The organism is Xanthomonas axonopodis pv. maculifoliigardeniae (assembly GCF_041519315.1).
GTDB lineage: Bacteria > Pseudomonadota > Gammaproteobacteria > Xanthomonadales > Xanthomonadaceae > Xanthomonas > Xanthomonas euvesicatoria.
This window is the reverse complement of sequence record NZ_CP167998.1, coordinates 3,501,619-3,616,961: the sequence shown is the minus strand read 5'-3', so window position 1 is coordinate 3,616,961 and position 115,343 is coordinate 3,501,619. Positions and strand designations below refer to the sequence as shown.

80 protein-coding genes, 5 pseudogenes and 1 riboswitch (2 of these 86 only partly in view) are annotated in these 115,343 nt (G+C 63.9%); of the genes and pseudogenes, 49 read left to right on the top strand and 36 right to left on the bottom strand.

The window, feature by feature from the left end; genetic code table 11:
* Positions 1 to 584, bottom strand: partial view of a hypothetical protein gene (locus tag ACDH77_RS15500; RefSeq protein ID WP_039443891.1) — the 5' portion only. Its footprint begins 148 nt before the window's first position; only the first 584 of its 732 coding nucleotides appear in the window; its start codon is at positions 582 to 584; its stop codon lies beyond the left edge, outside the window.
* Positions 585 to 1,663: 1,079 nt separating this feature from the next.
* Between ACDH77_RS15500 and ACDH77_RS15495 the strand changes: the two are divergent.
* The 8 genes and pseudogenes from ACDH77_RS15495 (at position 1,664) to ACDH77_RS15460 (ending at position 13,505) form a co-directional block, all read left to right on the top strand.
* Positions 1,664 to 4,475 (top strand): annotated as a pseudogene (locus ACDH77_RS15495) (RHS repeat domain-containing protein).
* Between the two features lie 524 nt (positions 4,476 to 4,999).
* Positions 5,000 to 8,086 carry an RHS repeat domain-containing protein gene (locus ACDH77_RS15490; RefSeq protein ID WP_372353539.1) on the top strand — a complete coding sequence of 1,029 codons (3,087 nt, stop codon included), beginning with the start codon at positions 5,000 to 5,002 and terminating at the stop codon, positions 8,084 to 8,086.
* Complete coding sequence (locus ACDH77_RS15485; protein WP_078560618.1) at positions 8,083 to 8,601, top strand: Imm21 family immunity protein; 519 nt, start codon at positions 8,083 to 8,085, stop codon at positions 8,599 to 8,601. The genes ACDH77_RS15490 and ACDH77_RS15485 overlap by 4 nt, the downstream gene beginning before the upstream one ends.
* 291 nt (positions 8,602 to 8,892) lie before the next feature.
* Positions 8,893 to 9,995 (top strand): IS3 family transposase gene (locus ACDH77_RS15480; RefSeq protein WP_094030629.1). Its coding sequence is split into 2 segments (ribosomal slippage): positions 8,893 to 9,151 and positions 9,151 to 9,995, totalling 1,104 coding nucleotides; the frame shifts between segments, so codons are not numbered across the junction.
* A gap of 29 nt (positions 9,996 to 10,024) precedes the next feature.
* Positions 10,025 to 10,953: pseudogene (locus ACDH77_RS15475) on the top strand (IS3-like element ISXca2 family transposase); the annotation flags it as partial.
* A gap of 873 nt (positions 10,954 to 11,826) precedes the next feature.
* Complete coding sequence (locus ACDH77_RS15470) at positions 11,827 to 12,519, top strand: thermonuclease family protein (protein ID WP_109291630.1); 693 nt, start codon at positions 11,827 to 11,829, stop codon at positions 12,517 to 12,519.
* A gap of 110 nt (positions 12,520 to 12,629) precedes the next feature.
* The gene (locus ACDH77_RS15465) at positions 12,630 to 13,022 is read left to right on the top strand and encodes a hypothetical protein (RefSeq protein WP_057681806.1); all 393 of its coding nucleotides are present in this window, start codon (positions 12,630 to 12,632) and stop codon (positions 13,020 to 13,022) included.
* Positions 13,023 to 13,112: 90 nt separating this feature from the next.
* A complete protein-coding gene (locus tag ACDH77_RS15460; RefSeq protein WP_008576847.1) occupies positions 13,113 to 13,505 on the top strand; it encodes an H-NS family nucleoid-associated regulatory protein in 393 nt (130 codons plus the stop codon).
* 624 nt (positions 13,506 to 14,129) lie between these two features.
* Here ACDH77_RS15460 and glgX read toward each other — a convergent pair.
* Positions 14,130 to 16,262 (bottom strand): glycogen debranching protein GlgX, encoded by a 2,133-nt coding sequence (gene glgX, locus ACDH77_RS15455; protein ID WP_031423887.1) that lies wholly within the window; start codon positions 16,260 to 16,262, stop codon positions 14,130 to 14,132.
* 470 nt (positions 16,263 to 16,732) lie between these two features.
* Between glgX and rimK the strand changes: the two genes are divergently transcribed.
* From rimK to ACDH77_RS15435, 4 genes are all read left to right on the top strand, one after another.
* The gene (gene rimK, locus ACDH77_RS15450) at positions 16,733 to 17,650 is read left to right on the top strand and encodes a 30S ribosomal protein S6--L-glutamate ligase (RefSeq protein ID WP_008576854.1); all 918 of its coding nucleotides are present in this window, start codon (positions 16,733 to 16,735) and stop codon (positions 17,648 to 17,650) included.
* A gap of 208 nt (positions 17,651 to 17,858) precedes the next feature.
* On the top strand, positions 17,859 to 18,302 hold the full coding sequence (locus ACDH77_RS15445; RefSeq protein ID WP_008576857.1) for a hypothetical protein: 444 nt from the start codon (positions 17,859 to 17,861) through the stop codon (positions 18,300 to 18,302).
* A gap of 25 nt (positions 18,303 to 18,327) precedes the next feature.
* Complete coding sequence (locus tag ACDH77_RS15440; protein ID WP_003490678.1) at positions 18,328 to 19,005, top strand: response regulator transcription factor; 678 nt, start codon at positions 18,328 to 18,330, stop codon at positions 19,003 to 19,005.
* Complete coding sequence (locus tag ACDH77_RS15435; RefSeq protein ID WP_011348346.1) at positions 18,998 to 20,332, top strand: sensor histidine kinase; 1,335 nt, start codon at positions 18,998 to 19,000, stop codon at positions 20,330 to 20,332. Before ACDH77_RS15440 ends, ACDH77_RS15435 begins: the two co-directional genes overlap by 8 nt.
* A gap of 102 nt (positions 20,333 to 20,434) precedes the next feature.
* Here ACDH77_RS15435 and ACDH77_RS15430 read toward each other — a convergent pair.
* From ACDH77_RS15430 to ACDH77_RS15405, 6 genes and pseudogenes are all read right to left on the bottom strand, one after another.
* Positions 20,435 to 20,717, bottom strand: a pseudogene (locus ACDH77_RS15430) (SymE family type I addiction module toxin).
* Positions 20,718 to 21,452: 735 nt separating this feature from the next.
* Entirely contained in the window at positions 21,453 to 25,436 is a 3,984-nt protein-coding gene (locus tag ACDH77_RS15425) for an RHS repeat-associated core domain-containing protein (protein WP_372371839.1), read from the bottom strand.
* Positions 25,437 to 25,667: 231 nt separating this feature from the next.
* Positions 25,668 to 25,988 (bottom strand): hypothetical protein, encoded by a 321-nt coding sequence (locus ACDH77_RS15420; protein WP_372353536.1) that lies wholly within the window; start codon positions 25,986 to 25,988, stop codon positions 25,668 to 25,670.
* Positions 25,989 to 26,333: 345 nt separating this feature from the next.
* Positions 26,334 to 26,960, bottom strand: a complete 627-nt coding sequence (gene coaE, locus ACDH77_RS15415; protein WP_218488476.1) for a dephospho-CoA kinase — start codon at positions 26,958 to 26,960, stop codon at positions 26,334 to 26,336.
* A 13-nt stretch (positions 26,961 to 26,973) separates the two neighbouring features.
* The gene (locus ACDH77_RS15410) at positions 26,974 to 27,837 is read right to left on the bottom strand and encodes an A24 family peptidase (RefSeq protein ID WP_372353535.1); all 864 of its coding nucleotides are present in this window, start codon (positions 27,835 to 27,837) and stop codon (positions 26,974 to 26,976) included.
* A 6-nt stretch (positions 27,838 to 27,843) separates the two neighbouring features.
* The gene (locus ACDH77_RS15405; RefSeq protein ID WP_057685777.1) at positions 27,844 to 29,100 is read right to left on the bottom strand and encodes a type II secretion system F family protein; all 1,257 of its coding nucleotides are present in this window, start codon (positions 29,098 to 29,100) and stop codon (positions 27,844 to 27,846) included.
* Positions 29,101 to 29,426: 326 nt separating this feature from the next.
* Between ACDH77_RS15405 and ACDH77_RS15400 the strand changes: the two genes are divergently transcribed.
* From ACDH77_RS15400 to pilB, 3 genes are all read left to right on the top strand, one after another.
* Positions 29,427 to 29,867: a pilin gene (locus ACDH77_RS15400; protein WP_078590287.1), complete on the top strand. Its 441-nt coding sequence runs from the start codon at positions 29,427 to 29,429 to the stop codon at positions 29,865 to 29,867.
* A 77-nt stretch (positions 29,868 to 29,944) separates the two neighbouring features.
* Entirely contained in the window at positions 29,945 to 30,379 is a 435-nt protein-coding gene (locus ACDH77_RS15395; RefSeq protein WP_078590286.1) for a pilin, read from the top strand.
* Positions 30,380 to 30,442: 63 nt separating this feature from the next.
* Positions 30,443 to 32,179: a type IV-A pilus assembly ATPase PilB gene (gene pilB, locus ACDH77_RS15390; protein WP_022558667.1), complete on the top strand. Its 1,737-nt coding sequence runs from the start codon at positions 30,443 to 30,445 to the stop codon at positions 32,177 to 32,179.
* Between the two features lie 214 nt (positions 32,180 to 32,393).
* On the opposite strand, the gene ACDH77_RS15385 is transcribed toward pilB, so the two are convergent.
* Both ACDH77_RS15385 and ACDH77_RS15380 read right to left on the bottom strand, forming a co-directional pair.
* Complete coding sequence (locus ACDH77_RS15385; protein ID WP_218488478.1) at positions 32,394 to 33,848, bottom strand: sigma-54 dependent transcriptional regulator; 1,455 nt, start codon at positions 33,846 to 33,848, stop codon at positions 32,394 to 32,396.
* Positions 33,849 to 34,115: 267 nt separating this feature from the next.
* Positions 34,116 to 35,729 (bottom strand): PAS domain-containing sensor histidine kinase, encoded by a 1,614-nt coding sequence (locus ACDH77_RS15380; RefSeq protein ID WP_057681814.1) that lies wholly within the window; start codon positions 35,727 to 35,729, stop codon positions 34,116 to 34,118.
* Positions 35,730 to 35,960: 231 nt separating this feature from the next.
* Here ACDH77_RS15380 and sucC point away from each other — a divergent pair, with 231 nt between their 5' ends.
* From sucC to ACDH77_RS15355, 5 genes are all read left to right on the top strand, one after another.
* Positions 35,961 to 37,130, top strand: a complete 1,170-nt coding sequence (sucC, locus tag ACDH77_RS15375; RefSeq protein WP_007965356.1) for an ADP-forming succinate--CoA ligase subunit beta — start codon at positions 35,961 to 35,963, stop codon at positions 37,128 to 37,130.
* Positions 37,131 to 37,154: 24 nt separating this feature from the next.
* Positions 37,155 to 38,030 carry a succinate--CoA ligase subunit alpha gene (gene sucD / locus ACDH77_RS15370; RefSeq protein ID WP_029820064.1) on the top strand — a complete coding sequence of 292 codons (876 nt, stop codon included), beginning with the start codon at positions 37,155 to 37,157 and terminating at the stop codon, positions 38,028 to 38,030.
* Positions 38,031 to 38,200: 170 nt separating this feature from the next.
* Positions 38,201 to 38,545: a ribbon-helix-helix domain-containing protein gene (locus ACDH77_RS15365; RefSeq protein WP_008577787.1), complete on the top strand. Its 345-nt coding sequence runs from the start codon at positions 38,201 to 38,203 to the stop codon at positions 38,543 to 38,545.
* A 3-nt stretch (positions 38,546 to 38,548) separates the two neighbouring features.
* On the top strand, positions 38,549 to 38,851 hold the full coding sequence (locus ACDH77_RS15360; protein WP_008577789.1) for a type II toxin-antitoxin system RelE/ParE family toxin: 303 nt from the start codon (positions 38,549 to 38,551) through the stop codon (positions 38,849 to 38,851).
* Positions 38,851 to 40,506, top strand: coding sequence for an NAD+ synthase (locus tag ACDH77_RS15355; protein ID WP_031423861.1), 1,656 nt, complete (start codon positions 38,851 to 38,853; stop codon positions 40,504 to 40,506). Before ACDH77_RS15360 ends, ACDH77_RS15355 begins: the two co-directional genes overlap by 1 nt.
* An 18-nt stretch (positions 40,507 to 40,524) precedes the next feature.
* Here the strand turns inward: ACDH77_RS15355 and ACDH77_RS15350 are convergent, their stop codons facing one another.
* Positions 40,525 to 41,502 (bottom strand): hypothetical protein, encoded by a 978-nt coding sequence (locus tag ACDH77_RS15350; protein ID WP_219930962.1) that lies wholly within the window; start codon positions 41,500 to 41,502, stop codon positions 40,525 to 40,527.
* Between the two features lie 282 nt (positions 41,503 to 41,784).
* Positions 41,785 to 42,666 (bottom strand): outer membrane protein assembly factor BamD, encoded by an 882-nt coding sequence (locus ACDH77_RS15345; RefSeq protein WP_005915798.1) that lies wholly within the window; start codon positions 42,664 to 42,666, stop codon positions 41,785 to 41,787.
* 121 nt (positions 42,667 to 42,787) lie between these two features.
* Between ACDH77_RS15345 and rluD the strand changes: the two genes are divergently transcribed.
* From rluD to ACDH77_RS15325, 4 genes are read left to right on the top strand one after another with little or no spacing between them, the layout of a single operon-like run.
* The gene (gene rluD / locus ACDH77_RS15340; RefSeq protein ID WP_218488480.1) at positions 42,788 to 43,783 is read left to right on the top strand and encodes a 23S rRNA pseudouridine(1911/1915/1917) synthase RluD; all 996 of its coding nucleotides are present in this window, start codon (positions 42,788 to 42,790) and stop codon (positions 43,781 to 43,783) included.
* Between the two features lies 1 nt (position 43,784).
* Complete coding sequence (gene pgeF, locus ACDH77_RS15335) at positions 43,785 to 44,597, top strand: peptidoglycan editing factor PgeF (RefSeq protein WP_218488481.1); 813 nt, start codon at positions 43,785 to 43,787, stop codon at positions 44,595 to 44,597.
* A gap of 2 nt (positions 44,598 to 44,599) precedes the next feature.
* Complete coding sequence (locus ACDH77_RS15330; RefSeq protein ID WP_008577794.1) at positions 44,600 to 45,124, top strand: DUF4166 domain-containing protein; 525 nt, start codon at positions 44,600 to 44,602, stop codon at positions 45,122 to 45,124.
* Entirely contained in the window at positions 45,111 to 45,545 is a 435-nt protein-coding gene (locus ACDH77_RS15325; protein WP_033479391.1) for a thiol-disulfide oxidoreductase DCC family protein, read from the top strand. Before ACDH77_RS15330 ends, ACDH77_RS15325 begins: the two co-directional genes overlap by 14 nt.
* A gap of 202 nt (positions 45,546 to 45,747) precedes the next feature.
* On the opposite strand, the gene ACDH77_RS15320 is transcribed toward ACDH77_RS15325, so the two are convergent.
* The 6 genes from ACDH77_RS15320 to ACDH77_RS15295 all read right to left on the bottom strand — a co-directional run bounded on the left by ACDH77_RS15320 (position 45,748) and on the right by ACDH77_RS15295 (position 57,897).
* Positions 45,748 to 47,616 carry a methyl-accepting chemotaxis protein gene (locus tag ACDH77_RS15320; RefSeq protein ID WP_218488482.1) on the bottom strand — a complete coding sequence of 623 codons (1,869 nt, stop codon included), beginning with the start codon at positions 47,614 to 47,616 and terminating at the stop codon, positions 45,748 to 45,750.
* Between the two features lie 714 nt (positions 47,617 to 48,330).
* Positions 48,331 to 50,769 carry a glucose/quinate/shikimate family membrane-bound PQQ-dependent dehydrogenase gene (locus ACDH77_RS15315; RefSeq protein ID WP_280304307.1) on the bottom strand — a complete coding sequence of 813 codons (2,439 nt, stop codon included), beginning with the start codon at positions 50,767 to 50,769 and terminating at the stop codon, positions 48,331 to 48,333.
* Between the two features lie 629 nt (positions 50,770 to 51,398).
* The gene (gene otsA, locus ACDH77_RS15310) at positions 51,399 to 52,766 is read right to left on the bottom strand and encodes an alpha,alpha-trehalose-phosphate synthase (UDP-forming) (RefSeq protein ID WP_008577799.1); all 1,368 of its coding nucleotides are present in this window, start codon (positions 52,764 to 52,766) and stop codon (positions 51,399 to 51,401) included.
* Positions 52,763 to 54,541, bottom strand: coding sequence for a glycoside hydrolase family 15 protein (locus ACDH77_RS15305; RefSeq protein ID WP_057681820.1), 1,779 nt, complete (start codon positions 54,539 to 54,541; stop codon positions 52,763 to 52,765). Before ACDH77_RS15305 ends, otsA begins: the two co-directional genes overlap by 4 nt.
* A gap of 48 nt (positions 54,542 to 54,589) precedes the next feature.
* The gene (otsB, locus tag ACDH77_RS15300; protein ID WP_065627904.1) at positions 54,590 to 55,348 is read right to left on the bottom strand and encodes a trehalose-phosphatase; all 759 of its coding nucleotides are present in this window, start codon (positions 55,346 to 55,348) and stop codon (positions 54,590 to 54,592) included.
* Between the two features lie 113 nt (positions 55,349 to 55,461).
* Positions 55,462 to 57,897, bottom strand: coding sequence for a TonB-dependent siderophore receptor (locus tag ACDH77_RS15295; RefSeq protein WP_029820051.1), 2,436 nt, complete (start codon positions 57,895 to 57,897; stop codon positions 55,462 to 55,464).
* A 219-nt stretch (positions 57,898 to 58,116) separates the two neighbouring features.
* Here ACDH77_RS15295 and ACDH77_RS15290 point away from each other — a divergent pair, with 219 nt between their 5' ends.
* The 5 genes from ACDH77_RS15290 to ACDH77_RS15270 all read left to right on the top strand — a co-directional run bounded on the left by ACDH77_RS15290 (position 58,117) and on the right by ACDH77_RS15270 (position 63,460).
* Entirely contained in the window at positions 58,117 to 58,590 is a 474-nt protein-coding gene (locus ACDH77_RS15290; protein WP_029820050.1) for a DUF3574 domain-containing protein, read from the top strand.
* Positions 58,557 to 59,621: an XAC2610-related protein gene (locus tag ACDH77_RS15285; protein WP_372353534.1), complete on the top strand. Its 1,065-nt coding sequence runs from the start codon at positions 58,557 to 58,559 to the stop codon at positions 59,619 to 59,621. The genes ACDH77_RS15290 and ACDH77_RS15285 overlap by 34 nt, the downstream gene beginning before the upstream one ends.
* 137 nt (positions 59,622 to 59,758) lie before the next feature.
* On the top strand, positions 59,759 to 61,360 hold the full coding sequence (locus ACDH77_RS15280; protein ID WP_031423843.1) for a hypothetical protein: 1,602 nt from the start codon (positions 59,759 to 59,761) through the stop codon (positions 61,358 to 61,360).
* Between the two features lie 8 nt (positions 61,361 to 61,368).
* Positions 61,369 to 62,526, top strand: a complete 1,158-nt coding sequence (locus ACDH77_RS15275) for a lysozyme inhibitor LprI family protein (RefSeq protein ID WP_031423842.1) — start codon at positions 61,369 to 61,371, stop codon at positions 62,524 to 62,526.
* 115 nt (positions 62,527 to 62,641) lie between these two features.
* Positions 62,642 to 63,460: a DUF3014 domain-containing protein gene (locus tag ACDH77_RS15270; protein ID WP_031423839.1), complete on the top strand. Its 819-nt coding sequence runs from the start codon at positions 62,642 to 62,644 to the stop codon at positions 63,458 to 63,460.
* Positions 63,461 to 63,686: 226 nt separating this feature from the next.
* Here ACDH77_RS15270 and ACDH77_RS15265 read toward each other — a convergent pair whose 3' ends face one another.
* The gene (locus tag ACDH77_RS15265; RefSeq protein ID WP_031423837.1) at positions 63,687 to 64,394 is read right to left on the bottom strand and encodes a glutathione S-transferase; all 708 of its coding nucleotides are present in this window, start codon (positions 64,392 to 64,394) and stop codon (positions 63,687 to 63,689) included.
* A 44-nt stretch (positions 64,395 to 64,438) separates the two neighbouring features.
* Complete coding sequence (locus ACDH77_RS15260) at positions 64,439 to 64,765, bottom strand: GIY-YIG nuclease family protein (RefSeq protein ID WP_031423835.1); 327 nt, start codon at positions 64,763 to 64,765, stop codon at positions 64,439 to 64,441.
* Positions 64,766 to 64,944: 179 nt separating this feature from the next.
* Between ACDH77_RS15260 and ACDH77_RS15255 the strand changes: the two are divergent.
* The 14 genes and pseudogenes from ACDH77_RS15255 to ACDH77_RS15190 form a co-directional block, all read left to right on the top strand.
* Positions 64,945 to 65,471 (top strand): annotated as a pseudogene (locus ACDH77_RS15255) (ATP-binding cassette domain-containing protein); the annotation flags it as partial.
* A 269-nt stretch (positions 65,472 to 65,740) separates the two neighbouring features.
* On the top strand, positions 65,741 to 68,326 hold the full coding sequence (gene clpB, locus ACDH77_RS15250; RefSeq protein WP_218488483.1) for an ATP-dependent chaperone ClpB: 2,586 nt from the start codon (positions 65,741 to 65,743) through the stop codon (positions 68,324 to 68,326).
* A 149-nt stretch (positions 68,327 to 68,475) separates the two neighbouring features.
* A riboswitch (cobalamin riboswitch) is annotated at positions 68,476 to 68,700 on the top strand.
* Between the two features lie 113 nt (positions 68,701 to 68,813).
* On the top strand, positions 68,814 to 70,691 hold the full coding sequence (gene btuB, locus ACDH77_RS15245; RefSeq protein WP_051876511.1) for a TonB-dependent vitamin B12 receptor: 1,878 nt from the start codon (positions 68,814 to 68,816) through the stop codon (positions 70,689 to 70,691).
* Positions 70,692 to 70,970: 279 nt separating this feature from the next.
* Positions 70,971 to 71,564 carry a hypothetical protein gene (locus ACDH77_RS15240; protein WP_031423829.1) on the top strand — a complete coding sequence of 198 codons (594 nt, stop codon included), beginning with the start codon at positions 70,971 to 70,973 and terminating at the stop codon, positions 71,562 to 71,564.
* The gene (locus ACDH77_RS15235; RefSeq protein WP_031423827.1) at positions 71,564 to 72,175 is read left to right on the top strand and encodes a hypothetical protein; all 612 of its coding nucleotides are present in this window, start codon (positions 71,564 to 71,566) and stop codon (positions 72,173 to 72,175) included. Before ACDH77_RS15240 ends, ACDH77_RS15235 begins: the two co-directional genes overlap by 1 nt.
* Positions 72,172 to 72,783: a cob(I)yrinic acid a,c-diamide adenosyltransferase gene (cobO, locus tag ACDH77_RS15230; protein ID WP_031423824.1), complete on the top strand. Its 612-nt coding sequence runs from the start codon at positions 72,172 to 72,174 to the stop codon at positions 72,781 to 72,783. Before ACDH77_RS15235 ends, cobO begins: the two co-directional genes overlap by 4 nt.
* Positions 72,784 to 72,811: 28 nt before the next feature.
* Positions 72,812 to 73,726, top strand: coding sequence for an adenosylcobinamide-phosphate synthase CbiB (gene cbiB / locus ACDH77_RS15225; protein WP_031423823.1), 915 nt, complete (start codon positions 72,812 to 72,814; stop codon positions 73,724 to 73,726).
* 93 nt (positions 73,727 to 73,819) lie between these two features.
* Complete coding sequence (gene cobD, locus ACDH77_RS15220; RefSeq protein ID WP_031423821.1) at positions 73,820 to 74,803, top strand: threonine-phosphate decarboxylase CobD; 984 nt, start codon at positions 73,820 to 73,822, stop codon at positions 74,801 to 74,803.
* Positions 74,800 to 76,275 carry a cobyric acid synthase gene (locus tag ACDH77_RS15215; protein ID WP_031423819.1) on the top strand — a complete coding sequence of 492 codons (1,476 nt, stop codon included), beginning with the start codon at positions 74,800 to 74,802 and terminating at the stop codon, positions 76,273 to 76,275. Before cobD ends, ACDH77_RS15215 begins: the two co-directional genes overlap by 4 nt.
* The gene (gene cobU / locus ACDH77_RS15210; RefSeq protein ID WP_031423818.1) at positions 76,263 to 76,787 is read left to right on the top strand and encodes a bifunctional adenosylcobinamide kinase/adenosylcobinamide-phosphate guanylyltransferase; all 525 of its coding nucleotides are present in this window, start codon (positions 76,263 to 76,265) and stop codon (positions 76,785 to 76,787) included. Before ACDH77_RS15215 ends, cobU begins: the two co-directional genes overlap by 13 nt.
* A complete protein-coding gene (gene cobT, locus ACDH77_RS15205) occupies positions 76,780 to 77,826 on the top strand; it encodes a nicotinate-nucleotide--dimethylbenzimidazole phosphoribosyltransferase (RefSeq protein ID WP_014090830.1) in 1,047 nt (348 codons plus the stop codon). The genes cobU and cobT overlap by 8 nt, the downstream gene beginning before the upstream one ends.
* Complete coding sequence (locus ACDH77_RS15200; protein ID WP_031423816.1) at positions 77,823 to 78,437, top strand: histidine phosphatase family protein; 615 nt, start codon at positions 77,823 to 77,825, stop codon at positions 78,435 to 78,437. The genes cobT and ACDH77_RS15200 overlap by 4 nt, the downstream gene beginning before the upstream one ends.
* A complete protein-coding gene (locus ACDH77_RS15195; protein WP_008571060.1) occupies positions 78,434 to 79,168 on the top strand; it encodes an adenosylcobinamide-GDP ribazoletransferase in 735 nt (244 codons plus the stop codon). The genes ACDH77_RS15200 and ACDH77_RS15195 overlap by 4 nt, the downstream gene beginning before the upstream one ends.
* A 428-nt stretch (positions 79,169 to 79,596) precedes the next feature.
* Complete coding sequence (locus ACDH77_RS15190) at positions 79,597 to 80,733, top strand: hypothetical protein (protein ID WP_008571061.1); 1,137 nt, start codon at positions 79,597 to 79,599, stop codon at positions 80,731 to 80,733.
* Between the two features lie 9 nt (positions 80,734 to 80,742).
* On the opposite strand, the gene ACDH77_RS15185 is transcribed toward ACDH77_RS15190, so the two are convergent.
* Positions 80,743 to 81,309, bottom strand: a complete 567-nt coding sequence (locus ACDH77_RS15185) for a hypothetical protein (RefSeq protein WP_031423813.1) — start codon at positions 81,307 to 81,309, stop codon at positions 80,743 to 80,745.
* Positions 81,310 to 81,790: 481 nt separating this feature from the next.
* Between ACDH77_RS15185 and ACDH77_RS15180 the strand changes: the two are divergent.
* Positions 81,791 to 81,902, top strand: a pseudogene (locus ACDH77_RS15180) (IS5/IS1182 family transposase); the annotation flags it as partial.
* A 206-nt stretch (positions 81,903 to 82,108) separates the two neighbouring features.
* On the opposite strand, the gene ACDH77_RS15175 reads toward ACDH77_RS15180, so the two are convergent.
* The 8 genes from ACDH77_RS15175 to ybaL form a co-directional block, all read right to left on the bottom strand.
* Entirely contained in the window at positions 82,109 to 83,305 is a 1,197-nt protein-coding gene (locus ACDH77_RS15175; RefSeq protein ID WP_218488484.1) for a type III PLP-dependent enzyme, read from the bottom strand.
* Complete coding sequence (locus tag ACDH77_RS15170) at positions 83,302 to 85,071, bottom strand: IucA/IucC family protein (protein ID WP_014090826.1); 1,770 nt, start codon at positions 85,069 to 85,071, stop codon at positions 83,302 to 83,304. The genes ACDH77_RS15175 and ACDH77_RS15170 overlap by 4 nt, the downstream gene beginning before the upstream one ends.
* Positions 85,049 to 86,245 carry an MFS transporter gene (locus ACDH77_RS15165; RefSeq protein ID WP_031423809.1) on the bottom strand — a complete coding sequence of 399 codons (1,197 nt, stop codon included), beginning with the start codon at positions 86,243 to 86,245 and terminating at the stop codon, positions 85,049 to 85,051. The genes ACDH77_RS15170 and ACDH77_RS15165 overlap by 23 nt, the downstream gene beginning before the upstream one ends.
* A complete protein-coding gene (locus ACDH77_RS15160; protein ID WP_031423807.1) occupies positions 86,242 to 88,044 on the bottom strand; it encodes an IucA/IucC family protein in 1,803 nt (600 codons plus the stop codon). Before ACDH77_RS15160 ends, ACDH77_RS15165 begins: the two co-directional genes overlap by 4 nt.
* Positions 88,041 to 89,267: an acetyl-CoA carboxylase biotin carboxylase subunit family protein gene (locus tag ACDH77_RS15155; protein WP_372353533.1), complete on the bottom strand. Its 1,227-nt coding sequence runs from the start codon at positions 89,265 to 89,267 to the stop codon at positions 88,041 to 88,043. Before ACDH77_RS15155 ends, ACDH77_RS15160 begins: the two co-directional genes overlap by 4 nt.
* Positions 89,268 to 89,503: 236 nt before the next feature.
* Entirely contained in the window at positions 89,504 to 91,645 is a 2,142-nt protein-coding gene (locus ACDH77_RS15150) for a TonB-dependent siderophore receptor (RefSeq protein WP_071117924.1), read from the bottom strand.
* On the bottom strand, positions 91,646 to 92,407 hold the full coding sequence (locus ACDH77_RS15145; protein WP_372353532.1) for an HpcH/HpaI aldolase/citrate lyase family protein: 762 nt from the start codon (positions 92,405 to 92,407) through the stop codon (positions 91,646 to 91,648).
* A 336-nt stretch (positions 92,408 to 92,743) separates the two neighbouring features.
* Positions 92,744 to 94,441: a YbaL family putative K(+) efflux transporter gene (ybaL, locus tag ACDH77_RS15140; RefSeq protein WP_008571076.1), complete on the bottom strand. Its 1,698-nt coding sequence runs from the start codon at positions 94,439 to 94,441 to the stop codon at positions 92,744 to 92,746.
* A 431-nt stretch (positions 94,442 to 94,872) separates the two neighbouring features.
* Between ybaL and ACDH77_RS15135 the strand changes: the two genes are divergently transcribed.
* Positions 94,873 to 96,066, top strand: coding sequence for a cytochrome P450 (locus ACDH77_RS15135; protein ID WP_071117867.1), 1,194 nt, complete (start codon positions 94,873 to 94,875; stop codon positions 96,064 to 96,066).
* Positions 96,067 to 96,265: 199 nt separating this feature from the next.
* On the opposite strand, the gene ACDH77_RS15130 is transcribed toward ACDH77_RS15135, so the two are convergent.
* The 4 genes from ACDH77_RS15130 to ACDH77_RS15115 all read right to left on the bottom strand — a co-directional run bounded on the left by ACDH77_RS15130 (position 96,266) and on the right by ACDH77_RS15115 (position 104,897).
* The gene (locus ACDH77_RS15130; RefSeq protein WP_029820026.1) at positions 96,266 to 98,665 is read right to left on the bottom strand and encodes a TonB-dependent siderophore receptor; all 2,400 of its coding nucleotides are present in this window, start codon (positions 98,663 to 98,665) and stop codon (positions 96,266 to 96,268) included.
* A 339-nt stretch (positions 98,666 to 99,004) separates the two neighbouring features.
* A complete protein-coding gene (locus ACDH77_RS15125) occupies positions 99,005 to 101,392 on the bottom strand; it encodes a TonB-dependent receptor plug domain-containing protein (RefSeq protein WP_014090819.1) in 2,388 nt (795 codons plus the stop codon).
* A 273-nt stretch (positions 101,393 to 101,665) separates the two neighbouring features.
* Positions 101,666 to 102,091: a VOC family protein gene (locus tag ACDH77_RS15120; RefSeq protein ID WP_008571081.1), complete on the bottom strand. Its 426-nt coding sequence runs from the start codon at positions 102,089 to 102,091 to the stop codon at positions 101,666 to 101,668.
* 433 nt (positions 102,092 to 102,524) lie between these two features.
* Positions 102,525 to 104,897 (bottom strand): TonB-dependent receptor plug domain-containing protein, encoded by a 2,373-nt coding sequence (locus ACDH77_RS15115; protein WP_372353530.1) that lies wholly within the window; start codon positions 104,895 to 104,897, stop codon positions 102,525 to 102,527.
* Between the two features lie 180 nt (positions 104,898 to 105,077).
* Between ACDH77_RS15115 and ACDH77_RS15110 the strand changes: the two genes are divergently transcribed.
* Both ACDH77_RS15110 and ACDH77_RS15105 read left to right on the top strand, forming a co-directional pair.
* Positions 105,078 to 106,994, top strand: a complete 1,917-nt coding sequence (locus tag ACDH77_RS15110) for an ABC-F family ATP-binding cassette domain-containing protein (protein ID WP_071117958.1) — start codon at positions 105,078 to 105,080, stop codon at positions 106,992 to 106,994.
* A gap of 192 nt (positions 106,995 to 107,186) precedes the next feature.
* A complete protein-coding gene (locus ACDH77_RS15105; RefSeq protein WP_008578087.1) occupies positions 107,187 to 107,687 on the top strand; it encodes a YcxB family protein in 501 nt (166 codons plus the stop codon).
* A 15-nt stretch (positions 107,688 to 107,702) separates the two neighbouring features.
* Here ACDH77_RS15105 and ampR read toward each other — a convergent pair whose 3' ends face one another.
* Positions 107,703 to 108,578, bottom strand: a complete 876-nt coding sequence (gene ampR / locus ACDH77_RS15100) for a LysR family transcriptional regulator AmpR (RefSeq protein WP_008578086.1) — start codon at positions 108,576 to 108,578, stop codon at positions 107,703 to 107,705.
* A gap of 100 nt (positions 108,579 to 108,678) precedes the next feature.
* Here ampR and bla point away from each other — a divergent pair, with 100 nt between their 5' ends.
* Positions 108,679 to 109,572: a class A beta-lactamase gene (gene bla / locus ACDH77_RS15095; protein ID WP_014090815.1), complete on the top strand. Its 894-nt coding sequence runs from the start codon at positions 108,679 to 108,681 to the stop codon at positions 109,570 to 109,572.
* 113 nt (positions 109,573 to 109,685) lie between these two features.
* Positions 109,686 to 110,633 (top strand): alpha/beta hydrolase, encoded by a 948-nt coding sequence (locus tag ACDH77_RS15090; protein ID WP_372353912.1) that lies wholly within the window; start codon positions 109,686 to 109,688, stop codon positions 110,631 to 110,633.
* A gap of 216 nt (positions 110,634 to 110,849) precedes the next feature.
* Here the strand turns inward: ACDH77_RS15090 and ACDH77_RS15085 are convergent, their stop codons facing one another.
* Both ACDH77_RS15085 and ACDH77_RS15080 read right to left on the bottom strand, forming a co-directional pair.
* Complete coding sequence (locus tag ACDH77_RS15085) at positions 110,850 to 112,997, bottom strand: phosphocholine-specific phospholipase C (protein ID WP_372353529.1); 2,148 nt, start codon at positions 112,995 to 112,997, stop codon at positions 110,850 to 110,852.
* Positions 112,998 to 113,071: 74 nt separating this feature from the next.
* Positions 113,072 to 115,343, bottom strand: partial view of a TonB-dependent receptor domain-containing protein gene (locus ACDH77_RS15080; protein ID WP_057681846.1) — the 3' portion only. Its footprint extends 185 nt past the window's final position; only the last 2,272 of its 2,457 coding nucleotides appear in the window; its start codon lies beyond the right edge, outside the window — the gene reads right to left on this strand; its stop codon occupies positions 113,072 to 113,074.

The following is a 115,343-nucleotide window of genomic DNA, read 5'->3' as shown; positions in this document are numbered from 1 at the left end:
CGGCCGACGATGACCAGGCTATCGTTAAGTCTCAAAACTCGGTCCTCCTTAAATTCACTACAAAATTTGTTGGGTTGGAGATCGAACATTAGGGCGCTGTGGCCTGCCAGCCACTCCATCGTCGGGAAAAGAACGGATTTTGCTCTGAGCACAGATGCGGCACTAGTGATAACTGCCAAACAGCCAATAATGCGAGCTAAACTTAAAATTACATCCAGATCTGCTGGTTTGGACCAAGTGATCATGGCTTTACCAAGGCTGCCAAGAATTGTCCCCGGAATGACGAAAACGCCAGCTATCGCAATCAGGGCGGCCAGGACGGGCACGAATGAAATGGGAACCAGAAAAGCCACTGTTGTAGCGAAAGCTGCCGGGTCTTGCCCAGTTGCTTCATTCACCGCCATCCGGCTGACGCCGGTCGCAGCCGCTGCTGCGGTCACGCTTCCCGCTGCGACTAGCAACTTCACAAGTGGCAGCTGCAACTTGGGAAGAATCCAGACGTAGGCTTCCCTCAAAAATCCCGCAGCGAAGAGGAAAAATGATAGGTAGCAACCTATCCGCGCGGCGTCATGGTTCAGGTGCACTGAGAATACCGTCACACTAATAACAAAGCAGGCTAGCGCGATCAGGTATACCTGAGCTGTCGGTCGTATGCCTGCCCACCAAGTTTTGAACCTTGCGAGTAGACCTGGCTTTATTGAGGTCGCCGAAGAATCCATAAGAGTCCCTGTTCTTTTGCGAAGGGACTTTAACTCGTCTGGATCTCACAACCTGATATCAGTGGCCATACCTACACCGAGGTAGCGTAGGCGACGTCGATTCAATCGTTGGCGCGCCGGTATCTCGATCGCGGCGTTCTTCCAGCGCGATGTTAAGCGGCCTAATCAAGTCCAGACGTCCTAGGCTTTCGAGCCAGCTCATTCACTCTGTAAGTTGCGCATACAGCACAAACAGAACCATGGGGAGCCCGCTGATCACGGGATGACTCAGAAGCCCCCCGATGGTCACGCAGTCATGAGCCGCCACTGGGCAGCCGTAAACCGCTGGTCGCGCCACCGAGCTGCGTAAGCCTCCTGCGGATGCAGCCGCTCCGCCCTCCTCAGGCCCCGCCGAGCCATCTGCGGCCTAACGATGAAGCCCAGTGGGCCCAGAGAGAGCGGGCTGAGGGAGAAGTAGAAGAGCCGATCGCGCGGGGATAGCCGCTTGCGGAGCCTCCTGGAGCGACCAAGCGAGAAGGGTGGGGAGCCCTCACTGCGCAGTCGGCTTCCACCGGAGGTGGTCCCGCGTCCGACTCGCAACTTCTTCTGTCAGAAAATCACCCATAATCTTGTCAGGATTGTCTGATTTCAATATAGGCCAAGCACGTCGCATCGCCATTGTGCGAAACCGAACTCTAGCGCCGTCAGTATCTTGGCATTGCCGGGGTTGTCTGCCAGCCCGCTTCAGGGCGTGACAGCGTGTTGACAAGCCCATGGCTCTGAGCAACCTTCGTCTGCGCGAGAGCATTGGGGAATGACCGCTGGTCGCGCTTCGCGCGCTCTCGAAACCTTCTACCTAGGGCTGGCCATTGCCTGCGTGAGCGAGCGCTGCTGCTTGCTGTGCGGAGCATTGGCCTGCCTATGGATACCGATGAGCTTCGTGCTGGCCTTGGTCAGTCGTCAACTTGGAAGATGCTATGGAATCGGGCAGGACCTCGCGTCAGATACGCGTGTTTGGATTGGCGCTGGCTGCTTTGATCGGACTGTCGCCTGCACTGGGTGCGGCCGAGGATGTCTACGACGACTATGGCAAGTTGATCCAATCGGGCGCAGTGGTGAAGAGCCCCGGCGACAAGCTCTTCGGCGACAACATCAACCTCTATACGGGCTCAATGGAGATCGTCCAGACCGATGTGGATCTGAAGGGCAACAATGCGCTCCAAGTCCGTGTAGGTCGTCGGTTCACGGTGGGGAGCCCGACGAAGGGCCACTTCAAACTTTGGGATTTGGATATTCCCTACATGCATGGTGTCTTCGGCTTTCCGGGTGGGAATATCGCGCCCGATGGCTGGGTGGTCAACGGGACTCGGGACACGGCTTACAGCCGCTGTAGCCGTTATGAGGTTCCCCCTGCCTTTGAAAATCAAGGTGGCTACTTTGATCCTTCGGAGTTTTGGAAGGGAAGCTTTCTTTATCGGCCAGGGAGTGGAGACCAAGAGCTTTTGCAGACCTCCGCTCAGGCGCTGCGGCCGAACGATGGCAGAACCTATCCCATCGTCTTGAAGGATGGTTCTGCCGTCCGCTGCTTGGCGTCGCTTGATGGCGCCAGCGAGTCGGGTGCTCGTGGCGAAGGCTTTGAACTGGTCGACACACAGGGCAGCGTGTATGCGTTCAACCACATGGTCTCGCGCTGGTATCCCCCCTTGAGCAAGTCTTCGCCTGTTCCCCAAGCCAATTCGGTGGGCACAGCATCTGCTGGCGGGGCGAGCATGACAACCGCAGGTATCGGGAACATTGTTCCCATGGTGGCCAACAATTACATTCTGGTTCGCAAAGAAGTCTTGATCTATCCCACACGAGTGACCGATCGCTTTGGCAACACGGTGACTTACAACTGGAATCCTGGCGCCCCTTGGCAACTGTTAAGCATCGTTGCTAGTGACGGCCGTCGAATCGACTTGTCGTATGCCGGAGGAGATGGAAACACCATTACATCAGTGACCACTGGCGGGCGGACATGGTCTTACGGCTACAGTGACACCCTGGATACAGTGACGTTGCCTGATGGCAGTAGCTGGACCTTCGATCTGGTTGCCTTGTCCCGTGCACGTGTCACCTACGGCCAGCCACCAGGCTGTGACAACATCCGCCCGTGGTCACGCACCAACGTTGTCGGAAGCATCACGGCGCCCACGGGCGCTCGCAGCGATTACACAGTCAACTCCATGCTCATGGGGCGGTCATGGGTGCCCAGGGTGTGCCGGATCCAGGAGGCCTACTCGGACATCCCCTACCAATTCTACGTCATGGCCGTCACCAGTCGTCGGATCTCTGGCCCCGGGTTGCCCGCACAGGGACTCACGTGGACGTATGACTACGGCACGCCCAACAACTGGGCAGCCAAGCCCCTACCCAAATCCCAGCGACCCTGCCAAATACGTCGAGTGCAATGCCGGTTCCCCCATCACGCGGGACATCACGGTCAAAGATCCCGCAGGGCAGGCCACGCGCTACCGGTTTGGCAATCGCTACTGGTCCAACGAGGGTCTGCTTTTGCAACAGGACTTCGGATGGAACGGGTCGACGGCCAAGCGCAGCAAGGTGAGCGACTACGCAGCGTTCGATGCAGCACCTTACGCGGCGCGGACCATGTATCCAGCCGGCAACTACGGGGACAACACCGTGGCTGCCAGGCAGCGGCCTGTGCGCCAAGTGATCACGATCGACAACGGCGACCAATTCGTCTGGCGCATCGCGGACTGCAATGGGCAGCCGTGCTTCGATGAGTTCGCGAGGCCAACGCGCACTGAGCGGTTCAGTCCTTGGCACAGCCGCACCGACGAAACCACGTATTACGACGAACGCGGCGCGTGGGTGTTGGGACAGACCGCCATGGCTCGGAACGTCAACACAGGCATCGCGACCTCTCAGATTGACTATGGCGCCAACGCGTTGCCTCAGACGGAATGGCGCAACGGGAAGTTGGTTGCAACCTATACCTACAATCCCGATGGGACCTTGGCCCAGGTTAAGGACGGCCTAGGAAATGCAACGACCCTGTCCGGTTGGAAGCGTGGCATTCCCCAGACGGTTACAAATGCCGATGGCACGGCCAAGTCCGCGTCGGTGGACGACAATGGGTGGATTCGTCAGACCACCGACGAGAATGGATTTGCGACCACGTATGGTTACGACGCGATGGGGCGGCTGAATGCCACGAACTACCCATCGGGCGACAGCACAGCGTGGAACTCGACTGCACAGACGTTCGAGCGGGTGGGGAGCGACGAATATGGCATCGGCGCTGGCCACTGGCGCCAGACCGTGACTGCCGGGAACGCGCAGAAGATCACTTACTTTGATGCGCTGTGGCAGCCGCTGTTGACGCGGGAATACGACGCGGCAAACTTGGCGGGAACGCTGCGGACCAAGCGCTTCGCCTACGACCATGAGGGACGAGCCGTCTTTGCGTCTTACCCGAGCAGCACTGAAGCGGCCAGCACGGGTGTCTGGACAGAATTCGATGTGGTGGGCAGGCCCACTGCGGTATCGCAGGACAGCGAGCAGGGATTGCTGACCACGATCACGCAGTATCTGCCTGGCGCACAAACCCTAGTCACGAACCCGCGAGGTGCTCAGACGCGCACGGGTTACCAGGTGTTCGATCAACCGGTCTATGACGCGCCCGTGTGGGTGCAGCTTCCCGAATCTGCACGAACATCGATTGCTCGGGACGTCTTTGGTAAGGCAATCAGGATAGAGCGAGGCGCGCAATGATCGGTCGAAAGGAATCTTCGATGAGAGCGTCGGAAATAAATGTTTTTAGACGACAGAGCGGTAGGCTAAAGGTGCGCTGGACCATTGCCGCTCTGCTAGTGCTCAGCGTCTTGGCTGGGCCGTCCGAAGCTGCACGGAAATGTCCTGATGGCTCGACCGCAGGATCGGCCAATGAGTGCCCTTCACCTGTGGAGCTCAAGGAGAACGACTCAAAATACATCGGCGGGTCAGTCCCAACGACAATGGTGGTTGGTCAATCGTATACGGCGAGCATCACTTTTCAGAACACCGGATGGAAGACGTGGACGCCGCAAGAAGGATATCGGTTGGGTAGTCTAGGGCCGACAGATAACACGACGTGGGGAACCTCGCGTGTTGAACTGGCCTCAAGTGTGGCCTATCCATCAAGCACTACTTTTAACTTCACGGTCCGTGCGCCTCTCACGGCGGGATCCACCCTTTTCCAATGGCGGATGGTGAGGGATGGGGTTGCCTGGTTTGGTGGAGTAGGTTCTCCAACTTACGTGAACGTTCTCCCATCCCTTATCAAAGGCAACATCGACAGCGTCACTTACGGTTCCATTTCAGGCTGGGCGTGCTCGACGAATCTGAATCGTTCTGTCGACGTGCACATGTATTTAGGCGGGCCTGCTGGCTCAGGCACCTTTGCCGCGGCTACCGCAGCTACGTTACCAAGTGATGCCGACATTGCTAGCGCTTGTAGTGCTTCGGGCAGCAACTACCGATTCTCGTTCCCCATCGATGAGAACTTCATCATCCAGAACGGCGGTAAGGCCATTTATATCCATGGCCTGTCTCCGGTAGGTGCCTCAAACGACACTATTTCCGGGTCGGGCGCAGTGGCCGTGCCTGCATCGGTGATCAAAGGGCGGATCGAGGGTATCCAGGACAACAAGGCGATTGTCGGCTGGGCGTGTTCTGCGGGACTACGCCGATCGATCGACGTCCATATGTATGCGGGCGGGGCTTATGGGACTGGAACGCTTGCTGCTATCGCTAGCGCAAGCCTTGCCAGCGAACCGGGCGTTGCCAGCGCTTGCTCATCGTCAGGAAGCAACTACCGCTTCTCAATTCCAGTTACCGAAGACCTGATTCGAAGCCAAGGCGGCAAGCCGTTCTATATCCATGGCATTTCTCCGGTCGGTCGGGACAACTCCCTCATTGATGGGTCGGGTGCACTCTCGATTCCTGCTATGCAGCGTAATGCTGCTTTCGTGTCTCAGAACATGCCCGCGCAGCTCCCAACCGGACGTTCTGTCACCGGGTCGGTGCGGTTCACGAACACGGGAAATGTCACTTGGCGCCAGGGGCAGGGCTATCGGGCTGTGTTGGTTGGCGATACGCGAGGATGGTCGCCAGGCGAAGTGGGCCTGCCATCCGATGTTCCGCCTGGCGGAAGTGTGGACTTCAACTTCAGCCTCCGCGCCCCCCTTGGTGCGGGCGGCTACAACCTGCGTTGGCGAATGCGCGATGGTGCCGGTGATTTCGGTAATGAATCCAGCAACCAGGTCGTGCAGGTGGTGGCGCCGCCACCGGTGGCGCATGGCGTTGGCCTGGCGGCCCGTAGCTACGTCTATGATGCGAACCAGCAGCTGTGCAAAGTGATCGAGCCCGAGAGCGGGTCGACCGTCATGGCCTACGACGCGGCTGGCAATCTGGCTTGGTCGGCCAGTGGCCTTGATCTTCCCAGCACGACCAGCTGCGACCTGGAAGCCGCTGCTGCCAGTGGCCGCCAGGTGGTGCGCACCTACGACACTCGCAATCGCCTCAAGACCCTGCGGTTCCCTGACAAGAATGGCAATCAGGACTGGTCCTACACCCCGGACGGACTGCCTGCACAGGTCACGACCTGGAACGATGCCGGTAGCTCATCTGTCGTCAACGCTTACAACTACAACAAACGTCGGATGCTGACATCCGAATCGTCTGGTCAGACCGGTTGGTATACCTGGTCCATCGGCTACGGCTATGACGCGAACGGAGCACTTGCAAGTCAGGCCTATCCCACTGGGCTGTCGATCAACTATGCGCCCAATGCTCTTGGTCAGCCGACCGATGTGCGCGATCAATTTGGGAACGTCTACGCCTCTGGTATTGGCTACTACCCCAATGGAGCCGCGCGGCAGTTCACCTATGGCAATGGTGTGAGCCACTCGCTCGTGCTCAACGGGCGCCAGATGCCCCAGCAGGTGCGGGACAACAACGTCGCTTCGTTCGAGTATCAATACGACGCCAATGGAAACGTCGGCGCCATCATCGATCAGCAGCGGGGGACGGGCTACAACCGCTACATGGGGTATGACGGACTGGATCGCCTGATGGAGGCCGGCTCGGAGCGGTTCGGCGGCGACAACTGGAACCGCTATACCTACGACGTGTTGGACAACATCCTCACCGCCAAGCTTCCAGGTGTGCGCGAGAACAATTACTGGTATGACGCCAAGAACCGCTTGACCAATGTCCAGAGCAATGCGGGCGCCACCACCGTCGGGCTGAGCTACGACCCGCAGGGCAACCTCAAGAACAAGAACGGTCAAGCCTATACCTTTGACTATGGAAATCGTCTGCGAGATGTCACCGGCAAGGAAAGCTATGCCTACGATGCCTACGGGCGTCGCACGATAGCTGGGCGCCCCACGACGCGGACCGTTCAGGTCTATAGCCATGCTGGCCAGCTGTTCTACACAGAGGCGTCGGGCAAGGGCAACATGGAATACGTCTATCTCAATGGGAGCTTGCTTGCCACCCGTAACGCAGGGACCATCAAGTTCCAGCACACCGATGCGCTGGGTAGCCCAATCGCGGTGACAGATGCCGCTGGTCAAGTGGTTGAACGGACTGACTACCAGCCCTATGGCAGCCCTATCGGCAAAACGGTCGATGGCATCGGCTACACCGGCCACGCCATGGACGGGGCGACCGGACTGACCTACATGCAGCAGCGCTACTACGACCAAGACCTCGGCCGGTTCCTGAGCGTGGACCCGGTGGCCGCGGACTCGGTGCTTGCGGCGAACTTCAATCGCTACTGGTATGCGAACAACAACCCTTACAAGTTCACCGACCCGGATGGCCGTTCAATTGTTATCCCCTGGGGGGCGGTCGGCGAGATAGCCGCAACTCGGGCGGCGCAGGCTGGTGTAGTGTCACAATTAGATAGTCCTCTGCCTGGTCCAGGGGATGTCATCGCAGCTGCAATCATTGTGGGTGCTGTTGGTGAGGTTGGTTACAAAATTTATCAGGCCAACTCTCAACCAGAAGATAAACAATCGACGGGTCCAAAGACGCTTGCGCCTGGAGAGCATGCTGGTGACTCAATACCGGCTAGAGGCCCAGAGCGCGACTTCACCGACGGTGAACGCGAGCAGGTCAATGAGATTGGTGGGAAGACCGGCTGCCACACTTGCGGGACTACGGATCCTGGAACAAAGCGTGGCAATTTTGTGCCAGACCACCAGCCGCCAAGCAAAGCAAACCCTAGTGGCGCGCCTCAGCGTCTATACCCGCAGTGCTTGTCCTGCAGTAGGCAACAAGGGGGGGAAGTAAGGCAATATAGGCCGCCACCGCCACCGCCGCCGGAGAGAAAGTGAAAGATCTAAACTGGATTGAGTCAAATGGAGGGCCATTGGTCCTCTTACATAGAGACTTACTGCCTCAATGGTGCGGAAGCACTGGGTCACTCGTCGACGCTGATGCGACAGATTACACACGTGCTTGTGATGTGATAGATGAGCTTGGGGTGATTGATGTTGGAGCTAGGCAAGCCCTGGTGCTGGGTGATGAGCCTGACAGGACAGCTATCACTAAAATTGAAAAATCAGTTTTCCTCATTCGCTGGCGTTGGGCGCCGTCCGAAGATGATCTGCTTGAAGAGTTGCGAGATGGATTAAATTCCCTGGATTTTTGTAGTTCAGGGTCTTTCTTGACAATGCCGGGAACGCATCTTCTCTTCGATTCCGCTCTCGCCGGACCTTACGCCGATGAGTCATCGGTCGTCGAACTGGATGCGGCCCAGTTTTCGCTCTCCAGCGCTTATCTTCATCCGAGAAAAGATATCTGTGCGCTGATTCATCGTTTACAGGAGCACTCGGCTGACTCTAGATAAGAGTCAGCTGACTCCATTACGGAAAGGCTAATGCGCAGAAGTTGCAATGCAGAGACTGGGTCGTTTGCGTCGTCGATTTCTTAATTGTGTCCACACCACAAATAACAGCATCAAAAACAATTTCTGGATAGCTCCACCCATAGTCGATAGTGATGGATGGCGGCTTCATTCACCAGTGGTCACCAGCTGAAGCCTCGGTCGCTCTTTCGCATTGCGTTGGCGGCGACGCCCCCCCGATTTTGAGTAGCACCTCAGTTTGGAGTCCAATTCCCTAACTCGAGGAGATTGGACGTGAAGAAGCGTTTTTCTGAAGAACAGATCATCGGCTTCCTGCGCGAAGCTGATGCCGGTGTGGCGATCAAGGACCTGTGCCGGCGGCATGGCTTCAGCGAGGCTTCCTATTATCTGTGGCGCAGCAAGTTCGGCGGGATGAGCGTGCCCGATGCCAAGCGGCTCAAGGACCTTGAGTCCGAGAACGCGCGGCTGAAGAAGTTGCTGGCCGAGCAGCTGTTCGAGAACGACCTGATCAAGGATGCACTGCGAAAAAAGTGGTGAGCGCACCGGCGCGTCGCATGCTGGTGCGCGAGTGGATCGGGCGTGGTGCCAGCGAGCGTCGTGCGTTGGCAGTGATCGGCATGAGCGCCAGTGCGCTGCGATATTGCCCGCGCGAAGATCGCAACGTCGAACTGCGCGAACGCATCTGTGCGTTGGCGCATCGCCATCGCCGTTATGGTGTGGGGATGATCTATCTCAAATTACGACAGGAAGGACGCATCGTGAACTACAAGCGTGTGGAGCGGTTGTACCGCGAGCAGCAGCTGCAGGTCCGGCGCCGCAAGCGCAAAAAGGTGCTGATAGGAGAGCGTCAGCCGCTGCTGCGGCCATCGCAGGCCAATCAGGTGTGGTCGATGGATTTCGTGTTCGACCGCAGCGCCGAAGGCCGAGTGATCAAGTGTCTGGTGATCGTGGACGATGCAACCCACGAAGCGATCGCCATCGAGGTGGAGCGCGCAATCTCGGGCCATGGCGTGACACGCGTGCTGGATCGGCTGGCGCACAGTCGCGGCTTGCCACAGGTGATCCGCACAGATAACGGCAAGGAGTTTTGCGGCAAAGCGATGGTGGCCTGGGCACATGCGCGTGGCGTGCAGTTACGGCTGATCCAGCCTGGCAAGCCAAACCAGAACGCCTACGTCGAATCGTTCAATGGCCGGCTGCGCGACGAATGCCTCAACGAGCACTGGTTCCCAACCCTGCTGCATGCGCGTACCGAGATCGAACGCTGGCGACGCGAATACAACGAGGAGCGACCCAAGAAGGCCATTGGCGGCATGACGCCATCTGCGTATGCCCAACAGCTGGCCAACACCGATATCATCAACCCCGGACTCTAAACCCGGCCGCTACTCAGAGCGGGGGGGCGTCGGAGCACAACAAGCTCAAACGCATGTACGCCGAGCTGGCGATGGAAAACCATGCATTGAAGGATGTCATCGCAAAAAAACTGTAGACCCGGCGCACAAGCGCCCGCTTCTGGCCTGGCTCATCGAGCAGCATGGCTGGAGCGAGCGCCGGGCCTGTTCGGTGGTTGGCGTGGCGCGCTCGACGATGCGCTATCAGCGTCGTCCCGATCGGGATGATGAGGTTATCGCGCTGTTGTCCGAGTTGGCCGAGCGTTTTCCTGAGCGTGGATTTGGAAAACTTTTTCAAATCATCCGCCGTCGCGGACATGTGTGGAACCACAAGAGGGTCTGGCGCGTGTATTGCCTGATGAAGCTCAATCAACGTCGTCGCAGCAGGCGCCGGGTACCGACGCGTCATCCACAGCCGCTGGCCTGCGGTGATCGCCCCAATGCTGGATGGTCGATCGACTTCATGTCCGATGCGTTATGGGACGGTCGGCGTTTTCGCACGTTCAATGTCATCGACGATTTCAGTCGGGAAGCCTTGGCGATCGAAGTGGACCTGAATCTTCCGGCCGCCCGCGTCATCCGCACGTTGGAACGCATCGCAGCTTGGCGCGGCTATCCGAACAAGCTACGTTTGGACAACGGGCCGGAATTTGTCGCGCTGGCCTTGTCCGAGTGGGCCGAGCGTAAGGGCATCGCCTTGGACTTCATTGAACCGGGGCGTCCGATGCAGAACGGTTTTATCGAACGCTTCAACGGCAGCTACAGGCGCGGCGTGCTGGACATGCATCTCTTCCGCACGCTGAGCGAGGTCCGCGAACAGACCGAACACTGGCTTGCCGACTACAACCAACAGATCCCGCACGACAGCCTGGGCGGACTAACGCCCGCTGAGTTCCGTGATCAACATCAACCGCAGACCTCTAGTTTTAGCTGGCATTGAATTGCGGGGAGTCGACAGTTTGATTTCAGTATGCCTAAAGCTGATATCTGTGCTGCTGCTCACTCGCGAACCATTGGGAGAGCGTTGGTCCTGAGCTTGCCGTAGAGGCACGAATGGGCGCGCGGGGTGGGGAGCCGGACAGTGCCCCCCCACGGTCCGCCAACGACGTGAGCTTGGCAAGCCATAAGCCTTGAACCGCTGGCGTCCGCTTGGCTATGATCGGGTATCACGAAAGGTATCATTTTTGGATCACCCCACTCCGGGATAAGCTAGGAAAATCAATTGGTTGGCGTGCAAGGATTCTGTTCCCATCGCCCGCTCCATATCCGGCACGTTTTCTTGCCGAGCGCATCGCTCCGCAGCTCACTCTCCCCGATTGATGCAGCCGGTAATCAGGTGATCGGGCGCTACGCGATTGCGCATCAGTCTGAGCCACAGCGCATCGACGTTGGTCATCGCGTTCGGTGTTGGCAGCGTCCCGCGCTACATGACGCATCGTGCTTGGCGAGCGGCGCAATGTGCATGCTGATGAAGTTCGCCTCTGGCACCCGTCTGGTCATTGCTTCGGCTGAATATCCTCCAGCGAATTTTCGCGTGTCATCAATAGCGACAGAGCGCGCTTATCTGCCTGCGCGCCATCCATCACACTGCGTGCCCGCTCTGCGCATGGAAGACATCTGAAGCCTGCACAAAGAACGAGCAAAAAGGATGGGCATCGCGGATGGATTGGCATACAGTGCCCGCCCCTGCGCTGGCATTGGTTGCCGGCGCAGATGTCAGGTTCGATGGAATGCTTGACCAGGCCGACCGGCTGCAGTGGCACTAAGGCAAGACACGCGGAGCGCAGTCTGCCGATTGGAAAGGAAGTGGCTGTTGAAGTTGTTGAAGTTGTTGAAATGCTGGGTGTTGTCGGTACTGGTGCTTGTTGCTTTACCTGTAAGTGCTGCAGAGCTGGTTGGTCGTGCGACGGTGACCGATGGTGACACCATCACCGTTGCCCATCAGCGCATCCGTCTGTGGGGCATCGATGCGCCGGAGAGCGCGCAACAGTGCAGCGCACACGATGGCAGCGCCTGGCCGTGCGGCCGCCGCGCTGCAGCGGCATTGGATGGCTATCTGCTGGACAAGACCGTGCATTGCCAGCCGAAAGATACCGATCGTTATGGCCGCAGGGTCGCCGAATGCTTCGTGCAGGGGCAGTCCGTCAATGCCTGGATGGTGCGCTCTGGCTGGGCGGTCGCCTATCGTCAATACGCTACCGCGTTCGAGGTAGACGAGCGCCTCGCGCAGCAGCAGCGCCGCAATCTCTGGCAGGGCGCGTTTCAGATGCCGGCAGACTACCGCCGCGACAAGAAGGCGCGGACAGCAACCACGCGCCAGGTTGAGGCATCGGCGCCAATCAACTGCAGGATCAAGGGCAATATCTCCAGTGACGGCAAGAAGATCTTTCATATGCCGGGCCAGCGCGATTATGCAAAGACGCGCATCTCGCCGGCGAAGGGCGAGCGCTTCTTCTGTTCGGTGAATGAAGCGGCCGCTGCGGGGTGGACACCGGCGCGGCGGTGATGGTGTTGCGGCGTACCGAGGCCCGCCGGCCTCCCGGCTTCTGAATTTTCTTGCGCAGAGTCGGGGAGATCCCGATTGAGCCTGCTCTAGCGCCGCCGCATAGTGCAGGCATGACCACCCATTCCCAACTCGTCGGCGCGCTGATCAAGGGGATGCGCCGTGCCGAGTCTGCGTGGGTGGCGTCGATCGCCTACGGCGCCGGGCTGGCAAGGCACGTGCGCACCGGCCATGTCACGCCGGACAATGCGGGCAAGGTCTTGGACATGTTCGCGCTCGATCCCGAACAGATCCGCCAGCTCGGGCTGATTGGCGTGGAGGAGCTGGGCGAGGCGGTCTACCACGCCTGGTCGATCAATGCCGGCGAATTGGATCGGGTGGTGCAGTGGTTTCGCACGCCGCGGGTGGAATTCGTCGGCAAGCACTGCAGCGAACTGATCCGCGCCGGGCGAATCGGCCCGGTCCTGACCATGGCCCGCGAGCACGCCCTGCTGCGCCATCGCTGAGCGCCAGCAGACCCGCACGGGCCCGGGCGCTTTACGCTGGGCGGCCCAGCGGCAATACTCGTTGACCCGCCCATACCTCATGTTTTGCCAATGCGCCAGGATTCGCCCGCTTCACCCACCGCCGCCGCCCGGGCTCAACTGCTGGAAGAGCTGCGCAAGCTTGAGCAGGAAGAAGCGCAGCTGAAATACGCCCAGACGCTGGAAGCCTTCGACCAGGTGATCGAGGTGCTTACCCAGTTCGGCAACCGTTTCAATGCCAAGCAAAAATCCCAGATCGCCTCGCTGGCGATGACCGGCAAGACCAAGGGGCCGCTGTCTTCCACCGGCGAAGTGGTCGCCAAGTACTGGATTCCGCATTCCGGCGAAACCTGGTCCGGCCGTGGTCGTACGCCGCGCGCCTTCAAGGCCTGGGAAGGCACCAGCTCTTATAAAGAGTGGAAAGCCAATCATCCGGACAAGCGCTTCCCGCTGTATCCGGGTTGAGTCACCCCACAAGGGATGTCGAAGGCCCGCAATGGGCAAGGCGTTGCTTTTGGCCTTCGATCTTTTGGTGAATGTCTGGCGCACAGCGCCCTGCTTTGCGCGTGTTATTCCAAGACACTTGGCTGATTTCGGTGGTCTGCGGAGCCATGCCGGACTTTTGATGATCTGGCAGCGATAGATGTTGTGGTGTTTGCACGCTTCAAGTCCGGTTGGCCGCAGATTTTTTGGTGGCATCTGCTGGCTTTTGGCCGTGCAATGAACGCTCGAGTGCCGCAAGCCGCGTGTCTTCAAACCACACATTCAATTCCCGATTTCAAGCAAAACCCACGCGCTCAATCATTGCGAGAAAGCGTTCGCCGTGTTTCCCGCGCAAATCCCGGCGATGGATGCTGACCTACTGATTCCTGATCCAGGGAGCAAGCAATGAGGACGTGGCCCAACGTGAGAGATCGCACAGACTCGTTGGGGTGTTGCCATCGGCACCATGACCCTGGCCACGCGCAACCCGCGTAGCGCACGCAAGACCCCTCCGTCATCCCATCGTCGGAAACAAAAACGCTTGCTGCCTCTCCGATGCCGGTAGGCAGCAAGCATCGCTCCTGAGTGCGCGTTGCTGGGACGGCTTTACTGGTCGCTCTTGCACTCGAAGACCGACACGCTGCGCGGCGGGGCCAGGAATTCGCTGGCACCGGCCGGCATCATGTCCACTTCCAGCGCTTCGTCGGTGGAGAGCACCAGCTTCCAGTGCACCGGCTCATCGGAGGAGGGCAAGGTGAAGGTCACGCCCTCGTGATAAGCATTGATGACGATGAGCAAGGTGTCGTCATTGGCCAGTTCCTTGACCCCCGAGGTCTGCGCCTTGCCTTCCAGCAGCAGGCCCACCGAACGTGCGGCGGGGTCGGTCCAATGCGCATCGTCCATTTCGATGCCGCCCGGATTGAGCCAGGTGAGATCGCGCAGACCGGCTTCTTCGTTGTATTGGCCGTTGAGAAAGCGGCCCCGCGACAGGATCGGGTAGCGCTTGCGCAGACGGGTCAGTGATTTCACGAACTCGGTCAGGCGGCCGTCGGTGGGATCGTTTTCCCAATCCAGCCAGGTGATCTCGTTGTCCTGGCAATAGGTATTGTTGTTGCCTCCCTGGGTCTGCGCGCGCTCGTCGCCGCTGAGCATCATCGGCGTGCCTTGCGATAGCAGCAGCGTGGCAAGCAGGTTCTTCATCTGCCGCTCGCGGATCTGCAACACCTCGGCGTTATCGGTGTCGCCTTCTTCGCCGTAGTTGCATGAGCCATCGTTGGACGAACCGTCGCGATTGTCCTCGCCGTTATCGATGTTGTGCTTTTCGTTGTAGCTGACCAGATCGCGCAGGGTGAAGCCATCGTGCGCGGTGATGAAGTTCACCGACGCCCACGGGCGCCGGCCGCGGCGATCGAACAGATCGGCCGAACCGGTGAAGCGGGTCGCAAATTCCGCCAGCTTGCCGTCTTCGCCTTTCCAGAATTCGCGCGCATTGTCGCGGAACTTGTCGTTCCACTCCGACCAACCCGGCGGGAAGTGACCCACCTGATAACCACCCGGGCCGCAGTCCCACGGCTCGGCGATCAGCTTGACCTCTGACAGCAGCGGGTCCTGGTTGCAGGCATCCAGGAAGCCGCCGCGTTGATCGAAGCCGCTCGGCTCGCGGCCAAGAATGGTGGCCAGATCGAAGCGGAAGCCATCTACATGCATCTCGCCGGCCCAGTAGCGCAGCGAATCGTTGACGAACTGGATCACCCGCGAATTGCTCAGATTCAGCGTATTTCCGGTGCCGGTATCGTTGATGTAGTAGCGCTTGTCGTCGGCCAGGCGGTAATAGCTGGCGTTGTCGATGCCCTTGAACGACAAGGTTGGCCCCAGCTCGCTGCCTTCGGCGGTGTGGTTGTAGACCACGTCCAGAATCACTTCCAGCCCCTGCTTGTGCATGGCCTTGACCATGTCGCGGAATTCATCGCGATGGCCGCTGGACAGGTAACGCGACTTCAGCGCAAAAAAGCCGATGGTGTTGTAGCCCCAGTAATTACGTAGCCCCTTGTCGAGCAGATGCTGGTCGTCCAGGTAGGCGTGTACCGGCAACAGCTCCACCGCGGTGATGCCCAGGTCCTTGATGTACTGGAGTACCTGCGGCTGGGCCAGGCCGGCGAAGGTGCCGCGCACCGCCTCGGGTACCTGCGGATTGCGCATCGTGTAGCCGCGCACATGGGTTTCGTAGATGACCGTCTCATTCCACGGCTTGAGCAGGCGCGTGTCGTCTCCCCAGTCGTAGGTGTCTTCGACCACCACGCACTTGGGCATGAAGGGTGCGCTATCGCGCTCGTCGAAGCTCAGGTCGCCATCGGGATGACCCACCGTGTAGCCGTAGAGCTCGTCGGACCAGATCAGGTCGCCATCCAGCTCGCGCGCATACGGGTCCAGCAACAGCTTGTTGTGATTGAAGCGATGACCTTCGGTCGGCGCATAGGGACCATGTACGCGATAGCCATAGCGCTGGCCCGGCTTGGCATCGGGAAGATACCCGTGCCAGATTTCGTTGGTGTACTCCGGCAGGTCGACGCGGGTTTCGTTGCCCTGTTCGTCGAACAGGCACAGCTCGACACGCGTGGCATGCGCGGAAAACAGCGCGAAATTGGTGCCCTTGCCGTCGAAGACGGCACCGCGTGGGAACGGGCGCCCCTGACGGATGCGGGAGGGATTGGCATAGGCCGCGCTTGCTGGACGTCGCATGGAGAGTCTCGGATGCGCCGGCACGCCGGCATTGAGGGGCCTCAAGCATTGCGTCTACAGCTGTGCAAAACGCGTTACGGCAACAGGGGTGTGGCGTGAGGGCGGCCGTCGGAACCGTTGACGTGGCGTGCCCTCGCAACGTCCCGTCGGCGCGCACGCGCGCCACAGTGCGGCCATGCGCAAGCAATCGGGCAAGGCCACCGACGGGTTGCGATCTGGATAAGGCACGCGCGAAGTGCGTTGCGCGACACGCGTCTGCGTTGCTTGAGCGACGCGCCAACGCCCTGCTAGCATCGATCCGGTTGAGGCCGTGCAGCCACAGCGTTGTTGGACTGGTCGCGGTACTTCGCTCTTTCATTCTCGGGGCCGTCGCAGTCGGCCTGATCGCAGCGTACATCGCGGGCCTGCCGCGAACGCGCAATCGGCCTGCACTGTACGGACTTGGGTCACTTCGTCATCAGACTCTGCCCATGTCCAAGCCGCGCCGCGTACCTGCCGCGATGAAAATCGCCATCCTTTCCCGCAACAGCAAGCTATATTCGACCCGGCGGCTGATCGAAGCCGGACGCAAGCGCGGGCACACCGTGCGCATCCTCGACCCGTTGCGCTGCTACATGCGCATCGCCGCCGACGGCTTCAGCCTGCACTACAAGGGCAAGCCGATCACCGGCTTCGATGCGGTGATCCCGCGCATCGGCGCCTCGGTCACCCGCTATGCCACCGCAGTGCTGCGCCAGCTCGAGTTCATGGGCACCTACACGCCCAACCCGTCGGACGCCATCCTGCGCTCGCGCGACAAACTGCGCGCGCACCAATTGTTGGCCGCGCAGGGTATCGACATGCCGGTCACCGTCTTCGGCGACAACCCCGACGACACCCAGGACCTGCTCTCCATGCTCGGCCCGCCGCCGCATGTGGTGAAGTTGAACGAGGGGGCGCAAGGCGCCGGGGTGATCCTGACCGAAAAGGCCAGCGCTTCGCGCGGGGTGGTCGAAGCGCTGCGGGGGCTGTACGCCAATTTCATCGTGCAGGAGTTCATCGGTGAAGCCGAAGGGGCCGACCTGCGCTGCTTCGTGGTCGGCGACAAGGTCGTCGCAGCAATGCGCCGCCAGGCGGCCGAAGGCGATTTCCGGTCCAATCTGCACCTGGGTGGCACTGCAGCCGTGGCCGAGGCAACCGAGCAGGAGCAGGAGGTGGCGGTGCGCTCGGCACGCGCCTTGGGCCTGGCAGTGGCAGGGGTCGACCTGATCCGGTCAAAACGCGGCCCACTGGTACTGGAGGTCAACTCCACCCCAGGTTTGGAAGGAGTGGAAGGCGTGTGCGGCGTGGACGTCGCCGCGGCGATTGTCCAGCACCTTGAGCAGTCCGTCCGCCGATCGGCCGGCTAACGGCTTTACCAAAAAATTAACGAAAATCTAATTACGGCCTCGCTAGCCTCTCCCGACCGTAGCTCCGCTCTCGGCAGTGACGGTGATCGGGATGAACTTTTGGCCCAAGTGCGGTGTCGCACTTGGGCCTTTTTATGGACGGCTTGCCGCTGTAGGGGTTCGCGTCTACATTCGCCAATGTTAAATCGGTCGGGCAAGGAGGCGTCGCATGGCAAAACGGTGGAGTGTTACGGGACTGCTGCTCGCGACGGGCCTGATGAGCGGTCATGCATTGGCGGTGGTGCTCGATCTGGACAAGCCGTTCAAGCCTCAGGCGGCGCAGGTCCGCACCGACCTTGCCGACGGCGAGAAGTACTCCGAGATCAGTCAGGATGAGCGCGCTAAGGTGAACGCTGCGCTGGATCGGATCGAAGCAGCATTCCAGACGCAGCCAGATATCCAGGCACTGCAGCCAGAGCAATTGGCAGCGGTTCGCAACGATCAGGAGCTCGTCACCCGAATTTTGACCAAGGCACGCGAAGATAGCCGGCTGATTTGTCGGCGCGAGCGCGCGACTGGGTCGCAGATGAGTACGAAACAGTGCATGACGGCTGCCCAGCGGCGCCGTCAGACCACGGTGAGTCAAGACGAAATTTCTCGGCGCCAGCGCTAAAAACAGCTTAACGAACGAGGTTCCAGTGCGAATTCTAGTAATTGAAGACAACAGCGATATCGCCGCAAATCTCGGCGATTACCTCGAAGACCGGGGTCATACGGTGGACTTCGCCGCCGACGGGGTGACTGGCCTCCACCTTGCCGTGGTGCACGAGTTCGACGCCATCGTGCTCGACCTCAACCTGCCTGGCATGGATGGCATCGAAGTCTGCCGCAAGCTGCGTAACGAGGCGCGCAAGCAGACCCCGGTGTTGATGCTGACCGCGCGCGACTCGCTGGACAACAAGCTGGCCGGCTTCGACTCCGGCGCCGACGACTATCTGATCAAGCCGTTCGCGCTGCAGGAAGTGGAGGTACGCCTCAACGCGCTGTCGCGTCGCGGCAAGGGTGTGCACACCCGCGTGCTGGAAACCGGCGATCTGGAATACAACCTGGATACGCTGGAAGTGCGTCGCCGCGGCAAGCTGCTGCAACTCAACCCGACTGCGCTGAAGATCCTGCAGGCGCTGATGGAAGCCTCGCCGGCGGTGGTTACGCGCCAGGAACTGGAAACCCGCGTGTGGGGCGAAGAACTGCCCGACTCCGATTCGTTGCGCGTGCATATCCACGGCCTGCGCGCCGTGGTCGACAAGCCGTTCGATGTGCCGATGATCCAGACCCGTCACGGCATCGGCTACCGCATCGCCTCGCCCGATGCCTGAAAGTACGAGCGAGACGCGGCCGGCGCGCCGGCGCGGCCGCTATCGGCGGCGCCTGCGCAGCCGCATCATCTTGTCGTTCGTGTTGCTGGGCTTCTGCCTGACAACGCTGTTCGCCTTCGCCACCAACTGGGCGCGCTCGCGCGTGGAAAACCAGTTGGTGGAAGACGTGATGAATCGCAACATCGACGCCTTCGCGCAACGCTTCTATTCCGATCCAATGCGCAACCCCGATCTGCCGTTGCAGCAGATGCGCGGGCGCGTGGTCAAAAGCGACAAGTTCGAAGCGCTACGCCGCGAACAACCGGAGTGGTATCAGCTGCCCGACGGCATCCACACCATCACCGGCGTGGACGAAAGCGGCAATACCTATTCGTACAAGCTTGCGGTGCGCAAGACACCGAGCGAATGGTTCTTCCTCGCTTATGACATGACCCAGGCGCTGAAGGGCGAGATCCAGCTCAAGCGCACTCTAATCTTGTCGGTGTTGGTATTCAGCGGGTTTTCGCTGCTGATCGGCTGGTGGTCCGCGTCCAAGGTGATGCGCCCGGTCTCCGATCTGGCCGCGCGCCTGCGTGCCTATCGTGGCGGCACTAGCCAACCCAAACCGCTGGCGGCGCATTTTCCGGACGACGAAGTCGGCCAGCTGGCCGAAGCGCTGGACGACTACTCGGCGCGTCTGACCGAAGTGGTGCAGCGCGACCGCGAATTCAACGCGGACGTGAGCCACGAACTGCGCACGCCGCTGGCGGTGATCCGCGGCGCTACCGAGCTGCTGCTGACCAAACCGAACCTGGACGAAAAGGTATTGCAGCGGCTGCAACGCATCCAGCGCGCCGAGCAGCAATGCAGCGATTTGATCGGCTCGTTGCTGTTGCTCTCGCGCAACGAGCGCGGGCAGGGCAGTAGCAACGTCGCCAAGGTGGCCGAACAACTGATCGACTCGCACCGCGCGCAGCTCGGTGGAAAACCCCTGGAGCTCGTGCTGGAAGGCGTGCGTGACCTGGTCATCGATGCCCCGGAATCGGCCCTGTCGGTCGCGCTCGGCAACCTGATCGGCAACGCCGTCAAATACACCCAGGATGGCCAGGTGCGCGTGCGCGTGCTGGGCGATGCAGTGGAAGTGATCGATTCGGGCCCCGGCCTGAGCGAAGAAGACGCCGCCAAACTATTCCAACGCGGCTACCGCGGGACCCATGCCGGCCACTCGCAAGGCGGCGGCATCGGCTTGTCGATCGTCAGCCGGCTTTGCGATCTGTACGGCTGGCGGGTCAGCGTGCGGCCAGGGCAGCAGCGCGGCGTTATCGCAACATTGGCCTTCCATCGCTAACCACCACCCGCACTCCCGTAGGAGCGCACCCGGGCGCGACGGCCGTACCCACTGCGCCCCCAGGGCAGCGCCTCCAGACAACAACCACACCCAAAACCCAGCTCAGCGCTCCACCACCGTCACCACCAACTTGCCCGCACGTGCAGTGATCTGCAGCTTGCACCCAACCGCAAACCCCAACTGCTCCAGCCACAGCCCGCGCAAGCGCAGGCTGGGAATCCGCTGGCTGTGTGGCCGGCCCGGCGCTGCATCGTAAAACGCATAGCCCACCGTGCAGCGCGTGCCTTGCGCGGTGGCCGCGGCGGCAGATCGTCGACGCGAGGCCTGTGGCGACGGTCGAAGGCGAGGTTGTCCGCATCGAACGTGGCGACGGCACCAGCTGCATGGGCTGCGTGTCCTTTACCGGCGTGGCCGCCTGCCTCGCGGTAGCGGGGCGCTCGGCGGTGGGTTTGGATCGCTTGGTGGTTGAAGGTGGCGTCCGGCTCATCGCCTCACCTCCGCCAGCACCACGGAGCGACGACGCCCACCAGCCAATACCGATGCATCTGTCATGACAACGCCTCCTTCGAAGAACAGGCACCGTCGCCGGCTGGCGACTGGATGTCGGGAGGTTAGAAACCGCTAGTAGTCGGCGGGCGTATTCCTCCCGAAGGAGTGTTGTATTAGCCGCCCTCCCGACGCAGGCATCGCGTCGGTTTGTACCTGCAGGCAGGCACAAAAAACCCACCAGTTTGACGGAGGTGGGTACCGCTACTAGAGGAGTTTCTACGCTCCTTGAGACAGAGGTTGCTACTGGTTACTTGGTATGTCAACTGTTTGACGAAAATCAGTCTTGCCTGTGTCTAGCCGCCACGGTGGCTAGACATAGGTGCTTCTGTTAGCCATTTAGTAGCAGATTTTTGCTGACATGCAGAACCAAAACGCTAGCGGAGCGATTCATAAATTACCGTAACAAGGATCATCCACGACGCGCCTGCAATTGCCATTATTAAACCTCGCTTGTCCCATGCTGATCGGAAAGGCTTTGTTTGAGGTGCAGCTAAGAACGATCCCCATCGAATTAGACCCCCTAGCCCAAGAAAAAATCCACCTGCAAGCATCGCTAGGATATAGGCCAGCTTCATTGCGCTTCACACGAACATTTTTTCTGCTGAATAACAACGGCATTGCCTGCAGCAGCACCATAAACAGTAGCGTCAAAACCGCCTTGGCTTTGATGCCATCCTATGCTCTCAGCTCCAGCGCCGAAGTTCCACCAGGCTCCGCCAATCGATATTTTTTGATACATCTGATAGCCCATGCCAAATGAAACTGATCCTCCAGAGAATTTCGCATAAGGACCGTTGAATACATCAGGGTCTGGTACATCATTTGAGTCCGTGAGTTCTACTTGCGAACCAGCCATTGAAATTGGTGTACCTAATCCAGCTGCACCTCCGACTGCCATCACATAGGCAGATGCGAGTCCGCCACCCGGACAGGGGGAAGTGACTTGATAGAAGTCTATGTTCAAGCCGAACTTTCCTGCGCCGACACCAATTCCAAAAGTAGAGCCCTTCCAAGTGGCCAAGCCATAAAAATCCATGTGGACAAAAGGACCCTGCAATGCGTATCCAAAAGTACTGATGCCACCTCTCAAGCCAAACGGATCACTCTGCCCATACCGCCCAGTAGCAGGGTCATAATCCCGGAAGTAGTTCTGATTCAACCCACTCGCCGCATCAAAGCGCTGCCCCGGGAAGCGCATATCCAACACCAACGCCGCCCCATCGCCATCCGGATCCTGATTTGGCGCGGTGTTGCCGAAGGCTTCACCCTTCAAGCTCCATGCCCACACCGCCACATCGCGGGTGGGGTCGATCACCACGCGTGGGCTGCCCAAGTGGTCGGGTTCGATGTAGTGCAGCGTGTTGGCATTGGCTAGCAGGCCGACTGGTAGGTCGTCCAGCCAGATCGCCTGCTGCTTGGGCGCGCCGTTGCTGTCGTAGTCGCCCAGCCAGTGGCCGGCTTCATCGTAGAGCGTGTAGGTGTTGGTGGTGCCGAGGAAGCGGCGCACCTGTTCGCCTTTACCGTTGTAGCGGTAGTTCATGGTCACCGCGCCGGCGCGGCGGGCCTGGGTCATGCGGCCGCTGGTGTCGTAGGTGTATTGGCGGGCGGTGCCGATGGCGGTGGTGTTGCCGGCGGCATCGTAACTGCGGGCGACGCCTGCCACGGCACTGAGACGATGGCTGTCGGTCGGGTAGGTGTAGGCCTGCGTGGCCGTGCCGACCTTGGCGCTGAGGCGGTTGCCGGTGGCGTCATAGCTGTAGCCGTCAATGACAGTTCCGGTGACACCATCGGTGAGACCGGTCAGGCGGCCCAGCGCGTCGTAGTCCAGGCCGATCTCCGGCGTTGAATTGCCGGCTGGCGTCAGTGCGGTGAGGTTGCCGGCCGGGTCGAAGCCGAAGCCTACGTCAAGACCGCCCGGGCGGGTGTCCTGGATCGCCTGCGGGCGGTAGTCCAGATCATAGTGGCGGGCGAGGGTGCGGCCATTGCCGTAGGTCCAGCCGGCAGCCGGGCCGAATGGATAGTAAGTGGCATTGCCCAGAAGCACCTGGCGGCTACCGCCGGCGGCCTTCACGCCGACCTGCGTGGTCTGGCCCTGCGCATTGCGCACGTAATCGACCACCGCCCCGTCGGGATAGGTCATGCGGCGCAGTTGGCCGCCGATGGTGTAGTCGTAACGCAGCACCAACGCGGTGCCGTTGCTGGTCTGCACCTTGCGCACCAAGTCGCCGAAGCGGTTGTAGCAGTACTGGGTGATGGCGCCGCCGTCCTGCATCTTGGTCAGGCGGCCGATCGAAAAGGTCTCCCCGCTGGCGCAGGCCGTCTGCGTCGCGTCGTAGGTGTAGGTGATGTTGAGGCTGGTGGTGGGGTAGGTGACCTTGGTCGGGCGATTGAGCGCGTCGTAGCTGTAGGCGGTGGTGTTGCCGCGCGCATCGGTCTGGGTGGCGCGGTTGCCGGCGCTGTCGTAGGCGTAGCGGGTGACGCCGGTGTCCGGGCTGGTGAGTTTCACCAGATCGCCGAACCCGTTGTACTCGTAGGTGGTGTCCAGGCCCTTGGGGTCGGTGACCTTGGTCAGGTTGTCGAGTGCGTCGTAGGCGAACTTGGTGTCGGCCTTGATGCCGGCGACATCCTGCAGCGTGCGGGACAGGCGATTGAGCGGGTCGTACTCGCTCTGCGTCGCGGTCGCCAACGCATCGGTCACGGTGGTGGCGTTGCCGTTGGCGTCGTACGCGAAGTCTGTGGGGTCGCTGGCCGCAGTAGCCTGGGTCTTAAGTTGGCCGAGCTGGTTGTAGACGCGCGAGAGCGTGCGCTTCAACGTGCCCGACGCATCGCTGGTGTCTTCCTTGATGCGATTGCCGGCGTTGTCCAGCGTGTAGTGGACGGTATTGCCCGCGTTGTCGGTGATGCCGGTCAGCCGATGCGCCGCATCGTAGCTGAAGGCAGTGAACGCGCCATCGGGCTGGGTGACCTGCCTGACCAGGCCGGTGGGCCAATAATCGATGCGGGTAATGCGGTCATCTGCCTCGCTGGAGGCATCGGCCCCACGCACCTTGGTGGCGGTCAGCCAACCGCGCGGGTGATAGGTGTAGTCGGTGACGATGCCGTTGGTGTCCTTGATGGACAACGGGCGACCTGCGCCGTCGTAGGCGAGGTATTCGGTGGTTTGGCCGAGGGCGTTGGTGACTTTCCAACGGTCGCCTTTGCGGTGCGGGCACGTACTCGCCGATGCCGTGCAACTGGCGTCGTTGGCAAAGTAGTAGGTGTAGCTGGTGCTATCCGCGATATCCGTGCGTGCGCCATCGCTGGCCAACAGCAAGCCGGGCAAGGAACAATTGCCGGCAGCAATATCGCTGTCTTCGCAGTAGCGCTGGGTGGTGACGCGGGTAGGACCTCCGCTTGGATCCGTCCGCGATACGGTCAGTGCTTGACCCCTGGTGTTGTAGGTCCAGCTCGTCCTTGCGACCAGGACATCATTGGCATCATAGGTGCGCCGGTCGGTGGGAACACGGAAGCTGGGATGCCAGTCCGTCTGCAGCGTGCGGCGTTTTGACAAGATGTTGTTGGCATCTTCGATCGTTTGGATCAGCAAGCCACGTGTGTCATAGCTGGTTTTGACGGATGCGCCGGAGAAATCAATGGTTTCTTTGGGGTAACCCGCCTCATCGTAAGAACGTTGTTGATAATCGCCGTTAATGCATGCAGGGCATTTCACCTGAGCCCCAGTCAGCTTTGCACGTCCGAACTGGACTTGGTAGCTGTACTCTGCAGTCGCGCCCGATGGACTATGGATCACGGCCTTTTCATTGGTACGCGTGACCGAGAACAGGTCGATGTTGCCATCGCCGTGACGGCTGCTGATCGCCTGGCCGTCTGTATCATAGGACCAGGTGGCATATCGGCTGCCACTTTCGTCGATTATTCCGGTAAGTGCATTCTGGCTCAAGGCGTCTTCGTATGTGTATCCGATATTGCTGATCTGGTTGTCGGATGCATCGATTTGAGCGACTTTTGCGAGTCGTCCGTCGCTATAGCTGTATTGCGCTTTTGTTCCGTCTGCAAAGTCGACCTCTTCCAAGTAGAGGCCGTTGACATGAAACGTCAGCGAGCGGCCCCGGCGGTCGAGGGCTTTTTCAAGCGCGCCATTGCCGTCATAGCTCAGCTGGACAACGTCCCCATCGGGGAACTCAATGCTCTCCAGCCATCCAGCGGGATTATAGTTTTCCCTGCGATCCCGTGTGTCCACCAAAGCCCAGCCGATGAAGGCGCCATCCTGGGTACGTTCGAAGAGTTGTTCTTTCACGTCGGCATCGACCACCCATTGCGTGCCGGATTTGCGGAAGATGTACTGATTTCCTGATGGTCGGCTGGCCCGGATCACGGTTCCGTCGTCATTGGATTCAATGAGGAGGTTGCGTTGATAGGAATGCCTCCAGTTCGGTCCCATCATTATTGTCGGGTTGGAAGGAATATCCGTGCTGCTATAAGACCTGGAGAAATCGAGATGGCCGGACGGGTCGCGATAGTCATAGGCAATCTCATATTTGTTGCCAGTGAACATATTGACCGGGTTCCCAACCATGACCGGGCCAGTGACTTGGCACGAACTATCGCAAGAATTATTCTTGGCAGGATCAATCGGTTGGCATGCGTCTCCAGCGCAAGGGGCTGTAGGCGAGTATCCGCGATCAAACTGTCTGTAATAGCTGCCGTCACAGGTCGGATTGGGTCCGCTATATGTGATGTAGGCGCCCAGAACGATATACGACGGTGAGGACAGGTGAGGCGGCTTTCAGCAGATTTTGCGCCGGTTACGATCTGGTAGGCCGGACCAGGCAGCGTTTACCAGTTGCTGTAGCGCAAGCTGTGCGTCTCCTTGTGTAGGGCATTTTATCCCCATATCCCAGGCCCTGTAGCATTCTTCGATTGGGCTTGAAGCTGCAATTGCAGGTCGTGTAAAAACCAACACCGAGAAAATCACCAGGGCGGCCGCCGCCAGGCCAAAAAGCTTTTCAGTGAGTTGCATTTTTTGATGATTACCGTAGGGGATTTTTGTTTTTCCAGCTTTCAGGCTGGCAAGGGCGATGCGAATGTTGATGATCGCTAGCTGCATCCATATCGTCCAGTCAGTCCGAATTGCTCGACCATGGCAAAGCACGTCGCGTAGTCCGATTTTACTCGGGGGATGCTGCGAACAACGACACCATGAGGCATCAGGGTGGCCACAGCAGCTCGAACCATGTGGCGTACCTCGCATCTGCATGCCCTGCATCGCGTCCAACTCATGAGAATGTCTACAAGGCGCCATTTTTCTCCTGCGCGAGCAGCTTATCTGAATGCATAGCTTGCTGGTGGCGAACGCTGCCCTGTTCTGCAAGCGCCCCAGTGTCGACTCGGCGCTCTAACAGTAGTCGTGGTCGGAAGGGCGATCTACCTATCATTTCTAGCGCGTAAGCGCCTAGTGATGCGCGGTGGCTGAAGTATTGGCCCGGGCACGATAGTCCACGTCCAATCCGCGTGCCACCTGCGACAACTGCTCTAGAACGCCGTGATTGCAGGCGACATCATCGGCGATGGCCAGCCGCTGCTCCCGCGTCGCCTGCGCAGCAATCATGCGATCGGCCAGTTCGGCCGTCGCTCCATCCCGCTGCATCAGGCGTTCGTGTTGCGAGGCGACTGGTACGTCGACGACGAGGATGCGATCTAGCCAGGGATAGGTGGCGCGCCCACCGGCTTCGGCGAGCAAGGGGATTGCGACAATTGCATAAGGGCCCTGTGCAGCCCGCGCTGCGCGCTGCAGTTCTCTGCGGATGGCCGGGTGGGTGATGGCTTCGAGCGCTTGCCGTTGCGCGGTGTCTGCAAAGACGCGGTAGCGTAGCGCTTGTCGGTTCAAGGTTCCGTCGGGGAGCAAAACGCTATCCCCGAAGTACGCAGCAATGGCGTCGAGGATCGGCCCCGGCTCCACGACCTGCCGCGCAACCACATCCGCATCGATCACCGGCACGCCCAGCTTCTCGAACTCCGCGGCTAGCGCGCTCTTGCCGGAGGCAATGCCGCCAGTGAGGCCGACGATGAAGTCGCTCATCGTCGTGCCCCGGTCAACGCAGGCCTGCAAAGCGCAGGTAACCGTCTACCAGGTCGTTGCCCCAGAAGAACACCACCCAACCAGCGATGGCCAGATAGGGGCCAAACGGGACTGGGGTGGCGCGGTCGCGGCCCTTGGCGACCAGCCAGATCGAGCCGAGGATGGCGCCGACCAGCGAGGAGATCAGGATGATGGGCAGGATGCCTTTCAACCCGCACCAGGCGCCGAGCGCGGCCAGTAGCTTGAAATCGCCATGGCCCATGCCTTCCTTGCCGGTGAGCTGCTTGAACAACCACCACACCGTCCATAGCGACACATAGCCGACCGCCGCGCCCAGCAGGGCAGGCTTGGCCGGCATGTAGAGGTTGTCCATCGACCCGACCAGCCCCAACCACATCAGCGGCAGAGTCAACTGGTCCGGCAGCAGCTTGTGACGCAGGTCGATGCCCGACATCGCCACCAGGAAGCAACTCAACACGATCGCGCCGAAGCCCTGCCAGCCGAAGCCGAAGCGCCACACGCTGGCGACGCACAGGATGGAGGTGAGCAACTCGACCAACGGATACTGAATCGAGATCGGCTTGCCGCTGTAGCGCGACTTGCCGCGCAGCATCGCCCAGCTCAGGACCGGAATGTTTTCCCACCACTTGAGCTTGTCGCCTGTCACCGGGTCGTGCGAGGGCTCCACCACGATCCCCGGCGGCGGCGGCTCGTAGATGTCCGGCAGCTCCAAAATCTCGCGCGCATCCCGCCTCCACTGCCACTCCATGCGCTTGGGCAAGCGCAGGATCACCACATTCAGGAAGCTGCCGATCAGCAGTCCCAGTCCGGCCGCGGCAGGAAAGCCGAGACCGGGATGCTGGTCGAGAAATGCCATGCGTCTTTATACCACCGAGCCAAGTTTGAAAATTGGGAGATACATGCCGATCACCATACCGCCAACAATTGTACCGATGAATACCATGATCAACGGCTCCAACAGGCTGCTCAGCGCGTCCACGGCGTTATTCACTTCCTGCTCAAAATACTCGGCTACTTTAAATAGCATGGCATCAAGAGCGCCCGCTTCCTCGCCAATGGATGTCATTTGAACCACCATATGAGGAAACAGGTTTACTTGCTTCATAGCCATGTTCACGGGGTATCCCACAGAGACGTCGTCGCGCATCCGCAGTACAGCTTCCTCATAGACCTTGTTGCCAGTCGCGCCGGCAACAATGCTTAGGGCTTCTACAAGGGGTACGCCAGCTTTAAATGTGACCGCCGTGGTTCGGGCAAATCGAGCAATGGAGCTGTTGTGCATAATCTGCCCGATCACTGGAAACTTCAAGACAAGCCTGTCCATTCCATGGCGCATGCGCGGCGAGCGTTTGTAGGCAAAGATGAAACCGGCTATCGCTGCGACACTCGCTAGTAGCATGAACCACCAATAAGACACCATGAAACGAGATGCTGCTACAATCATTTGCGTAAAAGCGGGAAGCTCTGCTCCAAATCCCTTGAATACATCTTCAAATTGAGGGACCACGAAAACTAGGAGGATGCCGCTGACAATAATTGCGACGGCCATTACCATGGCGGGATAAAACAGGGCTTTTTTGATTTTGCCTTTAAGGGCTTCGATATTTTCTTTATAGTTCGCAACTGTATCTAGAACAGTTTCCAATACGCCAGCGCCTTCGCCCGCGCGAACCAGGTTTCGATACAAGTCGTCAAACTGGACTGGATGTCGAGAAATAGCTTCGTAAAGTGAAGAGCCTCCTTCGATATCAGCTCGAATCTGACCAACCATCTTTTTCATGCGAGGGTTTTTGTGCCCCTCACCGATAATCTCAAGTGCGCCAACGATGGGGACTCCGGACTTCATCATCGTTGCCATCTGACGGCTGAAGAATGCGATGTCCTTTGGCGAAATTTTTTTGCCCGCAGCGCCGAAAAGTGGTTTTGGTTTAGTCTTTACAACTGTGGGCGTGATTCCCTGACGACGAAGCTCTGCGCGCAGCATGTTTGCATTGCGGGCCTGCTGCTCCCCTTTCATCTTGACGCCACGCTTGTCTGTGCCTTCCCAGACAAACGGGATCATTTCACTGACGTTTCGGTCTACCGGTTGCTTCTTGATGCTGCTGCGAGCGACTGACATATGCGTTCCCCACGACCATCCCCAGGCCGGTACAAGTCAATGGTAGCCTGTTTGCAGGAGTTCGGCATGCTCTGTGGCGGGTCGACTGCGGACCTTGCTCAGGGCGATAAGTGACCCTTAGCGTCACTTGCGTGAGCTCTTCCCAATTCTGTCATCGTGCGCTTCCACGTAGACCCCGTCTCTGCAAACATAGCTACAGGCCGCACCTATGACGCCGCGACTTGGCACAAAACGTGCTTGCAGCTACAGGCGGTCGCTGTAGATGCGCTTTTACAGGCAACTCCGGTTGTTAACTGAATCATTCAACTCTCTAGGGGATGTAGAAAATGAAGAAGCAAAACGGTTTTACTTTGATCGAACTCATGATCGTGGTCGCGATCATTGCGATCCTGGCTGCCATTGCTCTGCCGGCTTATCAGGACTACCTCGCGCGTTCGCAGGTCTCTGAAGGTCTGTCGCTGGCGTCGGGTGCAAAGACCGCCGTTGCTGAGACCTATGCCAATACTGGTGCATTCCCGGCCAACAACGCAGCTGCTGGTCTTGAGGCTGCTGCAAACATCAAAGGTAAGTACATCACCTCGGTGACCGTTAGCTCTGGCGGCGTCATCACTGCGCTGTTTAATAACTCCAATGCAAAGCTGAGTGGTAAGAACCTTGTCCTGACTCCGACGGACAACAACGGCTCGATCAGCTGGGGTTGCAGCAATGGCACCACCATCGATCAGAAGTATCTGCCTACCTCTTGCCGTACTGCGGCTACCCCGTAATAGGGCTGGCTTTAAAAAGCCCCGGCTTGCCGGGGCTTTTTTGATTCAATCGTAGGCTAAGGCCTTTAGGGGGCAAAGTGAAAGCACGTGGATTCACTTTGATTGAGTTGATGATTGTAGTTGCGATCATTGCAATTCTTGCTGCAATTGCATTGCCCGCGTATCAGGATTACCTGGTGAGAGCCCAGGTGGCAGAAGGGTTAAGTCTTGCCTCGGGTGCAAAGGTGGCAGTAGAGGAGTTTCACTGGGCTCAAAGCGTCTCTCCGACATCAAACGCTCAGGCTGGATTGGGTAACGCCGATAGCATTAAAGGTCGATATGTTTCGTCCGTTACGGTTGGCGCGGATGGCGTCATAACTGTCGCGTTCGCTACTAACGGCGCGAACGAGTCTATTCGAGGGTCGCAGTTGCAGCTGGTGCCTGACTGGTCTGGCGCAGGCTCGACAGTGTGGAGATGTGATGGAGCCGGCACGACGCTTCAGGCAAAATATCTACCGAAAGCTTGCAGGTGACGTAGTACACCGGAATATGCTGCGGTTGATTTTATCCGCGCCGTTCAGAAGTTGGGGGTAAGCATGAGCGTTTTATCGACCGCAAATCTCGTTGGAATCACCGGAATTGCCCGCAGGCTGGTGCAGGATGGCGCATTGGAGGAAAGCGCGGCTCGAAGCGCGATGGATCAGGCTGCTCTTGCGAAAGTTCCACTGCCTCAGTGGTTCTCGGAGAAAAAGCTTGTTGCTGCCTCGCAGCTGGCGGCGGCCAATGCAGTCGAGTTCGGCATGCCACTACTGGACGTATCGGCATTCGACGCCAGCCAGAACGCAGTAAAGCTCGTCAGTGAAGAGTTGCTCCAGAAGCACCAGGTGCTGCCGCTGTTCAAGCGCGGCAACCGGTTGTTCGTGGGGGTGAGCAACCCGACCCAGACCCGTGCGCTGGACGACATCAAGTTCCATACGAACCTGGTGGTCGAGGCGATCCTCGTCGACGAAGATCAGATCCGCCGGACGCTCGAGCAGTGGCAGGCCAGCAATGCGTCGTTGGGTTCTTCGCTTGGCAACGACGACGAGGAAATGGGGGATCTGGACGTCTCGGCCGGCGACGAGGACATGGGCGCCGGCGGGGATTCCGGGGTCGATGCCAAGGGCGACGACACGCCGGTGGTGAAGTTCGTCAACAAGGTGCTGGTGGATGCGATCAGGCGGGGAGCCTCGGACATCCATTTCGAGCCCTATGAAGACGATTACCGGGTGCGGTTGCGGATCGATGGGCTGCTCAAGAATGTGGCCAAGGCGCCGGTGAAGCTGAACCAGCGCATCGCGGCCCGCCTGAAAGTGATGTCGCAGCTAGATATCGCGGAGAAGCGGGTGCCGCAGGACGGGCGCATCAAGCTCAACCTGTCCAAGACCAAGCAGATCGACTTTCGTGTCAGCACCTTGCCGACCCTGTTCGGTGAAAAGGTGGTGCTGCGTATCCTGGACGGCAGCGCGGCCAAGCTGGGCATCGACAAGCTGGGCTATGAGGCGGACCAGCAGAAGCTGTTCCTGGAGGCGATCCACAAGCCGTACGGGATGGTGCTGGTGACCGGGCCGACCGGCTCGGGCAAGACGGTGTCTTTGTACACGGCGCTGGGCATCCTCAACGACGAGACACGCAATATCTCCACCGCGGAGGACCCGGTTGAAATCCGCTTGCCTGGCGTCAATCAGGTGCAGCAGAACAACAAGCGTGGCATGACCTTTGCCGCAGCGTTGCGCTCGTTCCTACGCCAGGACCCAGACATCATCATGGTCGGCGAAATCCGTGACCTGGAGACGGCCGAGATTGCGATCAAGGCGGCGCAGACCGGTCACATGGTGTTGTCGACGTTGCACACCAACGATGCGCCGCAGACCATCGCACGCTTGATGAACATGGGCATCGCGCCCTACAACATTACCTCGTCGGTGACCTTGGTGATCGCGCAGCGTCTGGCGCGGCGGTTGTGCAACAACTGCAAGCGCAAGTCGACGCTGCCTGACAACGCCTTGCTGGCCGAAGGATTCACGCCCGCACAGCTTGCTGCCGGGATCGAGCTGTATGAGGCGGTCGGTTGCGACGAGTGCACCGAAGGCTACAAGGGGCGTACCGGTATCTACCAGGTCATGCCGATGACCGACGAGATCGGCGCGATCGTGCTGGAGGGCGGCAATGCGATGCAGATTGCCGAGGCCGCGCAGGCGATCGGTATCCGCGATTTGCGGCAGTCGGCCTTGATGAAGGCTGCCCACGGGGTGACCAGCCTGGCCGAGATCAATCGGGTGACCAAGGACTAAGGGCTGGGAATCGGGAATCGGGATTGGGGAATCGAAAAGCCTGGGAACTCTACGTCCCAGGCCTTTTTGTTTGGACAGCTGGGCCAATGATTACAGCGGGCCACCGCAAGATGATGCGTGAGCCAATCCATAGCGGCGTCTCCCGCGAGAACCATCGCAGCCGGCGACTGCGCTTTTACGATTCCCGATTCCCGATTCCCGATTTCCGGCTCTTCTACTCCATCCCCAGCTTCTTCAACTTGTAACGCAGCGCGCGAAACGTGATGCCCAGCTGCGCCGCAGTCTTGGTCTTGTTCCAGCGGTTTTCTTCCAGCGCCTTCTGGATCGCGGCGCGCTCCAGTTGCTCGATGTAGGACGGCAGCGCGGCTGAGGCCGGGTCGATGTCCACGACGGCTTCGCGCGGCTCGGCCGCGGCACCTCCGTTGGGGACAGCCAGACGGTGGCCGCCGTGAGCGGGCAGGCGCAGGTCGGTGGCGCTGATCTGGTCGTCTTCGGCCAGGGCCAGGGCGCGTTCGAGGATGTTTTCCAGTTCGCGCACGTTGCCTGGGAAGCCGTAGTGATTCAATGCGTCGAGCGCCGACTGGGTCAGCAGCGGAATGGGGCGGCCATGGCTGTGCGCCAGGCGCGCGATGATGGCAGCGGCCAGCTGCGGCAGGTCGCCACCGCGTTCGCGCAGCGGCGGCACACGCAACTCGATTACGTTGATGCGGTAGTACAAGTCATGCCGAAAGCGGCCGTCGGAGACCAGGTCGCCCAGGTCCTTATGGGTGGCCGAGAGGATGCGCACATCCACCAGCGATTCGCTGGATGCGCCGACCGGTCGCACCGACTTTTCCTGGATGGCGCGCAGCAGCTTGACCTGCATCTGCAACGGTAATTCGGCCACTTCGTCCAGGAACAAGGTGCCGCCGTGCGCGGCCTGGAACAGGCCGGGCTTGTCGGCATGCGCGCCGGTGAAGCTGCCCTTCTTGTGGCCGAAGAATTCGCTTTCCATCAATTCGGCGGGAATGGCGCCGCAGTTGACCGGCACGAACGGGCCGGCGGCGCGTGCGCCTTGTTCGTGGATGGTGCGTGCGACCAGTTCCTTGCCCACGCCGGATTCGCCGACGATGTAGACCGGCGCCTGGCTGCGCGCGACCTTGCCGATGGTGGCGCGCAGGCTTTCCATGGCACTGGAGTCCCCGAGCAGGCGGCTGGCCTGTTCCGGTGGCGGCGGTGGCGGAGCGGGACGGTCGCGATTGTTCAATTCCAGCGCGTGCTTGACCAGGCCGCGCAGCACGCCGATGTCGACCGGCTTGCTGACGAAATCGAAGGCGCCGGCTTTCAGCGCTTCCACGGCCAGGTCCATGCTGCCGAAGGCGGTGATCATCGCCACCGGTGTCTGCGGGTAGTGTTTTGCGATTTCGGTGACCAGTTCGATGCCGTTGCCGTCCGGCAACCGCATGTCGGTCAGGCACAGATCGTAGGGGTTGTTGGCCAGCAACTCGCGCGCCTCGGCCAGGTTCGCCGCGGTGCTGATGCGCAAGCCCATGCGGCCCAGGGTGAGAACAAGCAACTCGCGGATATCACGCTCGTCATCGACAACCAGGGCGCTTTTGGGTTCGTTCATGGGACGCACGATAGCCCAGCGTGATGATGGTCGACAATTGTCGAGCAGGTGGCGGCCCACCGATTCACCTGCTGCGCGGGTGCATCACTGCGGCATTCAGCGCGTTTGCAAGGCGCCGATGCCAGTCGGCGATGTGGGGCTATCGATGGGCTGCGTTGCCAAACGCGTCTGCCTCCGACAGCCTTGCTGGCGTAAGCCCACACGCCCCGCAGCCAGGCACAGCGTTGGGTTTGTGTCTTCGCCAGTTGCAACGTTCTGCTATCGAACAAGTGCCGCGCTGCGCGATATCGCCACATCAGGCATCCCGCTCAGCCGATAGCCGAGCACTCACTTGCCGAGCAATCCGTTGGGTCCTTGCAACGAAATCCGGAAGCACGCACCGCCGCCGGGGACCGCGACATAGTCCAGTTGCGCCTGGTTGGCGCGGCAGAGTTCCTGGGCGATGTACAGCCCCAGGCCGGTGCCGTGCTCGGAGGTGGTGTAGAACGGGCGGAACAGTTGCGCCGCCACGGCCTCCGGGATGCCTGGGCCGCGGTCGATCACATCGATCACTGCCTTGCGCTCGAGGCGCTCGACGTGCAGCTTGACCCGCGCCGGTTCGTCCATCACCCGGCCGTACTTGAGTGCGTTGTGCACCAGCGCGGTGAGGATCTGATGCAGGTGCTTGGGGTCGACCAACGCATGCACGGAGCTCCCCTGGATGCTGGCCTCCAGGATGTCGGTTTCCATCGACAAGGTCTGGCGATATTCGACCACGAAGCGGCGCACGAATGCGGCCAGGTCTAGGTTGTCCGGGGTGGCGCGTTCCCGGCGCGCCAGTGCGAGCACGCTTTCGACGATGCCGTTGGTGCGCTGACATTGCTGGTGGATGATCTGCAGCAGGCGGCGGTCGGCATCGCCGATGTCCGGCGATTCTTCCAGCAACTGCGAGGCGTAGCTGATGGCGGCCAGCGGGTTGCGGATCTCGTGCGCCAGGCTGGCCGAGAAGCGCCCCATGGCCGACAGGGTCAGCGACTCGGCACGGCGCGACACCACCGTGGCATCGTCCAGAAACACCAGCACCAGATCGCTGTCGGCGAGCAGGCGCACGAAGCGCGGCTGCACCTCCGGGCGGTCGGCGCCGAGTTGCAGCGGGGCTTCTTCCTGGCGCCAGCCGCTACGCCAGCGCTGCAGCCGGCGCGCCAGCTCCGGGGTGAGCGCCACCAGCGACAGGTCGGTGGACGGGGTGCGTTGGTCGCCATCGCCCAGCAAGCTCAGCGCCGCTTCGTTGGCCAACGAGATGTGGTTGTGGGTATCCACCACCAGCACGCCGGTGCGCATGCGCCGGATGATCAGCTCGTTGATCTCGTACAGATTGGCGACCTGGGCGCCGCGTTCTTCGGCCAGCATCTGGTTGCGACGGGCGCGGGCGGCGATTTGTTCGCAGATGAAGGCCACCGCGACGTAGCTGGTGGCAAACATCGCAAGCTCGGCCACCGGACGAGTGGCGCCGCCGCCTTCGAGCAGGGTCCACAGGTATTCCAGCAGGATGGCGGCGCTGGCGAGCACCGCGATGCTCATGCCGTAGCGCAGCCGCAACAGGATCGAGGCGGCCGCCACGTTGAACAGCAGCATCATCGCAATCCCGGCGCTGGCACCGGGCAGGGCGTGCGTGGCCAGGGTGGCTGCAAGGATGTCGGCCACTACCGCGCACAGCACGGTGGGGGTGAGGCGGCGTTCGCCGCGGCCCCAGAACAGCAGCGGGATCGCCATGCACAGGTAGCCGATCGCCACGCCGGCGGCCAGGCGCGGGTAGCGCGGATCGGGAATGGCGTCGGACAAGGGGCTGAACACCAGCGCGGCGATCAGGCCGGCCACCAGCACCCGGTACAACGAGAAAAAGTACAGCTCGCGCTGCGGCGCGGACTGGATCCGGGCGATGAGCGATGCGATGGATGCCAAGCCGATTCCCCGCTGGAGCGAGCCGCGAGTATAGGCAGGTGCGCGGCCTGCGCAGCGCTTGCGCACAGAGTCGGCCTGCGCGCAAGCGCTGCGATCGGGCGGCCAATCCCGGGCAATTTTGCGCCGCACGGCGTGGTCGGCCACAATAGGCGGCCCGTTCGCGTCCCATGACGTGCCGCCCCGGCGGTCTGCGTTGCACGCAGCGGTCGTTTCCTTTTCCCACGGTGACGCATGAATTTCCACGAATACCAGTCAAAACAGCTGCTTGCCGAGTACGGCATCCCCGTTCCGGCCGGCAAGGTCGCGGCGACCCCGGACGAAGCGGTTGAAGTCGCCAATTCCCTGGGCAATGGCCCCTGGATGGTGAAGGCGCAGATCCACGCGGGCGGCCGCGGTAAGGCTGGCGGCGTCAAGTTCTGCAAGACCACCGACGACGTGAAGGCCGCAGCCGCCAAGATGCTCGGCACCAAGATGTCCACCTACCAGACCGCCGGCGTCGAGCTGCCGATCAACCTGGTGCTGGTCACCACGGCCGGTGAGATCGTCAAGGAGCTGTACCTGTCGATCCTGGTCGACCGCGGCACCAAGACCATCACCTATATCGCCTCTTCCGAAGGCGGCGTGGAGATCGAGCAGGTGGCTGCCGAGACGCCGGAGCTGATCCACGCGCTCAACGTCGATTTCGTCGAAGGCGTGCAGGGCTACCATGGCCGCGATTTCGGCTTCAAGCTCGGCCTCAACGCCAAGCAGGCCGGCCAGTTCGCCAGCATCATGGTGAACCTGTATCGCCTGTTCAACGAAAAGGACCTGGCGCTGGTTGAAATCAACCCGCTGGCGATCCTGGACGACGGCAACCTGTACGCGCTGGACGGCAAGTTCGACAGCGACGACAACGCCGCGTTCCGTCAGAAGCAGCTGGTCGCCATGCGCGACAAGACGCAGGAAGACGAGACCGAAGTGACCGCGTCGGAGTTGGACATCAACTACGTCACCATGGACGGCAACATCGGTTGCATGGTCAACGGCGCAGGCCTGGCCATGGCCACCATGGACGTGATCAAGCTCAATGGCGGTGAGCCGGCGAACTTCCTGGACGTGGGTGGCGGTGCGAACAAGCAGCGCGTCATCGAAGCGTTCAAGCTGATCCTGTCCTCGGACAAGGTCGAAGGCATCTTCGTCAACATCTTCGGCGGCATCGTCCGCTGCGACATGATCGCCGAAGGCATCATCGCCGCGGTCAAGGAAGTGGGCGTCAAGGTTCCGGTCGTGGTGCGCCTGGAAGGCACCAACGTGGAAGAAGGCAAGCAGCTGCTGCGCGATAGCGGCATGGCCATCATCCCGGCCGACAACATCAACGACGGCGCCAAGAAAGTCGTTGAAGCTGTCAAGAACGCCGCCTGATCCACGACACCGAAGGAACTATCCATGTCCGTTTTGATTAACAAGAACACCAAGGTGATCGTGCAGGGCTTTACCGGCCAGCAGGGCACCTTCCACGCCACTCAGATGGTCGAGTACGGCACCCAGGTCGTCGGCGGCGTGACGCCCGGCAAGGGCGGCACCACCCACATCAATCTGCCGGTGTTCAACACCGTCGCCGATGCGGTCCAGGCCACCGGCGCCGATGCGTCGGTGATCTACGTGCCGCCGCCGTACGCGGCCGATGCGATTCTGGAAGCGGCTGCGGCCGGCATCAAGGTCATCGTCTGCATCACCGAGGGCATCCCGGTGCTGGACATGCTGCGCGTCAAGAACGTGCTGACCCGTTCGCATCCGGACACCGTGCTGATCGGGCCGAACTGCCCCGGCGTGATCACCCCGGGCGAGTGCAAGATCGGCATCATGCCAGGCCACATCCACAAGCCGGGCAAGATCGGCATCGTGTCGCGTTCGGGCACGCTGACCTATGAAGCGGTCAAGCAGACCACCGAAGTGGGCCTGGGCCAGAGCACCTGCATCGGCATCGGTGGCGACCCGATCAACGGCCTGAACTTCGTCGACTGCCTCAAGCTGTTCAACGAAGACCCGCAGACCGAAGGCATCATCATGGTGGGTGAAATCGGTGGCGACGCCGAGGAAGCCGGTGCCGAGTACATCAAGAACCACGTCAAGAAGCCGGTGGTCGGCTTCATCGCCGGTGCCTCCGCGCCGGCCGGCAAGCGCATGGGCCATGCCGGTGCGATCGCGTCCGGTGGCAAGGGCACGGCCGAAGGCAAGTTCGCGGCGATGGAAGCCGCCGGCGTCAAGACCGTCCGCTCGCCGGGCGATCTGGGTGCGGCGATTGCGGCGCTGGTGAAGTAAGTCTTACCAGTGTGGTGTCGCAGAAAGCCGCCTTCGGGCGGCTTTCTGCGTTTACGGGGATACCTGATGCAGATGGCAGGGATTGCGCACTGCACGACGCACGCTGGGCCGACTGTTCGGCTCCATGCCTATGTCGATGCTAAAGCCCTGAATTGCACAAGGAGCGCATCATGCAAAGTGTGTCACAAGTGTGCTACTTTGGGTCCGCCATTCGGTCCCCCGAGGTTGCCATGTCCACGACCACCATCCGTCTGCCCGACGAACTGAAAGCGCGTGTCGCCAGGGCGGCGAAAGATGCCGGAACCACGGCGCACGGCTTTATCGTCGACGCCATCGCGGAAAAAATCGATGCATACGAGCGCCGCACGGCATTTCATGCCGAGGCGCAGCAACGCTGGGCTGCCATCCAGGAGGGCGCCAACACGCTGTCCTGGGCGGATGTACGCCAGTACATGCAGCAACTTGCCGATGGAGACGACCCCGCGCCACCGGTGGCCAGCGCCGTCGAGCGCTGACAGGTGACCAGGATCGTGCTTGCCGCGCGCGTTGCCGACGATGCACGCCGTCTGGTCGCCTATCTGCTGGAACACGATGCAGCCAATGTGCAGCGAAAACTCGCAGGTGTCTTCCAGGCTATCGATGCATTAGCGGACAATCCACTGATAGGGCGCGCGGTGCAGGGCGGATTCCGCGAACTGGTCATCGGTCGCGATGCCAGCGGCTATCTTGCGCTCTATCGTTACGCACCGTTGGACGACACCGTGTACGTGCTGGCGATCCGTTCGCAGCGCGAAGCGGGTTACCTTGAAAGCCTGTTTTGATGGAGTCAGCAGTGACAGCACACACCCTCCGCATCGCCATGGCCCAGTTCGACTTCCCGGTCGGCGGCGTGACGCAGAATACCGATCGCATCATCGAGTACATCGCAGCGGCGCGCGACGAGTTCGAAGCCGACATCGTGCTGTTTCCCGAATTGGCGATCAGCGGATATCCACCGGAAGACCTGCTGTTACGACCGGGATTCCTCGCTCATTGCGAACAGGCGCTGGCGCGGATTGCGGCGGCCACGCGCGGCATCGTGGCAGTGGTCGGCTGGCCGCAAAGCGCCGGCAGCGTGGTCTACAACGCCGCCAGCGTGTTGCGCGACGGGCGGATCGAAGCCACCTACCGCAAGCGCGAATTGCCCAACTATGCGGTGTTCGACGAGCGTCGTTATTTCGACGTGGATCCGGATGGCGAGAACTGCGTGGTCACGGTCAAGGGCGTGCAGGTGGGCGTGGTGATCTGCGAAGACCTCTGGTTCGCCGAGCCCTTGGCCAACACGGTACGGGCGGGCGCGGAGTTGGTGCTGGTGCCCAATGCCTCGCCGTACGAGCGTGGCAAGCATGCCCAACGCGATGCATTGCTGGCCGAACGCACCCGCGAGAGCGGGGCAGCGATTGCCTATCTCAACGTCGTGGGCGGGCAGGATGCACTGGTGTTCGATGGCGCCTCGGTGGTGGCCGATGGCGACGGCACCGTGCATCCCGCCGCTGCAGCCTTCGTGGACCAGTGGCTGGTGGTGGACTATGCGGCCGGCGAGCGCAGCTTCACTCCGGTGGTGTGGGTGGATGACGGCGACGAAAGCATGGATGCGCTGGCCTGGCGTGCGGTGGTGCGCGGGCTGCAGGACTATTGCCGCAAGAACGGCTTCAGCAAGGTCTGGCTTGGCTTGTCCGGCGGCATCGACTCGGCACTGGTGTTGGCGATGGCGGTGGATGCGCTGGGCGGCGACAACGTGACCGCCGTGCGCCTGCCGTCGCGCTACACCGCCACCCTGTCCAACGACCTGGCCGACGAGCAATGCCGCGCGCTGGGCGTGAAGCTGGAGACCATCGCGATCGAACCGGCTTTCGAAGGCCTGCTCGGCGCGCTGGGGCCTATGTTCGAAGGCACCCAGCCGGACATCACCGAAGAAAACCTGCAGTCGCGCAGCCGTGGCGTGATCTTGATGGCGCTGTCGAACAAGTTCGGCGGGCTGGTGCTGACCACCGGTAACAAGAGCGAATACGCAGTGGGTTACGCCACCATCTATGGCGACATGTGCGGTGGCTATGCGCCGCTCAAGGACCTGTACAAGACGGAGGTGTTCGGCCTGGCGAAATGGCGCAACACCGTCGGCGGCGCGCCGGTGATTCCGCCGGCGGTGATCTCGCGCCCGCCGTCGGCAGAGCTGCGCGCCAACCAGACCGACCAGGATTCGCTGCCGCCGTACGATGTGCTCGACGGCATCCTGTATCGCTACGTCGACCAGGAGCAGTCGCGCGACGACATCGTTGCGGCCGGCTACGCGGCCGATACCGTCGAGCATGTGCTGCGTCTGGTGCGGCTCAACGAGTGGAAGCGCCATCAGTCCGCGCCCGGGCCCAAGGTGTCGCGGCGTGCATTCGGTCGCGAACGGCGCTATCCGATCACCAACGGGTATCGCGGGCAGTAATCCGGACGGCTGATCCGGTCACTCGGCTGACGCAGTGGCTGCCGCTGCGCTGGCTGACGGCTGGGCGAACCGCGTGAGCAGATCCAGGGGCGGTTTTGGTCGGGCCAGTTCGTACATCAGGCCAAAGTGGCCTTCAGGCCCCTGGATGGTGGCCTGGTCCAGTAATTCGTAGACATTCACCTCGGCCACCACGTCGGCGTAGTTGTCACGCACGTTGCGCAACAGCTGCGCCAGGCTGTCGTAACAGCCCCGATCACCTGCGGTGCCGCCAGTGGTGCTGCCTGTATAGATCTCCGCACAGTTCAGCTCGTTGAAGAACACCGGGGTGTTGTAGGTACGCGCGGCAGTGCGCAGCTGGCCCAGATACAGGTCCGTCCAATAGCCGGCATCCTGGTAGAACGCGTAGTAGTGGAAGCTGATGTGGTCGAAGTTGAAGCCGGCCGCCTTGGCTTTTGCCAAAAACCACAGCGAGCCGTTGCGATCGCCCGGGCAACGCGCGTTGGCGCTGCGATCGTCGCTATTGCAGGCGGTGATGTTGATGGTGAAGCGCAAACCTGCGCCCAGTTCGTCGGAAGCCTGGCGCATGCCCAGGTACATCGTGGTCATTGCGGCGATGCGGGTATCGGCTTCGGCGCGGACCAGATCCTGTTCGTTGCCGATTTCCCAGACCTTGATGTCTGCGGCATAGCGGCGTGCCAGCTGGTAGCCGATCTCGCGCGACATCGGGTAGACCATCGGGCGCAGGGTGATGCCGTACTTGCGCGCCAAGGGGACGAGCGCATCCAGCGTGGCGTAATCGCGCGGATCGATATCGAACCGGTAGCTGCGCAGGTTGCGCGCTGCCAGCAGTTTGAAGCGTGCCTCGGCCTGGGTCATGGCGTAGCCGGGACGGCTGTCGTGCGCGTTGACGCCGTAGACGATGGGGGCCGCGGTGGCGCTGGCGGTCAGGGCCGCCAGCGAGAGCATGAGCAGCAACGCGATGGTGGCACGAGACATGCGGCTTCCTTGGCTGGCGCTCGAAGGAGTCGGAGCTGGTTCGGGATGAGTATAGACAGCAGACCCAAGGGCATTGGGTGACCTGGTGCCGGTTCCAGGATGCGCGCACCGGCTCCGGCCATGCGTCTGCGCGCGTGGGAACCAATTGCTCGGTGGGCGCATCAGCGGCGGCAATCGCCGCCGATCGTCGTCGGTGCAGCACTTGCCGTCCTGCCGTCATCGTCGCGGCAACAAAAAAGAGGCCTTTCGGCCTCTTTTCGGTCGTGCGCTGCGCCTGATATCTCAGTCGCGATTCATCTGCGAATTGCTCTGCCCGGTCGCGGCAGATTTTTCGCCGGCAAACGGGTTGAGCTTGCGGATGGCCCACGGGTATTTCGGCCAGTTGCCGGTCAGCCACGGATGCTGCGGGTCGTTGAGCTCCAGCACGCGGCGTGCGTCGGCTGCCAAGGTCTTGTTGCCCAGGTGCGTGTAGGCCTCGGCCAGTACCGCGACCGCGTCGTACTGGAAGGCGCTCTGCGGATAGGTTTCGAGCAGGTAGTTGGCACGACCGGCGGCCGACACCCAGGCATCGCGGCGCAGGTAGTACAGCGCGTTGTCCAATTCGTGCTGGGCGAAGATGTCGCGCAGCTCGATCATGCGCTTGCGTGCGTCGGCGGCGTAACGGCTGTTCGGGTAGCGATCGGTGACGGTATTGAAATCGTTGTAAGCCTGCTGCGGCGAAGACAGGTCGCGGCGGCTCGGGTCCAGCGACCACACGCGGCGCAGGAACACCGTGTCGCGGTTGCTGTTGGCCAGGCCGCGCAGGTAGTACAGATACGAGATGTTGCGGTGGGTCGGGTAGGTCCGGATGAAGCGGTCGACGCTGGAGACCGCGTCGTCGTGCTTGCCGGCCTTGTACTGGGCGTAGGCGGTTTCGATCATCGCCTGCTCGGTGTACGGGCCATACGGGTACTGGGCGATCAGGCGCTTGTAGCTGGCTTCTGCGCCGGCCCAGTTGCCTTTCTCCATCAGGTTATGACCCTTGCCGTAGAGCTGCTCGACCGGCATGCCCTCGTCGGGATTCTTGTCCTTGGCGCCGCGGTGGCAGCCGGTGACGACGAACGCCATGACCAGCATGAGGGCAATCAGGCGCGCAGGCGCGGAAAACGTGGACCGTCGGATCATGGGTCTGGGCAGGACGCATCAGGAAAACGAGAGCGCGATGATAGCCTAGTGGCCTGTCCGGCGACTGACTCCCGCCGCCCGGACCCCCAAATTCCCGCTTTTTGCCCGAGTGCCCGTGTCCATGTCCGACCCATCTGCCGAACCCCTCGACCCGTCCATCCGCCAGGCGATCGTGCCCGACAATGCCGCCGGACGCCGTTTCGACGCAGTGCTGGCCGAGCTGTTCCCGGAGTTTTCGCGCTCGCGGCTGTCGGAATGGATCAAGTCCGGCGACGCGCTGCTGGACGGTGAAATGGCGCGCCCGCGCGATACCTTGCGCGGCGGCGAGAGCGTGCAGCTGCAGGTGGTGCTGGAAACCCAGACCCACGCCGCGCCGCAGGACATTCCGCTGAGCGTGCTGTACGAAGACGAGCAGGTGCTGGTGATCGACAAGCCGGCCGGCCTGGTGGTGCATCCGGGCGCCGGCAATCCGGACCAGACCCTGGTCAATGCGCTGCTGTTCCGCGACCCGGCGCTGGCCTCGGTGCCGCGCGCCGGGGTGGTGCATCGCCTGGACAAGGACACCAGTGGCGTGATGGTGGTGGCGCGCACCGTGCAGGCGCAGACCGCGCTGGTGGAGCAGCTGTCCGCGCGCGAGGTGCATCGCCAGTATCTGGCCGTGGTGGTGGGCGCGCTGGTCTCCGGCGGCACCGCCAACGCCCCGATCGATCGCCACCCGCGCGACCGCCTGAAGATGGCGGTGCGCGACGACGGCCGCGATGCGGTCACCCATTACCGCCTGCGCGAGCGTTTCCGTGCGCACACCGCGCTGGAATGCCGGCTCGAAACCGGGCGTACCCACCAGATCCGCGTACACATGGCGCACCTGAAGTCGCCGATCGTCGGCGACCCGCTGTATGGCGGCGCGCTCAAGCTGCCCAAGGGCGCCACCGATGCGCTGGTGCACGAACTGCGCAGCTTCAAGCGTCAGGCGCTGCATGCCGAAACCCTGGAATTCCTGCATCCGGTCAGCGGCGAGCCGGTCCGCGCCAGTGCGCCGGTGCCGGCCGATCTGCAGCGCCTGATGACCGTGCTGCGCGAAGACAGCGCACGCGCCGCCGAGCTGGCACGCCGCTGAGATGCCCATGGCTGCGCCCTTCACCCTGCCAGCCGACTGGCCGGCGCCACCGCGCATCCGTGCGCTCACCACGCTGCGTCACGGTCTGGGCGGCTCGCTGCCGCCGTTCGATACGCTCAACCTTGGCAACCGCAACAGCGCCGAAGGCGATGTGCCCGAGCAGGTGGAGCGCAACCGGGCACTGCTTGCCGCGGCACTGCAACTGCCGAGCTCGCCTCAGTGGTTGCGGCAGGTGCACGGCGTGGACGTGGTACGGGTGGATGCACCGCCCGCTGCACCCGATTCCACCGACTGCGCGGCGGATCAGCCGCCAGGCGCGCACGAACCGGTTGCCGATGCTGCGGTGACCTCGGCGCCTGGCGTAGTACTGGCAATCCTCACGGCCGATTGCCTGCCGGTCGTGTTCGCTGCCGTCGATGGCAGCGAGGTCGCTGCTGCGCATGCCGGTTGGCGCGGGCTGGCCGACGGCGTACTGGAGCGCAGCGTGGCGGCGATGCGGACGCCACCGCAGCAACTGGTGGCCTGGCTGGGTCCTGCCGCGGGGCCCCAGGTGTATGAGATCGGCGAGGACGTGTTCGGCGCCTTCGTTGCGCACGATGCACAGGCGCAACAGGCGTTTGTCGCCACGCGCCCGGGGCACTGGCGGGTGGATCTGTATGCGCTGGCACGTCAGCGGCTGCAGCGGGCCGGTGTGCCGGCCGCTGCGGTGTATGGCGGCGGGTTGTGCACCATTTCCGATCCGCAGCGCTTTTTCTCGCATCGCCGCGATCGCCGCAGCGGACGCATGGCCACGCTGGCCTGGATCGCGCCCTGAGCGTGCCGCTGTTCGCACAGGTGCTGGGGCAGGACGCGTTCGCGCAACTGCCTGCGCCGGTGCGCGCGCTGCATTCGGTGCAGCAGCGGCAGACCTTCGCCGGCCGGGCCAGGATTCAACGCGGCACGCATGCGCTGGTTCCGTTGCTGGCGCTGCTGAGCCGCTTGCCGCGCAGTGGCGAGGTGGCGGTGGAAGTGGATTTTCTGACCGACGCGCGCGGCGAGCGCTGGCATCGGCGCTTTGATGGCATGCCGATGCATTCGCGGCTATGGCGTCATGGCGCCAGCTTGCGCGAACACCTGGGCGCGGTGCGCTTTGAATTTTCGCTGCAGGCCGATGCGCAATCGTTGTATTGGCAGGCCACCGGCGTGTGGGCGTTCGGGATGATTCGGTTACCTGCCCGCTGGTTCCGGCAGGTGCGCTGCCGCGAGCATGCCGACGGCGGCCGTTATGCGTTTCTGGTGGACGTGCAGTTGCCGCTGGTAGGACCGTTCATTCGTTATGAGGGCTGGCTTGAACCGCGCTGATCAATCGCCTGTTGCCCCACCTGCGGCGCGGGCCACCATCGTCTTCGATGGCGTGTGCCTGCTCTGCAATGGCTGGGTCAAATTCCTGCTGCGCCACGATCGGCGTGGGCGCTATTGCTTTGCTGCCATGCAGGGGCAAGCCGGGCGCGCACTGTTGCAGCAGCACGGTCTGGATCCGGACGACCCTTTGTCGTTTCTACTGGTGGACACCACCGGTGCCTGGACCGATAGCGACGCGATCGTGCGCGTGCTTGCGGGATTGGGCGGGCTCTGGCGGCTGAGCGAGGCGCTGCGCCTGATCCCGCGTCGCGTGCGCGATCTCGGCTACCGGCTGATCGCACGCAATCGTTATCGCTGGTTCGGCCGCAGCGATCACTGCATGCTGCCCACGCCCGAGCAGCACGCGCGGTTTCTGGACTGAGGCAGTGCACCCGGCATCGGGGCGCTGGCCTGAGGCGCGCTGCATCGCATTGCGATGCAATTCACTGCGAACCTACGCCGGAACGAGGCGACGCGGCGCATCGCTCGGCTGGCCTCAGCAGCGCAGCTGTTGATGGATGGCATTTCCGCAGAAACCCGGTCGCGCCCGGGTGCGCTCCTACGAATCGCTGTGCATGCCAGGCTTATGCCGCGTTGTGGAAGCTGGCGCGCGCGACGTGGGAAGCGCCGGGACGGGTGTCGGATTGCAGGCGGAAGATCGAGACTGCATCGGCCAGTTCCACGGCCTGTTCTTCCAGGCTGCGCGCAGCGGCGGTGGCTTCTTCCACCAGCGCAGCGTTGCGTTGGGTCACCTCGTCCAACTGCGCGACCGTGCGGTTGACCTGCTCGATGCCGCTGGACTGCTCGGCGCTGGCCGAGGTGATCTCGCTCATGATGTCGGTGACGTGTTTGACCGAGCCGACGATCTCGCGCATGGTCGCGCCGGCGCGGTGCACCAGGCCCGAACCCAGTTCCACCTTGTCGGTGGAGTCGGCGATGAGCGTCTTGATTTCCTTGGCCGCATCGGCCGAGCGCCGTGCCAATGCACGCACTTCCGAGGCAACCACCGCAAAACCGCGGCCCTGTTCGCCGGCACGCGCGGCTTCCACTGCGGCGTTGAGCGCCAGGATGTTGGTCTGGAACGCGATGCCGTCGATCACACCGATGATCTCGCCGATCTTGCGCGAGGCGGTGCTGATCTGGCCCATGGTGGCGACCACCTCGTCCATCACCTGGCCGCCGCTCTGCGCCACGTCGCCGGTGCCGACGACCAGGCGATTGGCCTGCAGCGCGCTCTCGGCGTTTTGCTTCACGGTGGAGGTGAGTTCTTCCATCGAGCTGGCGGTTTCTTCCAGGTTGGCCGCCTGTTGCTCGGTGCGCTCGGAAAGATCCATGTTGCCGGCGGCAATTTCCACTGCGGCCTGGCGGATGGTGTCCGATGCGGCCTGGATGCCGCCGATGATCTCGGTGAGGCGGGTGACGGTCTGGTTGGTGTCATCGCGCAAGCGCGCGAAGATACCGTGCGCATCGCCGTCCACACGCTGGGTGAGATCGCCTTCGGCCAGCGCGCCGATCACGCGCGCCAATGCGGCCAGATGGGTTTCCACCGAGTCGTAGATGCGGTTGATGCCTTGCGCCAGGGTCAGCAGCACACCGTCCATGCCATCGATCTGCATGCGACGGCTGAAATCGCCGGCCGAGGCGGCGTCGATGATCTGGATCAGTGCCTGCTCGGCGTTGACCTGCGCGGTGACGTCCATCCACTGCGCGATGGTGCCGAGCTTGGTGCCGTCGGCGGCGATGATCGGGCTGTACACGAAGTCGATCTGGCGGCCGAAGAATGGCGCACGCACGGCCTTGGAGGCATTCAACGCGCGCATGCGGTCGATCGCGGCCTGGCTGTCGGGATAGATGTCGCCGATGCTGCCGCCGACGAAGCCTTCGGCATGGAAGCTGGGACGGAAGCTCTGCACATCCGGCTCGATCAGCTTGAGCATGGCGAGCAGTTTGCGGTTGGCAAACAGCACCTGGCCATCGTCGTCGGCGATGCGGATCATGGTGTCCAGATCGTCCAGCGCCTTGATCACGAACTGGCCATGGCGCAGGCCTTGCTCCATCACATCGATGCGGATGGCGAGCTTGTCCTGGGCATCCTGCAGCGCGTGCAGCAACGGTGCGAGGTCGCCGGAGGCGTTGCGCAGGTCCAGACGCTGGGTGCGTCCTTCGCCGATCGCCACCACCGCACGCATTGCCTGTTGCAACTGCGTGTCGTGACGCCGGCGCGACCACCACCAGAGCCCGGCGCTCGCCGCGCCCAACACCAGCAGGGCGGGCAGCACGCGTCCGAGCCCGCTCAGCAAGCTGCCGGGTACCAGCGTGGCGGCATAGCAGGCCAGCAACGCCAGCAGCGCGACATGTGCAGCGGCGGGCAGCCATGCAGTCCAGGTGGCGCGCGCAACGTGCCGACCAGCGGGCGGTTGGGCAACGGGGGCGGCATCGTGTGCAAGCGACATAGGCTGAGTCCAGCTGGATGATCTGAGAAGGGGGAGCGGCATCGGCAGTCCATGGCCCGCAATGGGGGTATCGGCGGCTGAGTCCGAATCATGATGATGTGAAGGTGCCGTTCGTCGGAATGTGACAACCAGGTCCCGAAATGGCGTGATGTCCTTGATATGAAAGCGATTTCAGTTCGGCAGGGTATGCGTGCCCGTGGCGATCGACGCGCGAGTAAGTCGACTCAATTGTAAATTCTGCGTGAAAAGCGCCCGCGCGAGCGAATGCCCGGCATGTCAGCGAACTGCTATTGGGGGCGGGCAAATCCCATCGAAGTTGGGGCTGATTCGGTTGCCAACGGCCTGCGCCTGGATTCGCACTTGCGCAGCATCTGACTGCCGCATGGGAGCGCCATCCTGGGAGGTTGGCCTGGGTTCGGACGTCTGAAACTCAGGTCCGACAGCAAGCGCGTTGACCGCGCGTCATACGCTGGGCCGACATCGCCGGCTTCGCCCCCACGTGCCTTCGCCGTAGCGGCAAGCGCGCACAAAAAAACCGGCCGTCTCGCGACGACCGGTTGATTGGTGCATCCGTCGGCCCTGGACCGACGGCAGGTGGCCTATGCGCCGGAGCGCAGCCAGGCGGGTGATGCGCAGCGGCCAAGGCAGTGCAGACTGCATGCGCTCATGCGCGTCGGCGTACCGCCTGGCCGCATGGTGCTTGGAGCGCTGCCGTTACTTGGCAGGCGCGGCCTGCGCATCGTCCGGCAGGGCCCAGGCAATGACGCTGTCGCCCGACTTGGTTTCCATGCGGTCGTGTCCACCGACGGCGGCCACGATGTATTGCTTGCCGTTGATGGTGTAGCTCATCGGCGCTGCCTGCGGGCCGGCGGGGACGCGGGTCTCCCAGACCTGCTTGCCGGTGCGGGTGTCGAAGCCGCGCATGAAGTCGTCCAGGGTCGCGCCGATGAAGGTCACCCCGCCAGCGGTGGCCAGCGAGCCGCTGTTGTTGGGGGTGCCGATCTCGAACTTGGTCTTGGACGGAATGCCCATCGGCCCCTGGTCGTAACCGGTGCCCAGCGGACGGCGCCAGATCACCTGCTGCGTGCGCAGGTCAACGCCGGCGATGTAGCCCCACGGCGGGGCCACGCACGGGGTGTTGAGCGGCGACATCCACGGCTCCTTGCGGGCGCCGTAGGCCAGGCCCTTCTGTGCCATGTAGCCGGGCGTCTTGCTCTTGCCGTCGAACACCGACACCACGCCCAGCTCATTCATTTTTTCGCGGGTATACACCTGCAGGGTGTACGGCAGGCGATTGCTGTTCATCACCATGATGCCGCGCTGCAGGTCCACCGAAACACCGCCCCAGTTGATGCCGCCGTGGTTGCCGGTGAAGGCCAGCGACCCCTGCAGGGTGGGCGGGGTGAACATGCCTTCGTAGCGCAGTTGCTTGAACTGGATACGGCAGACCAACTGGTCGAACGGGGTCATGCCCCAGGCATCGGATTCGATGATTTTTTCGAACTCGCGGCTCGGCGCGCCCACAGTGTTGGGCATGCCCGGCGAGATCGGTTGCGTGGCAGCGGTCCAGTCGCCGTGGTCGGTTCCCTGCGGTACCGGGATCTGCTTGACCGGCATGATCGGCTCGCCGGTGGCGCGGTCCAGCACGAACACCTGGCCGGACTTGGTGGCCTGGATCACCGCAGCACGCGTACCGCCGCCAGCGACCGGCCAATCGACCAGGTTCGGCTGCGGGCCGATGTCGTAATCCCACAGGTCGTGGTTGACGGTACGGAAATGCCAGCGTTCCTTGCCAGTAGCGGCATCCACCGCAACCAGCGAGGCGGTGTATTCCTCGTCCTGCGGGGTGCGGCCCTTGCCGAAGAAATCGCCGGACGCATTGCCGGTGGGCAGATAGACCAGGCCCAGCTCGTCGTCGGCGGCCATCAGCGACCATACGTTCGGGGTTGAGCGCGTGTAGGTCTGGCCGGCCGGCGGCTCGGCGGTGATCGCCGGGTTACCCAGGTCCCAGGCCCAGCGCAGCTGGCCGGTGAGCGCATCGAAGCCGCGCACCACGCCGGACGGCGCATCGCCTTCCTGGCCATCGCGGACCTGGCCGGTCGGCTGGATCACCACGCCGCGCATCACCACCGGCGGCGAGGTCGGGCCGACGAAACCCGGCTTGGTGTTGCCGGTGCCCGCATTCAGATCGACATAGCCGTTGTTGCCGAAGCTGGTGCACAGCTTGCCGGTCTGTGCGTCCAACGCGCCAAGGCGGCCATCGACCATCGGCCAGAAGATCCGGGTCGGGCACTCGGCGGTGCCTTCGGGCGCTTGGTAATACGACACGCCACGGCAGGTGGTGGCAGCCACGCCCGCCATCGCCTTCGGGTTGGTCTGCGGATCGAAGCGCCAGCGCTCCTTGCCGTTGGCTGCTTCCACCGCGATCACCTTCTGGGTGGGGGTGCAGATGTAGAGCAGGTCGCCGACCTTGAGCGGGGTGTTCTGGAAGGCGTAGCCCAGCTTGGAGTCCTTGGGCTTCAGGTCGCCGGTGTGGAACTCCCACGCAACCTTGAGATTCTTCACGTTGTCCGGGGTGATCTGCGCGCCGGGCGTGTAGTGGTTGGACAGATTGGAGCCCGCATAGGAGGTCCAGTTGCTGGCGTCGTGATTGGCCGCGACGTTGCCGTCGGGGCTGGGCACGGTGCCGCGGCTGAAGGCCGTGGCGCTGTCGGCCGGCAGCTTGGAGGCATCGGCCAGCTCGACATTGCGCGGCATCAACAGCGGCCACAGGATCAGCGCCGCACCCAGGATTGGCAGCACGCCGGTCACCAGCGCATAGCCCAGGCCGGACACCGGCTGCATGCGACGACGCGCCACACCCCAGAACGGCAGCAACACCAGCCCTAGCACCGACATCATGGCCAGGCGCGGCACCAAGCCCCAGCCATCCAGGCCCACTTCCCACAGTGCCCAGGCGATGGTGCCGGCCAGCGTGGCGCCAAACAGCCACAGCCCGGCGCGCTTGCCCAGCGCGAGCAGGACGCCCGCCAGGAACAGGGCAATACCCGCGATCAGGTAATACCAGGAGCCGCCGACGGCCACCAGGCGGCCGCCTTGATAGGCGAGCACCGCGCCAAGCACGGCGATCACCACGGCATAGGCCACCAGCAACCAGGTGCCTAGCCCACGTTTTGAGGATTGATCAGTCATTTTGAGATGTCAGGAAGGACTCGGGCACCAGCGAGCGGTGGCGAGTCGTGGAGGGAGAGCGATCGCAGGCGCCATCACGCGGCCCGGATCCAGAGACGAACGTTGAACGCTATGAACGCGCAGCCCCTCCCAGGGTCCTCAGCGCTAATCATGTGAATATTTTAGACCCCCACACGCCCTTTGTCCGTGACGGAATAGGAACCAGCGTTCCAACCTGCACGTTTGGCATAGCGGAAACATGCGGATGTCGAACGCTTTGCCAAGTGCGGTCCGCTGCTTGCAGAGCCGGGGTCGACATGCGCTGCTGCTCAGTGCGACCACGATGGAAGCGCATGGCGTAGCGGCGCACGTGGCGTTGCCTGTGACTGCCGTGTCGAGTGCAGCGACAGGCTATCGAGGTCCGAGGTATTCATCCCCTTGCGAGCCGGGGCAGCTTGGTCGGACATCGCCGCGGCTCGATGTAGCTGCATCATGCAGGAAGTCCTCCGGGAACTACGGACTTCAGGCTGATTGCGCCGTGCCTTCATCGGCCTTTCGGCCACTTTCTTCCTCATGAAGCAGGACAATGTCGCGGCGGAAGAAGGTTTGCCCTACACCTCAGAGAGCGCTTGCAGATAGCGCTGGCGCCAGTGGTTGATGTTGTTCTTGCGCAGGTGGTCCATCATTGCGTGCCAGCGTTCGATGCGGCTTGCCAACGGCATGCTTGCCGCTGTGGCGATCGCGTCGGCCACGCCGTCCAGATCGTGCGGGTTGACCAGCAGCGCTTCCTTCATTTCATCGGCTGCACCTGCAAACAGCGACAACACCAGCACGCCCGGGTCTGCCGGGTCCTGCGCGGCCACAAATTCCTTGGCAACCAGGTTCATGCCATCGCGCAGTGGCGTGACCAGACACACCGAGGCCGCGCGATAGAAGCCTGTCAGCGTGGCATGGCTGAAGTTCTGGTTGACGTAGCGCAGCGGCGTCCAGTCCGGCTCTGCATGTCCGCCATTGATGTGGCCGGCGATCTGTTCGAGCTGGCTGCGCAATTGACGGTATTCGGTGACATCGCCGCGCGAGACCGGTGCAATTTGCAGATAGGTCAGGCTGCCGGATTGATCCGGATACCGCTCCAGGTAACGCTCGAAGCCCTGAAAGCGCTCCGGCAACCCCTTGGAATAATCCAGGCGGTCCACGCCGATGGCCAACTGTCGGCCACGCAGGCTTTCGCGCAGATCACGCACCGCCTGCTTGCCGGCAGAGGCCTTGGCCTGGTGGGCAATCAGGTCGGTATCGATCCCGATCGGGAACGAAGAGGCGGTGAAGCGGCGTCCACCGGGGCCTTCCACCAGGTCGCCTTCCAGAATGCGGCCACCGCCGAACAGGCGTACATAGGCCTTGAAACGTTCGGCATCGCGCTGGGTCTGGAAGCCGACCAGGTCGTATGCGTAGAAGGTACTGAACAGGCGCGCGTGATCGGGCATGGCCTGCACCAGATCGGCCGACGGCATCGGCACGTGCAGGAAGAAACCCATCTTGCAGCCCACGCCCAGCTCGCGCAGCATCGCGCCGAGCGGAATCATGTGGTAATCGTGGATCCACAGCGTGTCGCTGTCTTTCAGCAGCGGCGCGAGTTTCTCGGCAAACAGCCGGTTGACGCGCATATAGCCTTCGCGGGTAGCGCGATCGTAATCGACCAGGTCCAGGCGGAAGTGCAGCAAGGGCCACAGCGTGCGATTGGCGAAGCCGTTGTAGTACGAATCGATGTCGCGCTTGTTGAGGTCCATGGTGACGAAGGTGATGTCGCCTTCGGTCTGCTCGTGCATGCCGCCGCTGTCGCCGCGCACGGTCTTGCCGCTCCAGCCGAACCACATGCCGCCGCGTTCCTTGAGCGCCGCCAACAGGCCAACTGCCAGGCCACCGGCGCGGGTTTCGCCGGGCACCGCAACGCGGTTGGATACCACCACCAAACGACTCATGACGCCTCCTGCCAGCTCCGCGACAAGCGCATCGCTGCGATGATCAAGCCAACATGCGAATAGGTCTGAGGGAAATTCCCCCAGGCTTCGCCGTCCTCGAACGATAGATCTTCCGACAGCAAGCCCAGGTGATTGCGGCGCGAAAGGATGCGCTCGAACAATTCACGCGCCTCTTCCTTGCGCCCGATCGCAGCCAGTGCATCGATGTACCAGAAGGTGCAGATGGTGAAGCTGGTTTCCGGCTCACCGAAGTCATCCGGTGCGATGTAGCGGTATAGCGCATCGCCGTGCTTGAGCACGCGACCGACCGCCTCGACCGTGCGCACGAAGCGGCTGTCGTCGTTGGCGACGATGCCGATATCGGCCAGCAGCAAGAGCGATGCATCGAGCCGGTGGCCGCCGAGGGTGTCGGTGAAATGGCCGCGCTCCTCGCTCCAGGCCTCGCTCAACACGCGTTCGCGGATGCTGTCGGCACGTTCGCGCCAGTAGCTGCTGCGCTCGGGCAGCACCAGCCGGTCGGCGATCTTGGACAGGCGATCGCAGGCCGCCCAGCACATCGCCGCGGTGTAGGTATGCACTTCGGCACGGCCGCGAAATTCCCACAGGCCGGCATCGGGCACGTTATGCAACGCATAGGCGCGCTCGCCCAGCGGTTCAAGCCGGCGGAAGGTGTCGGCATCGCCTTGATCCTTCAGGCGCAGGTCGAAGAACAGCTGTGTGGACGCCAGCACCACGCTGCCATAGACATCGTGCTGCTGCTGGATCCACGCCAGGTTGCCGCGCCGCACCGGGCCCATGCCGCGGTAGCCGGCCATGGTATCGACTTCGTGTTCTTCCAGTTGCGATTCGAAGCCGATGCCGTACAGCGGCTGCATGGTGCCGTCGGTAGTGGCGATATTGAAGATGTAGCCGATGAACTGCTCCATCGTGCGGGTCGCGCCGAGCCGGTTGAGCGCACGCACCACGAAGGCGGCATCGCGCAGCCAGCAATAGCGGTAGTCCCAGTTGCGCGGCGTGTTGGGCGCTTCCGGAATCGAGGTGGTCATCGCCGCGATGATCGCGCCGCTGTCTTCGTACTGGCACAACTTCAGCGTGATTGCGCTGCGAATCACCGCTTCCTGCCAGTCCAGCGGAATGGACAGGTAGCGCACCCATTCGCGCCAGTATTCTTCGGTGCGTTCCTGCGCTTCCTGCACGTAACCGGTGAGCGAGCGGGTCAGCGATTCGTCCACGCCCAGCACCAGGCTCACCGGATGGCTGAGCACGAACGGCAAGCCGTCGCGTACGAAGCGCACCGGCACATCGGTGGTCAGGCGCAGGGTGAATTCCGGCAACACCCAACGGATGTGATTGCTGCCCCAGGTGGTGTCCGGCGTGCGGCCGCCCCAGTCGGCCAGCGGGCGGGCGCGCACGATGATGCGCGGGTTGCCGCTCAGTGGCCGGATCTGGCGGATGATGCTCACAGGCCGATAGAAGCGTCCGTTGTTGCGCCAGCGCGGCGCGAAGTCGATGACTTCCAGCTCGCCACCGTGGCTATCGCGCAACACTGTGCGCAGCACGGCGGTATTGGGCAGGTAGTGCTGCTCGCTGCTGGCGAAATCTTCCAGTTCCACGGCAAAGTCGCCGCCTTCGGTCTTGGGCGAAAGCAGCGTGCAAAAGGCCGGGTCGCCGTCGAATGCCGGCAGGCAACTCCACACCACACGTGCCTGCCGATCGACCAATGCACCGAAACTGCAGTTGCCGATGACGCCCAGATCCAGGTTTGGCTCGGTCATGGAGTGCAAACGATCCTGTTGAAGTGAATGAGAGAAGGTGCGCTGTGCTCAGCGGCTGCGTGCGTTGCGTTGCAACCACGCGTGTACGTCGGCGGTGCCACCGACGCGAAAGCGCGCGCTGGTCTGTGCGCGATCGCCGACCAGCACGCTCCAGCCACCGAGCCGGTTGGCGGCGTCGAAGCCGAATTCGTCGGTGAGGTCGTCGCCGACGAACACCGGCGTGCGGCCGGCGAAGGTGCCGTGCTGCATCAGTTGCTCGACCGCCAGGCCCTTGTTGCTGCCTTCGGGCACGAATTCCACCACGTGGTCGCCTGGCTGCAGGCGATAACCGGAAAGCTGTGCAATTTCCTGCTGCGCGAAGGCGAGCACCTCGGGGCCGGCCTGCGGCCGGGCGCGCCAGTGCAGTGCCACGCTGGCACCCTTGTCTTCGACCAGCACGCCTGGATGCTGGTGCGTCAGCGCGGCCGCGCGTTGATGCAGGCCGTGCAGCCACTCGGACGTGTCCTGCGGCATGGCCGCGCGTGCCGCGAGATCGCTACGCAGTTGGTGCCCGTGCAGACCGGCGGCCGGCAGCAGCAATGGCGCGAACAGGGCGTCCAGCTGGGCAAGCGGCCGGCCGCTGACCAGCGCAACGGCGCCGTTGAGACGCTCGCTCAGCAGGCCGATGGCCTCGCGCACTTCGGGCAATAGCTTCACCGCCTCGGGGCGGTCGGCAAAGTCGATGAGGGTGCCGTCCACGTCCAGAAACAATGCACAGGCATCGTCCAGCAATGGCGGCGACGGTAGGGGGGAATGCGCGTCTGCCATTGCGCTAGTGTGCGCAATGGGGTGTGAGATTCAGGTTATGGAACGGCGGAGATTCGTGAGTCGGGATTGGGGATTCGCACGAAGTACGATGTTTGCCAATCCCGAATCCCGAATCAGAAGCTGTACCGCACCCGCCCATACCAATACGCGCCGTTGCTGCCGATCGGCGAGAGCACGTCGTAGGGCAGGTTGCCGAAGTAGGCGATGTCGTCGATGGAACGGTCCGAGTAGTTGTCCAGGATGTTCTGCCCGCCGATGGCCAGCGTCCATTGCGTGCCCAGGTGATATTCGGCTTCCAGGTCCAGTTGCCACTCGGCGCCGTAGGTCTGGCGCGGCACGAAGCCGCCACCGAAATCGAACACGCGCGTGGCGCTGCCGTAGCGGTTGACGCGAGTCTGCAGGTTCCAGTGCTCGTTGCTCCAGTTCGCGGCAAGCGAGGCGCGGGTGCGCGGTGCGGCGTCGGTGAGCGTGTTGCTTTCTTCCACGCCGAACAGCACGTACTCCGGGTTCAATGCGAGCAACTGGGCCGGGGTGGCGATGATGTTTTCCAACTCGGTCTTGGCATAGCTGTAGGTGCCGGTCAGCAGCAGGTCGCCGCCGAAGGCGTACTGACGCCAGTTGGCAACCAGCTCGGCGCCGCGGGTGCGGGTATCGGCGGCGTTGAGGAAATAGCTGGCGCTCTGCACGCCGGTGACGCCGTAGTTCTGCTGCACGAAGCTGGTCAGCGCATCGCCGGTGATGTCTTCGGACAGCGCAATGCGGTCGTCGATATCGATCTGGAAAAAGTCCAGCGACACGTCGAAGTGATCGCCCAGCTTGCTGGTGAAGCCCAGGCTGTAATTGACCGACTTTTCCGGCTTCAGATCGGTGGCGCCCAGTCCGCGCGCGATGGGGTTGTTGACCGACAGCAGGCGACCCTGGGTCAGGCGGCCGGCGGCGTCGTAACCGGTGGAAGTGGCTTCATAGCCGATCTGGCTGAGCGAAGGCGCACGCACGTTGTTGGAGATGGCGCCACGCAGCGCAAAGGCCGGTGCGAATGCGTAGCGTGCGGCCAGTTTGCCGGTCCACTGGCTGCCGAAATCCTGGTAATGCTCGTAGCGGCCAGCCAGGTCGGTGGAGAACTTGTCGCCGAACTGGCTGGAGACGTTGGCGTAGGCGCTGGCCACGTTGCGCGACAGGTCGGCTTCGTCCTGCGGGGTGAGCCCGCCGCCGGCCTGCGAGCCGGTGGGACGATCGGTGAACGGGCCGGCCGCGTAGCTGGCCGGATCGCCGGCGTGGGTGCGGTATTGCTCGCGGCGGAACTCGGCGCCGGTGCCGAAGGTATGGGTGGCGCCGGCGGCGTCGAACACGCGGGTCAGGTCGAAATTGCCCACCGTCTGCGCGAAGGCGAAATCACCGGTCTTGAAGCGTGTGGGGCTGCCGGGTCCCAGCGATGCATTGAGCGAATTGCGTAGCCGGTAGGTGAAGTCGTTGCGGCCGTAGTTGACGCTGGCGTCGTAATCCCAGCTGCCCCATTGCCCGCGCGCACCGGCCACGAGTTGCAGGTCGCGATTCTCGCCTTCGGAGATCGGGCGGTAGCCATTGGGGTAGATCTCGCGCCAGTTGGCGCTGCCGTCCGGGTAGCGGAAGTAATTGGCGCCTTCGGTATCGCGCTGGTTGTAGGTGCCGAAGGCGTAGAACTCGCCGCTGGCGCTGAATGGCACCTTGGTGTTGAGCCAGGCATTCAGGCCCTTGTTGGCGCCATCGCCGAGCACGTAATTGCGCTGGCCCCGCAGCGCCAGATTGGCCGGGGTCTGTTCTTCGAACGAGGGAATCTGGTCGAAGCCGGCGCGGTTGGTCGCCTCGCGGTTCTTCAGCTCCACGCCGACCTTGAAGAAGCCGCCGTCGTCGCCCAGCAGCGTGCCCACCTTTGCGCTGGCATAGCTGGTCTGGCCGTCGGTGACGCGGCGGTCGATCGGCTTCACGTCGGTGTTGTAGGCGCCGAAGCTGGCTTCCAGTTCGCCGCGCTCGGGGTTGTCGTCCAGGATCACGTTGATGACGCCGGCAATCGCATCCGAGCCGTATTGCGCGCCGGCCCCGTCGCGCAGCACTTCGATGCGCTTGATCGCGTTGATCGGGATGGAATTGAAATCCACCGGCGTGGTGCCCTTGCCGATCTTGCTGTCGGTGTTGACCAGCGCCGAGGTATGGCGGCGCTTGCCGTTGACCAGCACCAGCACCTGGTCGGGCGAGAGCCCGCGCAGCTGCGCGGCGCGGATATGGTCGGCGCCGCCGGAGTTGGACTGACGCGGGAAGTTGAAGGAAGGCAGCAGCGCCTGCAGCGCGCTGCCCAACTCGCCGTTGACCACGCCGGCCTTGCGGATGTCTTCGGCGGTGAGCACGTCCACCGGCACGGTGGATTCCAGCACGGTACGGTCGCTGGCACGGGTGCCGGTGACGATCACGGTGTCCAGGGTGGTGGCACCGGCATCGGCCTGCTGGGCTTGCGCGTTGGCGCTGAGCACGGCGGCGATGGCCAGGCCAATCACCGAAAGGGTGGGGCGGGTCATGCTGTTCTCTCTCCTGCAACTGCAACGCGCCGCGCGGTCGGCATCCGGCCGGGCTGGGGCGCAAGGGGGCGGATCGTCCACATTCATCCGGATGGAAAGATATTATCGCGTTGTTCAGGGCGGCGCGAGATGGCACAGTGCGTCCGCGCCGGCATGAGCTGATATCGGCCTTGCATGAGCCTGCCCCAAGTGCCCCCCAGACCTGTTGTGGAGAAGTCGATGAAGTTGCTGCCGTCTTGCCTGCTTGCCGCCATGCTGGCGTTGACCGCTTGCGCCACCACGCCCGGCACCGTGCCGACCGCGACCACTGCCAGCCTGCAGGGCGATGCAGCGCGGCCGGCGGCGGCACGGGGTTGGGTGCGCAGCGAGTTGTATTTCGGCGTGGGCGAAGAATCCGGCCCGGCCGACCGCCCGCAGACCCGCACCATCGACGAAACCCAATGGCGCGCGTTTCTGGACAAGGAAGTGACCCCGCGCTTTCCCGATGGTCTGACCGTGTTCGACGCCTACGGTCAATGGTTGTTCCGCGGCGCAAAGGAGCCGAACCGGCTGGGCACCAAGGTGCTGGTGATCCTGCACGAGGACACCCCGCAACGGCGCAACGACATCGAAGCGATCCGGCTGGCCTGGAAGCAGGCCACCGGACACCAGTCGGTGCTGTGGTCGCGGCAGCCGGTGGAGGTGTCGTTCTGAGTCCGCTGGCCGGCTTGCGCACCGACAGGTCCGTGCAGTTGCCGACCGCCACGCTCGCCAGCGTCGATCGGCGTATGTCGCGCGTCTTCATGCATTGGCGGGCATCGCGTGCGCAGCCGGCGAGCGAGTGTCTGCGCACCGCTTCGAGCCAGCTGCGCATGCGCCTTGGCTTCTTGCATTTGTCGCCCGTCCGCGCCGCTCGCGCACTGTTGGTTGCGATGGCAGGCGGGCTGGCGTTCGGCGCTGCGTCAGACGACACAAGCCTTCGTCTGACGCTGGATGCGCAGACCCGTGCGACCGCCACCTTGGTCGGCCAGCGCCTGCATATGGTGCTGTCTCCCGGCGATGCCGAACAGTGGTTCGACGCGAATGTGGACGATGGCGAAGGCGACGTGCAGCTGCGCAGCGACGACTACAACTTCGACGGGCGCCCGGATCTTGCGGTGTCGGCGATGCTGGGTCAGGTCAACGAGGCGGTCTGGGTCTTTGTGTTCGATCCTGCACAGCGCCGTTTTCATGCGCTCGCTGCACCGACGCGCCCGGCGGTGCAGTGCGAGGGATTCTTCAATCTGGTTGCCGATCAACAGCAGCGCAGCCTGACCAGTTCCTGCCGCGGTGGGCCGATGTGGTATGCGGATGTCTACCGCTACGACGCTGGCGGGCGGTTGTACGTTTGGCGGACGCAGCAGCGGATCGAGTCGCCGCAGATCCAGGCGTTGCTGGATTCGGGAAGCGAGGATGGCATGCCGCTGTCGGTGTGGCCGATGTACGACCCGCGCGGCGTCAAGGTGGCAAGCGAAATCGGTACCACGCTCGAGGAACCGATGCCGGTGCAACTGCACGTACAGGTGAGGCGTTTGCCGCTGTACGCCACGCCGACGGCCACCGTCACCAAACGCTATCTGGTGCGCGGCGATCAGGCCGATGCGCTGGACGTCAGCGCCGATGGTACGCGGTTGCAGGTGCGTTATCGCAGCGCCGGCCGCAGCGACAGCGTGGGCTGGATCGAGGTGGATGCGGCGATGCAGTAGCGGGCGATGGCGCCGGGCTGCCTGCTCACGGACAGCCCGACGGCCCCTGGCCACGACACGCTCTGATCCACCGCGCCGCTGTCGTCCCCGCAATGCAGCGGCTACCATCGGCCGACCCCCACGCTTCTCTGGTTCTCATGTCGGCTCCCTCTTCGCGTCCTGCGGCTGCGCCGCGCTGGTTCGTCGCTGGCGATCTCAATGGTTTCTTCGGCCTGGTGGTCGACAACCTGTCTATCCTTGGCTTCATCGCGATGGCCCTGGTCGGCATCTTCCAGTTCCCGGCCGACGTCGTGTTCCAGCGCATGTTCCCCGGCACCGCGTTCGGCGTGCTGGTGGGCAACCTGCTGTACACCCTGATGGCGCGGCGGCTGGCCGCACGCACCGGGCGCGACGACGTCACTGCCATGCCGCTGGGCCTGGATGCGCCCACCAGCATCGGCATGGCGCTGCTGGTGCTCGGCCCGGCATTTGCCGGCTTCAAAGCGCAAGGGCTGGATCCGCAGGCCGCCGCGATCGCCACCTGGAAACTGGGCATGGCCGCGTTGGTGGTGATGGGCCTGCTCAAGCTGGTGCTGTCCTTCGCAGGCGAAGCGGTGACGCGCGCGCTGCCGCGGGCGGCCCTGCTCGGTTCCATCGCCGGTATCGCGCTGGTGCTGATGGGCTTGCTGCCATTGCTGGAAACGCTCCGTTCGCCGGTGGCCGGCTTCGTTACCTTGGGCCTGCTGCTGTATGTGCTGCTCGCCAAGGGCCGCCTGCCGACCAAATTGCCCGGCGTGCTGGTGGCGTTCGTGATCGGCACCGCGTTGTATTACGGGCTTGGCCTGGCGGGATTGGGTGCCCCCGGCTTCGCCTTGCCGGCGTGGAATCCGCCGCAGATCGTGCTGCCGCTGCCGACGCTGGGCTTTATCGACGGCCTGCCGGCCACGGTGGCGTACCTGCCGTTGCTGCTGCCGTTCGGCTTGTTGATGGTGGTGGGCGGCATCAACGTCAGCGAGAGCGCGCGCGCGGCCGGCGACGATTACCGCACCCGCGACATCCTGCTGGTGGAAGCCTTGGCCACGCTGGTGGCCGGCGTCTGCGGCGGCGTTGCGCAGACCACGCCCTACATCGGCCAGCCCGCGTACAAGCACATGGGCGCGCGCTCCGGTTACACGCTGCTGACCGGGGGGTTCATCGGGATCGGCGGCATGCTTGGCGTGATCAGCGGCTTGGTGCAGTGGCTGCCGCTGGCCGTGCTGGCGCCAATCATCGTGTATGTCTCCATCGACATCACCACCCAGGCATTCCAGGCCACGCCCAGGCAGCATTCCGGTGCGATGGTGCTGGGCTTTCTGCCGTCGGTCGCGTACCTGCTGACGATCAAGGCGCCGGGCTGGATTGCACCGGATCAGCTGGTCGCGCTGACCACCAAGGTCGATGGCCACGGGTTGCCGGAGCTGGCAGTGATCTTCGCGCTGGGCAATGGCTTCATCATCACCGCGATGCTATGGATCGCCACGGTGGCGGCGATGATCGACGGCCGCTTGCGACGCGGCGCGGCGTTCCTGCTGGTAGCTGCCGGGCTGACCCTGTTCGGCCTGATCCACTCGGTGGACCCGCGCGGCGGCATCTACCTGCCGTGGTCGCTGCAAGGCCTGGCGCGGGTGATCAGCTGGCAGTTCGTCGGTGCCTATGTGGCGCTGGCGGCGACGCTGCTGTTGCTGTCGCTGCTGCCGGCGCGCAAGGAGGCGTTGCAGTGAGTTATCGGATGCGTGTCGTGCAGAGCATTGTGGCTGGCGCTTTGGTGCTGAGCGCTGGCGCCGCATGGTCGGCGTCGTTCGACTGCAAGCAGGCGGGCACGCCGGTGGAAAAGCGGCTGTGCGCGGTGCCGGCGCTCGGCCAGCTGGACGATCAGCTGGATGAGGCCTACCGCGGCGTGCTGGACACCACACCGCGCGCCTCGCTCACCGCAGTGCGCGATCAGCAACGCGCCTGGTTGCGCCAGCGCAATGCCTGCGCGCAGGACGCCAAGGTAGATGCCTGCCTGCAACGCAGTTTGAAGACCAGGATCGATGCGCTGGGCAAGACACTCGACGCCCAGCAGCAAACGCTGGACCGCATCATCGCCAGCATCCCGAAAACGCCAGCGGACGCTGCGCGCCAGTTGCAGGGCTACGACGCGCCGCTGGCATCGGCATGGCTGGCGTATCTGCATGACTTCGTGCCCGCCGCTGGCGTGGATGCGGCGTTGGCGAGCGCGCGTTTTGAAAGCGCACGCAAGGCGTTGCGCAAGACCGACGATTTCGCAGCGTCCTTGCTCGACGATGTGGAAGGCGCGCCTGCCATGCAACAGCAACAGCGTGTGCTGACCTTGTTGCGCATGTGGATCGAGCGCGAAGATCGTTCCGAGCGGCCGTATGTGCATTGCTTCATCTTCGCTGCAGTGGGCGAGCCGGCTTATGAGGCGTTCGGCCCGCTCTATGGTTCGACACGCGACAGTTTCGCGCCGATCTGCGAGCCGCCCGGTGGGCTGTTCGCGCGACCGAGCTGGAAACAGCTGGATGACGGATTCGCAGGACTGATCGAAGCCTTGAGCAAGGACGCAGGCACCATTCGCTATGCCAGCTACGCCGAGTGGCAGATCATCGCGCTCCGGGCTGCCGTGTCGCCGGCACTGTATCTGCAGCCGGAGTTGCGCAAGCGCTACGGCAACGATCCGGATCAGGCGATAGCTGCGTGGTCTGGCGACGACAGCGACTGGCCGGCGGCCGAGCGCAACGCTGCGCGCGCGCTGTTGCCGAAGGTGCGCGCAGAGACGGCCGCCTGGCTGGTAAGCGAAAAGCACATGCCGGCCAGGCAGGCCGAACAGGTTGCCGCTGCAATTGTCGCGGCTTGGGTGAACGCGCGATTGGATTTCGCCGGTTAAGCGGCGTGGATCGCGCAGCAAAGCTGCGGCTCAACGAGCGACACCGTAAATCGATGGAACCACCGCAGCATCCCACGGTCACACACTGGATGTTGTCGATGTCAGGAGTTCCACGATGCAAAGCAAATCCTCGCGCTGGCCGTGGTTGTTGGCGGTCCCCTTGATCGCTGGCGCCGCGTGGTGGCTGTTCAGCGGCCCGCCAGATTCGCAGGGCACCTTGCCTGCACCCATCAGCCGTACCGCCAGTGCCGTGGCCGCTGCGGTCAGCCCACAGCCGACGCCGGCCAGTGGCGAGCCGCGTCATCCGGTGCCGGCAGCATCGGCCGACGCTGCCGATGCTGCGATTCCTGCGTTGGCGCAAAGCGACGATGCCGCGTGGCAAGCGCTGCGGGCGTTGGTGCAGGACGATGACGCGTTGTCGATCGTGTTGCGCAAGCACCTGATCGAACGCGTGGTGGTGATGATCGACAACCTCACCCAACCCAGCATCAGCCGCCGTGCCTTGGTGCTGCAGCCGGTGCCTGGCGAGTTGCAGGTGGCCGGCACAGGCGATCATCCGGTGCTCGATCAGGCCAATGCGGCGCGCTATGCACCTTACGTGGCCGCATTCACCAGCGTGGATGCGCAGGCCATGGCGCGCAGCTATGTGCGCTTCTATCCACTGTTTCAGCAGGCGTACGCGGATCTGGGCGCGCCGGATCGTTACTTCAACGACCGCGTCATCGATGTGATCGACCACTTGCTGCGCACGCCTGAGCCGACGCAGCCGATCGGCGTGCAACGCGACGACCGTGGCCGCTACCGCTTCGTCGACCCATCGCTGGAATCGCTGTCGGTGGGGCAGAAGGCACTGCTGCGCCTGGGGCCGACGCAAGCGGCTGCAGTCAAGGCGCAACTGCAGCGGATTCGCACGGCCTTGCTGCAGGGGCGCTGAGGCCGCTGGCTTCCCGCTACCGGAGAGCGAACGCCGCATGTCAGGCGACCTGCGGCCTTCGCACCTGGGTGGGTGCGTACGTGCACGACGTAACGCTGCACGCGTCGCTCAGGGTCAGGTGGCGTTGTTGCGTGATCGATCGCAGCAATCAGCACCGCGTGCCGCGCCGCACCCTCATGCGGCGCCAGCCTGTTGCGACCGGCCGCAGCGCCCTCGCTGCCGCTGCCTATGCCGCATCCAGCTCCGGGTAATGGCGGAAGATGCCGTTGGTATTGAAGGCCACGCGTCGTTCGGACGCCAGATAGGCCGCAACGCGCGGCCGTTGCGCCACGTGCCGCTGCAGCGCCTTCAGCCCTGGCAAGTTTTTGGCCAACGTCGCCATGCGTCTGGGGAACATGTACTCCAGGCCACTGAACAACTGGAACAACGATAGATCCACGTACGAATGCGTGCCGAGCACGTGCGTACCGCCAGCCTGTTGCAGTACCTGCTCGAAATAGCCCAGGAATTTGGGCAAGCGGTTTTCACGCAGGTCCTGCGCACGCTTGGCCGCTTCGGCTTGTTGGTCTTCGTAATACAGGCCGGTTGCGATCGGGTGGTGCGTATCGTGCACCTCGGCCACCAGATCGGCGATGGTCAGCTGCAATTGCAGCGCCTGTAGCCGCTGTGGTTCCGAATCGGGCACCAATTGCAGCTGTGGCCCGATAAAGTGCAGGATCGCCGCGACCTGTGCCACCACCACGTCGCCGGCTTTGAGAAATGGTGGTGCGAACGGCTGCGCGCCCACCTGCTCGCCTTGCAAAAACGCCGTCATGACCTCGTCGCCCTGGATACGTGCGACATCGGTGTAGGCCGCGCCGGCGTCTTCCAGTGCCAGTCGCACGAATTCGCCGCGGCCTTGCAGACCGGTCCAGTAGTACAGCTGATAATGCATGCGCCGCTCCGCATGTAGGGCGCTGCAGGGTAGAAAAACGACGGCTAGACGGGCGTGATCGATGCGTCAGCAGGTTGTGACTCCGCACCGTTCGGTTGTGCCTGCAGCCAGGCGAGCTTGCGCGCACGTGGCTGGCGCTTGAGCGCGCACTCTGCGCGCGAAGCGCTGGCGCGGTCCGGGTACCGGTGGCTGGCGAGCAGCTGCACGGGCGGATTGGCACGCGTGTAACGCGCACCAGTGCCACGCAGATGGGCCTGGAAGCGCCGCTCCAGATCGTTGGTAATGCCGGCGTAATAGCTGCCGTTGCGACATAGCAGCAGGTAGAGGTGCCAGGGCTTGGGAGCATCCATCGGCGCATTATCGCCACTCATGCGCGATTGCGCAGCGTGCATGCATGACAGAGCTTGGTGCATTCGCTACCGCCAACGCACCGGGACTCAATAACCACCTAAGCATTGGTTACTGGACGCTTGGGCGCCGGCAAACAGCATGCCGTATGGCATCGCTCGGTCGAGCCAGTCTTGTTGCCTGCACGCCAGTCGTGCGGCGCCGGGCCGGTCGCGCGCAGGCGCAGCGTGCGCTGGACGCGGTGGGCCTGGGCATGCGCGGCAACGCGTGGCCGTCCGCGCTGTCCGGCGGCCAACGTCGGCCGGTGGCGCTGGCACGTGCATTGGTGCATCGGCCGCGGCTGTTGCTGCTGGACGAACTGCTGGGGGCGCTGGATGCATCGAGCCGTATCGTGATGCAGCAGCTAATCGTGATGCAGCAGCAAATCGTGCGGTTGTGGCGGCAGCACGGGTTTGCGTTGGTGTTGGTCACCCACGACGTGGCCGAGGCGAGCGCGCTGGCCGATCGCATCGTGGTGCTCGATCACGGCAAGGTCGGCCTGGATGTGGCGGGCCCGTGCCGCATCCGCGTGCGCCCGGGCTGCCGGCGCTGGCGACGATCCAGGCACAGGTGCTGTCGCGTCTGCTGGGCGCGACACAGGTGCCGGAGCCAGCTGCCCCGAAGGCGCAGGCGCGCCATGCGGTACCCCGCGAGACGACGGCACAGGAAGCCTCGCCGTTGCAACGCATCCCCCAGCTCCGCGCGTGTGGGGCTCAGCTCCCGCGACCATACCGGCCCCTGCGCACCGTTTCACCCACCGCCCAGGGCGACACGCGGCGTCGCTGGCGGGTGCGTCACCCCTGCGTAGCCATCTGCACGTACCGCTTCGCCAAGCCCGCCTGGACAGCGCCGGCCTGGCCGCTTGCATCTCCAGCACCGGCAAACCTTGAAACCTCGCTCGCCAACCGCATCTGCACGGTATCGCCGGCGGTGCCGGCCACCTGTTCAGAGGATCTCCCATGCGGATGGACAAGCTCACCTCGCGGTTCCAGCAGGCGCTGGCCGACGCGCAGTCGCTGGCTGTGGGCCGCGACCACAACATCATCGAGCCGGTGCACGTGCTGGCCGCGCTGCTCGACCAGAGCGGCGGCAGCACGCGCCCGCTGCTGTCGCAGGCCGGCGTCAACGTACCGCTGCTGCGCGAGCGCCTGGGCGAGGCGCTGGACACGCTGCCCAAGGTGTCCGGGCAGGAAGGCAATCTGTCGATCGGCAACGATCTCAATCGCCTGCTCAACCAGACCGACAAGCTCGCCCAGCAACATGGCGACGCGTTCATCGCCAGCGAATGGTTCGTGCTGGCCGCTGCCGACGATGCCAGCCCGCTGGGCGTGGCGTTGCGCGCGGCCGGTGGCGACAAGAAGAAGATCGAAGCGGCCATCGACAAGCTGCGTGGCGGGGAAACCGTGCAGTCTGAAAACGCCGAAGAACAGCGCCAGGCGCTGGAGAAATACACCATCGACCTGACCGCACGCGCCGAGAGCGGCAAGCTCGATCCAGTGATCGGCCGCGACGAGGAAATCCGCCGCACCATCCAGGTGCTGCAACGGCGCACCAAGAACAACCCGGTGCTGATCGGCGAACCCGGCGTGGGCAAGACCGCCATTGTCGAAGGCCTGGCCCAGCGCATCATCAACGGCGAAGTGCCCGAAGGCCTGCGCGGCAAGCGCGTACTCTCGCTGGACATGGGCGCGTTGATCGCCGGCGCCAAATTCCGCGGCGAATTCGAAGAGCGCCTGAAGGCGGTGCTCGGCGACCTGTCGAAGAACGAGGGCCAGATCATCCTGTTCATCGACGAGCTGCACACCATGGTCGGTGCCGGCAAGGCCGATGGCGCGATGGATGCCGGCAACATGCTCAAGCCGGCGCTGGCACGCGGCGAGCTGCATTGCATCGGCGCCACCACGCTGGACGAATACCGCAAGTACATCGAAAAGGACGCCGCACTGGAGCGCCGTTTCCAGAAAGTGTTCGTGGGCGAGCCGACGGTGGAAGACACCATCGCGATCCTGCGCGGCCTGAAGGAGCGCTACGCGGTGCATCACGGCGTGGAGATCACCGACCCGGCCATCGTGGCCGCGGCCACGCTGTCCAACCGCTACATCACCGACCGCCAGCTGCCGGACAAGGCCATCGACCTGATGGACGAAGCGGCCTCGCGTATCCGCATGGAGATCGACTCCAAGCCCGAAGAACTCGACCGCCTGGAGCGCCGCCTGATCCAGCTCAAGATCCAGCGCGAGATGCTCAAGAAGGAAAAGGACGAGGCCTCGCGGCAACGCCTGGCCGATCTGGAAAGCGATATCGACAAGCTCGAACGCGAGTTTTCCGACCTCAATGAAGTGTGGAAGTCGGAAAAGGCCGCGCTGCAGGGCACCACCAAGATCAAGGAGCAGATCGAGCACGCAAAGCTGGAACTGGAGGCCGCACAGCGCCGCCAGGACTACGCCAAGATGAGCGAGATCCAGTACGGCGTGCTGCCGCAACTGGAAAAGCAGATGCTGCTGGCCAACGAGGTGGAACACCACGATTTCAAGCTGGTGCAGGACCGCGTGACCGCCGAGGAAATTGCCGAAGTGGTGTCGCGCTGGACCGGCATTCCGGTCAACAAGATGCTCGAAGGCGAGCGCGACAAGTTGTTGCGCATGGAAGACGAATTGCATCATCGCGTGGTCGGTCAGAACGAGGCGATCAAGGTGGTGTCCGATGCGGTGCGCCGCTCGCGTGCCGGCCTGTCCGACCCGAACCGCCCCAGTGGCTCGTTCCTGTTCTTAGGTCCCACCGGCGTGGGCAAGACCGAACTGTGCAAGGCGCTGGCGGATTTCCTGTTCGACAGCACCGAGGCGATGATCCGCATCGACATGAGCGAGTTCATGGAGAAGCATTCGGTCGCACGCCTGATCGGTGCGCCTCCGGGCTATGTGGGCTACGAAGAGGGCGGTTACCTCACCGAGGCCGTGCGTCGTCGTCCGTATTCGCTGATCCTGCTGGACGAAGTGGAAAAGGCGCATCCGGATGTGTTCAACATCCTGCTGCAGGTACTCGACGATGGCCGCCTGACCGATGGCCAGGGCCGCACCGTGGACTTCCGCAATACCGTCATCGTGATGACCTCCAACCTGGGCTCGCACCAGATCCAGGAGCTGTCCGGCGACGATAGTGCCGAGGCGTACACGCAGATGAAGGCCGCGGTGATGGGCGTGGTGCAGGCGCACTTCCGCCCGGAGTTCATCAACCGGCTGGACGACATCGTGGTATTCCATCCGCTGGACAAGGCGCAGATCAAGTCGATTGCGCGCATCCAGTTGCAAGGCCTGGAAAAACGCCTGGCCGAGCGCGGACTCAAGCTGGACCTGGACGATGCGGCGCTGGAGGTGCTGGGTAATGTCGGCTTCGATCCGGTGTACGGCGCGCGCCCGCTCAAACGCGCGATCCAGTCGCAGGTGGAGAACCCGCTGGCGCAGCAGATCCTGTCCGGCCAGTATCTCAGCGGCGAGAGCGTGCGCGTGCGCGCCGACGGCGGGCGGCTGGTGTTTACCAAGGACTGAGCGCGCGGCCCGCACGGCGTAGGAGCGCACCTGGGCGCGATGGCTTTACCGGGGAACGCCCATCGCGCCCAGGTGCGCTCCTACGTCGAGCTGGAACGTGCGTCTGGCCGGTCGCCGCCGATCTCGGCGGCGCGGTGCGCCAATCCTGCTACCATGCGCGCCCCTGAGGTGACTGCCGGTTGGCCGGTGGTTTAAACGGGAATCCGGTGCGCGCGTCGCCTTGGGCCAGGCGCAATTCCGGAGCTGCCCCCGCAACGGTGGGCGAGGCCAGGTGCCGCAACATGCCACTGTGCAGCCGCATGGGAAGGCGCGGCATCGGAAGCACCAGCTTCCACTCGCGAGCCCGGAGACCGGCCTGAGGGATTGACCCGGCACGCGGTGGGCGTGGCCTTGCTCGTCTGACGCTGCGCGCCGGACGCCTGGCCCGTTGCTGCTTGCCGCCCGATTGCCCACGCGCGGGTTGGCGCGGTTCCAGGAGCAGCAGTTGATGTCCCTTTCTTCCGTTTCGCCGCGTCGTGCCGTGCTCGTCGTGGGGCTGTCGCTGTGCGCTGCCACTGCGGCCCAGGCCGAGGCCGCCATCGATCTGGACCAAGTCGTGGTCACCGCCTCGCGCACCGCACAGACCCAGGACCAGGCCCTGGCACCGGTCACGGTGATCGACCGCGCACAGATCGAGCGTCGTCAGGTCAATTCGCTGCAGGACCTGTTGCGCGGCGAAGCGGGCGTGTCGCTGGCCAACAATGGCGGACCCGGCAAGGCGACCTCGCTGTTCCTGCGCGGCACCGAGGCCGACCAGGTGGTGGTGCTGATCGATGGCGTGCGCATCGGCTCGGCGACCGCCGGCGGTGCGGCGCTGCAGGATGTGCCGATCGAGCAGATCGAACGCATCGAAATCGTGCGTGGCCCGTTTTCCAGCCTGTATGGCTCCGAAGCGCTGGGCGGTGTGATCCAGATCTTTACCCGACGCCCGCAAGGCAGTGTCGTGCCGACCTTGAGCGTGGCGGCCGGTAGCGACAACGCGCGCCGCTACGGCGCGGGCATCGCCGGGCGCAGCCCAGGCGATCTGGGCGATGCCGGTGGTTGGTATTCGGTGAACGCCGTGCACGACGAAACCGACGGTATCAACGCGTATCTGGATACCAGCTCCAGCGCCTATGACCCGGACCGCGACGGCTATCGCAACGATTCGTTGAGCGCGCAGGGCGGCTGGCGTTTCAATCGCCAGTGGGATGCCGATGTGCATGCAGTGCGCGCGCAGAGCCGTAACGAATACGACGGTTCGGCATTCGGCGGCAATCTGGGCAAGGGCGTGCAGCAGGCCATCGGCGGCCGCGTGCGGTACGCGCCGAACGAGGCGCTCACGCTCACTGCCAGCGTGGGCAGCAGCGCCGATCTGAGCGATGCGTATTACCAAGGCGCCTACCTGTCGACCTACGACACCCGCCGCAAGCAGGGTGCGTTGCAGGCCGATCTCGACACCGGCCCCGGTCTGCTCACGGTCGGCTTCGATTGGCAGCGGGACGCCATCGCCAGCAGCGACAATTACGATGCCGACAGCCGCATCGACCGCGCCGCATTTGTGCAGTGGCAGCAGACTTTTGGCAGTCAATCGCTGCAAGCCAGCCTGCGCCGCAACGACAACAGCCAGTTCGGCGGCAAGACTACCGGCAGCCTGCTGTGGGGTTGGGATTTTGCCGAGCATCTGCGCCTGACGGCCAGCTACGGCACTGCGTTCAAGGCGCCCACCTTCAACGAGTTGTACTACCCCGATTACGGCAACCCGCTGCTCGGGCCGGAAACCTCCAAGAGTGCCGAACTCGGTCTGCGCGGTCGCTACGATTGGGGCACCTGGACGCTCAGCGCGTTCCAGACCCGTATCGACGATCTCATCGCCTACGACGCGTCGTTGGTGGATGCCACGCACCCGTTCGGGCAGCCGAACAATATCGACCGGGCGCGCATCCGCGGCGTGGAAGCCGGCTACGACACCGTGCTGGCCGGCTGGACCGTGCGCAGCGCAGTGACCTGGCTTGCGCCGCAGGCCGATGGTGAAGTCAATCATGGCAATTGGTTGCCGCGGCGTGCGCGCCAGAGCGGGCGTATCGATGCCGACCGCAGCATCGGTGCATTCGGCATTGGCGCAAGCCTGTTCGGTTCGGGTGCTCGCTACGACGATCTGGCCAATACCGATCGGTTGGCCGGCTACGGCTTGCTGGATCTGCGCGTGAGTTATGCAGTGAATGCGGACTGGAAGGTGCAATTTGCCGCCAACAATGTGTTCGACCGCCACTACGAAACCGCACGCTGGTATGCCCAGCCAGGCCGCAATTATCTGCTGACCTTCCGCTACCAACCGGCGCACTGAGAGCAGCCGACGACACGACCGCGCAGCCACCGCATGGTTGCGGGCGGTGCCCGGATCCGCATGGACCAGGCGGATACTGCGTCTGCTCCTGCTGTCTGCATGCGCCTGGCGAGTGCGCGCGACATTGTGTTAGCCCGTCCAAGCGCGCCGCCGACACCGGCTGCGCGGTCGGCGCTTGCCGCTGGGTGCAAGGATCGCTACGGTTTGCAGGGGGCGATCATTTGCCAGATGTCTGTTGCGCCATCCGGGTGGCGATCGAAAATCTGAAGGAAACTATCGATGCCGCCTTTATCCCGCTCGTGCGAACGCCTGGTGTTCATCGCTTCGATGCTGCTGATGACCGCGACCCGCTTCCATCATGTCAGTGACTGGCTGCACCTGCCGGATGCCTCCATGGCGGTGTTCTTTCTCGGTGGCCTGGCATTGCGGCGGCACGGCGACTTCGTTGCCTTGCTGGGGTTGTCGGTGGCGATCGATTGGGCTGCAGTGCGCCTGGCCGGCGTCAGCGACTTCTGCATCACGGCGGCCTACGCGGCCTTGCCGGTGGCCTATGGCGTGCTCTGGTACGCCGGGCGCGCATCTCTCGCACGTGGGCGGCCAGGCGCTGCGTCGCTGAGCATCGCCTGGGGTCTGGGCACCTTGGCCGCCGTGCTGTCGTTCTTGATCTCCAATGGCGCGTTCTATTGGTGGGGCGGGCGCTATGCCGACCCGCACTGGGCGCAGTACCTGCAGCGCGCCTGGCAGTGGGGGCCGTTGTTCGTGCGCACGACAGCGCTGTATCTGGCGGTGGTGCTGGCAGCCGCATGGTGCGTGCTGCACTGGCGTCATCTGCGCGCCGCAGCGCCGTTGTCCACGCCATCGGACGTGTCGTGATGGTGGCGCGGCGCACTGCAGCGACACCGTTGCCGTTGCCGTTGCACGGCACAGCGGCCAGAGCGTGCGGCATCGCACTTGCCGGCTTGATGGTTTGTGCGCGCGGCGAACATTTTGCAAATGTGGATGCCTTGCCCACGGCCTCATGGGCGGTATTTTTTCTGGCCGGTGCGTTGCTACGCCCGCTATGGATGTTGCCGCTGCTGTTCGGGATCGTATCGCTGCTGGATCTGATCGGCCTGGCCTCGGGCAGCAGCAGCGACTGGTGCCTGTCGCCGGCGTACTGGGCGTTGGCATTGGCGTACGCCGCGTTGTGGTGGGGCGGGCTACTGTTTGCATCGCAACTGCAGCGCCAGGCCTGGCGTTGCGTCACCGGGCCGCTGTTGGCCTTGCTGATCAGCGGCAGCGCCGCCTATGTGCTCTCCAAGGCCGGTTTCTATTTCCTGTCTGGTCGCTACCCGCATGCCACGCTCAGCGGGTTCATTGCGCGCATGCCGGCGGACTATCCACACGCCCTTGCAACACTGGCCGGCTATATCGGCCTGGCTTTCGCCCTGTTGGCTGCACACCGCGCCGCTGGTGCACGTCCACCCATGGGAGCACGCGCATGACCGCCCCCGAGCACGATGAGGCGCATTACCGCGAACGCGCGCAGCGCAAGAAGGAATTGGTCGACCGGCGCATTGCACGTGCAGTGATCGACCGCGGTGTGCTGCTGGTCAATACCGGCAATGGCAAGGGCAAGAGCTCGTCCGGCTTCGGCATGCTGGCGCGCTCGCTTGGGCATGGCCTGCATTGCGGCGTGGTGCAATTCATCAAGGGCACGTTTTCGACCGGCGAAGAAGCGTTTTTCCGTCGCTTTCCGGATCTGCTCGATTATCACGTCATGGGCGAAGGCTTCACCTGGGAAACCCAGGACCGCGCACGCGACATCGCCGCCGCGCAGGCGGCCTGGCAGCGCGCGCGCGGCATGCTGGCCGATGCGCGCTACGACTTCGTGCTGCTGGACGAACTCAACATCGCCCTGGTGAAGGACTACATCGCGCTGGATGAGGTGCTTGCTGCCGTGGCCGCGCGGCCGCCCGGCCAGCATGTGGTGATCACCGGGCGCGGCGCGCCGGCCGGGTTGATCGAGCTCGCCGACACCGTGACCGAGATGCGCCTGGTCAAGCACGCCTTCAATGCCGGCATCAAGGCGCAACTCGGCATCGAGCTGTAGCCGTGGGCGTGCGCCGGGACTGCACGCCATGCTGCTGGTGACTGCCACCGTTGCCGTGCTGCTGGACTTGCTGCTCGGCGAGCCGCGGCGCGGACATCCGCTGGTGCTGTTCGGCACCTGGGCGCAACGTATCGAAGCGCGCCTGCACCGCAACCGTCGCAGCGCGGGCGTCCTGGCGTGGTGCGTGAGCGTGTTGCCGTTGACCTGTGTCGCTGCAGTGGTGCAATGGGGGCTGTGGTGCGTGTCGCCCTGGGCGGCGGCCGCGTTCGCCGCGATCACGCTGTATCTGGCGCTGGGCCTGCGTAGCCTGGGCGAACACGCGCAAGCGGTGATCGATGCGCTGCAGGTCACTGATCTGCCTGCCGCCCGCGCTGCAGTGGGTCGTATCGTCAGCCGCGATACGGCTGCGCTGGACGCTACCCAAGTCGCTGCCGCAGCGACCGAGTCGGTCTTGGAAAACGGCAGCGACGCCGTGTTCGCCGCGCTGTTCTGGGGCGTCGCGCTGGGCGCACCGGGCGCGCTGTTATACCGGCTGTCCAATACGCTGGATGCCATGTGGGGCTATCGCACGCCGCGCTACGTCAACTTCGGCTGGGCCGCGGCGCGCATCGACGATGCGTTGAACTGGCTGCCGGCGCGGCTCACCGCAGCGACTTACGCCGTGCTGGGTCGCACCCGTGCGGGCATGCGCTGCGCGTGGCGGCAGGGACGCGGCTGGAAGAGCCCCAATGCCGGCCCCGTGATGGCGGCGGGCGCAGGCGCGCTGCATGTCCGATTGGGCGGGCCTGCGCCGTACCACGGCCATTGGCAGCCGCGCCCCGCGCTGGGCGAGGGCGCGGCAGCAAGCGCAAACAGCGTGCAACGCGCATTGCGGCTGGTGCGCGCCGGGGTCGCGTTCTGGCTGCTGCTGGGCGCGCTGGCAACCGCGCTGGCGATGCGATGATCGGCACGCGGATGGCCTGGCGTTGCACCAACACGCACCGGCGCACCGTTCACGCCGGCGCAGGTAGCGCCGTTCCATCGCCGGGAGTGCGCAATGCTTGAACATGGCGGGCGCCTGCGCCGCGCTGCGCAGGCTTACAACATTCCGCTCGCGCACTGGCTGGACCTGTCCACCGGCGTGAGCCCGTTCGCCTGGCCGGTGCCCGCCATTCCGGAACATGCGTGGCAGCGCTTGCCGGAAGACGACGATGGCCTGGCAGAGTGCGCGGCTGCCTATTACGGCGCGCCGCAGGTACTGCCGGTGGCCGGCTCGCAGGCGGCGATTCAGGCCTTGCCACTGCTGCGCGCGCCCGGCCGCGTCGGCGTACTTACGCCTGGTTACGCCGAGCATGCACAGGCATGGCGGCGTGCCGGGCATCAGGTCGTGCCGATGAGCGCGGCGCAATTGCTGCACGCAGGTGAGACGCTGGATGTGGCCGTGCTGATTCATCCCAATAATCCATGCGCCGAGTGCTTCGATCCCGACACGCTGCTGCAGTTGCATGCGCGGCTTGCAGCACGCGGCGGGTGGCTGGTGATCGACGAGGCCTTCATGGATGCGACCCCGCGACACAGCGTCTGCGCTTTCAGCCAGCGGCCCGGTCTGGTGGTGCTGCGCTCGGTGGGCAAGTTCTTCGGCATGGCAGGCGCACGTGCGGGCTTTGTCTGCGCAGATCGCGCATTGCTGGATGCCGTGCGCGAACGCTTGGGACCATGGACGCTGAGCGGGCCGGCGCGATGGGCCGTGCAGCAGGCATTGGCCGATACGCCGTGGCAGGTTCAGGCACGTGCACGTCTGCACGCGGCCTCGCAGCGGCTTGCGCAGCTGTTGCATGCGCATGCGATCGTACCTACCGCAGGCACGGCGTTCTTTCAGTGGTGCCGGCGCGACGACGCGGCTGCCTTGCACGTCGCGCTGGCGCAACGCGGCATTTTGACGCGGCTGTTCGACACACCGAACAGTCTGCGCTTGGGTCTTCCACCCGACGCCGCGGGCGAGGCGCGCCTGGACGTGGCACTGCGCCAGGTGCTGGCATGAGCGCGCGCGTCCTGATGGTGCAGGGCTGCACCTCCGATGCGGGCAAGAGCATGCTGGTGGCCGCGCTGTGCCGGTGGCTGCATCGGCAGGGCATTGCGGTGGCGCCATTCAAGCCGCAGAACATGGCGTTGAATTCGGCAGTGACGGTGGACGGTGGCGAAATCGGCCGCGCGCAGGCATTGCAGGCACAGGCATGCGGGCTGGAGCCGCAGACCGATTTCAACCCGGTGTTGCTCAAGCCCAACAGCGATGCCGGTGCGCAGGTCATCGTGCACGGGCATCCGGTCGCCACCCTGGATGCGGTGGGCTATCACGCCTACAAGGCGACCGCATTCAACGCCGTGTTGGCCTCGCACGTGCGCCTGGTCGAGCGCTTCGATGTGGTGCTGGTGGAAGGTGCCGGCAGCCCGGCCGAGATCAATTTGCGCGACAACGACATCGCCAACATGGGCTATGCCGAAGCGGTGGACTGCGCCGTGATCCTGGTGGCCGACATCGACCGCGGCGGCGTGTTCGCTCATCTGGTCGGCACGCTGGCGTTGCTCTCGGCCAGCGAGCGCGCACGCGTTGCCGGTGTTGTGATCAACCGGTTTCGCGGAGATCTGGCGCTGCTGCAGCCCGGCCTGGCGTGGCTGGAGCGCGAAACGGGCAAGCCGGTGCTCGGCGTCCTTCCGTATCTGCACGGCCTGCAGCTGGATGCCGAAGATGCGGTGCCACGCAACGCGCCGCAGAAACCACAGTCGCAATTGCGCGTGGTGGTGCCGGTGCTGCCGCGCATCAGCAATCACACCGATATCGACGCGTTGCTGGCGCATCCGCAGGTGGATGTGCATTTGATCGGTCCCGGGCAGACGCCGCCGCCGTGCGATCTGATCCTGCTGCCGGGCAGCAAATCCACCCGGCACGATCTGCAGTGGCTGCGCACGCACGGGTGGGACACCGCCATTGCCCGTCACCTGCGCTACGGCGGAAAACTGCTTGGCATCTGCGGTGGTCTGCAGATGCTGGGCACCCATCTCCACGACCCGGATGGCATCGAGGGGGCAGCGGGCAGCAGCCCCGGTCTTGGGTGGCTGTCGCTGCAAACCACGCTGCAGCCGCACAAGCAACTGCATCGCGTGCACGGGCGCCTGCTGCTGGGCGATGCCAGTGTCAGCGGCTATGAAATTCACTGCGGTCTCAGCAGCGGCGCCGCGCTGGCACGGCCATTGCTGCAGCTGGACGATGGGCGTACCGATGGCGCCATCTCCGACGACGGCCAGGTGCTCGGCACCTATGTGCATGGGGTGTTCGACCACCCGCAGGCACTGGCTGCATTGCTGGCGTGGGCCGGTCTGGCGCAGGCCGCGCCACTGGATCTTGCCGCGCTGCGCGAAGCCAGCCTGGAGCGTCTGGCCGATGCGGTGCACACGCATCTGGATACCGCGGCACTGACACGCCTCATCAGCAGGGAACCGGCATGCAGCAACTGATTCTTGGCGGCGCCCGTTCGGGCAAGAGCGCGCTGGCCGAGCGCATCGCGGCAGGGTCCGGGCGCGCAGTGACTTACCTGGCCACAGCGCAAGCCTTCGATGGCGAAATGCATCGGCGCATAGCCCATCACCGCAGCCAACGCCCCGCGCATTGGCAGTGCGTGGAAGAGCCCATCGCGCTGGCGGCGACGTTGCAGGCGCATGCCGCGCCGGATCGCTGCGTGCTGGTGGATTGCCTGACCCTGTGGCTGAGCAATCTGCTCAGCCACCCGGATGCAGGCGTGTTCGCGCGCGAGCGCGATGCGCTGCTGGCAACGCTGCCGCAGTTGCCGGGGCAGATCCTGCTGGTCAGCAACGAAGTGGGGCAGGGCATCGTGCCGTTGGGCGAACTCACGCGTCGGTTTGTGGACGAGGCTGGCTGGCTGCATCAGGCATTGGCGCTACAGTGCGAGCGTGTGGTGTTGGTGGTGGCAGGATTGCCGATGGTGTTGAAGGAGAGCGCGTGTGAGTAGCGATTGGATCTTTGGTGCCTGCGCAGTGCCGGACGCGCGCATGCGCTCTGCCGCGCTTGCCCGGCAGGAACAGCTGACCAAGCCGCCCGGCGCATTGGGCCGGCTGGAACACCTGGCAGTGCAGCTGGCCGCCTGGCAACGCACCGACCGGCCCGGAGTGCAGCGGGTCTGGATCGCGGTGTATGCCGCCGACCATGGCGTAGCGGCCGAAGGAGTCTCGGCTTTTCCGCAGGCAGTGACCGGCGAGATGGTGCGCAATTTCGCACGCGGTGGCGCCGCCATTGCGGTACTGGCGCGCGAGCTGGGCGCGCGGCTGGAAGTGGTGAATCTGGGCGTGGTCAACGACCCCGGCGACCTGCCGCGGGTGCGGCGTGCCTGGATTGCGCCTAGCAGCGCCAATATCTGCGAGCAGCCGGCGATGACGGCCACCCAATTGCGCGATGCGCTCGCCGCCGGTGCCGACAGCATCGCGCAGGCCAAGAGTTGCGATACCCAGCTATTTGTCGGCGGCGAGATGGGCATCGGCAACACCACCGCCGCCGCGGCGCTGGGCTGCGCCCTGCTGTCGCAGTTTCCGCAGGCGATGGCCGGCGCAGGCACCGGCCTGGATGCCGAAGGCATCGCGCACAAGGCCACCGTGATCACGCGTGCGCTGGCCTTGCATGCCGATGCATCGAGCCCGCTGGAGCGTCTGCGCCGGCTGGGCGGATTCGAAATCGCTGCCTTGGTCGGCGCCTATATCGCCGCCGCGCAGGCCGGCATCCCGGTGCTGGTGGATGGCTTCATCACCACGGCGGCGGCACTGGTGGCCACTCGCCTGAATCCCGGCGTGCGCGAGTGGTTGTTGTTCGGGCATCGCTCGCAGGAGCGTGGGCATGCAGCGCTGCTGCGCGCAATGGATGCCGAGCCCTTGCTGCAACTGGACCTGCGTCTGGGCGAAGCCAGCGGCGCGGCGGTGGCGATTCCGCTGCTGCGCAGCGCCTGCGCCTTGCATAACGGCATGGCGACGTTTGCCGAAGCCGGGGTGTCGGACGCATGAGCGCGCAAATCACCTTGTTGCGGCATGGCGACACCGGGCAACGCAGCTATCGCGGCCAGCTCGACGACCCGCTCACCGAACTGGGCTGGCAGCAATTGCGTGCGGCCACTGCCGATGGCACGTGGGACGCAGTCGTGGCGTCCACGTTGCAGCGCTGCGCGTTGTTCGCCACCGAGCTTGCCCACGCGCGTGCCATTCCGCTGCAGCTGGACCGGCGCCTGCGCGAATATCACTTCGGCCGCTGGCAGGGCGTGCCCGTGGCCGACATCGATCGCGACGAAGGGCAAGCGCTGGGCCGCTTCTGGGCCGACCCGCTGCGCCATCCGCCACCGCAGGCCGAACCGTTTACCGACTTCTGCGCGCGCCTGTCGGCCGCGCTCGATGCCATCGTCGCCAGCTACCCGGCACAGCGCGTGCTGGTGGTCACCCACGGCGGCGCCATCCGCGCGTTGCAGTGCCTGGTCGCCGGGAGTGGGTTCTGCCGGATGACCGAACTGGCAGTGCCGCATGCGTCGCTGCATCCGCTGGCCTGGCCGCCGACCGACGCGGCTGGCGGCTTGAGATCGCCGGTCTCATCCGCGGCATTGCCACCGGCGCACGACACCGAATGATCGACGGGCTGCTGGCAGCGATCGGGTTCCTGACCCGCATCCCGGTGCCCGCCCGGGTGTTCACGCGCGCAGGCGCGCAGGCGCGTTCGCTGTGCTGGTACCCGCTGGTGGGCGTGTTGCTCGGTGGGGTGGTGTGCGGGTTGGCCTGGTGCCTGCGCGAGGTGGCGCCGTTGCTGGGCGCAGCGCTGCTGTTGAGCGCCTGGGTATGGCTGACCGGCGCGTTGCATCTGGATGGCCTGGCCGACACGACCGATGCGTGGGTCGGCGGCATGGGCGAGCGCGCGCGCACGCTGGCGATCATGAAGGACCCCGCCAGCGGCCCGATGGCAGTCACCGCAGTGGTGCTGGTGTTGCTGCTCAAATGCGCCGCACTGGCCAGCCTGCTGGCGCAGGCGCCGACTACGCTATGGCTGGCGCCGCTACTGGCGCGCAGCGCGCTGGTTGCCGCGTTCCTAAGTACGCCGTATGTGCGCGCCGGCGGGCTGGGCAGCGCGCTGTCGGGCGCCCCGCGTGCAGGCCTGTGGCTGGCGCTGAGCGCCGGCACCGCGGTGTGCATCGTTGCCGGGCTGGCCACCGCGGCGTTGTGCGTTGGTATCACCGCACTGGTGTTCGCACTCTGGCGCCGCGCCTGCCTGCAGCGCCTTGGCGGCATGACCGGCGATACCTGCGGCGCATTGGTGGAACTGACCGAAACGGCCGTGCTGGTGACGCTGGCGCTGTGGTCGGCTTGAACAGGCAGGCGCTGCAGCTGACGCAATCGTCTCACGACTGATGCCCCAGCCCCCGAGTCGTCTGCGCCTGCGTAGCGGCCGTGGGCGCTGCGACCAACGGCATCCGTCAGCGTGCGTCATCTGTTGAGTTCTCCGGCGCAGGTGCAACGCCAGCGTCGCTCGTGGCTTCCCGGCACTCAGAGAAGTCCCTTGTTTGGTCTATAAGCCTAACGAGGGCATTCCGCAACAAGGCTTAGCATTTCCGACGTCGCTGCAGCACAATCGACCTGGAAGCGCCAGGTTCCGGCAGAAGCTTCAAAATTGCGTACTCAAATTTTGAGAACGTCTTGATATCAGTAACATACGTGCGCGGTAGAACGCGAGTTTGTAAAACGGGTAAGGAAGCGCTCATGACACGACAAATCACAAAACTCGTAATCGGTGCGGGCATGATGGTCATCGCAACGCAAGTCGGGGCCAGCAAGTTTCTGATCGATATGCAAGGTGCAGCCGGAAAGCGTGTCAACGTCTACGCCAGTGACGCAATTATGGACCACACACCGATCAATGCTGATCTCGCAAATCCTGACTCAAGCCGTGTCATTCAGATTGATTTGACGATGGTCTATGAAGCGGTCGACCAACCCCTATGGTTGGAATATCAACTTCAGTTCAAATGCCCCAAGTCGCTTCGGCGCGGCCGTGGCGCACCCAAGCGCAAGGCTGATTCAACCGGCATATTGGACACGCCGGATTCCGTAGAATTCCGGGTGGCCAGCGGCGCAAAGACCATGAAACAGGATCCGGCGATCATCGATCTCCAGCCCACCGATTGGCAAAGCACGACCAGCTACACGATGCGACAGGCATGGAATGTAGCCTGCAACAGTGCCAGCATTGGCGATGCCAAACAAGCTGCGGTGGTCGATCATGTAATTAAGTCCGATACATTGCGAGCGAAACTGGCAGCCATTGGCTTGAATGGACTGGAACTGGTCCCCGCCGGACTGTCGATGAGTTCGCTTGCCGATTTTACCTGGGAAACGCTGTGGTCTGACGTGCCGAAGCCCGCGATCAATGGCGGCCGCAAGCTGACGCCAGCAGAATCGACAGCGCTCAAGGCAAAATTGGCACAAGCGCAGCAACAAGTAGCCGAAGCCCAGGGGAAGGTACAGGGCAATCTGGCAGCAATGAAGGCCGATATGGACTTTACTCAGACCGCCGCTGAATACCGTGGAAAAAGGCGTTTATCGCGCAGTGAATCGCTCCTGATCCAGGTGTGGCTGGGTAAGACTGAGCAAGAGGTCGTCGCCGCAAACGGCAACCCCGCTGTCCGTCAGGCCGGGATCGCGCGGACGCTCTCTTATGGGCAGGCCTTTGACAATCGCGTCATGTGGCAGAATCTTGTGACCGGCGCGACTTACAATGGCGGCGGTTATAAAAGTTGCAACGTCCGCTATGCGCTGATCCCGGACAGCGCCGGGATGCTGAGGGTTGCCGATGTGAATATCTTCGTTGAGTCAAGTGGCGACACAAGTGGGATGGGTCGCGCCTGCACCGACATCTTGAACGTGCCAAACGGCTGAAGTGATGGTCTATTTTCGAGCCGCGCTCATGCAAGCCGAAAGCTGGCGATACGCCAGCTGCAACTGGACAACTTTTGACCGGAACACCTCTTTCCCCTGAAGCTGGATGGCGAGCTCATTACTGTCCGGCTTTTCCTGTACCGATTTCTGCACGTCGATGGTCAGCAACAACGCCCCACTGCTCTGGCCAGGCATGCTCACATGGGCGGCCTGAACATTCTGAGTAGGGTGGTTGGTGGATGACAACGTGATCGGAGCAATCTCGGGCTTTGTCACCGGGGGGATTGCCTCGCTGATGAACCAAAGAGTGCCATGACCCTGTTTCGCCATCCCAGCGTCGGCGGGACCGCGAAACGACAAGGTGGAATTTGGCGTGATGAAATTAACCGAGCAGTGGTAACCGGTGTTGACGGGTTCGCGTACCAGCACCCAATTGCCCTCAATCCCTTTGTAGAAGGATTCGCTGAACATCGGCTTGTTCGGATCCGCGCCCCCGAGCAACTCAGGGGCGATTTGAGCAGCGCAGGGGCTAGTCCATGCCATGGTGACTACTAAGCCGATCAGCCAATTCTTCATCTGAAATCGTTCTCCATTCGTTGGTCATTGACATACGGTTTCGTGCATTCTTGTCGTGACCCCATGCAAGCGGCTACGGGCCATAGCTTAGCCTTCCAGGATTGCAGTGGGAGTTCTACCCCGTTTTCACGGACACTGACAAGAAGGTCGACTCAGGCCATGATGAGTTGTCCGTGTCAAAGCCTAGGAAGGTCAGTGCCGAGTTCAAGCGCGGTGCGGTTGAGCAACGGTTCCGAGCGTGCAGCTTCCAGCATCCGGCGCCATTCCTGCGCTTGGCAGGCGGTGAGCGACAGCCATGCCAAATCTTCCGGGAGCAGCTCGCGACCCTCGGGGAGTGATCAGGCGATCACCGAGGAAATAGAACCGGTCCGAGGGCTGGTCAGATCTATACGCTGATGCGGGTCGAACTCACTCATGCCGCGATCTCATCCTTGGCCGGGGTCTGAGGGCGCAGGCAAGAGCCGAGCCAGAGGCCAACTGATGGATGGTGCGCCGGCAATTGCTGCCGGTCCGGGTAATGCTGCCTGGCGGCAGCTAAAACCGCTAGAAAGTTGCGGAAATCGCACCAAACCCGACATGTTGCTCGTCATTGACATGCAAGAAGCTGGAATTTGAGAGGTCTAGTGGGCCATTCAGACCATCCCTAGGAGAATTGCCACTGGGCAACGATCCGTTTGGCTAACGTCTACGAAATTTCTGCACAGCTACTTCGAGTCACCTCAGGAAATTGCGGCAACAGCATATCTGCCTGTGAGCCTGCTGACGCACGCCTGAGGGTTGTTCGTCCGCAATCGGTAAGTCAATGCCCCTCCGTTAGAAACACCATCTGCGGCGGCGGGTGCATCAGGAACTGCTGGTGCGAAATATTCCACGCATACGCGCCCGCCAGCGGGAATGCCAGGCAATCGCCGGGTGCGAGTGCGGCCACCGGTTGCTGGCGTGCCAGCACGTCCTTGGGCGTGCATAACTGGCCGACCAGGGTGACCGGCGTGTCGCTGATCACGGGGGTGCGGGTGCCGCGCAATACGCGGAATGGATGATCGTGCGCCTGCGCGGCCGGCGTACGAAAGTGATGGGTACCACCGCGCGCAACCGCAAACCAGGCGCCGTGGCTGCGTTTGAGATCGAGCACTTCCATCAGGTACCAACCGCAGCTGGCGCTGAGGTAACGGCCCGGCTCCAGACGCAAGCGCAGGTCTGTACCGTGTTCGCGCAGCACGGCAGGCAGCTCGGCACAGAAGCGGGCCCAGTCGAACGACGCGTCCGGTGCCAGGTAGTCCACACCGAAGCCGCCACCGGCGTTTACCCGCAGTGGACCAAGCGCATAGGTCTGTCGCCATTGCTGCACGGTGTGCAGGTAGGCGGCCACCAGATGCAGCTGCGCGGCGGCGCTGCGTTGATGCGACATCAGATGGAAATGGAAGCCTTCCAGGCGCAGCGATGGATTGGCCTGCACTCGCCGGATTGCTGCATCCAGATCGCTTGGATCCAGGCCGAACGGCGAGGGTTGCCCGCCCATCATCAGGCGCGTGCTCTGCGCGCCGGGTACGGCGATATTCATGCGCAGGAATACGGGCACGCAGCGGCCGGCGTGCGCTGCAATTGCTGCCAGGCGTTCGAGTTCGCTCAGGCTTTCCACATGCACGGTGCAGTCGGGCAGGGCGGCTGCCTGGGCGAGTTCGGTATCGAGTTTGCCCGGGCCACCGAACAACAACGGTGCCTGCGGTTGCTGCGCATGCAGCCAGGCGAGTTCGCCGCCGGATGCGGCTTCGAAGCCATCCACGTGCGCTGCCAGCGTTTGCAGAATCGGCGGTTCTGCATTGGCTTTGGCTGCATAGAACAGCTCGCACTGCGCCGGCAGCTGCGCACGCATCCAGGCCGCATGCGTGTCCAATGCCGCCAGATCGTAGACATACGCGCAGATCGGGCCTTCGCAGCGGTCGCGCACCTGCGGCAAGGCAGCAAGCAGTGCGGCGGTGTCGATGTGCAGACTCACGCCGCCACCTGCCGCTGCGCCGTGATGCGGGGGATGGGGTTGGGCAGCGCGGTGTAGTCGGATTGGCGGTCGGCACGCTGCCAGAGACGGGTACCCAGATTGTTCTTGCCCGGCAGCGGCGCGCCGTCGACCAGACCCTGCAGCGCCGCTTGCGCGCCATGGCGTTGTTGCCAGCGCAGCGCGATCTCGCCCACGCATTGCCATAGCCGCGCTTCGAGTGCGGCATCACCTTCGCCCAGATGAAAGATGGCCTCGGCCAGATTGTTGACCAGCGCGCAATACGCCACCCGGTTCCAGCCCTGTTCTGGGGTGTAGTACAGCGATTGGCGTGCGCGTTCGCCGACGCCGCGCAGGCGCGCCGCCGGCCAGTGATGGGCGAGCAGCTTGGTGCCTTCCAGGTCGCGGACCCACACCCGCGTCGGCCAGCCGTCGGCAAAGCCGATCACGGTGTTTTGCAGATGCGGCTCCAGCGCGATGCCGTGCTGGAACAGCGCGCTCCACACTCCGTCCAGCAGCAGGCCGGCGTAGGCGCGGAACCACAGCAGCGTTGCGGTTCGGTGGCCCATCTGCGCGCTGCCGAGCGCCCGCAGGCGCGCGGCGCACACGCTATTGCCCTGCGCATCGCAGGTGAACAAGGCCGCAGCCACCTGCGGTTGCCAGCGTGCACGTTGCGCGGCGGGAATGTTTTGCCGGTACAGAATGCCGAAGCTCTCCGACAAGGTGCGCGCCGCCAACGGGTCGGCGGCATGCAATGCGGGATCGACCGACGCTACGTCCAGCGAAGTCGCCGCCGGCTCCAGCATCACATCGAAGCCCGGCACCTGTGTGGCCAGGGCACGCCAGCTCGGTGCCAACAGCTCGGTGAGCGCAACCGCGCTCTCCAGTTCGTACCATGCATTCTTGCGCACGCAGTTGGTGAGCCGCACATGCACCGAGCACTTGAGGAAATACGCAAGTTCCGGGTGGTACAGCGTGCGGACCGACGAGGTGGGCCGCAGTGCATCGCCTAATGGGCCGACCGGCGTAATCAGGCCGCGTGCCTGCAAGCTGCGCAGCAAGGGGGCGTCGAGCAGCCGCTGCGCTTCCCAGGGGTGGCAGGGATAGAGATCGTCGCTGCCGCTGAGCTGCTTTAATGTCGCGCGCACGTCGCGTCCCTGGATGCGCAGCAGGCGCGGGTCGATGCGGAACCAGAACAGCTGGAACGACGCGCGCGCTTCCGGTGCGCAGGCCAGCACCTGATCCAGATCCACACCCTCGCGGCTCTTGGGCGTCGGGTGCAGTGCATGCCCCCACAGCATCGATTGTTCGGTGTCGATCATCGCCTCGCCGGTAGCGGCGGCGACCTGGGCCTGGCGCAATAACGCAGCGGTAACGGCCACGCTATTGGCGCTTTGCGCCAGCAGCTCCGGGTTGATGTCCTGCGCGCCGCCCAGGGCCTGCAACAGGCAGCGTGCCAGCGTTTGCGCATCCAGGCTATGCCACGGCTTGCCGGCGCTCTTGAGAAACGGCGCAGAGGCGAACCGGCATCGGCCCAGGCGATCGGCATAGGCGATGCGCACGCACAGCGTCCCGACCTCGCCCAGATCGATGCGCAGCCAGCGTTGTTCGGCCACACGCGGGCCGGGTCGATCCAGCCCGCGATAGTCGAACTGCACCGCACGCTGCGGAATCGCGAATTCGCGCAGATAGCAGTTCAACCAGCAGCTGCAGGCCTGCGCGTCGGCCATGCTGTCGTACCAGGGGTCATGCATCGTGTGCGGCGACATCGGCAGTTCTCCTCGAAGGAAAGCGCACCAGAACGGTGAGCGCAGCAACGGTCGCGGCCAGTGCCGCAGCCAGGAAAGGGGTAGCGGGGCCGGACGCCTGTGCCAGTGCGCCGGCAGCGGCACCGGCGAACACGCCGGCCCATTTGCCACAGGCATCGAAGCGACCGAACAGGCGCCCGGCGCCATGCCCGCTGGCAATGTGCGCCAGGCTGCGGTTGAGCCCACGCAGCCCGAACAACATGCCGAAGCCAAACAACAGCCGCGCTGCCGCCAATGTGACGGCATCGTGCAACAGCGCCTGCCACACGCAGGCCACCGCAAACAACGCCAGGCCCGGCACCAGCCACGCCTCGCTATCACCGCGTCGCCACCAGGGCAGCACCACCAGATAGACCAGATGCGGCAGGCTGTAGAGCAAACCGGCAAGCGCATCGTGGCCGGCGCCGCGCGCAAGCGCATACGGGATGAAATACGGGAATGTCACCACCATCGCGAAGCAGAACAAGAACTGTGCGAGCAGCAGGGCTGGCCACAACGGCGCGGCATGGGTGCGCGGCGATGCAGGCGATGGAGCTGCGTGCCTGGAAGACGTAGCAGCCTTGCCGGCAGTGTGTTCTCGCGCAGCAGGGTGATCGGCCGGCAGTCGCCACGTCAACGCAAACGCCATCAATGGCAGCAACGCCAGTGCGCGATACAGCGATTGCGCAGGACCCAGCGCCAGTGCCATGCCCAGCAGTGCCGGTGCGCTCACCATGGCAAGGCGGGCCGAATATTGTGTCCAGTCCAATGCACGCGCCAACGGGCCGGCCTGCGGCTGGCTGGCCAGATACGCATTCGCCGCCGCCAGCGAACCACCACAGGTGCCTTGTACGATCAGGCCGATCACCAGCCAGGTCAGCGACGGCGCGAAGCCGGCAATCGCAAAGCCCAGCACCAGGCCCAGTTGTGCGCGCAGCAGCGAACGTTTGCGTCCATGGCGGTCCGCCCAACGCCCCCAGCTGCTTGCCGTCAGTGCAGTGCAGAGCGTGGGCAAGACATACAGCACGCCGCTCCAGCCCACCGCGGCCGATGGTGCGAGTTCGGCCAACACCTGCGGCAGAAACAGCGGCATGCCCAACGCCGTGAATGCCGCCAGATAATGCGCAGCCAGCACCGGACCCAGGATGCGCCTCATCGCGGCACGCCCGCTTGCCTGCGCGGCGGTTGTCGCGTATCGGCGAACGCATCGCCGAATGGATTGGGCGCGCTGTCGCCGTAGAACTTGTTGATGTCGGTGGCGCCGGTGACGTGCTTGCTGAGCAGGCTGCCGGCGCTGAGCAGGTATTTCACCGGCAGCCGTGGCGCAGCCAACAGCCGGCGCGCAGGGCCGGTATCGATGCCATCGGCGTCCAGTTGCGCCAGCGTCGCAGCGAACTGGTCCTGCAGCTGCGCGTATAACGGTGCGCGCAATGCGGGTTGCCATTCGGCCAGGCCTTCCAGCACCGCCTGCAGATCCAGCTGGAGCACGATCGTGCAGAACATCTGCGTCAACGCCTGCGGATCGTCCACCGCAATACGCGCATCCTGCAGCGGGCCCATTGCATCCGGCTCCGGCAGCGCCGCGCGCAACTGGGGCAGCGCAATCCGCGCAGCGTCGTTGTCCTTCATCAACAGGCGCGTGGCTTGGCCATCGGCATACACCAGCACGCTGTTTTGCTGATTGGCTTCCAGTGCAATGCCATAACGCAGCCACAGGCGCAGATGTACGGCAAGCAGCAGTTCGGTGTAGTCGCGCCACCAATGCAGCAGGTCGCCATGCGCAAAACGCTCGGCAAGATGGATCGCCATCGGGCGGCCATCGGGCATGGGCGCGCATAGCGCAGCCACCGGGACGAGCGTGGCATCGTCCAGCGCTGGGTAGCGCCGCACCAGATAGGCCAGATGCCGCGTCTGCCCGACATGCCCGCCGTGCGACTCGTCGACGAACACGCAGCGGCCTTGCAGTGCAGGATCCAGCGCATCGATGCGCCGCAACGCGCGCTCCATCCAGTGCCCGTCATACAGCGTGGACGGCTTGATCAAACGCAGGTTGAGGGCGCCCAGCGTGCGCATCGGAATGGGCAGTTTGAGATGCAGGTGTGGATGCCGCAGCGGCACCAGCGTGCGCACCGACAGCGTCGGGCGCACGTCCAGCCAGGCGTTGGGCGCTCGCAGCACGTTCTCGGGCAGTGCGAAGCCCTCCTGCTCCAGGCGCTCCCACACCAGCGGATGCACCGGCCAGGGCAGATGCGTGGCGGCCAACTCGGGCGGCAGGCCCAGGCTGGCGAAATCCGGCCACAGCTCGGCCGGCGGGGCGCTGGTGCAGTGCGCCAACGCCTGCGGAACCGCCAGCCAACGCAGCGCGAAGGTCGGCGCGAATTCCGGCGCGTAGTGGCGCAGCTCGGCCGCATCCAGCCCGGCCTTGGCGCGCGCGGTGGGATAGAACGGATGGTCGCGGTAGCTGGCCAGTTGGTCGCAGCGGTAGGCGCGCTCGGCGGCATCGCGGTGATGCAGCGCAGTGCGCAACGCCGGTGCCTGCGCGTGGTAGGCCTGCCGCGCCAGCCCGCGGTGCGCGGCGGCGCAGTCGGCTTCGTCGGCGTAGGCGCGATGCAGCTGTTGCGTTTCGCTGTCGAGTTCTGCGCTCAGGCGGTGCAGCCAGGCGTGCGCGCCACGTTCGACATGCACGCTGTCGTCGCTGCGCACAATCCAGCTGTCGCCGCAGGCACCGATGTCCTGCAGCACGCCTTGACGATGGATCGGCACCCACATTGTGCCGCCGGGCAGATGAGCGATGCGCCACCATCCATGCACCGGGCTGGGGTCGGTCCACTGCGCCAGCACCTGCGCATCCGGCACCGCCGCACTGCCGCGGGTCGCAATCCCACGCAGGTCTTCGCGCAGGCAGGCATCGATGATGCGGGTGGCGATGTAGCGTTGGTCGTCCATGCTGCTCATGCGCGCAGTTCCGCGCCGTCGATGCGCCACTGCAGGCCCGCTTCGGCCTGCACCACTGCGTGTTGCAGTGTCTGCGCATCGCGTGCCAACGCACTCAGCACGCCCAGGTAATCCTTGTTGGAATGGCTCAGGCGGATGCGCTCGCCCGGTGCGCGCATCCGCCGGTACTGCACGTCGCTGTGCGCATCGCGCTGGCGGCGGTTTTCGCTGGCGGCGACCAATTCGCCGTCGTGTTCGGCCACGTAGTAGCGCAGCAAGGCATGCGCATGGGCACTGCGGAGCTGTGGCAACGGCAGGCCCAGATGCGGTGCCAGCGCCGCGTTGAACCATTGCTTGGAAAACATCTCGTCGAGCAGGAATTCGCGCCGATCGCCGATGCTGCGGTAATTGATCTCCACCAGCACCGGGCCATCGGCGGTGAGGATGAATTCGCTATGGCACAGCCCGAAGCCGACACCGAACGCGCGCAGCTGTTGCAGCGCCTGCGCGATCACCGGCGTGTCCACGTTGGCATCCCACTGCGCTTCGCATTCGACGAAATGCGGCGGCGGCGACAATCGCACCTTGAAGCCGCCGATGGCTTGCAGGTGCATGCCATCGCCCAGCGTTTCCAGCGTAAACAGCGCACCTTCCAGCATGCTTTCCAACAGCACGGTGCGCTGCGGATGGCGCTGCCATCCATCGTCCAGGTACGCCTGCAATTGCGCTGCATCGGTGCAGCAGCGCACATCCAGGCTCGCCACGCCCTCGCGGGGCTTGGCCACCACAGGCCATGGAATCTGGGCCGGCAACGCCGCGCCCGGCGCCAGCGTGCAAAACCACGGGCAGGGCAGTCCACGCGCACGCAAGCGTTGGCGCATCGCAGCCTTGTTCTTGGCGGCGTAGCACACCTGCCAGTCCTTGCCCGGCAGGCCAAGCGCTGCGGCCACCAGCGCGGTGCTGGTCTGCAGATGGTCGCTATTGCTGAACACCGCGCGCGGGGTGATGTCTGCATCGTGCAGTACGTCGAGGACGCCGAGCGGATTGAACACATCGCATTCGATCACCCGCTGCGGTGCATGGGCGGGATGCTCGCGGAAATAGGCCAGGTGATCGAGCCGGTGGTCGGTCAGCAACCATACGGGCAGGCCCAGCGCGCGCGCGGCGGGCAGGAAACCTTCGGTGATGGCCGGATGGCAGACATGGGTGAGGATCACCAACGGTGCAGCGGATGTCGCAGTCATGGCAGCTCTCGTTCGACAGGACGGTGGGGGAAACCGGTACTGAACGGGCTGCCTGGCGCCATGGCGGCGTTGGGTGGCCTGCGATACGTCGATCGCATGCCGCGTGCTGCGGCAATGATGCGTGCCTCATGCACGCCGTGTTGTCTTGGCGGCTGTCAGTACGACCGCCGTCGCTTCGCGCGCAACCTACGCCTGTGTGCGTCGGTCGTGTGCAGCGCTTGCCAGGTGATGCAGGTTCAAAACGTGTACTCCAGTCCGGCAGTGACGGTGCGCGCAGGCGCGGCCTGACGCCCCCAGGGGCTGGTGTCCACGCCACGGAACCAGTATTGCCGGTCGAACAGGTTGTTGATCGCCAACGATGCGCTGAACTTCTGTCCATCGCGTTCGAACAAGGTATGGCTCACTTGCGTGTTCCACACCATGTAGGCCGGCAACTGACCCACCGAAGCGATGGCATTCTCCTGCACGGTGTTGGCAGCGTCGCTGAAGGCCTTGCTGAAGTAATAGCCGGAAAGCGCGACAGTGGTGTGACCAAGCGCGTAAGTGCCGCCCAGCGTGATCTGGTTGCGCGAGGTGTAAGGCACGCGCAAGCCGCGGAATGCACCCGATTCCTGGCTGGCATCCAGATAGGCATAACTGGCGTTGAGGGTGAGCGCACGCAGTTGCTCCGGGCTCCATTGCAGTTCCAGCTCGCCACCTTGATGGCGGGTCTTGCCGAGATTGCGGAACACGCGCGTGGTGTTGTCGAGCTGAATCTGCTGATCGAAATCGATGAGGTAGCCGCCCAGCTGGACACGTGTCCGCTCGTTGGGCTGATAGCGCGCGCCCGCCTCGTAATTCCATGCCAGTTCGGCATCCAGGTTGTTGCCGAAGATGATCTGGGTGACCTGCGGCGCACGCATCGAACGCTGCCCGTCGGCGTAGAAAAACCATTGCTCGTTTGCCTGGAAGCCCAACGTCAGCCCCGGCAGGACATCGCGCGTCTGGTTGAGCGTGCTGACGCCGGTGGCACGATTGAAATAGCGCGAATCCAGGCGTTCGTAGCGCAGGCCCGGCGTAATCGTCACGCGCTCGCCCGGCAGGGTGATGGCGTTGCTGAGGTATGCGGCCAACGCGCGGTCTTCGAACCGCCAATCGCGCACGGTGGTGAACAGCCCGTCGCGCAGACGCAGATTGCCCACGAGAAAATCGATGTCCTCGCGCACTGCACGCACCCCGGCAGTCCACTGCTGACGCACGCCACCGGCATCGCCCATGCTCCAGCTCAGCCGTGGCTCGCTGCCGACCACGCGGAAATCGCGCGGTGCGGTCTGGCGCAGTTGCGGCGGCAGGTCCGAGCGCCACGTTTCGGTGGAGGCCTGGCGCATGCCGACAATGAAATTGCGACTGCTGCGTGCACTGAAGTTGCTCCAATCCAGGCGCACCTCCTGCATCGGACCCCAATCGCCCAGCAGCTGTTCGTAGCTCAGCGACGCACGTGTGGTGCGGCCGTTGAAGCTGTCCAGCGGGCGGGTGGACTGGCGCGGGTCGCGCCGGTAATCGTCCGGACTGAGGGCACCGGCCAGGTCCATGTCGACCAGATAACGCTGCACGCTGGCCTTGAGCAGCTTGGTGTCGTCCAGCCACCATTCGGCACGGACGCGCAGATTGCTGATGTCGGTGTCGCTATGCGCGCGCCAGTACTCGCCATAGGTGCGATTGGCATCGACCTGCATCCCGAAGTTATCGGTGAGATATCCGCCGCTGCTGAGCGCGCTGTCCTGCAGGAACCGGCCCTGGCCGCCGGCAGTGACCTTGTGCGCCAGCGTGGTGCTCCACGCGCTCGGGATCTCCTTGCTGACCAGGTTGATCACTCCGCCCACGTTATTCGGCCCGTACTGCACCGCTGCGCCGCCGCGCACGATGTCGATGCGGTCGATCTGGTTGAGCCCCACCGGAAACAGCGACAGGCTGGTCTGCCCATACGGGGCCAACGCCAGTGGAATGCCGTCTTCGAGCACCTGCACGCGACCGCTGCGGCTTTCGTACAGACCGCGCAGCATCAGCTGCGGCAGTGCGCCGGTGCCGGTTTCGTCGAAGATCTTGATGCCGGGCACGCGCTGCAATGCATCGTCCAGCGAACGGTTGCCGCCATTGCGCAACTGCTCGCGGTCGATCACCTGGCGGCTGCCGGCGTAACGCTGCACATCGTCGGGTTTGGAGCGACCGAGCAGGCTGCCTTGCACCTGGATCGCATCCAGCGCACGAATCGGCGTGCCGCCACCGCTGGCATCAAGCGCATCGGTCGTCGGCGTATCGCTTGCGCGCGCCAGCTGCGGCAGCGTCAGCGTGCTCGCCGCGATAGCGATGGCTAGGGCGTGAAAACGGAACGTCGACATCTACGGCGTGCTCCTGCAGGCGGGAGGTAATTGGGGGACGGCAAGGCTGGCCAAATGGCCGCGCAGGGCGCGTTGGATCAGCGCGCGGTCTTCGCCGGCCAGCAGCCAGCGCAGCTCCGGCTGCTGCAGCCAGTGCGCACGCTGCGCGTCAGTGCGAGGGTTGGGGCAGAACGGGACGTTTGCAGCAAGACACTGCGCATGCAGTTGCAGCAGCAATTCCCACACCTGCGGGTGGGTGGGCTGCGGGCCCAGACCCAGATCCAGCGCAAGATCCAGCGCACCTTCCATCACCAGGGCCACGCCTGGGATGGCAAGAATCTCCGGCAGGGCAGCCACGCCGGCGGCGCTTTCGATCATCGGGACGATACGGGTGTTCGCATTGGCATGCGCGATGTAGGTGGGCAGATCGACATTGCCAAAGCCGGTGACACGGCCGCCGGTGATGCCGCGCCGGCCCAGCGGCGGGAAGCGCGCCGCGGCGATGGCGTCGCCGATCTGCGCCGCAGACTCGGTACGCGGAACCACGATTCCGCGCGCGCCGGCATCCAGCACGCGGCCAATCAGTTTTTCGTCCACCTTCGGCACGCGCACCCAGGCCTCGCAGCCCGACAACTCGCAGGCGCGGATGGCATGTTCCAGCGTGTCGGGCGCGTGCAGCACATGCTCCAGATCGAGCACCACGAAGCCATAGCCGATGCGGCCCAGCAATTCGCAGAGCTGCACGCTTGGCAATGCGTTGAGGATGCCGACTGCAACCGCCATGGAAGAGGCCGCCGAGGAAACGGGCGCTCATCCTGCACTTGATGGGAATGATTATCAAGTGTGTCTGGCGATGCTCTTTTTTGAGTTTTGGTCGTGGCGGTGGACAAGGGTCAGATCGATGTTTTCATCTGAACTAACCGCCCGCAACAGAAGCGCCCGCAGGGCTTGCACACCTGCAGGCTTCGATGCCTGGCTTATCTGGGCGGAGGTCGCTGCTGGCGGCGACGCTCGTGCCCGTGCAGGCGCGCCAACGCCAGAAAAGTAACTGGTGCACAGAGGTGGCGTCTCCCGGCAGGGGCTTTTTGGACGGCACTCCGCATGCGTGCGCTAGTGCAACTACGACGCCGGCACGTTCAACGCGCGGTACGGCGGGGTGGACATCACCATTTCGGCCAGCGAATAGGCCAGTTCGCGCTCGGCCAGTACCGCGCCGTCGGCGCCGTGTTCGAGCAGGTGCTTGACCTCGGCGTCGCTGTGGGCGCGCGCCAGCAGTGTCAGCGAGGGGTTGATGGCGCGCAGCTTGGCCAGTGCTTCGCCGGCTTCCAGCGGCTGCGGAATGGCCAGGATTGCGATCTTGGCATGCTCCGGGCGTGCCTCGGCCAGCACGCGGTCGGCCGCTGCGCTGCCCCGGATGCCGGGAATACCAGCCGCATGGGCCTTGGCGACGTGGTCGCCGTTGTCGTCGATCACCAGCACCGGCACGCCGCGGCTGCGCAGCAATTGCGCCAGCGAACTGCCGACGCGGCCGTAGCCGATCACGATGGCATGCCCATCGGCCGGCAATGGCGGGCCAGGCGGTAGTTCCGGTTCCACGGCGGCGGGCGCGTCCTGCGCCTGCTTGGCCTGCCAGCGGTCCAGCCACGAGAACAGGAACGGGTTGGCCACGATCGACAGTAGCGCGCCGGCCAGGATCAGGTCGCGCCCGGTTTCCGGCAGGATCGCCAGTTGCACGCCCAGGCCGGCCAGGATGAAGGAAAACTCGCCAATCTGCGCCAGACTGGTGGAAATGGTGAGCGCCGTGCCGGTGGGGTGGCCGAACGCGCGCACGATCAAAAATGCCGCCAGCGACTTGCCCACGGTAATGGTCAGAAAGGTCGCCAGAACCTGCCACGGGTGCGCGATCAGGATCATCGGGTCGAACAACATGCCCACCGAGACAAAGAACAACACCGCAAACGCATCACGCAACGGCAGCGAATCGTTGGCGGCCTTATGGCTGAGTTCCGATTCCTTGAGCAGCATGCCGGCGAAGAACGCGCCGAGCGCGAACGACACACCAAACAACGTAGCCGACACGAATGCCACGCCCAGCGCGATACCGAGCACGGCCAGGGTGAACAGTTCGCGCGAGCCGGTTGCCGCCACTTTTTCCAACGACCAGGGGATCACGCGCCGGCCGATCACCAGCATCGCTGCGACGAACGCCACCATCTTGAGCAAGGTCACGCCCAGCGCGGCCAGCAGCGAGGGCGATTGCGCATCGTGCGTCGTGGCTGGTGCGCCGCTACCGAGCACATCCGCCAGCGCCGGGAGCAACACCAATGCCAGCACCATCACCAGGTCTTCGACAATCAGCCAGCCCACCGCGATGCGGCCGCGCTGGGTGTCCAGCAAACGGCGTTCTTCCAGCGCACGCAACAGCACCACCGTACTGGCCACCGACAGCGCCAGGCCGAATACCAAGCCGTGAATCAGCGACCAGCCCATGCTCCACGCCAGCGCCCAGCCGAGCAGGGTGGCCACCACGATCTGCGCCAATGCGCCAGGCACCGCGATCCACTTCACTTCCATCAAATCGTCGAGCGAAAAATGCAGCCCCACGCCGAACATCAGCAACATCACACCCAGTTCGGACAACTGGTTGGCGATGGTCTGGTCGGCCACGAATCCCGGCGTAAACGGCCCTACGCACACGCCGGCCAGCAGGTAGCCGACCAACGGCGAGAGCTTCACCTTCTGCGCGAGCGTGCCAAGGATGAAGGCGACCGCGAGGCCGACGGCGATGATGTCGATGAGGCTGGTGTCGTGATGCATTCCAATCCGTTGTGAGAGTGTCCGGGAGATCGTCGAGCCAGCCAACGGCACTGCGCCGGGCATCGCCTGCGGGCATTGCGTGGTCATGGCTGGAGTCCGGCAGGGGGAACTGGACCGCAAGACAGGTCCGGTTGGCCGGACGCCCATAGTACACAGCGCATGATTAACGCGATGCGACACGCAGCGCATGCGTGCAGACAGATGCATGCGTCAGGTGGCGCGTAAACCGCTCTCGCCTGCGCCTGCGAGCTGAGACGCACGGCGCAAGTCCGGCATGCCGAGTCAACATTGACGACACCGCTTCGCGCTTGCGCAAGGCCGGGGCGCGATGCGTGCAGATAATCCGGGCATTCCGTGGAGCACCTGTGTCCTTGGGCAGGTGCACGCATGCATCGCCCCTATTTCGGGGGTGATGCCACATGAGCCAGGCCATGCATCTCAGCGATTTGGCAACACCCCAGTTCCGCCACGATCCCTATCCGACATACGCACGCCTGCGCGAAGAAGGCCCACTGGTGCAGGTGGCGGACGGGCGGCTGATGTCCGGCCGCTACGCCGTGGTCGATCGCCTGCTCAGCGACCGTCGGGTCGGTCGCGACTATCTGCAAAGCATTCGTCTGCGTTACGGCGAGGCGGCGGTGCACCTGCCGCTGTTCCAGGGCATGAGCCGCATGTTCCTGCTGCTCAATCCGCCGCTGCACACGCAGTTGCGCGGACTGATGACGCAGGCCTTCGGTGCGCGGCAGATGGAGTCCATGCGTGAGGTAGCCAGCGATACCGCCGCCGGGTTGATCGACGCTTTCCAGGCCAACGGGCACTGCGATCTGCTGGCCGAGTTCGCGTTCCCGCTGCCGATCGCCATCATCTGCCGGATGCTGGATATCGATGCAGCCGATGTCACCGCGCTGAGTCACGCGACCAGCGCGCTGGCGAAAGTCTTCGATCCGATGATGACGGCGGAAGAACTGCAGGCCACCAGCGTTGCGTACGACCAGCTGGCAACATATTTCCACGGCGTGATCGCGCAACGTCGCAGCGCTGGCGGCGACGATCTGATCGCGCGCTTCATCCAGGCCGAGGACAACGGCCGCCGCCTGAGCGAGGAGGAGATCGTCTCCAACGTGATCCTGCTGTTCTTTGCCGGCCACGAAACCACCTCCAACATGATCTGCAATGCGCTGGTCGCGCTGCATCGGCATCCGCAGCAATTGCGCCTGCTGCAGGAAACCCCGGGCCTGCTGCCCAATGCAGTGCTCGAATGCATGCGCTACGACAGCTCGGTGCAGATGGCCACGCGCACCGCCTTGCAGGATTTCGAGATCGAGGGCGTGGCGGTTCCCCGGGGCGCCATGCTGTATCTGATGCTGGGCGCGGCCAATCACGACACGCTGCAGTTCACCGACCCGCAGGTGCTGGATATCCGCCGCCAGCAGGGCCGCGCGCTGTCGCTCGGTGGCGGCATCCACCACTGCCTGGGCAACCGGCTGGCCATGATCGAAGTGGAAGCCGCGCTGGCCTGCCTGCTTGCGCGTCTGCCGGCGCTTCGGTTGGAGCAGCTGGACACGCTGAGCTGGAACGACCGCGCCAACCTGCGCGGTGTCGACACGCTGCTCGCCTCCTGGTGAGCCGCGGTCATCCAGTGCAGTGACGTGACCAGCCGGGACGGCATCGCAGCGGCAATCACTGCGCTGGCGATCGTCGCGGCAGATGACGCGCAGCCGCGGCACCCGAATCGAGATGCCCACAACGACAAACACCGCCGATCACTCGGCGGTGTTTGCGTATACACATGCGCGGATCGGCAGGTTCGCTCGAGCCGGCCGATCAGAAGCGGTAGGTCACCCGGCCGTACCAGTAGCGACCGTTGAAGCCGAACGGCGACAACGAGGAATACTGCAGACCGCTGGCGCGATCGTCGTAGCCGGTGGTCAGCTGTGCCTTGGTCGGATACTGGTTGGTGACGTTGTCGGCACCCACGGTGAAGGTCAGCGCCTGCCAGGTGTAGTTGGCCGCCAGATTGAGGATCCAGCGCGCCGAATATGTCTGGTCCTGGCTGCCGTCGGCCGGATCGCCGATTCGCTTGATCGCGCCATAGCGGGTGGCATTGCCGTTGAGCGAGAAGCCGCCCAAGGTCCAGTCCGCTGCCAGCATGTACTTGGTGCGTGGCGTGGATTCGGTCAACAGGCCCTGGCTGGCACGTCCGAAGTTCGGATTGGACAGCTCCAGGATCTTGGTCTTGTTGTAATTGGCGCTGGCGCTCAGGTTGAGGCTGCCGCCGGCACCGAGATCGGCCCGATAGCTGTTCACCCAGTCGACGCCGCGCGTGCGGCTGGTGGCGCCGTTGACGAAGAATTGCACCGCACCCACCTGGCCGATCGGCTGGGCGAGCTGGATCTGGTCCGAATACAGGATCTGGTCCCAGATGCGGATCTGGTACACGTCCAGCGTCGAGGTGAAGTTGGCGGTCGGCTGCCAGACGCTGCCGATCCCGTAGTTGGTGGACTTTTCCGGGCTCAGCGGACGCGCGCCCAGCTGCACGGCGATCGGGTCGGAAGTGCGATAGGTGCCGACCTGGATCAGCTGCCCGTCCTGCGGCAAGGTCACCACCGAGGCGTAGTTCTGCTGCGCCAGCGAGGGCGCACGGAAGCCGTTGGAAACCGTGGCACGCATGGAGAACGTATCGGTGAACGCATAGCGTGCCGACAGCTTGCCCGAGCGGGTGGAACCGGCATCGCTGTAGTTCTCGTAACGCCCGGCGATGCCACCGGACAGCTTGTCGGTCAGGTCCGCTTCCAGCGCTGCATAGGCCGCGTTGCTGTGACGGCCGAACTTGCCCGCTACCGAGGGCTCCAGACCGGAGAACACCTGCGCACCGCCGGGGTACGGGGTTCCGGTCTCCGGGTTGATGGTGTCGGGGTCGAAGAAATACGACGCCGGCGAGCCGGCGACGATCTCGTAGCGGTCCTGGCGATGTTCCACACCGAAGGCCAGATTGACCGGATAGGCCAGGCCCCAATCGAAGGACTTGTTGAAGTCGGCGTTGAGCGTGCCTTGTTCGGTTTCGAAACCGCCGGAATTGAAGTTCGTCGGCGAGCTGCCCGTGCTCCAGTACAGATTGGTGTTGATGCTGTTGAGGATGTTGAAGGTCATGTCGTTCTTGCCATAGGTGGCCGACACGTCCCAATGCCAGTCGCTGGCCGTGGTGCCCTTGACGCCGAGCACCGCCGAGCGGTCGTTGATCGGGTTGTAGATCTGCGGCAGGAAGCCGTTGGGATACACCGCCTGCACGTTGCGGTCGGTGTTGTCGTAGGCACGGTAGTAGCCGTTGGAGGTCACTTCGCGGCGGCTCACGCTCAGATGGCCATACAGCTCGACATTGGGCGTGAAGTCATAGCCGAACGCGACCAGGCCCTGGTAGAACCTGGCATCCGGATCGCCATGGCGCTGGTAGGGCACGCCGCTGGGATTGGCGGCGCCGGCAAGCGTGGTGGCGCGGTTGGTGTTCTCGCTGCGGTTGGTGTCCATCGAATTCTGGTAATTCCACGACAGCCGCACCCAGCCAGGCGCGGTGTCGCCGCTGGTGGCGCCGAACGGCAGGCCGACCGAGCCGTCGACGCCGTTCTGTGCGCCGTCGCCCTTGTCCATGATGCCGCCATTGACCGAAATGCTGTTGCTGCCGGCCGCGGCGCCATGCTTGAGCACGATGTTGACCACGCCGGCGATCGCGTCGGAGCCGTATTGCGCCGACGCGCCATCGCGCAGCACCTCGATGCGGGCGATCGCCGACATCGGCAGCGAGTTGAGATCGGCCGGCGCCGAACCACGACCGACATAGGGGTTGTAGTTCACCAGCGAGGAGGTGTGATAGCGCTTGCCGTCGACCAGCACCAGTACGTTGTCCGGCGACAGCCCGCGCAGCGTGGCGGGACGGGCGGCGTCGTTGCCGTCGGCGATGGCCGGGCGCGGGAAGTTCAGCGACGGCAACAGCTTGCCGAGCGCGGTGGCGACATCGGTGGCGCCGGTGGCCTGCAGCGACTCCTCGGAGATGATGTCGATCGGCGATTCGGATTCGGCCACGGTCCTGTCGCTGACGCGCGTACCGGTGACGATCAGGGTGTCGAGGGTTTTCTGCGGCTGGGTCGATTGCGACTGCGCACTGGCAGCGAAGGAACAGACGGTGAGTGCGACTGAAATCGCCAGCGAGAGTGCGTTGGAGTTGTGCATGGGAGTCAAGGCTCGAAAGGAGTGATGGACGTAGCGACGAAGCACCGTAAATACCGGGGGAATGCAACTGCGAACGGGTAATCGGCCATGCCTGCGCGCCGCATGCGTCCGCAGGACGGAGCAGTGCGCACGAGTGCAGCAACCGGCAATGCGCGGTGTGGCGCCTTGCGCGCTTTGCTGCGCGCATCCTTGCTGAAGCGGTGCAACGTGCAGCGGAAAGCGTCTAACCTGGCCACCTCATGTGTGCGAGGGTGGCCAGGGACGGTGACGTCGGCGACACGTCAGACATGCAGTGCCGCGCGACTCACATGCCGGCCGTGACCGACCGGCATTTGGGAGTTACCACTTGTAGTTCACGTTTGCATAGACCAGCGCGCCGTTGAAACCGAACGGCGAGGCGCTGCTGTAGGGCAGGTAGGTGCGCGTGCCCAAGCCGGCTTGCTGGCGGTCCGGATATTCGTTGAGCACGTTGTCGCCACCGATGGTGAAATTCCACGCGCCCAACTTGTAGGACGCGGCCAGATCCAGCGTCCACTTGGCCGCGTAGGTCTGGTCGCTGCCGGCGTTGGTGCCGAACGTACTGAACTCGCCCCAGCGCGTGGCGGTGCCGGTGAACGACCAGTTGCCCGGCGACCAGGTCCCGCCAAGGAAGAACTTGTCGCGCGGCGTGCCTTCGGTGATACGGCCGATTTCGGCGCGACCGATGCGCACCGCACTCGGATCGATCGCCATCAGCGCTGCCGGGTTATCGGCGATGCGTTTGATTTCGGTCTTGTTGTAGTTGTAGCCCGAGGTCAGCTCTGCGCTGCCGCCATCCAGGTTCCAGCGATAGGTGCCGACCGCATCGACGCCTTGCGTCTTGGTGTCTACCGCATTGGTGAAGTAACGCCCGCCACCGATGCCCGGGAACCCATTGGCCTGCAGGTAGTTGCGGACCGCAGTCGAGGTGAGGTTTTCAGACAGCACGATGCGGTCGTCGATATCGATGCGATACGCATCCACCGTGATGTACAGATTCTCCACCGGCTGCAGCACCACGCCCAAGCCGTAATTCTTGGACTCTTCGGCCTTGAGCGGTTCGGCACCGAGCGCGATCGCGGCAGGGTTGTCGGTACGGAAGGTGCCGATCTCGAACGGAATCGCGGTCACCGTGCCGTTGGGCTGCGCCACGTTGAGGAACTGGGTGGCGATCGACTGGAAGTTCTGCTGCTGCAGCGACGGCGCGCGGAAGCCGGTGGATGCAGTCGCACGTACCGCCACCTTGTCGGTAAAGGCATAGCGCAGCGACAGCTTGCCGGTGGCGGTGTCGCCGAAGTCGCTGTACTTCTCGTAGCGCCCGGCCAGCCCGGCCGAGAACTTCTCGGTCAAATCGGTTTCCAGATCGGCGTAGAACGAATGACTGTTGCGGTTGTAGTAACCGGCATCGGAGGGCTTGAAGCCTGGAAACACCTGCGCGCCGGGAATCAACGACCCGTTGGCCGAGGGAATACCGCCGTTGGCCGAGGAAGCCGCATCGCCAGGCGATTCGTTGAATTTCTCGCCGCGCCATTCGGCACCGAAGGCCAGCGTCACCGGATAGGCCAGGCCCCAATCCAGCGTCTTGGTGAAATCGGCATTGAGTACGTTCTGCGTCACTTCCAGCGTACCGGCGTGGAAGTCGGTCGGGCTGGCCAGCCCCAAGCTGTTGTTCAAGCTGTTGCGCACATCGAAGGTGAGATTGTTCTGGCCGTAGTTGTAGCTCAGATCGATGTTCAAGCCCCCTTCGGTGGAGGTCTTCAAGCCGCCTACCCACGAGACGTCCTTGCTGACGTTGTAGATCTGCGGCAGGAAGCCGTCCGGATAGATTTCCGGGCGGTTGCGATTATCACCGGCAAAGCGGAAATAGCCGTTGGACAGCACTTCGCGCCGGCTCACCATGCCGAACGAATAGAACGTGAGGTAATCGGTGGGGCTGTATTCGCCGTTGAACGAGAGCGCGCCCTGGTCGATGTCGGGGTCGCCATAACGCTGCTCCACACGGCCCTGGAACGGCAACGCGCGGTTGGTCTGATCCGAGTGCCCGGCCTGTGCGGCCAGGTGCACCTTGCCGGTGCCGGCGAAGCTGAAACCGGCATCGCCGGACAGTTGGTACTGCTCGCCGTCGCCAGCGCTGTACTTGCCGTAGCGGCCATTGATGCTGCCGCCTTCGCCGCTGCCCTTGAGCACGACATTGATCACGCCGGCGATGGCGTCCGAGCCGTATTGCGCAGACGCACCATCGCGCAGCACTTCGATGCGCTCCACCGCGGCGATCGGGATGGTGTTGAGGTCTGCCGGCGAAGAGCCACGCCCCTGGGTATCGTTGAGATTGATCAACGCCGTGCTGTGATAGCGCTTGCCGTTGACCAGCACCAGCACCTGATCGGGCGACAGGCCGCGCAACTGTGCCGGGCGCACCGCGTCGGAGCCGTCGGAGATGGCCGGGCGCGGAAAATTGAGCGAGGGAATCGCGCGTGAGAGCGCGGTCGCCAATTCGGTGGTGCCGGTCGATTCCAGTGCCTGCGGCGAGATGATGTCGATCGGCGATGCCGATTCGGCGACCGTGCGATCGGCCACACGCGTGCCGGTCACGATCAGGGTGTCCAGTGTTTTCTGGGCCGGCGCCTGCGATTGCGCAGACGCGGTTGAAGCGGAAAACGACAGTGCAAGAACAACGGCGACTGCGAGTGGACTGGTCTTGCAATTCATGCGGTGACAACTCCGAGTGGGGAACGGATGCATCGCAGGGGCCCCCTCCCGGGCCGCGTCCAGCGCGGCAGCTGCGGTGCGTTCTCAACCATTAACCACGTGTAACCGCATGTCAAATTTTGGTTACGTTGCGCAAGCAACTGTCATCTCTGACGTGCTACTGGCAACGTTGTCATCGTGCACCAAAGTGATGCGACGCCTGCACCAGACCTGCTGGGGCAGGCGCTCGCTTGCACCATAGTGGACGGCAATACCAGTTATGAAACTTGTGCATCAGAATGTGATCTGCACCGCATCAGCACTGCGTTGCGCAACACCATGGAAGACCGCTTCGATGTTGTTGCCGTCCGGATCGAGCACGAACGCGGCGTAGTACTGCGGGTGATAGGGGCGCAGGCCGGGCGCACCATTGTCGCGACCACCGTGGGCGAGCGCCGCTTGATGGAAGGCATGCACCATTGCCACATCGCGTGCCTGAAATGCCAGGTGGTGACGGCCGGTGAGCACGCCCTGTGCCACCGTGTCGCGGTCGGAAACGAACAATTCGTCGGCCCAGAAGAACCCATCGCCTTCGCCGCCGACCGGAATCCCAAGAACGTCCAGCACGGCCTGGTAGAAGCGCCGGCTGGCCGGCAGGTCCTGCACCACTAGGTGCAGATGGTCGATCAAGCGTCCGCGCGACAGCTGCGATGTTTCCATGGAGCGTGCTCCGGCAATGACGGGAGCACCGTTGATACCACCGCAGCTGCCGTCAGGTCTTCACCTCGCAGCGATACGGGGCGCACAGTGGCGACCAACGCGTCGCGCGCAGTCCTCAGGTGCGCGCCGACGGCGACACCAACCGCAGCGCACGCAGGGTCGATGGCGCGGCCGCGTCCGCCTGGTGCCGGCAGTGAGTTTGTGTGCCGTTCCAAAAAGACCTTAGGCAGATGCGCACACGCCCCAGGCTGGCCGGGGCGCGTGGTCGACCCTGGATGTCGAAGGATGCAATGGCGACACGCCATGCATGCAGCGAAGTTGCATTTGCTGATCACAGCAAATGCGGCGGATGTCTCGCGCTGATCGCGAGATGGCCGATCGCATCGCCCGCCTCACGATCACAAAGACAACCTCGGCTGCTCAAGCGCAGCGCTTACCAGCGGTAGTTGATGCGCCCATACACGTACGCACCATTGAAGCCGAACGGCGACAGATTGCTGTACGGGAATTGTCCGCTGGTGGAATTGGCGAAGTTGTTTTCGTCCGGGTATTGATCCAGCACATTGTCTGCGCCCAGCGTCAGCGTCCAGCGATCGATCTTGTAGCTGGCCGATGCATCCACCACCCACTTGGCGCCGAAGGTCTGGTCGTTGCTCGCGTCCGCTGGGCGGGTGCTGTACTTGCCATAGCGCGTGGCCCCCAGGGCCAGCGTCCAGTGTTCGGAGTTCCAGCTGCCGTTGATCAGGAACTTGTCGCGCGGGAAGCCTGCTTCGATGCGGCCACGCTCGGTGCGGTCGATGCGCTCCAGGCTCAGCCCGTTGGCCGACAACGCGGCCGGGTTGGCGGCCACGCTGCGCACTTCGGTTTCCGAATAGTTATAGCCGGCAGTCAGGTCCACGCTGCTGGCGGCCAGCTGCCAGCGGTAGCTGCCCACCACGTCCACGCCGCGCGTACGCGTATCCACCGCATTGGTGAAGTAACGCCCGCCATTGATGCCGAAGATGCCCTGCGACTCCAACAGACTGCGCACGCCCGCGCCGGTCAGGTTGGACGACAGCACGATACGGTCGTCCACATCGATCTGGTACGCATCCACGGTGAGGTAGAGCGCATCGGTGGGCTGCAGCACAAGGCCCAGGCTGTAGGACAGCGAGGTTTCCGCATCCAGCGGCTCGGCGCCGAGCGCGCGCGCCACGGTGCTGTCGGCGGGGAAGGTGCGAATCTCGAACGGATTCGGGTTGCCGGCCAGGAAGGTGGTGCTGGTGGACTGGAAATACTGCTGCGCCAGCGACGGCGCGCGGAAGCCCGAGGACACCGTGCCGCGCAACGCGATCCTGTCGGTGAAGGCGTAGCGCGCGGAGAACTTGCCCGAGGCCTGGCTGCCGAAATCGCTGAAGTCCTCGTACCGCCCGGCCAGGCCGGCAGAGAACTTGTCGGTGAAGTCGGCTTCCAGATCCGCATACAGCGCGTAGCTGTCGCGCGAGTACTGGCCCGAGACGCTGGGCGCGAATCCACCGAAGCCCTGCGCGCCACCGGCCAGCGTGCCGGCCTGGAAATACGAGCCCACTTCGCCCGGCGACTGGTTCCACTTTTCGTTGCGGTATTCGGCGCCGAAGGCCACTGTCACCGGATAGGCCAGGCCCCAATCGAAGCCGCGCTTGACGTCCAGGTTGACGATGTTCTGCGTAGTTTCCAGTGCGCCGTCGTAGAACGCCGTGGGCGAGGTCGGCCCCAGGCTGACATTGAGCGTATTGCGGGTGTGGAAATCGATGCGGTTGTAGCCGTAGTTGTAGCTGGCGTCCCAGTCCCAACCGCTGGCAGTGGAGCCGCGCACGCCGGCCACCAGCGAGCGGTCCTTGGCGTAAGTCTGGATTTCCGGCAGGAAGCCCTGCGGATACACCGACAGGATGTTCTGGCTGCTGCCCGGCGCGCGGAAGAACGCGAACGAGGTGATGTCGCGGTTACTGGCGGTGGCGAACGCATAGCCGGTGATGCTGTCGCTGAAGGCGAATTCGGTATTGGCCGAGACCGCCTGCGCATTGACCTCCGGGTCGCCGATCTTGAACGCCTTCTGGCCGACTGCCGGCTGCGAGACGCTGGGCGCGCCGGCGTAGGCGCGTGCACGGTCGGTCGGGTCCTGCTGGTTGAGCTGGGCGGCCACGTGCAGCCAGCCGCGGTCGCCGCCATAGGCCACGCCGGTGTCGCCGGAGAGCTCGTAGTTGTTGCCGTCGCCAGCCGAATACTGGCCGAAGCCGGCTTGCAGGCTGCCGCCCTTTTCTGCGCCCTTGAGCACGATGTTGACCACGCCGGCAATGGCGTCGGAGCCGTACTGCGCCGAGGCGCCGTCGCGCAGCACTTCCACCCGCGCGATGGCCGCGACCGGGATGGTGTTCAGATCCACCGCCGCCGCGCCACGACCGATGGTGCCGTTGAGGTTGAGCAGCGAGGAGGTGTGGCGGCGCTTGCCATTGACCAGCACCAGCACTTGGTCGGGCGAGAGGCCGCGCAGCTGTGCGGGACGGATCGCGCTGGTGCCGTCGCTCAGGGCAGGGCGCGGGAAGTTCAGCGATGGCAGGGCGCGCGCCAGTGCGGTGGCCAGTTCCGGGGTGCCGGTGGCTTGCAGCGATTCGGCGCTGATGATGTCGATCGGCGACTGCGACTCGGCCACGGTGCGGTCCGACACGCGGGTACCGGTGACGATGACCGTATCCAGGGTGTTGGCCGGGGCGGCGGTCTGGGCCAGGGCGGGGGAAGCAAGCAGTGCAGCGACCACGGCGGTCGCAAGCGCGGAAAGGGGGGCGTTCATGACAACTCCGAAAACGTGGGTCCAGGCAGGACCAGGCAAGGCTAGGCAGGCGGCGGTCGCGGGAGGGCGAACAAGACGGCGGCCACGCTGAAGGCGCTAATTATTCGTTAACGCTAGAATGGCGTCGCAGGAATGCTGCTCATCTGCTCATTCCTTTTCGTTCTATCGGACTGTCCATCAATGATTTCCCTGCGTAACTTCTCCATGCGACGCGGCGAGCGTCTGCTGCTCTCCAACGTCGACCTGACCATGCACGCCGGCTACCGCGTAGGTGTGGTGGGCCGTAACGGCACCGGCAAGTCCAGCCTGTTCGCTGCGGTGAAGGGCGAGCTGGAGGCCGACAAGGGCGATGTCGATCTGCCCGGCAAGGTGCGCACGGCCAGCGTGTCGCAGGAAACTCCCTCGCTGCCCGACCCGGCGCTGTCGTTCGTACTGGGCGGGGACATCGAGGTGTCTGCGGTACTGCAGGAAGAAGCCGCAGCTACCGCGCGCGAGGACTGGGAGGCAGTGGCCAATGCACACCAGAAGATGGCCGAGATCGGCGCCTACGACGCCGAAGCGCGCGCCGGCAAGTTGCTGCACGGCCTTGGGTTTCCGGCCGACACGCACCATCGCGCGGTGTCGTCGTTCTCCGGCGGCTGGCGGGTGCGGCTGAATCTGGCGCGCGCGCTGATGATGCCCAGCGACCTGCTGCTGCTCGACGAGCCGACCAACCACCTGGACATGGATGCGGTGCTGTGGCTGGAGCAGTGGTTGCTCAAGTACCCGGGCACGCTGCTGCTGATTTCGCACGACCGCGAATTTCTCGACAACGTGGCCACCCACACCCTGCACCTGCATGGCGGCACCGCCAAGCTGTATGTCGGCGGCTATACCGATTTCGAACGCCAGCGCATCGAGCATTTGCGCCAGCAGCAGATCGCGCACGAGAAGGAACAGGCCGAGCGCGCGCATCTGCAGAGCTTCATCGACCGCTTCAAGGCGCAGGCCAGCAAGGCGACCCAGGCGCAGAGCCGCATGAAGCGGCTGGCCAAGATGGCCGGCACCGAGGCGGTGCGCGCCGAGCGCGAGTTCCGCATCCAGTTCGCGCAGCCCAGCCGGCTGCCGTTCTCGCTGATCCGGCTCAATCACGTGGAAGCCGGCTATGCCGCTGCGCCGCGGGAATCGGGAATCGGGAACGGGGAATCGCAAAAGCGTGGTTCCAGCGATGCCATTACCGTGCTGCATGATGTTGGATTCGGGCTAGAGGCGGGTGACCGGATTGGTTTGCTTGGGCCCAATGGCGCGGGTAAGTCCACCCTGGTCAAGACCTTGGTGGGCGAACTGGCACCGCTGGCAGGCGAGCGCAGCGCACATCCGGATTTGCGCATCGGCTACTTCGCCCAGCACACGGTGGAGTCGCTGCACGAAGGCCAGTCGCCGATGGACCATTTCCGCGAGTTGTCGCCGGATGGTTCCAACCAGGCGTTCCGCGACTTTTTGGGGAAATGGAATTTTGCCGGTGACCGCGCCTTCGAAGTGGTGGATGGTTTCTCCGGCGGCGAGCGCGCGCGCCTGGCGCTGGCGTTGATCGCCTGGCAGCAGCCGAACGTGCTGCTGCTGGACGAACCGACCAACCACTTGGACCTGGAAATGCGCGAAGCGCTGGCCGAGGCGCTGAGCGATTTCGAAGGCGCCATCGTGATGGTCTCGCACGATCGCCATCTGATCGGCCTGGTCTGCGACAGTTTCTGGCGCGTGGCCGATGGCGTGGTCGAGCCGTTCGCCGGTGACCTGGACGAATACGCCGCCTGGTTGCGGAGCCGCCCGGCCGCGCAGGGGACCAAGCAGAAGATGGCCGAGGCGGCGCCGACCCCGCCACCGCCGACCAAGCCGCTGCCGCCGAAAAAAGCCGTCAACCCGCACAAGCTGGCCAGTGCCGAAAAGCGCGTCGGCGAGCTGGAAGCGGCGCTCGCTGCGCTGGATCGCGAGCTGGCCAATCCCGGCAACTACGCCGACAGCGAAAAGATGGCGGTGCTCGGACGCGACCGCGAAGCAACCGCGCAGCAACTGGCTGCAGCCGAGGCAGCGTGGATGGAATTGATCGACGGTGCGTAAGCGTCACTGACAAAAACGCCTGCGCAACCGTACGATGGCGTGTCAGATGGTCGTTGCGAGATGTACCAGGCGTACATCGCCGTTGCCGCGCCTGGTCTACACCTAGCGGCTGCCTGCGCGCTGCGTCGTGTTGGCCACGATGAAAGCGCGTGGGTTACGCTGCGCGTTGAGCCACACACGGATGTCGCGCGCATGATCAGCGTCACCATCAGTCTGGAAGACCATCTGGCCGCGCAGCGCTTGCATGCGCGTCACGATGCGAAACGCCTGCTCGTGTTTCTGGCAGTCCTGCTGTTGATCGGAGCGGGGCTGCTGCACCTGCGCGGCGCGAGCGAGATTATCGGCCCGGTGCTGATCGGCGGCGGTGGCGGTGGGTTGCTCGGCCTGGTGGCGTTGCACGTGTGGGGCCTGCCGCGGCGGATCAAACGCCTGCATGCGCAGCAGGCCTCGCTGCGGCATACCTACACCTACGCATGGGACGAGAACGGGCTGGAAATCACCTGGACGGACGGCCATCTGCGTCGCCCCTGGTCCGATTACATGCGCATCCGCGAAAACGACCGGGTGCTGTTGCTGTACCACAACGACCGGCTGTTCGAGCTGTTCTGCCCGCACTGGTTCGCCGACAGGGCGCAGTTCGAGGCGTTTCGCCAGTTGGCCTTGCGGGTGGGAAAGACATCCAAGGCGCTCTGAGAGTGGCAGCGCTGCTCAGCTGCTGACGTGCTGTTGGGCCAGTAGCCAATCGCGCAACCGGCGCCCGGCATCGCTTTGCGGCCGCGACCGTAGCCGCGTCAGCCAGTAGCGCCCGGCGTCGATGGTGATCGGGAACGGGCAGACCAGGCGCCCGGCATCCAGGTCCTGGCGAAACATCGGCAACGGCAACAACGCCACGCCGGCGCCGGCTGCCGCTGCGCTGGCCAGGGTAAGCGACGAATCGAACATGCTGCCGCGCGCAGGCACCTCCGTCGCACGCGCCGCGCGGAACCACTGCGGCCACTCATCCAGGCGATACGAGCGCAATAGCGGCACACGCGCCAGATCCTCCGGCACGCGCAAGCCGCGCGCCATTGCCGGCGCGCACACCGGCGCGAAGGGCGCTTCCATCACGGCTTCGGCAACCTGGCCCTGCCAATCGCCATCGCCGAAGCGGATGGCCAGATCCAGGCCCTCTCCGGCCAGGTCGACGCGGTTGTTGTGGGTGGACAGGCGCAGTTCGATATCCGCGTGCGTTGCATGAAATGCCGCCAGCCGTGGCAACAGCCAGCCGGTGGCGAAGGTGCCGACCACGCCCACGCTGAGCACCTCGCGGTAACGGCCATCGGCAAAGCGTTCCAAGGTGGCGGCGATGCGGTCGAAGGCCTCGCCTAGCACCGGCGCCAGCGCGGCGCCTTCGTCGGTCAGCGCTACACCGCGCGGCAGGCGGTGAAACAGGCTGGTGCCCAACTGCTGCTCCAGCGCCTTGATCTGGTGACTCAGCGCGGCCTGGCTGACGCATAGCTCATTGGCCGCGCGGGTCAGATTCTGATGGCGCGCGGCGGCTTCGAACGCGCGCAGGGCATTGAGCGGCAGGCGGGGGCGGGGCATGGGTAGAGATTAGTTCAATTCATGCCTGAGATCGAAACATCGCGATGGTCGGCTGCATCCTGCGCATCGATACTGCGGGCTCTCTCAAGGAGGCAACCGCATGTTGAATCGGCGACAGTTCCTGCACGCAACCGGCGCTGGCGTGCTGCTTGCAGCGTCCAGACCCGCATGGGCACTCACCCCCGCGGTAAACGTGGACGACATGCTGCGGGCACAGTGGGCGCAGATCGAACGTGGCACCGGCGGCCGGCTGGGCATCTGCCTGCTCGACAGCGCCACCGGCAAGCGCCTCGGGCAGCGCGAGGACGAGCGCTTTCCGATGTGCAGCACCTTCAAATTTGTATTGGCTGCCGCGGTGCTGCGGCGGGTGGACCAGGGCAAGTTGACGCTGGCGCAGCAGGTCAGGATCCGTGCCTCCGACATGCTGGAGCATGCCCCGGTGACCGAACGCCATGTCGGCGGTTCGCTCAGTGTTGGCGAGCTCTGCCGGGCCACGATGATTTATAGCGACAACCCGGCTGCCAATCTGCTGTTCCCGCTGGTCGGCGAACCGGCCGGGGTGACTGCGTTCCTGCGCGGTATCGGCGATGCCCAGACCCGCACCGACCGCTACGAGCCGCAGATGAACCGGTTCGCCGACGGCGACCCCCGCGACACCACCACGCCTGCGGCAATGGCCGCCACGCTGCGCACGCTGCTGCTTGGCGACGCGCTGCAGCCAGCCTCGCGCAAGCAGCTGACCGACTGGATGATCGACAATCGCACCGGCGACGATTGCCTGCGTGCGGGGCTCACGGCCGGCTGGAAGATCGGCGACAAGACCGGCAGCAACGGCACCGACACGCGCAACGACATCGCCATCCTCTGGCCACCGAAGGGAAGCGCGCCCCTGTTGCTGACCACGTACTTGAACGGTGCCAAGGTCGACGACGCGGCACGCGATGCGGCGTTGAAGGCGGTGGCGGTCGCGGTGCGCGAGAGCATCGCGGCGTGAGTGCAAGGCTCCGGTGTCTCACGCGCGTCATTCGCGCATGAGTTCACGACGTGCTTTCTGTTTCTTCAACCCTTCAAGGTCCAATCGTGCAAATCAGGTCGTGTCATGGGTGGATGGCAGTTGCGCTGCTGCTTGTGCATGGGCTCGCACCGGCGCGCGCCTGGCAGCCAGCGCCTGGTCAGGTCGAAATACCGCTTTGGCCGCGCGCGGTGCCTGATGCGGTGCGCCACCCGAAGCCCGAATCGGTGGGCACCGGCGAGGGGCGTTACCCATGGACCAAGCTCAGCGATGTCAGCCGCCCGACGATGACGGTATACAAGCCCAAGGCTCACAACACCGGCGCGGCGGTGCTGGTGTTTCCCAGCGGTGGTTATCAAGTCCTGGCCATGGATCTGGAAGGGACCGAAATCTGCGACTGGCTGACCGCGCGCGGTATCACCTGTGTGCTGTTGAAATACCGTGTACCGAACTCGGGGCCGACCTGGGTCAACGACCGCCGCTATTATCCGAAGGTGCAAACAGCCCTGCAGGATGCCCAACGAGCGTTGGGGATGGTGCGCGCGCGGGCGGACCAGTTGGCCGTGGATCCGCACAAGATCGGTGTGCTCGGCTTTTCTGCCGGTGGTCACCTGGTGGCCGCGATCAGTACGCATTTTGCAGCGCGCACGTATCTGCCGGTGGATGCCGCCGATCGCGTGAGCTGTCGCCCGGATTTCGCCATTGCCGTGTATCCGGGCCATTTGTGGGCGCACGAGGACGAGGATGACGACACCCGCGATCCCACCCATCTGGACCTGCGTCCGGACATTCGCGTCGTCGCCGATACCCCGCCGACCTTCCTGTTGCAGGCGCAGGACGATCACGTGGACGGCGTTTCGCAGGTGCTGGCCTACTACGTCGCGCTCAACCAGGCGGACGTGCCGGTGGAAATGCATGTGTACGCCCAGGGTGGCCATGCCTTCGGTCTGCGCGCCAAGGGGCTGCCGATCGCGCAGTGGCCGCAGTTGGTGGAAACCTGGTTGCACACGATCGGCGTGCTTGATGCGACTGGCGCGCGCTGAGTGTGACTGTGCGCAAGCCTGCTGATCAGGCATCCCCATGTGTACGCAGCGCATACCGCGCTGCAAGACTTGGGACGGCCATCAAAAACCGAGCGAACAGTCGCCAGGAGGGTCTGAGGCAGCGCGCTTAAAACTGCGGTGTAAGAGTGGGAGATTCCGCGTCGAGTATCGGCCGCGCCCATCCGGCGGTGAGCGCTGTGGTCTTGTTAGCCACGCTTAGCCGAGTGCGCCGATCGAGACAGGCATGTCCTGCTGCAATCGCGCCGGCCCACCCATGGCCGGGTCGCTGACGCTGTCTGCACCGGTTTCGATGCGCCCGGCCAGATGCTGGGCCGCGCTGTCGTGGCGCACCCATAGGTCGTACCAGCCGCCGGTTGCTGCCGCCTTCCAGCGCCGCTGCACGGTGGTGTCGGGTGCAAGACTCAGGCGCTCGCGCGGCTGTGCGGCGGTATATGCACCTGGCTGCAGCTCAATCTGCACGGCAGTGTTGCCGCTATGACGTAGCGATAGCAGCACGCAAGTGCAATCGTTCGGATCCTGCGCGATCTCGGCCAGCAGCGGCGCTGCATCGAGGTCGCCGCGGTAATGGCGATGGAAGCCGTTGGGACCGAGCAGCCACAGATCGTAGCGGCCGTCGTAGGTGGTCCACGTGCCGTCCACGATGGCGTCGCTTCCCACTGTGTAGCGGCGTGGAATTGCCGCTAGATCGAAGCGGTCGTAGACATGCAGCACCGCCGCCGCGCCCGCATTGGACATGCGGAGCTTAACTTCGCCGCGCTCGGTCAGGTGGGCCAGCTCCACGCTGGGACGATATGGCAGCCCACGCGAGCGGCGCACGCCGAACGGTTGTTCGGGCGGCTGCAACGTGGCCGGCAACGGCGGCAGTGCGTGTTCGCGCAAAGCGGCCGCGCGCGTAGCGGTTGCACCGACATCCGGCAGCGCGGCGACGAACGCGCGCGTATCGGCCTGGCGGAAATCGAAGGCATTGGTCAAATCGCCGCACACTGCACGCCGCCAGGGCGTGATTTCCGGCGCGGGCACGCCGAAGCGGCGTTCGAGCAGGCGCAGCACCGAGGTGTGGTCGTACACCTGCGAATCCACCCAGCCGCCGCGGCTCCATGGCGAGACCACATACATCGGCACGCGCGGGCCAAGCCCATAGGGCCGCCCGCGTAGCTCGGGAAGATCCACGTTCTGCTCGCCCGGCGCCGGGTGGCGGTGATAGTCATCGTCGGTAGCCAGCGTCGATGCGCCGGCAAACCCGCCCGTTGCGTGTGCATCCGGCGACGGCGGTGCGGGCGGCGGCAGATGGTCGAAGAAGCCGTCGTTCTCGTCGAACATCACCAGCAAGGCGGTGCGACTCCACACCGCCGGATCGGCAGTGAGCGCATCCAGCACGCGTGCGGTGTAGGCCGCGCCCTGGGCGGGGCTGGACGGATCCGGATGCTCGCTGCCGGCCGCGTCGGCAATGATGTAGCTCACTGCAGGCAGGCGCCCGCCCAGTACGTCCTGGCGCAACTGCGCGAGACCGCGCGTGCTCACGCCACGCGCGCGCAATTGCGGATCATGTCCGGGCGCGGCGCTGTACGCCTGTCGAAATGCCGCAAAGCCGGCCAGCGGGTTGTCGGTGAAGTTGTCTGCCATGTCCTGATAGATCTGCCAGGCCACACCGGCGTTCTGCAGGGCTTGCACGTAGGTGCCCCAACGATACGGCTCGGCAAAGCCGCCCAGTTCCGCAAAGTTGTCGTGCGAATTGCCGATCACCGGGCCGCCTGCGCGCGCCTGCGGATCGTTGCCGCCGGTCCACAGGAACACGCGATTGGAATTGGTGCCGGTCTGGATCGCAGCGTGGTACGCATCGCAGATGGTGAAGGCGTCGGCCAGCGCGTACTGAAACGGAATGTCCGCGCGCGTGTAATAGCCCAGTGCATGATTGTGCTTGGCGGCAGCCCAGTGCCCGAGCCGTCCATGGTCCCAGGCCTGTTGTGCATCCGGCCAGCTATGCGGGGTGCCCTTGACACGCATGAAGCCGAACTGCGCGGCCGTGTCCAACGCGAATGGCGTCAACCACTGGCGGCCGTCCTCGCTGGGTTGCAGCCACACCGTGCGCGCCGGTGCGCCCGGCAAGGGGGGCGCAGGGATCGGGAAACGGTCGCCGAAACCCCGCACGCCGGGCAGCGCGCCGAAGTAATGATCGAACGCGCGGTTTTCCTGCATCAGGATCACCACATGCCGAAGGTCCTCCAGCGTGCCGCTGCGCCGGTCCGGCGCGATGGCTGCGGCGCGCGCGATGCTGGGCAGCAACGCGGCCGCGCCGCTGGTGAGGCCGGCTTGCAGCAGGCGGCGTCGGGGCAGATCGATCATGTGGGCTCATCGCATCGGAAGGACTGCCCGCGCCGGTGCCTGGTGCGGGCATCGCATAGCATGGCAGTTCGCCGTTACAGGTCCAGCGTCAGGGTCAGGCCGACGGTGCGCGGGGCGGCAATGAAGGCACTGTCGCTACCGTCCACACCTTCCAGATAGCGCTTGTCGGTGAGGTTGCTGACGTTGAGCGCGAGCTGCAGGCCTTTGAGCTGCGAGGTCAGTTGCGAAAGTTCCACACCCAGATTGGCATCGAAGGTGGTCACGCCATCGAGTGCGGCGCGGTTGGATGCGTCTAGGTAGCGCTTGCCCAGGTAGCGTCCGGACACACCGAAGCGCCATGCCTGGCCGCGCCAGTCGGCCGACACCACCAGCGTATTGCGCGGTTGGCCGATCACCTGCGCACCGGGCGTGATCTCCAAGGCGGTATCGCGCGCGGCATCGCCGCTGCCGAGATAATCGGCCTTGTTGTAGGTGTAGGCGCCATTGATGCGCCAGCCGTTGTCCCAGCCGTAGCCCAGCGCTGCTTCCACGCCGCGCGCATGCACACCGCCGAAGTTTTCGTACACGCCATCGGTTTCGCCCAGGTAGTCGATACCGGTGACGAAGTTGGCCGGCACGTACACGATGCGGTTGTCGAAGCGGATGTCGTACAGCGTGACGCTGCCGGTCAACGGCCAGCGGCTGACACGCAGGCCGAGTTCGATGTTGTCGGCGGTTTCCGGTTTCACCCGACTCAGCGCCACCGGGTCGGTTTCGCCCAGCACGCCGGACGCAATCGCGGCGAAGTTCTGCGAGTAGCCGGCAAAGGCCTCCAGGCCCTGCACCGGTGTGGTCCAGGTCAGGCCGGCCGACAGCAGCGGGTCGGACTGCGAATCCGATTGCACATGCTGCGCATCGCCGATGCGGCGGTCGCGGGTCTGGTCGACAAAGAACTGCTTGACGCCCACGCGCCATGCGAATGCGCCGTAACGCATCACGTCTTCGACGTAATACATCTGCTCGTCGGTCTGGTAGTTGTCCTTGAACTGCACCCAGTACGGCTGATGATCGAAGCTGATGTTGGTGCCGACGTTGAGCAGGCGGTGCCAGTCGCGGGTGACGCTGCGCTCAACGCGTTCCAGCCAGGCACCGGCACGCACGGTGTTGTCGATGGCGCCGAGATCGGTGCGCCATTCCACATCGGCCATCGCGCCGGCGCGGTGATTGTCGTAGTGGCTATGTCGATACGATTGCACCGGCATCGAACCGGCCGGATAGCAGGCCGGATTGGATTCGGCCGGCATCGCGTCGCTGCCGGCGCAACCGGCCAGCATGGCGGCAGCCGCGCCCCCGGGGGTGAGGTAATACAGTTTGCCCAGATCGCTGCCGCCATACACGGTATTGCCGCCACGCGCTTCGGATTCGGGTGCGCCGGCGCCATCGTTGCTGACATCCACCAGATACGGCGGAATCCAGTCGCCGCGCCCCTGCATGCGGTGCGCATAGCCGGTCAGCGTGGTCTTGAAACCATTGCCGCCATCCAAGGCGCCACGCAGGTAGCCGAACGTATTCTTGCGCAAGGCACGCGAGCCGGAGCGGTAGTTCTGGTCCAGGTACGGAATGCCGGTGAGCGTGCCGGTCAACAGGTCGTGCTCCGGGTCGCGCGCGAATTGCTCCGGGGTCACGCTGGTGTATTCGGATTCGTCGGCATCGTCGTAGGATGCGTATCCGCTGAGCGTCCACTGATTCAGCACGCTGACGAATTTGCCGGCCAGGTGATCGCGGCTGGTGTGCCCGCTGCCGTCGATCCAGTCGTCATTGCGTGCCGACGAGCCACTGACCCAGGCACGCGTATTGCCGCCGATCAGGCCAGTGTCGTAGCGCGCGTAGTACTTGCGCGCCTGGTTATCGCCAATGCCGCCGATCACGCGCACACGCTGCGTTTCCAGCGGTTCGCTGGTGAGGTAATTCAAGGTGCCGCCCAGGGCTTCGTTGGAGCGCGAGGCGATGTCGGCGGTGCCCTGGCTCACTTCCACCGTTTCCAGATCCGGCATGTCGATAAAGCGATTGGCCTTGGAGCCACCGCCGTACGCCGAGCCGCCATTGGGTACGCCGTCGATGGTGGTGCCGATCTGTTGCGTATCGCGATTGCTGACGAAGCCGCGCATGCTGATCTGCGTGCCCCAATCCGAGGAGCCAAAGGCATCGGCTTCGGTCACCACCACGCCGGGCAGTTCGTTGAGCGCATCGTTGACGCTGCCGAGCACGAACTGGCGGTCCAGCATTTCCTTGCTGACGGTGGTCTTGGAATAGGTCATTGCCTGGCCGACCACCTGCACCTGATCCAGCGTCGATACTTGCTCATCG

Bases quoted from the DNA above. Each gene is read 5' to 3' on its own strand.
- bla (WP_014090815.1), top strand. From the start codon at position 108,679: ATGTTGAATCGGCGACAGTTCCTGCACGCAACCGGCGCTGGCGTGCTG.
- ACDH77_RS15295 (WP_029820051.1), bottom strand. From the start codon at position 57,897: ATGACCCGCCCCACCCTTTCGGTGATTGGCCTGGCCATCGCCGCCGTG.
- ACDH77_RS15190 (WP_008571061.1), top strand. From the start codon at position 79,597: ATGATGGTCATCGCAACGCAAGTCGGGGCCAGCAAGTTTCTGATCGAT.
- ACDH77_RS15320 (WP_218488482.1), bottom strand. From the start codon at position 47,616: ATGTCGCTTGCACACGATGCCGCCCCCGTTGCCCAACCGCCCGCTGGT.
- ACDH77_RS15200 (WP_031423816.1), top strand. From the start codon at position 77,823: ATGAGCGCGCAAATCACCTTGTTGCGGCATGGCGACACCGGGCAACGC.
- cobD (WP_031423821.1), top strand. From the start codon at position 73,820: ATGCTTGAACATGGCGGGCGCCTGCGCCGCGCTGCGCAGGCTTACAAC.
- btuB (WP_051876511.1), top strand. From the start codon at position 68,814: ATGTCCCTTTCTTCCGTTTCGCCGCGTCGTGCCGTGCTCGTCGTGGGG.
- ACDH77_RS15090 (WP_372353912.1), top strand. From the start codon at position 109,686: ATGGCAGTTGCGCTGCTGCTTGTGCATGGGCTCGCACCGGCGCGCGCC.
- ACDH77_RS15195 (WP_008571060.1), top strand. From the start codon at position 78,434: ATGATCGACGGGCTGCTGGCAGCGATCGGGTTCCTGACCCGCATCCCG.
- ACDH77_RS15115 (WP_372353530.1), bottom strand. From the start codon at position 104,897: ATGAACGCCCCCCTTTCCGCGCTTGCGACCGCCGTGGTCGCTGCACTG.
- ACDH77_RS15165 (WP_031423809.1), bottom strand. From the start codon at position 86,245: ATGAGGCGCATCCTGGGTCCGGTGCTGGCTGCGCATTATCTGGCGGCA.
- ACDH77_RS15425 (WP_372371839.1), bottom strand. From the start codon at position 25,436: ATGTTCACTGGCAACAAATATGAGATTGCCTATGACTATCGCGACCCG.
- ACDH77_RS15145 (WP_372353532.1), bottom strand. From the start codon at position 92,407: ATGGCGGTTGCAGTCGGCATCCTCAACGCATTGCCAAGCGTGCAGCTC.
- ACDH77_RS15125 (WP_014090819.1), bottom strand. From the start codon at position 101,392: ATGAATTGCAAGACCAGTCCACTCGCAGTCGCCGTTGTTCTTGCACTG.
- ACDH77_RS15240 (WP_031423829.1), top strand. From the start codon at position 70,971: ATGCCGCCTTTATCCCGCTCGTGCGAACGCCTGGTGTTCATCGCTTCG.
- sucD (WP_029820064.1), top strand. From the start codon at position 37,155: ATGTCCGTTTTGATTAACAAGAACACCAAGGTGATCGTGCAGGGCTTT.
- ACDH77_RS15260 (WP_031423835.1), bottom strand. From the start codon at position 64,765: ATGAGTGGCGATAATGCGCCGATGGATGCTCCCAAGCCCTGGCACCTC.
- rluD (WP_218488480.1), top strand. From the start codon at position 42,788: ATGTCCGACCCATCTGCCGAACCCCTCGACCCGTCCATCCGCCAGGCG.
- sucC (WP_007965356.1), top strand. From the start codon at position 35,961: ATGAATTTCCACGAATACCAGTCAAAACAGCTGCTTGCCGAGTACGGC.
- ACDH77_RS15110 (WP_071117958.1), top strand. From the start codon at position 105,078: ATGATTTCCCTGCGTAACTTCTCCATGCGACGCGGCGAGCGTCTGCTG.
- glgX (WP_031423887.1), bottom strand. From the start codon at position 16,262: ATGCGACGTCCAGCAAGCGCGGCCTATGCCAATCCCTCCCGCATCCGT.
- ACDH77_RS15170 (WP_014090826.1), bottom strand. From the start codon at position 85,071: ATGTCGCCGCACACGATGCATGACCCCTGGTACGACAGCATGGCCGAC.
- ACDH77_RS15155 (WP_372353533.1), bottom strand. From the start codon at position 89,267: ATGACTGCGACATCCGCTGCACCGTTGGTGATCCTCACCCATGTCTGC.
- ybaL (WP_008571076.1), bottom strand. From the start codon at position 94,441: ATGCATCACGACACCAGCCTCATCGACATCATCGCCGTCGGCCTCGCG.
- ACDH77_RS15435 (WP_011348346.1), top strand. From the start codon at position 18,998: ATGCCTGAAAGTACGAGCGAGACGCGGCCGGCGCGCCGGCGCGGCCGC.
- ACDH77_RS15350 (WP_219930962.1), bottom strand. From the start codon at position 41,502: ATGTCTCGTGCCACCATCGCGTTGCTGCTCATGCTCTCGCTGGCGGCC.
- ACDH77_RS15085 (WP_372353529.1), bottom strand. From the start codon at position 112,997: ATGATCGATCTGCCCCGACGCCGCCTGCTGCAAGCCGGCCTCACCAGC.
- ACDH77_RS15135 (WP_071117867.1), top strand. From the start codon at position 94,873: ATGCATCTCAGCGATTTGGCAACACCCCAGTTCCGCCACGATCCCTAT.
- pgeF (WP_218488481.1), top strand. From the start codon at position 43,785: ATGCCCATGGCTGCGCCCTTCACCCTGCCAGCCGACTGGCCGGCGCCA.
- ACDH77_RS15105 (WP_008578087.1), top strand. From the start codon at position 107,187: ATGATCAGCGTCACCATCAGTCTGGAAGACCATCTGGCCGCGCAGCGC.
- ACDH77_RS15305 (WP_057681820.1), bottom strand. From the start codon at position 54,541: ATGACCGAGCCAAACCTGGATCTGGGCGTCATCGGCAACTGCAGTTTC.
- pilB (WP_022558667.1), top strand. From the start codon at position 30,443: ATGAGCGTTTTATCGACCGCAAATCTCGTTGGAATCACCGGAATTGCC.
- ACDH77_RS15235 (WP_031423827.1), top strand. From the start codon at position 71,564: ATGGTGGCGCGGCGCACTGCAGCGACACCGTTGCCGTTGCCGTTGCAC.
- ACDH77_RS15290 (WP_029820050.1), top strand. From the start codon at position 58,117: ATGAAGTTGCTGCCGTCTTGCCTGCTTGCCGCCATGCTGGCGTTGACC.
- ACDH77_RS15465 (WP_057681806.1), top strand. From the start codon at position 12,630: ATGACCACCCATTCCCAACTCGTCGGCGCGCTGATCAAGGGGATGCGC.
- ACDH77_RS15400 (WP_078590287.1), top strand. From the start codon at position 29,427: ATGAAGAAGCAAAACGGTTTTACTTTGATCGAACTCATGATCGTGGTC.
- clpB (WP_218488483.1), top strand. From the start codon at position 65,741: ATGCGGATGGACAAGCTCACCTCGCGGTTCCAGCAGGCGCTGGCCGAC.
- ACDH77_RS15280 (WP_031423843.1), top strand. From the start codon at position 59,759: ATGTCGGCTCCCTCTTCGCGTCCTGCGGCTGCGCCGCGCTGGTTCGTC.
- ACDH77_RS15460 (WP_008576847.1), top strand. From the start codon at position 13,113: ATGCGCCAGGATTCGCCCGCTTCACCCACCGCCGCCGCCCGGGCTCAA.
- ACDH77_RS15130 (WP_029820026.1), bottom strand. From the start codon at position 98,665: ATGCACAACTCCAACGCACTCTCGCTGGCGATTTCAGTCGCACTCACC.
- coaE (WP_218488476.1), bottom strand. From the start codon at position 26,960: ATGAGCGACTTCATCGTCGGCCTCACTGGCGGCATTGCCTCCGGCAAG.
- rimK (WP_008576854.1), top strand. From the start codon at position 16,733: ATGTCCAAGCCGCGCCGCGTACCTGCCGCGATGAAAATCGCCATCCTT.
- otsA (WP_008577799.1), bottom strand. From the start codon at position 52,766: ATGAGTCGTTTGGTGGTGGTATCCAACCGCGTTGCGGTGCCCGGCGAA.
- ACDH77_RS15410 (WP_372353535.1), bottom strand. From the start codon at position 27,837: ATGGCATTTCTCGACCAGCATCCCGGTCTCGGCTTTCCTGCCGCGGCC.
- ACDH77_RS15275 (WP_031423842.1), top strand. From the start codon at position 61,369: ATGCGTGTCGTGCAGAGCATTGTGGCTGGCGCTTTGGTGCTGAGCGCT.
- ACDH77_RS15160 (WP_031423807.1), bottom strand. From the start codon at position 88,044: ATGAGCAGCATGGACGACCAACGCTACATCGCCACCCGCATCATCGAT.
- ACDH77_RS15345 (WP_005915798.1), bottom strand. From the start codon at position 42,666: ATGATCCGACGGTCCACGTTTTCCGCGCCTGCGCGCCTGATTGCCCTC.
- ampR (WP_008578086.1), bottom strand. From the start codon at position 108,578: ATGCCCCGCCCCCGCCTGCCGCTCAATGCCCTGCGCGCGTTCGAAGCC.
- ACDH77_RS15355 (WP_031423861.1), top strand. From the start codon at position 38,851: ATGGAGTCAGCAGTGACAGCACACACCCTCCGCATCGCCATGGCCCAG.
- ACDH77_RS15265 (WP_031423837.1), bottom strand. From the start codon at position 64,394: ATGCATTATCAGCTGTACTACTGGACCGGTCTGCAAGGCCGCGGCGAA.
- cobU (WP_031423818.1), top strand. From the start codon at position 76,263: ATGCAGCAACTGATTCTTGGCGGCGCCCGTTCGGGCAAGAGCGCGCTG.
- ACDH77_RS15365 (WP_008577787.1), top strand. From the start codon at position 38,201: ATGCAAAGTGTGTCACAAGTGTGCTACTTTGGGTCCGCCATTCGGTCC.
- ACDH77_RS15185 (WP_031423813.1), bottom strand. From the start codon at position 81,309: ATGAAGAATTGGCTGATCGGCTTAGTAGTCACCATGGCATGGACTAGC.
- ACDH77_RS15405 (WP_057685777.1), bottom strand. From the start codon at position 29,100: ATGTCAGTCGCTCGCAGCAGCATCAAGAAGCAACCGGTAGACCGAAAC.
- ACDH77_RS15215 (WP_031423819.1), top strand. From the start codon at position 74,800: ATGAGCGCGCGCGTCCTGATGGTGCAGGGCTGCACCTCCGATGCGGGC.
- ACDH77_RS15120 (WP_008571081.1), bottom strand. From the start codon at position 102,091: ATGGAAACATCGCAGCTGTCGCGCGGACGCTTGATCGACCATCTGCAC.
- cbiB (WP_031423823.1), top strand. From the start codon at position 72,812: ATGCTGCTGGTGACTGCCACCGTTGCCGTGCTGCTGGACTTGCTGCTC.
- otsB (WP_065627904.1), bottom strand. From the start codon at position 55,348: ATGGCAGACGCGCATTCCCCCCTACCGTCGCCGCCATTGCTGGACGAT.
- ACDH77_RS15270 (WP_031423839.1), top strand. From the start codon at position 62,642: ATGCAAAGCAAATCCTCGCGCTGGCCGTGGTTGTTGGCGGTCCCCTTG.
- ACDH77_RS15445 (WP_008576857.1), top strand. From the start codon at position 17,859: ATGGCAAAACGGTGGAGTGTTACGGGACTGCTGCTCGCGACGGGCCTG.
- cobO (WP_031423824.1), top strand. From the start codon at position 72,172: ATGACCGCCCCCGAGCACGATGAGGCGCATTACCGCGAACGCGCGCAG.
- ACDH77_RS15150 (WP_071117924.1), bottom strand. From the start codon at position 91,645: ATGTCGACGTTCCGTTTTCACGCCCTAGCCATCGCTATCGCGGCGAGC.
- ACDH77_RS15420 (WP_372353536.1), bottom strand. From the start codon at position 25,988: ATGCAGCTAGCGATCATCAACATTCGCATCGCCCTTGCCAGCCTGAAA.